The sequence below is a fragment of the Niastella caeni genome, assembly GCF_004834005.1.
GTDB classification, from domain to species: Bacteria; Bacteroidota; Bacteroidia; order Chitinophagales; family Chitinophagaceae; genus Niastella; species Niastella caeni.
Window position 1 is genome coordinate 57,672 of the sequence record NZ_STFF01000015.1, and the last position, 96,234, is coordinate 153,905.

Below are 96,234 nucleotides of genomic sequence, written 5' to 3' on the forward strand. Positions count from 1 at the left end.
CGTATAAAAATATAGATGCTGTATACACAGATATTGATTTTAACGATGGAAAAATGATTGGTGCTGCTTTTGAACAGGCTGTTATTGAAAGTGGCGACGAGTTGTATATTTTCAAAAGCGGTTCGGGTACCAGTAATTGTATACCTGCTTCCGATGCTTCTGTTAAGCGCTTATGGGCGTTTGATAAAAATAAAAGCAGCACTGCGCTTACCGTACCGGTAAAAGACCTGGTATACCTCGATGAAAAGGGCAAGTTGTTTACCCAGAACGACGTAAGCTTCCGCATTGTGCGTAGCGGAAAGCGCAATACGCTTGAAGCGCCTGTCGCTAGCATAACCTTAATGAGCAATCCTGTTGATGAAACCACCCATAAGCTGAATATCAACAGCAGCAGTGATGTAATAGATGCAACGGCTGCCGAATACCAGGAGAAATGGCAGGCAGATAATGAAGTGGTGAGAAAATACAGTCTCTTTTTTAATGCCAATACCTGCACATACGATGAACTGGAGGATTGTAATGGTTATCTTGAAAAGAGCATTAATCCTTATCTGAAAGGACTTGTTGGCAATTTCAGGCCTTATCGTAACAGGTTGTTTTATGGGGAAAGAAAGGAATCAAATCCACTTGCCAGTACCGACTTGCCGAAGAATGGTTTTCTGCTCAATTTTCAACTTTTCTGGGATTTTAACAGCTATAATAATCTGGTTCCTAATACCAGCAACACCCAATGGGTATGGCAGAACCAGATGACCCGGTTCAACACGAAAGGCATGGAACTGGAGAATAAAAATGTTATGAATATTTATACGGCTGCCCTGTTTGGTTACCATAAAACATTGCCAACAGCCGTAGCAACCAACAGCCGGTATGATGAAATGGCTTATGAAGGATTTGAAGATTACGAATATGCAGAAGCGTTGAACCCTGCAAGTGTAAATAGTTGTACTAAAAAACACATCACGCTCACAAACCTCAACAACTCACAAATAGTAAGCAGTGATGTAACCGGGTTTGCCGCACATACCGGTAAATATATGATGGCAGTACCTCAGGGAGCAACGGTGACGCAAACATTACCCGTTAGTGCAGCACCTGCCGAAGACTATTCATTTGCTTTTACCAAAGATACCGTACAACAACTCGATCAAATCGGCGGCAATGCGCAATTGTTAGCGATCAATCCGGGTTTTGCCGGTCAATCTGACCAAAATGCTTATTTCCAGCCCAGGACAACCTTTACGTCGGGCGGCATGCAATCGGTTCTTTCTATGGGAAATAATAGTGTAACCAATGGCGGTTCCCGCACTTTTAGTCACAGCTTGCGGTTTACCACGAATTACTACATTAATGTGGCGCAATACGGCTCTTATCAATTTATAATAAGTATTGATGGAAACTCATATAACCTTCCACCCGAAGATTATAGTACCGCCCATTTTGAAGTACTGGGTGAAGAGGGAAATACGGTATATTCACAATTTTTCAGCAATTATGCGGCAATGTACCAGATCTTGAATGTTACGCTGTGTAAAGGCATCCATTTGATACGAATTACGTTTTCCAACGATTTCAGTTATACAACTACCAACCTGCAACAAACGTATGTATCCACAGCTTATATCTTCAAGCTTACAACCAATGCTGCAGGCACCAACTATAAAAATTTAAGTAAGGTCAATTCCTGCATTTACACAAAACCAATGGCTGCTACTGATGCCATGTTGAATCCCATCTTTAGCATTCCTGCCAATAAAAAAATGTTATTCAGCGCCTGGGTGCATGAAGCATGTACAACCTGTGCTGCAACCGGCTTCGTGCATAACCAGATAAACATCGGTAGTACTGTGCTTAAACCAACCGGCCCCATCATTGATGGATGGCAGCGTTATGAAGGAGAGATCCCGCCTGCAGCAGCCGGTGAAATGACACTGAACTTCGTGAACAACAGTGGCAGTACAATTTATTTCGATGATATACGCATTCATCCGTATAATGCCAATATGAAAAGTTATGTATACGATCCGGTTAATCAGAAGCTGGTGGCCGAGCTGGATGCCAATAACTACGCCAGCTTTTACGAGTACGACGAAGAAGGCAGTTTGATACGCACTAAAGTTGAAACCAGGGAAGGAATTAAAACCATCAATGAAACCCGGAGCTTCAAGCAGAAAAGTATTGAAGTGATGCAATAAAAGCGCAGGATCGCTGGCAAACACAATTACAACTAATAGTTATATAAATGAACAGATCGATATATCTTAAAATAAAACTGGTAACAATGATCTTGCTTTTGTGCCTGGGTATGCAGGCGCAAAAAAAGCGCGCCCGTAATAGCAATGGTAATGATACGCTCGTGGCTATGCGTGATTTTGTGCACGTGTGCAATGCATACAAGCAATTGCCTTTATACCTCAATATGGAAATTATCGGTACCACCAATTTTATTACCGGTGAAGACGATACCACCCGTTCAAATGCCGTTTTTTATATGAAACCTGGAATAACATATATCCGGTTCGGAGAAACAGAGCAACTGGTAAATGATTCCATGGCATTGCTGGTAAGCAGTAAACTGCAAAGAATGATCCTGTATTCCAATGCGCAGGCTGTATTGCAGCGGATGAACGCCATAACCGGCATATTGCAACAGGATACTTCGTTACAGAATATGGCCAAAATATATTCAGCCCGGTCGTCGGGAGCTGAAGAGCAGGTGGCCTCCATCACGTTAACGGGCAGGAACATTTTGAAAGGCACTTCACTGCCTAAAGAGTCAATTGAATTACAGTACGACCAAACAAAAAAAGAACCGTTGAAGGTGACCGCCCTGAAAAGAGCATTGGTGCCTTTATCGGAAGACGATTATAAAGCACTGCACGCAAAAGGGGAGATGGAAGATAAACTGCTGACCATTGAAGGGATAGGACATTGCCTGGTAAAAGAGCAGATGGTGAGTTTTGTGTTCAACAAAATTGCACATGATGCTGCCATGGCAGTGCCTGCAACCATTGACGATAGAATTATAAAAAATGGGCAGGGCGAATTTATGCCGGTAAAAGCATATGAAGGATATGCTGTTACTCAAAACTAATAACCATTATTCTACTTCACGCACCAAGATAAACGCTTATGACAAGCAATTTGCGAAAAATAGTTTCAGGCCGGTTTGTTTCAACGATCATTAAAATTATGAGCAGATGCATGAGGCAGCCATTGCCGGCCATGCTGCTTGGAATTGCTATAATAACGATCCATCAGCGGGCATGGGCCGCCGGTGATGATGGGATTGAGGACGAACCTCTTTTTTCGATCCTTGCCGGTTCCCCTACGCTTTATGAAAACGCTATGCTTTATGAAAACACCCCGGCATTATTGCAGGATAATGCTACGGCCGACCTGACGTTTACGCAGGGATATGAATCGGATAAAAAAATTAAAAATATCATTACTCTAAGCCTGTGGGAAGAAACGCCTGAGTTTCTCCCTGATAGTTTTACGGCTACCGTAACAGTGAGAATTCAGTATGGTGTAAGCGCTGGGGCGTTAATGACCCCTATAGACAAGCAATTTGAGATTACCTATAACAAGCGCGCCGGCGTAAAATATAATGCAAAGCAATACTTTAGTTTTGAAGGTGCACAATATGTAAAGATCACAGTGTTGAATGTTAACGCACCTACGGTGAATGGTTATTATACCAGAAATGCGCTGGTGTTGCAAAACGAAATGCGGGTAACGCGATACTATAATACCTTAAAAAACGGTGTAACGCCAACTACTTTTGCCACTGTTCAACCGCAGGCAGGTGATGATGAATTGAGTGTTAACTGGGTATGGCCCCAGGATGCCGGATATACACATACCCAACTCGAATGGACGTGGCTGGAAGATGAACTGGCGCCTGCCAGCATTGACTATGATCTATTGTTTAAAAACAATGCTACGCGCATTGACCTGCCAGCAGGCTTCCTTTCTTATAAAATTCCGCTTTTATACGGCGACACCGGAAAGCTGTATTGCAGAATACGGGCCGTAAATATTAATAAAAACGGTAGCCGCACTGATGGTCCCTGGAGTACACCTCAAATAAGATCGTTTATTGGTCATAACCGCGCATTAAACTGGCAGTCTATGATCACATTTTCGGAAGACGGCAAACGGAAAGCAGTTGTTCAATATTACGATGGATCGTTGCGCAGCAGGCAAACCGTAACCAAAAATAATACTACCAATACCATTGTAACGGCTGAAACTTTTTACGATGGCCAGGGACGGGCCGCGGTGGCGGTATTACCCGCTCCCGACACCAGTAAAAAAATTGCATACAAGCCAGGCTTGAACCTGTTTACTTCCAATACGCAGCTCAACCTGGTTAACAACCAAACCCTGAGTGATGATCCGGCGAAGTACTTCGATATGCAACCCATTGCAACGGCCACCAGCATAACGCCGGCTTTAAATACCAATGCAGGAGCATCACAATATTATAGTGCAGGCAATCTTGAATTAAGTGCCGGCGCCAATGTGCATATACCCGATGCAGAAGGATATCCATATACGGTTACCCGTTATATGCCCGATGCTACCGGCCGTATTATGTCCCAAAGCGGGGTAGGAGCTGCTATGCAATTGGGCAAAGGGCACGAAACCAAATATTTTTATGGCACGCCTGCACAGGTAGAACTGGATGGTTTGTTTGGAACTGAAGTAGGAAACTATACCCATTATTATAAAAACATGGTGAAGGATGCGAACGGGCAAATGAGTGTGAATTATGTTGATATGCATGGCCGCACCATTGCTACGGCGCTGGCGGGCGATCCTCCAACTAACCTGGTGGGGCTTGATCTGGCTAACCAATATCCATACGCCCAGGGAGGTACGCTTGCAGCGGACCTGACATTGAACACGGTTACCGGTGGCGACCAAAAAGCAACCAATGCTATTTTCCTTGACCCGGGCTTTGAATCGAATGCTGAATTTTCAGCAGAGATAGTGCCGCAGACCAGTGCCTCTCAAGTTACCCGGAACCTGTTAGATAAAAATTCGAATATTACTAAAAATAACAGCATAGAAGCCATCAACAGCTTGTTAGTGCCGGCTACTACCAATTATTCTTTCATATATGAATTAACTCCGCAAAGCTTACAGCTTCCTGCCTGTACAGGCCCCTCGGTTTGTTATGATTGTTTGTACGACCTGGAAATATCCATTACAGATGAAACGGGCGACCAGGATCCCATTATAAGAAGATTCAAAAATGTAAGCCTGCGGTCGGGTGATGATTGCAGCAGCGGCTCCGCGCCGTCTGTTGTGAAAGATACATTTATAAATGTTTCCAATATTGCCTGCGATACCATTATAAACCATCAGATAAAATTCTGTGAATCGCTGCAACCGGGCTCTTATACGGTTCGTAAAACTTTAACCATCAGCGATTCGTCGATGCAGGCGTATAAAGACCTGTACCTGACCAAAGGGCTTTGTAAAACAGAACAGCAACTGATAGATTCTGTTTATGCTGCATTGCTTACCGTATCTACCTGTGACGATGAGCCACCGGCTAATACTTGTACCGACTGTTTGACGAAACTGGGTAACGAAAACGATTATCGTACTAATTACCTGATTTCTATCGGTAATCCGGCCAGCGTTCCTGATGACATAGAAAAGCAAATAGCCGCGGGTTATAAGGCCGCTAAGCTCAATTGCGAAAAGCTTTGTAATACCACTTCGCAGGTACTGGCTACCAAGCGGCTGATGATGCTGGCCGATATGGTGCCTTACAGCGGACAGTATGCAAAAGAAACCGGCAGTGGTGAAATGTACTATAAGTATAATATTTTCTCAACTGCCAACACTTCTTCATTTTCCCAGCCTTTTTATAAAACACCACGCAACAGCAGCGGGCCCGACTTATATCGCACCAGCAATGGTACGGTTGATTATGGTATTCAGCCCGACGGTACGGTTGCAAACCTTGCTACAACCACTCAGGAGGCATTTGCCGATCAGTTTGCTCATTCCTGGGCCGAGTCATTATTGCCTTACCACCCTGAATACGGTAAGCTGGTATATGCAGAAAACAATCTGACTACAAGTTATAACTGGATAACAACCTTTAACAATACGACCACCTATGCTGACGCTGTTTCCAAAGGATATATCTTTACAGCAGATGGCAACCTCAGCGATCCTTTTTATTCCCAGGCAACTAACTACAGGGCCGATATAGTAACCAAAATAAACAGTAATTACAGGCAGAACCTGAGCCTTTGGCAGATTGCATATGGTGATGCAGCCTGTAAAGACATAATAGATCCTGCGCAAAAGAACAGTTGTTTCCAGAATGCGCCTAAAACGCCGGCTGCCACAACAAGTCCTTCTTTTAATAGCATGACTACAGCTCAAAAAGACCAGGCCTGGCAACGATTCAGGAGTTTGTATGCGATGGAACGCGAAAACCATTTAAATAGCTTTGTTTCAGATAATGTAGCGCTGGCAGATAACCAACAACTTATAGATCAGGGATACCTGTTACATTTTGCAAGCAATGATCAAATGGCGCAGCAATATGGAAACAACCAGCAATCAACAATAGGCGAAAACAGTTGGGCGTGGTATCCCACCACGCCGGGCGGTGCGCCGAACATCAATAATATACCAGAAGCTTCAAACCCAGCCCTGATCTATGCCAGCCGTTGCAATAGTTATATTGGGCAATGGGTAAAATCGATCACACAATGTACGGCCCTCATCGGTAATCCCGATAGCACCCAGATCGTAAATCTCATCACGGCTGGTATGGTAGATGTTTGCCAGAGAGGTAGCGATGCGGCGAATCCTTTTGGTTCATCCACTATAGCGCCCGGTGTTGGTGGATCACCAGACAGTTTTGAACAGGTGATCAAAAATGTATTTTTACAATACAATATTGCATGGGATAATTTCTGTAATCCTTTTGTGATTGAATTTCCCAAGCCATACAACAAAGGCCCTGTGTTTACAAAGCAGGTAATAGCAGCCGTAGATACCTGCAATTGCAGCCGGTTCGCCAAATTGAAAATTGAAGCACAGGAAAACGGAGCCAATCCGGCGATCTTATCTTCATTCAATCAGTATTTAAAGTCTAAATATCGCGACACGCTTACCCAGGTGCTGTACGATGGGTTGGTAAAAGGCTGTCCGCAGATAGGTACTACCACTTGTTATGATGCGATGGTTCCCACAACCATGGCTTGTGGCAATACACCTCCCTGCGGATGCGAATTTGTATCATCCAGTGGAAATAATTGTAATTATAACTGTCCGCAAAGGATCTGTAACACGGTAAATCCCTATCCGTTGACCAGTGCGCAGCCAATGCCCGATTTTTTAAATTGTGGATTTGATGCGAAGGGATGTGTAACCTGTGCAACCCTCAGCAGCCTTACTGCAGACTTTAAAGCGCTGATGCCAGCACCCTATAATGCTGGGCCAGTGTTTGCCGACAGCAATCTTACCGCAACGAATATCCGCGATAATATTGCATATGCCCAATTCCTGAATTACAGAACCGGATTGCAGTATACGTGGATGGATTATGCGAAGGCGGCGGCCGCTGCCGGATGTAACCTGGCAAACTATAGCGGCAACAGTGGCGCTACCCAACCGGTGATTTGTGCCGATACGCTGCCTTTGAATGATGCAACCGACATGTATTTACCAGAACAACCCTGCCAGAAGGTATATAATATGGCAGTTGCCCTGGCACAGCAACTTTATGATCAACGGATGCAGAACCTGCTGGCCAATTTTGAAGAGCAGTATCGCGCCAAATGCCTGGCTGTACAGGATATTGAACAATTTTCTGTAAAATATACCAGCAGGGAATACCATTACACACTGTATTACTATGATATGGCCGGTAACCTGGTAACAACGGTTCCGCCCAAAGGCGTACATCCTAAATACGACGATCAGTTTCTTACCGATGTAAAAAATGGCAGAACGACCAATACCAGGGTTGCGCCTCCGCATACTTTCCTTACTAATTACCGGTATAATAGTTTTAATAAAGTAATAGCTCAAAATTCACCCGATGGCGGTACCTCAGCATTCTGGTACGATAATCTGGCCAGAATGGTTATAGGTCAAAACGCACAACAGGCGGTGGACGGCAAATACAGTTATACCCTGTTCGACGATCTGGGCCGTGTTATAGAAGTAGGACAGAAGCCGCAAAGCACCGGCATGTCTCAGACTATTAGCCAGAACATTGCGTCGCTCGACAACTGGTTGAATGCAAGCGGCGGCGTTAAGGAACAACTTACCATTACTGCATACGATAACGCTTATCCTATTCTGGTAGGAACTTATATGACCCAGCAGAACATGCGCAACCGGGTAAGTTACAGAGCAACCAAAAAACTGGCTACGGATGGCCTGCATTATACGGCGATTTTCTTTACCTATGATATTCACGGCAATATAGATACGGTGTTGCAGGATTATAGAGACATTGCTGAAATGACTGGCAGCAACAACCGGTTTAAATTAATGACCTATGATTATGACCTGGTAAGTAGTAAAGTGCGTTTGTTGAGTTACCAGCCTGGCCAGCCTGATGCCTTTTATCACCGGTATACATATGATGCAGAAAACAGAACGGAAAAAGTAGAAACTAGTCGGGATAAGATATATTGGGAACGGGATGCAGCTTATCGTTATTATAAACACGGTCAGTTAGCGCGCACTGAACTTGGACAGATGCAGGTACAGGGTGTAGACTATGCCTATACCGTGCAGGGCTGGAAGAAAGGAATAAACAGCACAACTATTGGTGATGGGGCTTTTGATATTGGGCAGGATGGATTTGCCAGCAGCAATAATACCAAGGTAGCAAGAGACGTATTTGGTTTTGCCCTGCATTATTTTGATGCTGTAAATGGTAATACCTGGTCGGATTATTCACCGATTGGCGGAACATCTGCATTTGCAAAACCCGATGCCGGTAGCAGTTTTGTTTCGATGTTCAACGGCAATATCGGTGGCATCAGTATGAACAATGCAGGTTTTGCTAAGGCCGATGCGGGTACAACCAATACATTACCGCTATTCTACAAATACCGGTACGACCAGTTAAACCGCCTCGTAAGCATGCAGGCTTATAAAGGCCTGAATACAGCTACCAACCAATGGAGCGCCATTGCCATGAACGGGAACGATTATGCTGAATCCATTACCTACGATCCCAATGGAAATATACTTTCCTACAACCGCAAAGGCGCGCCGGAAATTGGCAAGCCGGCAGACATGGATGCGCTGACCTATAATTATGATGCGAATAAGAACCGCCTGAATTATATTCATGATGGTGTTACCAGTATGTATACGGAAGATCTGGAAGCGCAAAGTGTTAATAACTACACCTATGATGAAAATGGAAATTTAAAATCAGATTTTGCAGCAGGGATCACCGGAATTACCTGGACTGCCTATGGGAAAATTGCGAGCATTTCCAAAGGAAGTAACACTACTACATTTACCTACGATGCCTCTGCCAACCGCATTACGAAAACGGCAGATGGAACAACAACCATTTATGTACGGGATGCTACCGGGAATGTTATGAGTGTTTACACAAAACCAACGACCGGGTCATTGCAACAAGCAGAAATTGATCTGTACGGCGCTGGCCGTCTTGGTATAACGACCACCACCAGCACCGATACGGCGTTGACACAAAGTTTGGACGCTGGCTATGGAGTAGCAATAATATCTACCTTTACGCGGAATGAAAAGATCTTTGAATTGAGTAATCACCTGGGGAATGTATTGGTAACAGTGGGAGATAAGAAAATACAACATAGCAGTAATGGAACAACCGTAGATTACTACAACGCCGATATCTTCAATGCCAATGATTATTATCCATTTGGGATGCTAATGCCCGGAAGAACCTATGCAGCAGCAGGCAGCTACCGATACGGTTTCAATGGTAAAGAGAATGACAATGAAATAAAAGGGGAAGGAAATCAGCAGGATTATGGAATGAGGGTATACGATCCACGGATCGGTAAGTTCCTTTCAGTAGATCCGCTCACCGCCAGTTATCCCTGGTATACTCCGTACCAGTTTGCAGGTAATAAACCTATAAACAGTATTGACCTGGATGGCATGGAAGAGTATGCCACTTATGACGACTATGCGAAAGCTAAAGGCAAAGATGCCCTTAAAGTGATGGATGGATCTGATGGCGCCTGGTTGGAATCGGATAGGAAAGAAAGAAACCCTACCTGGTCAAATGCCATGGAAGCCATTACAAAGAACGGTTGGAGCGATAGATTGAGAGATAATCCCGGAAAAGCGGGTCGCTTTACAGCACAGGGTGAAATTGGATCTGCTTTTGAGGTGGTGCGTGATTATTACCTGTGGGTACAAAGTAAAGTAGATGCGTTGGGTTATAAAAGCAGATGGGCGAAAGGAGCCGCCTATTTGGTAGATGAGCTGGCGGATACCTACGAAGATTTCGGCGTTACGTCGGGAGGTATGTTCCCTAAAATGGGAAAACTTTTAAGGGATCTGAATTTTGGGATAGCAGATTACGCGGTAAAGAGGTTTCATGATCTTTTTTACGAGGGAGATGTAGCCAAGGGGAATTCTTACCTGGCCTGGTATAAATGGGATAAGGAATTTATAGATCGTGAGCAAGGACCAATAGCGTTCGAGGTATATTCAACTTATGCTGGAAAATCTGAGTTAAACAGCCTGAACAGTCTATCGAGAAAAAGTGGTTTGTTCATTGCTGCCGGGCCAGTCTCTAAGCATTTTTTCCCTAATTTTTCAAAATTTGATGATATTCAAGGAGAGGGTAAAGCAGAAGTAAATAACGCACAAACAATTTTTGCCGAATTTTATCGAATAAATATCCCCATGTTTATGCTTTATCCTTCAACGCATGGAACGATGTCGGGTATAAAATTAAATAGTGTCCAGCAGACACAGGTAAATGACGCCTATAAAGGAGTAAATGAATTTTATGAGTCAAGTAAGATTAATAAATAAATGGCTTCCATTGGTTCTGATATTTACAGGCGTAGGCTGTAAATCTGGACAAAAAACTGATCCTGATTTTTATGATCAGTTTTTTGCCAGCAGAATTGATATAAAAAAAACAGTTACGGATTCACTGAAAAAAGTGAATGTAACAGACTTTTCAATAATAAAGGCGGTGGTGCAGGGGGATGTTTTTACAGGTTTGGCAAAACCCTTTAATGACAATTATTTTAATTATTTTATTGTAACTGGTAATTTGAAGAGCAAGCGTATACAGGTTTTTCCAAACCCCTTTAAACGGCTGAATTATAGTAGTGTTTCTTTTGCAAATGCCGAAGGAAAATTATTTGCCATCTCCGTTACGCATCCTGAAACATTATACAGGTACGACTATTCAAACAGAACGCTCGATTCATTTGATGTGTCGGGTCTTAAGTTGGCTGATCCGGGATCATTATTGGTTTTTAAAAACAAAGTTTTCTTTTCCTATACCCCTTATGGATGTATGGTATTCGATCTGGCATCGGGAAAAACCATTGATCTAAGAAATCAGGGCATTAGGGTGGTTAATTATCGTTATGCAACAATAGCATTTCCGGTTACTGATAGTGTTAATATTATATCCGGCACAAGAGCAAGCGATAATGAGATTTCCCTGTTTTGTATAGATTCCCAGTTAACGAAGAAATGGGAGTTTAAAATACCAGAGGATTTCCGCATCCGGAATTTTAAGATCGCATCATACAATAATGGGTACCTTATTATGAACGGGTCGGAACTGGCATTTATTGAAAAGGCGAAGCCTGGATATATATGGCGTAAAAAGATTGATAATATGCTGGATTTAATAAAGCTATCAGATAGTAATGCTATAGTAATTTCTAAAAATGTAACCACAGGAAAAGCATCCATTATGTATAATGTAGATGTAACCTCTGGAGAAAACAAATGGGAGGTTGAAATTGGAAATGCATACTTCATTGGTAAACATATCGGCCTTGCCGATAAAGGGCTGATCATTGTCAGAAATGATAGTAATGTATTGGCTATAAACAGGTACAATGGTAAAGTAATGCAATCGTATCCACATGAGAATTCCGATAACCTGTCATTTGATTTAATGACAGATGCAATAACCGGCATTAATTATTATTACAGTAGTAGTGGCGTTATTTATTGGAGCAGCGAGTAAAGATTAAAACAACCAAAATTAACCAACCCTTCAGGTAATCGTATCTGTATGCATTTTAAGCCATCGAACCAACTAACAATTTATAACATGATACCCTGTAAGCGTATCCTTCTTCAATTTGCAGCTTTGATGTTAATGTGCGTAATGGCCCATGCTGCAGGTGACCATAAAAAAGCGGATGCACCCATGGCGATCAAATTCGCCGGTTATATATTTAATGCTACGCAAACCGTGACACTGGGCGCTACACCGGCAATGCTGGAAGCTTCAGAGGCCCTTGGCAGTTGTAGTGGCGGTTTTCTTTACCAATGGCAGCAGTCAACCGACGGCATTAATTTTACAAATATCAGCGGAGCCACAGGACTTAATTATCAACCCGGCGCTATAACGCAAAAAATGTATTACCGGCGAATGGTATATTGCGGCGAAGAGACTGCTTACACCAATATAGCTACAATTAGTGTGCAGCTCGACGGAGGATGTATTTCCTCTAAAATCCAATTCCTGTTATTTGGCAGCATACCTGCTACTATTGTGGCCTCTGCCGCCAATTATGGCAGTGATCCGGCTAATTACAAATACCAATGGCAGACCTCTACCGACAATATTGCTTTTACCAATATTACTGGTGCTGTATCTCAAAACCTCAGTTTCAGCAGCCCGCTGTCGCAAACAAGCTGGTTTCAAAGAAAAACAACCTCCGGTACAACAACGGTAACTACTTCAACAAGTGTAAAAGTAGTAATGGCTAGTACGCTTTATTACAATGTAGTTAAAAGCGGCTCCTTTACCCGCAATAATTGCGGAGGCGGCGCATCAGGCACAACGGTTACCTACACCGTAGCGGCCAATACCTATGTAACGGATATCAGCCAGGCCGATGCCGATGCACAGGCGCAGAACGATGTAAATGCCAATGGACAAAACTATGCCAACACCAATGGGCAGTGCTATTGGTCCAGCGTGGCAAAGAGCGGCACTTTCACAAAAAATAACTGCGCTTCGGGCGGTACCGGAAGTCAGGTTACGTATAACGTGGAAGCAGGCGCTTACACGTCAACCATCAGCCAGGCCGATGCCGATGCACAAGCGCAAAACGAGGTAAATGCCAATGGGCAAACCTATGCTAACAATAATGGGTATTGTACCTGGTACAGTGTAGCCAAATGGGGTTCGTTTACCCGCAATAATTGTGGTTCCGGCTATACAGGTTCTTCCGTTACCTATACCGTACCGGCAAATGCGTACACTTCAACCATCAGCCAGGCCGATGCCGATCAGAAAGCACAAAACGATGTGAATAACAACGGGCAAACCTATGCCAACAACAATGGAACCTGTCAATCTTCTACCGTAAATGTAAATGCAACTAACTGGACCTCTGCCTACTTTACGGCATCATTCACCAATACCGCCACCAATACAACATATAACTTTTCTATAACGCCAGGTATGAATGGCAATTATCGTGGCCAGATGCCGGCGGGAACGTACAATGTAAATATTTACCCCAGCGGTGGAAGTGCATTATATGAATGGTGGGTGGGCAATTATTATTCAGCCGGGCAAAATACGTTTACTGTATCCGGGTTATCATTTAATTGGGATTTTGACATTTCAATAGCGGATTATTAATTTCGAATTACTATTTTATGATAAAGAAGATCATTTTTAGTGTATTGCTTTCAATGCAGGTTATGGGGGCATTCTGTCAGGATTTTTACTCCCTCTCGTTTAAAGATAGCCAGAATAACTCCGTTAGCCTGCAGTCGTTCTCAGGTAAAAAGATCGTGATAGCAGTATTTGATGCAGCACATCCCAATGAAGAGTTCCTGAAAAAACTCGACACGCTGTACCGCAATAACAGCAGCACCCTGCAGGTGATTGCTGTTCCGTTATTGGATTTTGGTAAGGCCATCAGCAATGATCGGCTGACTGCCCTGTACAACCGCCTGCAATTAGTTTTTATTATATCACAGCCTGGTAACGGCAAAAAAGTAAGTGGCGGTGAGCAGCAGAGCATATTGCAGTGGGTTACCAACAAATCGGCTAATAAACATTTTGATAATGATGTGGAAGAACCCGGTCAGCTATTTGTAATCGATGAAACCGGTAATTTATTCGCAGTAATGAAAAGCAAGGTTTCGCCAACAAGCGCTGCCATGACCCGGGTTATTTCCACGAAGTTTAAAAAGCCGTAACAAGGCTTATCGTATTCAACAAATAAAACCATCTTATGAAAATTCAACATGCCCTGGCCTGGGTAGCTGCTATTTCCTGCAGCGCCAGTTGCCGCCGGGATCTGGCGCTTGAAAGTAGCGTCACCGATGAAAAGCAGTCGATAGCCAATGCAAGGTTGTCAGCTTATGCCATCAATGGCGCAGTAAGTCCTTACGATAATATGGTGTTAGCCGATGACCCGGTTGCTTTTTGGAATAAAGGTTCGGCAACAGACATTACCGGCCATGGACATACAGGTATTTTAATGAACGCGCCCTCTACCTCCGCCATGCCCAATGGCGACCGGGCATTATTGCTGAATGGCATTAATCAATATGCCGAAATAGATCATGCTGCTGCGCTTACTGTATCAGCCACCGGTATTCTCACTCTCGAAGCCTGGGTGCGGCCCGATGTGCTGGAATTTCCTGATATGGAAGGTACGGGTTATGTAAACTGGATGGGTAAGGGAGAAGCCGGGCAGCATGAATATGTATGCAGAATGTATGGGCAGAACCCAACCGGCAACGATGCAGGCCGTACCAACCGCATAATAGGCAATGCATTTACCTTGACCGGTCAAACTGCTGCCGGTTCCTATTACCAGCCGGCTTCCGACTGGGCGCTCACTCCCGGTGAATGGATCCATTACATATTTATCATTAATAAAAATGCTGTTACCGCACAACAACCTTACGGCTATACGAAATTGTATGTGCAAAGAAGGAACAGCAGTGGCGAATTCATCACTTTCCAGGACCAGGACGCATTAAATGGCAGCGCATTGCTGGCTGGTACTGCTCCATTTAGAATAGGAACACGCAATATGGATTCCCACTTCAAGGGCGCCATTGGTAAAGTGGCCTTGTATAACTATGAGCCCGATAGCGCCCGGTTAATGGAGCATGGTAAAAAAATGTACGATTACGATCATCTTATATTATCGCGTAATCCCGTTGCATACTGGAACACGGCCGGTAGAGATATTACCGGTCATGGTCACCTGGGAACGCTTTTATTCAGCCCGGGTGTAACAACAATGCCTAATGGCGATGCCTCATGGGTGTTTGATGGCATTTCTCAACGGGTTGAAGTGGCCGATGCGCCTGATCTTTCCATACCTGCTACCGGTATTCTAACTATGGAAGCCTGGTTACGCCCCGATGTGCTTGACTTTGACAGCACAGAAGGCACCGGTTATGTTCATTGGGCAGGCAAGCGCGAAAACGGCCAATGCGAATATGTTGGAAGAATGTATGGGCAACATCCAACAGGAGAGGATGCAGACAGGTTGAACCGGATCTCGGGCTATGCATTTAATTTACCTGGTAGCAAAGGCGCGGGGTCTTATTACCAGGCTGCTGCCAACTGGCCCGTGCAAACCGGCGAATGGATCCATTATACGTTGATCATTAACACGGTTGATGTATCAGCGGCTTACCCAACCGGTTATACAAAGTTGTATGTACATCGCAAGAACAGCAACGGAACTATTATTACCTTCCAGGATAAAGACGCACTCATCGGGTACAACATTATTCCAGAGGCAGGTACTGCGCCCTTCCGCATTGGCACGGCAGACACCGGCTCATTCTTTCAAGGCAGTATTGGCAAAGTGGCGCTGTATAATTATGAGCTGAGCGCTGCGCAATTACTGCAACATGCGGAGCGAATATTTAATCCGTAAAAGAAATTACCAGCATAAGAAAAGGGTGTATCAGGTTCGATACACCCTCTTTTTATGTCCCTATTAAACTGTAATATCAGGATTGCTTTTGGCCCTGCAGGTCAAGCTCGATGTTCACTTTTTCGGAACTCTAATGCAAATCCCTCACCACCTCAGCGCCCGACCCACCGCGTAACACGTCGAGGTCGGCGCCAAGGTGGGCTTGCTGCACATGATCAATATAAAACTTTACATAACCACGTGTTGCCATGGGCGTGGGTGGTTGCCAGTTTGCTTTGCGTGTAGACAGTTCTTCATCCGAAACATCGAGGTGCAACTTTCTTGCCGCCACGTCCAATTCGATCATATCACCGTTCTGCACCAATGCCAGCACACCGCCTATCGACGATTCGGGCGAAACATGCAATACCACCGTGCCACCGGCGGTACCACTCATGCGGCCATCCGAAATGCGCACCATGTCTTTAATGCCTTTTTTCAGCAGTTTCATCGGCAGGTCAACATTGCCCACTTCGGGCATGCCAGGATAACCTATGGGGCCTACGCCTTTTAATACGATCACGCAATTTTCATCGATATCAAGTTCGGGATCGTCTATGCGTGCGTGATAATCTTCTATGTTTTCGAAAACCACGGCGCGGCCACGGTGTTTTAATAGATGGGGGGAAGCGGCAGATGGTTTAATGATAGCGCCATTCTCGCACAGATTGCCTTTTAAAACGGCCATGCCGGCTTCTGGTTGCAATGGCTGCATCGGTGTTGCAATCACATCGTTATTATAACAGGGTGATACCGCACAATTGGTGCTGATGCTTTTTCCATTAGCAGTAATCGCCTTATTATGCAGATAGGATTCCATTTCCCTGATGATCACGGGCAATCCGCCGGCATAATAAAAATCTTCCATCAGGTATTTGCCCGATGGCTTTAAATTCAGTAACAGCGGCACTTTGCTGCCGATGGCATCAAAATCTTCCAATGTCAAAGGCACCCCGATGCGACCGGCAATCGCAAGCAAATGAATAATGAAATTGGAAGAACCGCCAATGGCGGAATTAATGACAATGGCATTTTCAAAAGCGGAGCGGGTGAGTATCCGCGATAGTTTCAGGTCTTCCTTTACCATTTCAACAATGCGCCGGCCACTCAATTGCGCCATCACTTTTTTGCGGGCATCCACTGCCGGAATAGTAGCAGCGCCAGGCAACGTTAATCCCAGCGATTCTACCATACAGGCCATGGTGCTGGCCGTACCCATGGTCATACAATGGCCCTGGCTGCGGGCCACACCGGTTTCCACTTCAAGGATATCCTGTGCCGTATAATTGTCTACGCCCTGTTTTTCTTTAATCAGCCAGTTAAAGGAACCGCTGCCAATACATTCTCCGCGAAAACGCCCATTCAACATGGGACCGCCGGGTACTACAATCGTAGGCAGGTCAACACTACATGCGCCCATTACTGTAGATGGCGTGGTTTTATCGCAGCCGGTGAGCAGCACCACGCCGTCGATGGGATTGGCGCGAATGCTTTCTTCCACATCCATGCTGGCCAGGTTGCGGAACAACATGGTGGTGGGTCGCATAACGGTTTCGCCCAACGAGGTAACGGGAAATTCCAGCGGAAAACCGCCAGCTTCTATCACGCCGCGTTTTACTACTTCGGCCAGGTCTCTCAGGTGGCCGTTGCAGGGCGTTAGTTCACTCCAGGTATTGCAGATACCAATGACAGGTTTGTTTTGAAAATAATCGTCTGGGTAACCTTGCGTACGAAACCACGACCGGTGTACAAATCCCATCTTGTCTGATTTACCAAACCAATCGTGACTTCTTAACTTTTTGGAACTACTCATTTCTAATTATAATTTTCCTGTAAGTGTTGCTTTTCTGAATGTAAGAACAAGTTACCGGTTGCCAGTTACCAGATAATCTTTGCAAGCTTCGCTAAGGGCACTCCCGGGTTAAGAGCCTGGAACCCGGTAACTGGTACCTGGTAACCTGAACTATGTAACTTGCAACAGATCGTTACCAACAGTGAATCAATTTACATCACATAACATTCTTTCACGGTTTATCCCACCACACCCTCGTACTCAATTTATCCGCTCCCTGCCGGGCAATCGATTCATTCACGTTATCGGTATTCACACTCAGTTCCGACGTAGGGTAGGTGAGCCGCCTGATAAAAGTACCATTCGGAACATCCGGATTATTGGGTTGTCCGTAAGGATTGGGCGTCAGCAACGGAAAACCGCTTCTTCGGAAATTAGCAAAAGTTTCGGGTCCGTTTAAAAAAGAAGCGATCCAGTATTGCGTATTGATCTGTTGCATTTCACTGCCGGTGGTCAGCGGGTTGGCTGCAATATAAGTATCGCGATTAACAGCGGAAACGGCGGAATTGGCGTCGTACAGCGCCAATTGGTCCATATGTGCTTTAATTCCGTTAGCGAAATATTGGGCGGCGGTGCCACTGCTGATCCATCCGCGATGGCGGGCTTCAGCCAGCAACAGGTTGGTTTGTGCCGCAGTTACCAGGAACACCGGCGACGAGATCTTTACCATTCGTCGGCGGTCTACCTGGCTGTATTCATAAAAGCTTACCAGGCCATCGGCGGTAGCGGCAGTGACAATAGTGCCGTTGTCTTTCCCGATGGGCATGCCTATTTGTTTGGTAGGATCGGTAGAGCCGGCGGCTACCGTTTGACCCGCGCCACTTGCCGCGCCTACATACCGGATAGCAATGGATTGAAGCCGTGGGTCATTGGTACTTTTTAAATGGTCAACAAAAGGTTTGGTGAGGTAAAAGTTCGCTGCTTCGCTACCGTTAAGCGTATTGCCGATTGGTTGCGTGAAATTAGCGTCGTGACGGATGTAAGCGTTGTCGGCATTGTCGGTAATGACGCCGCCGTTTACCGCCGCCTGCACCGTACTTTGCGCTTTCGCCGCGTCTATTTTCACTAAACGCATACCGGCGCGCAACATTAATGAATAAGCAAATTTTTTCCATTTAACAATATCGCCGCCGTACAGCACATCGCCGGTTTCAATATTGCTTGTGGTACTTAAGGCCGCTGCTGCTTCCGTTAACTCCTGTATGATCTTTGGGTAAATATCCTGTTGCCGGTCGTATTTAGGGAACAGAACGCGGTCTGATAATCCCGCGCCGGCTTCTGAATAGGGAATGTCGCCATATTCATCGGTCAGGATCATAAATACATACGACTGATAAATGCGTGTCATATTGTACATGTTGCTCCGTGCTTCAATATCTTTTGACCGTACCAACGCATCGTGCGTATTCTTGATCACGCTTTGATAGTAGGCCGTCCATAGGGGTTGCGTTGTTACATCGCGGCTGTCCTGGTTGAAATTGGCGCCTGCCAGCACACCGCCATTTGGGGTTACCATCTGTTGTACAATGCCTACATCAAATACCAGTGATTTTACGGGAAACGACGTATTAATGACCGCCTGGTTCAGCAACAAGGCCGGGTCAAGTGCGGTAGGACTTGTTTTATTAACGTTAAGATCTGACAATCCTTTTTCACAGGAAGCTGTGGCAAATAAACAGCAGACCAGTATATAGTTTACAATCTTTTTCATGATCGAAGGTGTTAGAATTTAATATTCAAATTCAATCCAAGGCTGCGGGTAGTGGGCAGGCCGGGCGATTCAAGTCCCACCTGGTTATCGGAGCCGAAGCCAAATGTTTCCGGATCGATATTGTCGACCCATTTCTTTAACAGCAATACATTGTTGGCTACCAGGTCGAGTTTCACGCCTTTGACGGGCCATTTGGCCGGAAGGTGTTTGGTGAGATCATAGCCCAGCGACACCTGGCGCAATTTCCAGTAGCCACTGTTATAAACAACCGATTCCACGATCTGCTGGGTGCGCAAATGTTCCCAATAGGTTTGTACCGGGGATATGGCGTTGTTGGGATTGCCATTCGCATCCACACCGGCGCCTTTTACGCCACCTACGCGGCCTACCAGCGTTCTCTTGTGCAAGCCGTGCCGCACGGCATTGAAGTTGGTGCCTGACAACATTTTACCACCCAGCTTGTAATCTATGAAAACAGTGAGGTTAATGCCTTTGTAATTGAAGGTATTCAGAAAACCGCCAATCCATTTGGGCAGGGCGCTGCCAAATAGTACCAGATCGGGTGTTCGCTGCGGTAAACCGTTCGACTGGAATATCTGTTGTCCTTTTACATCCCGTGCATAGCCGTAGCCCGCAATCTGACCTATTTCCTGGCCCACCACATGCCTGGTTTCGCCATTGAACACATGGAGACCGGTGGTAATACGCTCACCCGGTTTGCTGGTGATAATGCTTAGTACTTTGGTAATGTTGTAAGAGGTGTTGGCGGTAAACTCCCATGACCAATCTTTCGTTTTTACCGGCGCCAGGTTCAGCATGGCTTCAAACCCGTAATTGCGGCTTTTGCCACTGTTGATGGGTGTATTGAAATAACCCGAGCCATCGGAGATCTGCGCCAGTACGATCTGGTCGCTTGTGATCTTCCGGTAAGCGGCCAGGTCTACATTCACGCGGTTGTTGAACATCCGCATTTCCAACCCAACTTCCGTTTCGGCTACCCGGCTGGGTTTTAAGTTAGGATTTGGCAAGGTGGTAGCGCTGACGGTTCCCGTAATAATATTGCTGGTGCCTACGGGTACAGGAGTATTGTTGGGGTTGTTAATGAAATTGGCATTAACCGAATAGAACAATTGATCGGCATAAGGCGCTACATCGCCATCACTACCCACCTCGGCATAACCCAGTCGCACTTTACCAAAGTTCAGCCAGCTTATAGTGGGCAGGTGTTCTGAAAATACATAGCTGCCCGAAACGGATGGATATAAAATACTTCTATTAGCCGGTGACAGGGTACTGAACCAGTCGTTACGCACCGTGCCGGTTACATAGAAGGTTTGCTTCCAGTTGAATTCGGCGGAACTGTACAACGAATTCACGCCCTGTTCTATCAATGTATACACCGGGTCCTTGGCCCTTCCATTCTGCACAGTGTACAAACCCCGGATGATAAAATCTGTTACCACCACGTTGTTAATATCGGAACGTTTGCGCATGCGGTTGCCCCCGCCGTTTAGATTCAATTCCAGGTTACCGAATTTTCTATTGGCATTCACCAGGAAGTCGAGGTTGGTTTCGCGGAACCGGCGCGATTCCTGGGTGAATACACCATTCACAAAGCCGGGTGGTGCAGAGGCCCTGGAAGCCTGACCGGTTGGAAAATTATTAACGTCTTCATCGCGCGACCAGTAATCCTGGCCAAAGCGGCCTTGTACGCTCAGCCAGGGCAGGATGTTATATTTCAATGCCACATTGCCGAATACCCGGTCGCGTTTGATATTATGGAACTGGTCTGCCAATACCCAGAAGGGATTGGTGCGGTTAGTGAATCTTGTCCAACTGTACTCATTACCTGCAGCATTGTATTTATTTTCGTTGAGCACTTGAAGCGGCATGGAGGTCGCAAGCGCCATCAGGGTAGTAGGTATGGAGTTATCCTGGTTGGCAATGTTGGGTGGGTTCTTATTGATCTCCCTTGAGTAATTAATATTTCCCGATACCAAAAATTGTTCAGACAGGTTATAGCTGAAACCCAGGTTCATGGATTTTCTATTGAACGAATTGTTTGGCATGATGCCCTTGTTGTCGGTATTGTTCAGCGACAGGCGCAGGCCGCCTTTGTCGTTGCTGGCTTCAAATGCCACTGTGTTCGACATGTTCTGCCCATGCCGGTAAAATTCCCTGATGCGACTGCCTTGTGGCTGGTAGGGAACGGTGAGATTATTGAACAGGATGTGCGTCATGCCCGGTGTAAACTTTTCACCGAACGACCATTGACCCGATGTTGGGTTGGGCGCCGTAGGTCGAATGCCATTCTCACCCTGACCGTATTCATTCTGATAATCAGTAAAATCAAGTGGCGTGTCATTGGTGTAATTGCCGTTATAGGTAACGCCGATGCCTTTTGTCTTACCTTTCGTTTTTGTCGTTATCATGATCACGCCGTCCTTGGCTCGAGAGCCATACAACGCCGATGCCGGCGCCCCTTTTAATATGGTCATGCTTTCAATATCATCCGGGTTAATACTCGATAACCCATCCCCGCCATCAGCGAATATGCCGCCGCCTTTAACAGAGATCGTATTGTCGTTGAAATTGGTATTGTCAACCGGTACGCCATTGATAACGATCAGGGGATTGTTTTGTCCGGAAATAGACGATTGGCCGCGAATGCGGATCTTGGATGTGCCACCTGGTCCGGTGCCCAGGGACGAGATATTTACGCCGGCCACCTTGCCTTGCAGGGCATTCATGACATTGCTGGTGCGGTTCACGCTCAGCTCTTCAGGTTTAACGTTGGTGGCTGAATAACCCAGGCTTCGGGCCTGTTTTTTAATACCCAGAGCTGTTATGATCACTTCGCCCAGGTTCTGGTTGTCGGCCGTCATCGACACATTCACAGTTGTGCGGCCCGCAATGTTTACCTCAATGCTTTTATATCCTACAGAACTGAACATTAGCGTGGCATCGGCCGGGGCCGCAATGCTGAATTTACCATCATTGTCGGTGGAGGTTCCCTGTGTTGTGCCTTTTATAATGACAGAAACCCGTGACAGCTTCGTTCCTTTTTCATCCGAAACAGTACCCGTAATAGTTTGCGCGTACGTTACGGAAAAAAATAATTGAAAAGTGAAGAGCAGCCATAGTGCCACAAAGCGCGATGGCCTGCCGTTGCGATACTTTTTCATACCGGCAAGTTGTTTTGGTGATTAATCGTTGAGCCACAAATTATCAGGTATTGGAATGAAAAACTTCCAAAATAAAACTGTGTTGAATTTTGCACCTCCGGCACGAATAAATTTCCTTTCTTTATGTAAGGTCTCACAAGATGCTTCGATTGCGCCACGATAAGTATGTAAAGCCATATGAATCAATTTCTGCTACAATATGGGAAATCGCCAGAACTGCTATTGTTCCCACATATTCTTGAAGTGGGATTAAGAAAGAATGGTTCTATCCAGTTTAACACCTTTCTAACTACAGCCACAGATGGATTGAAAATATATCACATATTAGAAGGCAGGTTCGAATGGCGGATCAATCAGCAGCCGCATGTTTTTTTTCCTGGTGATGTGGCGGTTATATTGCCTGGCACACCGTTCGGCAGCGATAAAGGCGCGCTGGAGATCGGATCCTTTACCTGGATTCACCTGGGCATTCAAAAAGAAAATGGGCTCATTCAATTCGGTAATTGGAGCAGCTTATCCGACAGCGAAGGCGCTGCTATTGGTAAGATCTTATTATTGAACCCTTCACCGGTCCTGAGCCGGTTCAATGAGGCCGGTAAAATACTTAAATGCATCCATGCAGAACTATGCAGTAAGGAAGTGGCGTACCAGGCACGCATCAATCACCAGATTGATGAACTGTTGATCCAGGTTACCCGCCAAATGACGCGGCAAAACCATTCCGTTCGTGACTTTCCAAAGACATTTATGCACCTGGAAGAAATGTTGCGTCAGAACCTGGCGCATCAATGGACTGTGGAAGAAATGGCTGCCCTGGTGGGGATGGGTACCACTTTATTCACGGAGCGGGTAAAAAGTTATTCTGGTTTTTCGCCCATCAATTACCTGATCAATATTCGAATTTCCGAAGCCATTAAATTATTGAAGCAACCCGATATAGCGGTGACCGATATAGCGTTGGACACGGGCTTTTATTCGTCGCAACATTTTTCCACCACATTTAAAAAGCTGACCGGTTACCGGCCAAGTGAATTCAGAAAAAATCATTTGCGTACTACCTAATTACTATAAACATGAAATGCATCATCACCATTGAATTGGGAACAAACGGAATAAGGATGTTTGCCTATGACCTCAACGGCCGCGTCATCGGTTCCATGCGAGGGTATTATCCTACATTCCATACCGAACCCGATCACAGTGAGCAAGACCCGGAACAGATCTTTATTACCACGCTGTATGTGTTGAAGAATATCCTGAACGAATATATACACCCAAAAAAATATAAAGTAGCCTCCATTTGTTTCTGCGCTTCCATGCACAGCGTGCTGGCGGTTGATAAAAATGGCAATCCATTAGGCAATGCCATTACCTGGGCCGATAACCGGGCCAAGAAAGAGGCGCAGGAATTACGTCGCTCGGCGCTTGGTAAAAGCCTCTATGCGGCCACCGGTACGCCCATTCATCCCATGTCGCCGCTTGTGAAAATAGCATGGATCAGGAACAGCGATAAAGAACGGTTTCGCCAAACCAGTAAATTCCTTTCCATTAAAAGTTATATCATTCACCAACTGACCGGCGAGTACATGATCGATTACAGCATCGCCTCGGCAACTGGCCTGATGAATATTCATACTATTAAATGGGAAGCCGATGCGTTGCAATATGCAGGAATTACAGCTTCCAAACTACCAGGCCTCGCGCCGGTATTTACTGCTGCCGGAAAATTGAAAAAAGCGTATCAGCAATCGTTGCGGCTGCCGGCCGAAACAAAAATATTGATTGGCTCCAGCGATGGTTGTCTGGCCACATTGGGCGACGGGTTGAAAGGCGAAGGCAAGGCCACCATTACAATTGAAGACAGCGGTGCAGTACGGGTGATGGGACCTGCGGTTTTGAAAGATGAGCAGATGCGGTTCTTTAATTACCTGCTTACAGAGAATTGCTATGTATCTGGCGGCCCTACCAATAACGGCGGAAATATTTTTGAATGGTTCACTCGTCAGTTCGGTGATTTCACCAACCCGTTCGACATAGAGAACAGCATTCAACAGTTAATAGAAGAGGCTTCCAAAGTGCCGGCGGGTTCCGATGGCCTGCTTTTCCTTCCTTATTTGTTGGGCGAACGCGCACCTATCTGGAATGCCAATGCGCGCGGTGCCTATTTCGGCCTGCATATAAAACACGAACGCAAACATTTTGTGCGGGCTACCATTGAAGGCATACTGTATGAAATATACAGCATTGGTAAAACGCTGGGCGAACATCGTACCATCAAAAGTCTTTCGGTGAATGGCACTTTTGGCACAATGCCTTTTTGTGCTCAATTACTCGCCGATCTGTTCAACAAACCTGTACGCCTGCGGCCACAGTTTCACAGTGTAAGTTTTGGCGCCTTTTTGTTAAGCGCCACGGAGATGGGCATTTATAAATCGCTGGAGGATGCGGCGCAAACTGTTGAACTGCCCGATGTGTATAAGCCAAATAAACAGCGCCACGCCATCTATGCCGATTACTTCACCGTATTTGAAAAGCTGAGTGCGAAGCTGTTCGATGAATTTGAGGCGATCGGTAATCTGCAGCATAAGTATTCGGAAAGGTTGTGAATTGATCAAGGAAACATTGTGGTAATAGGTATGAGAAGCAGGAGGTAGGAGGTAAGAAGCAGGAGATACGAAGTAAAAGGCATACTTCCTACTTCGCATGCATTGTAGTGTTAAGTATCAATCAATCAATTATGACCATTAAATCATATAATATGAATCCTTCTCAAAAGATCCTTACAAAGCTAGGGCTCAATGACCCTGAAAAAGATACATCTGATAAGGCATCCAACAGCCGCCGTTCTTTTTTGAAACGATCGGCGCTGGGCGGCATTGCATTAGGAGGCATCAGCGCGCTGTGGCCCATTGAAGAGATCATTGCGCAAACCACGCAAAAGGTCAGCCGCTATTCAAACCCATCTGATCTGAAGATCACCGATATGCGGTATTGCATTATACAGAATGTGGGCCGCACGCCCATTATTCGCATCGATACCAACCAGGGAATCTATGGATTGGGCGAAGTGCGCGACGGCGCCGATGAACGCTATGCTCTGATGCTGAAGAGCCGCATCCTGAATCAAAATCCCTGCAATGTAGAAATGCTGTTTAAAATGGTGCGGCAGTTTGGCGGCCATGCGAGGCAGGGTGGTGGCGTAAGCGCAGTAGAAATGGCTTTGTGGGACCTCTGCGGCAAAGCCTACAATGTGCCGGTGTGGCAATTGCTGGGCGGAAGGTATCGCGATAAAGTACGATTGTATGCCGATACGCCCGAAGCGTCTTCGATCAATGAATTCAAAAGAAAGATCAAATACCGCCTGGAAGAACAGGGTATGACCTGGCTGAAGATGGATATTTCCATCGGCGAAGTGAAAGGGCAGGAAGGCGCGCTGGTAAACAGCAAATTCTGGGGCAGTAACCTGGCGCAGTGGCGTGGGGGGTATATGGACTACGCAAATATAAAACATCCTTTTACCGCCATCCAGATCACCGAAAAAGGATTAGACGGCATGGCGCAGATCGTGAGCGACATACGTTCGGTAGTAGGCTATGAGATTCCTATTGCAAGTGACCATTACGGCCATTTCGATCTGAACAATGCCATACGCTGGGGCAGGAAAGTAGAACCCTACCGCCTCGCCTGGCTGGAAGACATGGTGCCCTGGGAGTTCACCGATCAATTCAAAAAAATGTCTGATGCATTGGAAACCCCGGTATTGACGGGTGAGGACATTTATCTGCTCAACGGTTTCAAACCACTGATCGATGCAGGTGCTGTTGATATCGTGCATCCCGACCTCGCCACAGCCGGCGGTATTTTAGAAACAAAACGCATTGGGGATTATGCCGAAGAAAAAGGCGTGGCCATGGCCATGCATTTTGCCGGCACGCCGGTGTCGTTTATGGCTAATGTGCATTGCGCTGCCGCTACGCAAAATTTCCTGGCATTGGAACATCACTCGCTCGACAATCCCTGGTGGGAAACGCTGGTAAAAACAACGGATGGCCGCAAGCTGTTCGAGAAGGGATATGCGAATGTGCCGCTCACGGCGCCCGGGTTGGGAATAGAACTGGTGGAAGAAGAAATTAAAAAACATTTGCTGCCCGCTAACAAAACCTATTTCGAGCCTACACCCGAATGGAACGATGTTCGCTCGCACGACCGGTTGTGGAGCTGACGCTAGACAGGAAGTAGGAGGTAGGAAGTAAGACGAAACAATAACCTTATATAAATATGAAAAAGTATTGTTTAATTCTAATGCTGGTGTTGCTTTGTGCAGCAACTTATGGCCAACAAATTTCCCGCGAACAACTCATTGCATTAACGCCTGAATGGGGTGGCGAACGTTTTGCCGATGGTAGACCCAAAGTGCCCGACAGCTTGCTCGATCGCATGAAGCTGGTGACACTGGAAGAAGCCTGGGCAGTGTTGCGCAATGAAAATTACAAACATCAATACGATGGCGAATGGAAAACCATCAATCCCGACAGTGTGTTGGTAGGCCGTGCAGTAACCGCCATCTTCATGCCCGGACGCCCGGATATCCATCGCGTAATAGACAAATTTGGTGTGCGCGATAAACGGGTGAAATCACAAAACTCCTGGCCTATCGATCTGCTGGTAAAGCGGGATGTATACGTCGTTGACCAGTTCGATGCGTATGAAGATGGTCCCACCATCGGGGACAACCTCGGCAATTCTATTTATGCCAAAACAGGTAATGGAATTGTATACGATGGCGCCATTCGCGACATCAAGGGTTTGAAAGAGATCGGTTCTTTCACTTCTTTCTTCCGCAGTTATCACCCTTCGCATCACCTGAACAATCCCGATGGCGATCTGAACACAACGTTGGTTGGGATCAATCAGCCTACACGCATTGGTAAGGCAACCGTAATGCCGGGCGATGTAGTGTTGGGCCGGGATGGCGGTGTGATCTTCATTCCACCGCATCTTGCAGAAAAAGTGGTAAAGACATCTGAGATCGTTCGCTTACGAGATATGTTTGGTCACCAGCGGTTGCGCGAAGGGAAATACACGCCTGGTCAGATCGATTCGCGCTGGAGCGACGAAATTGAAAAAGATTTCTCCAAATGGCTCAACGATCATATCAATGAGCTGCCGGTATCTAAAAGCCAGATCCGGGAGTTTTTGAAAGGACGTACATGGTAGCGAGTAGCAAGTGGCGAGTAGCTAGTAGGGAAAAAAACTGAAATGTCTTAAGGTGAAAAAATAATAACGAATGATGCAATAAAAGCCCTACTCGCCATTTACCACTAGCTACTAGCTTATTAACTATTAAACAAACCCAATGACACACTCTAACTCAAGAAGAAACTTTATCACAAAGACAGCTATCGCCGCCGCCATGGCCCCATTGGCTTCTTTGTCTGCATTCGGACAGGAATTTGAAAATGCCATTGAGCGAACGCCAAAAGCGTCACCACCTTCCAACCTGAAGATCACCGAGGTGAAATGCGGTTACATCAGGGGCAGCCTGTTCGTAAAAATATATACCAACCAGGATCTCTGGGGTTGCGGTGAAGGCGTGGACGCCATTCCCGGCACCTACCACCTGGTGAAAAATTTCGGTGAACGCATTAAAGGAAAAAGCCCGTTGAATGTGCACCGCCTGTTTGAAGACATTCGTAAATCCGGTTTTTTTCAGGGCGCGCAGTCGGGCATGTATGTGGCGGTTTTGTCGGCCATAGAAACTGCGTTGTGGGACCTGACCGGGAAAGCCTTGCAGTTGCCGGTATACCAGTTATTGGGTGGAAAGTTTCGCGATAAGGTACGCGTGTATTGTGATACGGCATTGTACCAGCGCAACCGGCCTTCCCCCGCAGATTTTGCCGAAGCAGCCAGGAATGCCAAAAAGATGGGTTTCAACGCCATCAAGTTCGACCTGGACCAGGCGAACGATCCTAATAAGTATGATGTGTATAACTGGACGGCCAGTCCGGCCGAGCTGCAACGCATGTACGATCAATTGGCAGCTGCACGCGAAGCAGTTGGGCCCACTATCGACATCTGTGCAGATATGCACGGTCGTTATGATGCGGTAACTGCACAAGCTGTTGCCAAAAAGGTAGAGCCTTTGAACCTGATGTGGCTGGAAGAACCGGTGCCTGCCGAGAACGTGGAAGCGTATAAACTGATCACCGAATCAACGGCCACACCCATCTGCGCCGGCGAGAACCATTACCTGGCCTATGGTTTCAGACGAATGCTGGAGATAGGCGCAGTGGATATCGTAATGCCCGACCTGCAAAAATGCGGCGGGCTGGGCGAGGGGCAACGTATTGCCAACCTCGCTAACCTGTACTATGTTCCTTTTGCGCCACATATGGTAGCTTCCTTCCTGGGCGCTATGGCTTCTGCGCATGTGTGTGCCGCCGTACCCAATTTCATGATCCTGGAATGGCAATCTTATTTTCATACCCAGCCTATGTTTAAGGAAATTATCACCTATGATGGGGAGTGGGTGAATAATAGTTTTATAACCGTATCCGATAAACCGGGTATTGGCGTGGAGATCAATGAAGCGGGGATGAAAAAATACGCCATACCAGGGGTTCCTTTTTTTGAATAACCGGGTGGGGTCCCAGTAATTTACCCCCCATATTTTAGGAATTCTCCCCCCTGTTAAATGTCGTTGCAACGTTAATTTTAGTAAGAAGCTCAAATTAAGCCTCCATATAAAAACGATTGCAATGAAAAAACTTTTATCCTTTTTGCTGCTTGCAGCATTTATATCCTGCTCAAAAAAGCAGGCCGATGCCATTGAAACGCCGGACCCGGTGCCGGAAGATACTTCGGTTACCCTGGACGCCACTAACAATTTCAAGGGGCTGAACTGGGCCGACCCCGACGATAATTTCGAAGATGGTTGGGTGGTTGTCAGCGGACTGGCATCTACTGATAACTATGCTACCGTACAATCAAAAGCGAATAACATTCTTACCGCTTTTCAGTCAAGAGGCGCCAATACGGTTCGGCTACCAGTCAATCCGAATACCGTAGCCCAATCCTGGTGGAATGCTTATACAGGCGCTATTGATATGGCGGCTAGCAAAGGCATGAACGTGATACTGGCTTATTGGGAAGCCAAAAGCTCCAAAGATGGATTGGTTGATAATATGACCCAATTCTGGAGTATGTGGCAGACCATCGTAAACAAGTATGGCAGCAACAGCCGGGTATATTTTGAACCGTTCAACGAACCGCATGGGTACGGTGCTACCGATCTCAATAATTTATATGCAAACTGGTTAAGTAATTATCCGTCTGTTCCGCGTGGTAGAATTATACTCGATGGACAAGGGTATGCGGAGAACGTGAATGTGGTAGGGGCCGATAGCCGGTTAACCAATTGCTTGTTATCTTACCATAATTATACCTGGTTCGATAATAATAAAACAACAACCGGCGACTGGGTGGCGGCCATTCAATCCATTGCTTATCCGGCACGTACCATTGTAACAGAATTCGGCATTCCAATGACCAATGGAAAAAATTACCTGGGTGCGCCGGGAACCGACAGGGAGATCGCCTATTTCCAGGGAATGACCAGTGGAATTCTCTCCCGTTCAATGGGCTGTATATACTGGCCTGGTTTGCGCGATGGCGATAGCTATAGTTTACTTACGCTGAGTGGTTCTACCTTAAATACGAATAATGCATCCGGTTTAACCCGCCTGCAATATGGCTGGGGCAATACTTCCATTAGTTTTCCGCAAGGCAGCTTTAATAGTTCGGCCTGGTACAGTATTGTATGCAGACAAAGCAACAAGGGGCTGGATGTAAATGGTTCTTCAACTGCCAATGGAGGCGCCATTATACAATGGGATTACTGGGGTGGTAATAACCAGCAATGGAAAATTACCAGTTTGGGGAATGGCTATTACAGTATCATTAACCGCAATAGCAACAAAGCATTGGATGTAACTGGCAGCTCTACTACGAACGGCGCTGCTGTGATTCAATATGATTATTCAGGTGGTAACAACCAGCAATGGCGCATTGTAGATCAGGGTTTTGGTTATTACGAAATAATCAATCGCAATAGTGGTCAATCGCTCGATGTAAACGGCGGTTCAACCACCAATGGCGCACCGATCATTCAATGGCCTTATAATGGCGGTCGCAACCAGCAATGGCAGATTGTTCAATTATAAATCAGGTAAGACCCGGTGCGAAGTAGAAGGGGCTGCGTACGCAGCGTAGAGCGCATTCGCACGGGGCGTAGCCGAAGTGCCGAAAGGCGCTTACCTAAATTAATTTCTTCTCAATGCATAGGTCTGCAATGAAGAGCTGATCGGTCAGCAGGTTGGTTTCATCGGTTTAATAATTTTTCACTGCAGCGGTGGAATTCCGACAGGCCGGCTTGCTGACCGTGATGGTTAGATTGTTTACGCAGGTATTTACCATTTATGTCCGTAGTTGTTTGCCTGGCCATCAAGCCAGGCATCTTTTTTTAAAATCTATAAAAATAATAAAACCATTTGAGTTGTTGCTAAAAGTTGATAAGCGTGCATTTTTGGGCGATAAGTGTGTCATTTAAGGCAAAAACCGTGTAAAGAGGCAGGTGGAAATATGTAATAAGGGCAATAAAAAATAATATGTATTTTGGGCCTCAAAATCAGCAGGGACAAATATTCCCGGCTATCCGTTTCTTTTTTTAAAACTTCATTATACCTTCACATTTTAAAGAAGGTAAATATAACCATGAACCGACATTTAACCCTGGTTGCCGTACTCTGCCTTGCGTGCATGTACACCAACGCTCAAAAAAACAATCCGCTTATTAACTCTGCAGAGGCCATCCAATCCGGCATCAAATTGTATGATGATGGTAAATACAAGGAAGCCCTGAAAGAATTTCAACAGGTAAAAGCCGGCGATACCAACTATGTGTGGGCGTTGTATGAATGCGCACTGACCTGCAGTGCCGATAGCCAGTATGCACAAGGGATACGGTATTGTGAGCAGGCGCTGGCCCTTACTACAGAAAGGGAACGAGCCCCGGAGTTGCTGACGCAATATGGCAGCCTGCTGGATTATGATAATCAGCAGGAGCGTTCCCTCAAAATATTCGATTCGGCAATTGCTCTTTATCCGGCGTACACCACTTTATATGTGAACAAAGGCACTACACTGCTCCGGATGAAAAAGTATAAAGAAGCAGAAAAGGTATTTCAGCAAGCCCTGTTGATCAATCCTTATTCTGCCAGTTCTCATTATAAATTAGGGCTCTGTGCTATCAACCAGGGGCAGGTTGTTCCGGCTTTCCTGAGCATGGTAGCCAACCTCGTTATGGAACCCGAAGGCCGGTTTTCTCTTAACGCCATTGCTATCCTGGATAACATCGCAAAAAGTAAAGACGATGTTATGGAAGAGGTGAATAAGCGAAAAGAAGAACCGAATGAAAACTTCCGGATGATTGAACAGATCGTGTTGTCGAAAATTGCGCTGGATAAAAATTATAAATCGATCATTGACCTCGACGATCCAATTTCAAGGCAGATGCAGGTAGTTTTCGAAAAGCTCAGCTTTGATGAAACGGACAACAATTTCTGGATGCAGTATTATGTTCCTTTTTATAAGAAGATGTTCGATGAGAAGAAATTTGAAAACCTGGTATACTATGCTTTTTCCGGTATAGATATTAAGACCATCAAGGATTATAACAAGAAAAATAAAAAGGAGTTAAGCGCATTTGTAGACGAAGTTGTTGCTTACAGTAACCTGATAAGATCCACCCGTGAATTAAAATATTCAAAGCGCAATCCGAACGGACCGCTCTACTATTTTTCGAGCGGAGTATTGGTAGGTAAAGGCATCGCCCGCAATAACGGCGAAATACTTACAGGCCCCTGGGAATTTTATTATCCGGCAGGTAATATAAAGGGCTCGGGCGGTTACAATGATAAAGGTGAAAAAGAAGGCCCCTGGAAATATTATCATTTTAACGGACAATTAAAAGGCGATGAGTCGTATCGGAATGGCAAACAGGAAGGTGCTGAAACATACTATTATGACCATGGTGTTGTTTCTTCCCGCGCCGTTTATAAGAACGGGGAACCCCATGGCCCGCATACCACTTATTTTAAAGACGGCAGCACCAAAATGACGGCTAACTATAGCAATGGAAAACTGCACGGCGTTAAAAAAACATTTAATGAAACAGGCGTGCTGCATGCTGTAGAAACCTATGATAATGGTAAACAAAGCGGTCCTTTTAAAACCTACCATAATAACGGACAGTTGGAGTCGGAAGGTGCTTATGTTGACGATAAAGTGAACGGGCCGTATAAAGCCTGGTACAATGATGGCGTATTATCGCTGGAAGCACAGTACGTACAGGATAAAGTAAACGGTGTATTAAAACGGTATTTTGAAAATGGTAAGCCGAACACCGTTGAAACCTATAACAATGGCACCCTGGAAGGAGAATATGTAAGCTATTACTACGATGGGCAGTTGTATACAAAGTATGTCAATAATAAAAAAGGAAAGGTCAGTGGCGATGTGCAGTATCTCGACAAGGACGGTAAGTTGTATTATACTTTCACCTTCGATGAAGATAAATTGAAAGCCGCGCGGTATTTTGATAAAGCCGGAAAACAGATCAGCCTTTCAGAAACCTCAAAGGGAAAAATTGACCTGCTGGTTTACAATGCCGATGGTACTAAAAAAGTGGCTACGCCTTACAATGCAAAAGGAGAGATCGATGGTATACAGACCTATTTTTATGGCTCTGGAAAAAATAAAGAAGTAAACCCATACGTGAAAGGTGAGTTGAATGGTGAGGCCGCGTCTTATTTTTCTAACGGACAAAAAAAGGCTGTTGCACAATATGTAGCCAATAAAAAAGACGGCTATTACACATCCTGGTTTTTACATGGCGGCAAAGAGGAAGAAGGATGGTATAAAGACAATATGGTGCAGGGAGAATGGCTGCTGTATAACGAAACAGGCAACCTTATTGCCCGCACTAATTACCTGAATGGCGAACTGAATGGATTAAAAACTTCCTACTGGCCCAATGGCATAAAAGAAACGGAAGACTTTTATGAGATGGGTACGCTTTTGGAAACCGTATCGTTTGATACCACTGGTAAAGTGCTGCACCGGGTGAAATTACCTAATGGCTCAGGAAAGTTTACCTCGGTATACCTCAATGGAAAACCCTACGGTGAAGGCACCTACATCAATGGGAACCTGGACGGTGTATTCAGGCATTATTATATCGATGGCTCTGTACAGGCGATACAGTGCTTTAAAAAAGGCTTGCGCGACAGTATTTTCAGAACATATCATTATGGCGGAAAGATCAGCTCGGAAGGCGTGTACAAATTGAATGAAAAAATAGGCACCTGGAAGTATTACCGTCCTGATGGCAGCCTGTCGCAAACAGAAGAATACACGGCTGGTAAGTTACACGGAAAAAAAATATATTACTATAAAAATGGTAAGGTAGATGCAGAGGTAACTTATGAGCGTGGAGATCGTCATGGAATGTACAAGAAGTATTCTGAAGAAGGTGTACTGGCCTATCAGCTACACTATGAATTTGACCTTCCGGTTGGTTACAGCTACCTGGGCAGGAATAATGAACCAGTTGCTGAAATACCATTTTTGCGGGGTAGTGGTAAAATAAATGCCCTCTTCCCGAATGGAAATTCATCTGTTACGGTTGAGTATGTGGAAGGACAACAGAATGGCCAGTATAAGCGGAATCACCCCAGCGGTAAATTGTGTTTGGAAAATACTGAGGTTTATGGAAACTCGGAAGATCTGATGAAGGAATACTATCCCGATGGTACCCTGCGTTCTGTATATACTTACCAGCACGATAATTTGCATGGCCCTTATAAAGAGTATAATGCAAAAGGAATATTGGTAGAAGAAGGCAATCAATATAATGGAGATTACCACGGCGAACAGCGATTTTATGATGACAATGGAAAATTAAAACAGGTAAGAGTTTATTATTTCGGGCAATTACTTAGTGTAAAATAAAAAGTGAATAAGGATTGAAACGATTATTTTTTGCAACCGGACTATTTATATCGCTCACCACTGCAGCACAGAAGGTTGAAGAGTTGAAAGCTAAGTTTCCCGGCGAAGAAGCCGTTATGCTGAATTCAACCGAACAGTATAAGATAAAGATCAAAGATGGCGAGCCGTATATTGAAAGCCGTGAATCGCAACAGTTGATGTACCTGACTGCAAATGCAGCAGCTTACCTGAGCCAGTATGGTTTCGGTCATAGCAGTTTTCATGAAGTAAAAGAATATGAGGCCTACACGCAAACGGCCGAAAACAAAAAGATAAAAGTTACCAACTTCAAAACCGGCAGCAGTAAGTCGTCAAGCGTATTTTATGACGATGCGAAGGAAACGCGTTTCGATTTCCCGGCCATTGGCCCCGGCGCTACCGGCAACCTGAACATGCTGGTGATCCATAAGAAGCCGTTCCTGCTTTCGCCTCATTATTTTGCGCGTAGCATTCCGGTTATCAATGATGTTATAAGCATCTCTTTTCCCAAAGGCATGTCGGTGAAATATGTGCTGAAAGGACTGGATACCGATAAGATCAAATTTACCCAGGACAGCAGGGGTGGAGAGATCACATATACTTTCCAGGTAAAGGACTTGCCGGCTGAAAAGGATTATCCCGATGCTCCCGGTGCGTCGTGGTATTCACCGCATATTGTTTTTTATATTGAAAAGTATAAAAACGACAAAGGCGAACAGGTAAGTTACCTGGCCGATACCAATGACCTGTACAAGTTAAATAGCGGCTTTATTAAGGACCTTAATAAGGTGGCCGGCCCTGAGCTGAAGCGGATCGTGGATTCACTTACCAATGGCGTTCCCTCGCAGGAAGAAAAAGCCAAACGCATTTATAGCTGGGTACAGGACCATATTAAATACGTGGCATTTGAAGACGGGATGGAAGGCTTTATACCGCGCGATGCCAATTTTGTTTGCAGTCGTCGTTTTGGCGATTGTAAGGACATGAGCAGCATACTTACCTTAATGTTGAATACTGCCGGCGTTCCGGCATATCATACCTGGATCGGTACCCGCGATCTGCCATACAGCTACCGGGAAACACCGTTGCCGATCGTTGATAATCACATGATCTGCGCCATTCAGTTGAAGAAAGACGAGTTTATATTCCTCGACGGTACAGATCCCACCTGCGTATTTGGTATTCCCCCTTCGGCCATACAGGAAAAGGAAGCCATGATCGCATTGGAACCAGGTAAGTACACTATTGTAAAAGTGCCTTCACCGCCTAAAGAAACCAATCAGCGTGTCGATTCCTGTTTTATACAGTTAACCGATAAAGGCATCACCGGCCGCGTTAATTTGCATATGAGTGGTTATTATGCCATGAATATGCATGGCTCATTGAGCTACATCAATGAGAAGGATAAGGAAAATTATATGCGGCGCCGGTTTTCCCGGGGTTCTAACAAGTTTCACCTTTCCAGTTATGAAGTAGGCGATTTAAGCGACAAAAACCATGTTACATTAAGCGGCAAGTTTGAGCTGCAGGATTATGCGCGGAAAATTGGTGATGAATGGTATTTGAATATCAACCTGCACAAATTATACGAACACGAAGAGATCGATTTCCCGCGCCGAAAAATGCCCGTGGCGTATGATTTCAGGTTTGTAAACAAATATGTAACCGTTCTTACCATCCCCGACGGTTATACCGTAAGCTATTTACCAAAGAGTAAATCGTTTAAAAATGATATATGGGGATTTTCATTGAACTATGAGCAAAAAGGAAATACCATTATACTTTCCCAGGAGTTTTACAATGATCATCTGCTGTTGACGGCTGATCAGTTTAAAGCCTGGAATGAAGTACTGGAACACCTTTTCCCCTTGTATAAAGAATCTATCAGTTTGTCAAAAAAATAGCGCTTACATGTTAAACGTGTATAAACAAATAATAACGGCCTGCTTCCTGGTATGTAGCGTACCAGCATTTACCCAAACCGTACCTGGTATTGAACAGGAACAATGGGGCGGTGAGGCAATTATACAAACCGTAGACACTAAGTACAGCAATGAATCTGCAGTTATCCTTTTTGAAAAAAGGCGTATTGAATTTGTTGATGAGAAAGAAGACCTGGTGGCCTATAAAACATTCCATACACGCATTCATATAAATGATGACAAGGGAATAGAAAGTTATAACAAGATCTACCTGCCGGTAAGCGACAATGGCGATATTGTTGATATCAAGGCCCGCACCATATTGCCCGGCGGTAATGTTATTACGTTGGATAAGAAGAATATCAAAGACCTGAAGGAAGACGATCAGTTGTACAAGATCTTCGCCATGGAGGGATTGGTAAAAGGTTGCGAAGTGGAGTATTATTATACGTATAAAACGGATGCGTCATTTTTTGGACGCGATGTATTGCAGCGCTCCTTCCCGGTGCTGGATGCACAGGTAGAAGTGGTGTCGCCTACGCGCCTGATCTTCGAAACAAAAGGCTATAACCAGGTAAATGCATCAGTTGATACCATCCTGGGCACCAAGCGATTTGTAACCACGCGTCAGCAAAATATACCCGGCGCGCAGGATGAAAAATATTCAACCTATACCGCCAACCTGAAACGGGTAGAATACAAATTGTCGTACAATACCAGTAACAAAGGCTCCGGCCGGTTATTTACCTGGAATGAACTGGCTAAAAGAGCCTATTCCATTTATGCAACGTATTCTGAAAAGGAATTGAAAAAAGTAGACGGGCTTATCAATAGCAACGGTTGGAAGAATAGCGGAAATGAAGCGAGTGTCGTGATAGCAGTAGAGAATTACCTGAAAAAGAATATCAGCACCCGCGAAGATATCGGGGATGCCAATGCAGAGAACCTTGAATGGGTCATCAAAAATAAGATTTCCAGTCACCGCGGTATTGTGCGGTTGTATGGCGCCATTTTCAAACAGCTTGCGGTGAATCACGAGTTCGTACTGTGCGGTTCGCGGGATGACTTTGCGGCAGATAAATCATTTGAGAACTGGAACAACTGCGATAACCAGGTGATCTATTTTCCAAAGCTGAAGAAATTTATTGCGCCTACCCTGATAGAGTTTCGTTACCCGCTGATCCATCCTTTATGGGTTGCCAGCAACGGCGTTTTTTGTAAAGGAACCATGATTGGCAATTTTGCTACGGCCATTGCTGATATTCGTCCTATACAGGGAGAAGATTATGTGCAAAGCGGTAATAATATTGAAGCGAAGATCAAATTGAATAAAACCCTCGATACATTGATCGTTAACAGCCGGCAGTTGTATTCAGGTTATTCTTCTGTGTATTACCGTACCAGTTTCAATTTCACTTCGGAAGACAGACAAAAACAGATCCTGAAAGAACTGGTGAAATTCGGTACCAGCTCCGAACAGGTTGTTTCATCGAAGATAGAGAATAAGGAAATGGAAAACTTCCAGGATAACAAGCCATTTATACTTGACATGGTGGTAAATGCCAGTGAGCTGGTGGAGAAGGCCGGGAATAAAATACTGGTAAAAGTGGGAGAGATCATCGGGCCCCAGGCTGAAATGTACCAGGAGAAACCCCGCCAGTTCGATATGGATGTCAACTATCCGCATGCGCTGGAACGCACCATCGAATTTACTATTCCTGAAGGGTACAAGGTAAAAAACCTGAATGATCTTGTAATTAATAAAGTATATAAAGAGAATGATGAGGTGACCATGGGCTTTGAATCTTCTTACACACAGGAAGGTAATATCATTAAAGTGCATGTAATGGAGCAATACCGGAAAATACATTATCCGTTAGCGCAGTACGAAGACTTTAAGAAGATCATCAATGCTTCAGCAGATTTTAATAAAGTAACGCTGGTGCTCGAAGCGAATTAAGCAGGGCAATCAACTAATTGAGCATACCAAAGGGTGGGTCTGTCTTTAATGGCGGGCTCACCCTTTTTGTTTATTGGGGAGGGGCGGTAAAAAAATATATACCCTACTAATATAAGTAGGTAAATGAGCGCCGTTTTTGATTATAACAGTAACAGATACGCCTGATTGATTTTAAATAACTCCTGTAATTGGGTATTTTTTATTTTTTTAGTTTTTATTATGAATGAATCTGTGATCGGTGATTGAAATATTTCTTTTCTTTAAAGAAGGACAAAAAGGACATCCACTTTTTTTGCCCCGAACTAATCAACCATTACCACAACCAGAATTATGTCACTGCATGGGAAAAATAATATGCCCCGGCATGCCTGCCGGCGTGTGCATATAATAATCGGCTGCCTGCTTACTGCCGGCGCGGTACAATCCCAGTCAGTTAGTTTAGAAGTTTCCATTCGCAACAATCAACTTAAAAAGAACGACACTACCCACTTTCCTCATTCTCGTAATGGCGACACTATTCTTCATTTATTTAAAGATGTATGTAAGGCGTTTGCATTTACCCGATATATTACACCGCCTTTGGAATCAACCACCGCACTGAAGGAAGAAAAAGCTGTTGTGTCGAATGTTGTTCCCTCTCAAAAGCGTAAACCATTTTTGAGCGTTCATGGAAATGTTCAGTATAGTTTTTTACATCAGTCGTATGTAGATACTCCTTTTTCACAGCGGAATTTTGAACAGCATACCCTGCAAACGAGCTTGCAAATTGTAGTAAAGGACAGGTATCCCTTGCGGGTTAATTTATCGAACCGTATCAGTAACTCGCCCTGGTTCAGCAATTTTTTTGATGTGAATATGCGGTTCGATCAGGCGGCTTTTTCGCGGAACGGGAAGCAACGATTGTTAGATAAGATAAGCGCTAAACAGTTTCAACAGCCCGATCTTACTTTATTGACGGCTTCATTACAGCAGGAGCTTGACAAATACAACCGATTAAAAAGCTGGCTTGCCAGTGGGGATGTGCTGCAACATATTGTTGAAGAAAGAGAGCGCCAATACTATAAAAACAGGGAAGCTGATAACCAGCCCGGTGCTTCCTTTCATTTACCCGAAAAAAGATGGCCCAATAAAAAAGGGATCGCATTGGAGCTGCCTGCTGAAAAAAGTATTTCAGTGGATAGTAGCTATACCAAATACATCAGCCGGAAAAAAACGGAACTGGACAGCCTGCAACAAAAGATACATTCTCTGCAGCATAAAGCCGACAGCCTTAACAAGCAGCTTAACCACAAGCTGGTTGCGTTAAAACAAAAAATATATGCAACCACCAACCCGGCAAAGTTGCGCGCTATTGAACGGGAAAATGGCCTGGACAGCCAACGACAAAAAGGGTTTGACAATTTTTTATCTCATGTAAAAAGTATTGGCATTGGCAGGTCGGTGATTAACTATTCTGAATTAACCGCCAGTAATGTGTCGTTAACCGGGTTAAACCTCGAATACAATGATGGGTTCTATGGCGCCCTGGCAATTGGTAAAATTGATTATGGCTTCAGGGATTTTATGGGCAGAAATACCCGGCAAAAGGGACAAAACTTTTTAATGGGCCGTGTAGGCATAGGTGATATAGAGCGCAAAGCCATTATACTAAGCGCTTTTACCGGCAGAAAATATAACTATGGAAGTGTGTTTGCCGATACGGTTTCCGATTACATCCATGTTACCGGGTATGCCCTGGAAGCTATTCTGAAGAAAGATGAGAACACCGGCATCAGCGCCGAAGTAGCCAAAACTACCATCCCGGTATCCGGAAGTTATCAAAACAACCAGGCCATGAAAAGCCTGTTCCAGTTTTCTGACAATGCCAATTTGGGCATCAGCATAAAAGGGCAAACGGCAATACAAAGAACAGGAACCCGGTTAAGCGGGTTGTACCGTAAAACCGGTGAATATTTTCAATCGTTCAGCCTGTTTACCTACAATACCAATCAAACAGCCTGGTCGGTAAAAATGGAGCAGCCTTTTTGGCGGAACAGGATAAACCTTATTGCCATGCTTCGGCAAAACGATTTCATCAATCCCTTTTCCGAAAAAACATTCAGGACCAGCACCGTTTTTAAAAGCCTGCAGGCGCAGGTGCGCATACCCAAATGGCCGGTAGTAAGCGCAGGGTATTATCCCGGTTCGCAATTGTACATTATAAACAAGGAACGCATTCGGGAGAATGTCTATTACATACTCAATGGTTCGGTCGTGCATAATTATACATTGGGCGGCGTGCGTATGCTGTCATCACTCATGTATAACCGGTATTCCAATAAAGGCACCGATTCAGGGTTCATTGCCTATAACGGTATTAGTTATATGGCTGCACATACCGTATTGTTCCCGCAGTTTCAGGTACAGGGTGCGTGGACGTACACCAGCCAGGAACAGATGCAGTTTTACACGCTGGATGTAAACGGCGAATATTCCCTGTTGAGCTGGGCACGTATAGCTGCAGGCGTGAAATACAATAAAATAGCAGGCGGGCAAACTTATCGCGGCGGTTGCGCCGGGGTAGAAGTGACGCTGAAGAAACTGGGCGCATTACAGTTGCAATACGAAAAATCATATTTACCCACTATATGGCAAACGCTGTACCCGGTAGAGGTAGGCCGGTTGTCGTGGTTTAAAAATTTCTGATATGGTAAAGAAGTACATCAGTTTATTATTTGTTTTGCTTCCCTGCCTAATGCAGGCGCAGGTTAGCTGTAGTGTAACCATACCGCCGGCCGGCATGATCAGGAAAGAGCAATTATGGAACCTGGTTGTTGTGAATAACACCAATGCCACGCTCGAAGCAACTATTGCTATCAGTTTGCGCGATGCAGTAACAGGGTTGTTGATATTGACAGGCGGTTCCCGAACTATCCTGTTAGGTAAGGGCGTAAAGATGATAACCGATAAAGACGTACAGCCGGTTCAATACGATTATGGAATGGCCGGGTTGACCGGGAATTTTTTACCGCTCGGTTCCTACATCGCCTGCTTTACCATCACCCGCAATGGAACAAAAGGGCCCGAGACAGTTGCCAATGAATGCGTGCGGATAAACATCAACCCGTTAAGCCCGCCATTGCTGAACACGCCGGCCGATAGATCGGTACTGCAACATCCTGTTCCGCAGTTTACGTGGACGCCGCCTGCACCTGTACAACTATTTGATGATCTTAATTATGATATTAGTGTAGCCGAAGTATTAACCGGGCAATCACCGGCAGAAGCTATTTTGTACAATACACCTTTGTATACCACCAGCCGGTTAAAGGCTTCTTTTCAAACGTATCCTTCTACCTGGTCAACCCTGCAGCCCGGTAAAACCTACGCCTGGCAGGTAACAGCCCGCAACGGGCTTAACTATGCAGCCCCAACGGAGGTGTGGACATTCAGCGTGGCAAAAGATTCTGCCAAAACAGCAACAACCGCGGTGGCCTATGTTTCATTGAGCAATAATAACCTCAATGGGCAGGGTGTGCATTACATCACAGGTAATAACCTGAATTTGAAATATTATTCTTTCGATAAAGAACATGCCGCCGTTGTACAGTTATACAATGCAGAACGTAAGCTGTTGCAGGAGATAAAGCAAACCATTGTGTACGGAGATAATTTTCTGCAATTGAATTTAAACAGGCAATTCCGGCCGCAGCAGGTGTACACCGTAGTGATCACCGATCTGCAAAACAATACGCATTCCGCATCCTTCAGCATATCAAACCAAGCTAATTAAACCTATTTATGATCCAGTTACTCGCTGCAAAATTTTCAAAACCTATTGCCAGTGTATTCTTTTGTATGTTCCTGTTTACGCTGTTCCCGGTAAGGAGCCGTGCAGCAAATCGTATAAACCTGGGGGTAAGTGGCCCTTTATCCATTCCCGGGAAAAAAATGGAACAACCGTGGTACGACCGCATTTCAAAAATGAAAAGGCCGGTTACCCGTAAAGTTGCAGAACTGCAAACAATAAAAGCGCCCATTACAACAGCGAAAGTGGTTGCCGATACAAAAGAAGATATTGGCGGGCCCAGTCAGCCAGAGATGTCCACTTTTAAATCGGCGGGCACAGGAAATATGGTGAACCTGTTCACCGGTGATTTCAGTTATAATATACCGTTAATGGATGTGGGCGGTTACCCCATCAATATATTTTATAACGGCGGTATTACCATGGAGCAGGAAGCAAGTTGGGTGGGGTTGGGCTGGAATATCAATCCGGGATCGATCAATCGTAATATGCGCGGTGTACCTGATGATTTTAATGGTGAAGATGAACTATATCAAACACAACGCATGAAGCCAAACAAAACCTGGGGGGTAAGCATTAATGGCGACCTGGAATTGGTTGGCATAAAGAAAAAGGCGAAGGCCAAGGGGGAGGCTGATTCTACTTTCAATATTTCAGTGGGCGCTTCCATGGGCGTTTCATTTAATAATTACCTGGGGCCCGCATTGGACCTTGGTGTGAAGGGTGGCGCCAGTTTTAAAATTGCCGGTAAGGCTGGTTCCGAAAAATCATCCCTTAGCATGGGTGCTGGCATTGGGGCCAATATCAATTCAAGAGGCGGCCTCACCATTTCGCCGAATGTATCGTTGACAGCCGGCGCTTTTAAAAATGCCAAAGATCTGTCCTTTGGTGTAAGGCTGGGCACCAGCTATAATTCAAAAAGCGGGATAAAAGATTTGACCATCAGCGACCAAATGAGCCATAACTACAAAGCTGTTGCCTGCATCAATAATAACGAAGCAGCGCTCAGTCATTCCCGGGGAGCTTCTTTGCTGGGAACTTCCATCAGCTTTGCCAAACCCAGCTATATACCGGCGGTGCGCATGCCGCTGAATAATGAAGCATGGGCAACCCGTTTTCAAATCGGCGGTGGTATCTGGGGAGTGTATGGTTCTGCAGAAATTGAAGTGTATCGTCAAACCTCCGAGGAGGCCATTCCGCTTCAACGCAAACCAATGGTAGGTTACCTGTATTACCAGGAAGCAGTGAACAATCCGCATGCAGTGATGGACTTTACGCGGTTGAACGATAATGAAGTAACGCCTAATACGCCGATTATTTCTGCGCCGCAGTATACGTATGATGTATTCAGTATACAGGGTGAAGGAACAGGCGGCACCATCAGGGCTTATCGTAACGACCTGGGGTATGTGCGCGATAACATCACTACTTCACGTGAAAAGAATGTAAGTTCGGGTGGCGATGTGGGTATACCGGGTCACTATGGCGGTAATTTCAACCTGGTTAAAACGCCTACAGTTATTGGTGAGTGGGATAATGGCAATAAATTACGCCAGGGCCTTACTTTTCAAAAGGCAAGGCAAACAGTTGAGAATGTATATTTCCGTAATCCCGGTGAAACAACTGTATTGAACGCCGGTCAGCTTTCAAAAATAGGCGGCACCGATCTTGTTCGTTTTAAACTGGGCGGCTCCAATGCCAAGCCTACCATTGAACCGGAGCTTGAGCGCTTTTCCGCATCGAACAGCCTGGTAAGCACTACCAGCCAGCTAACCAATGAATCGATGCCACGCGCCAAAAGAACACAGGTGACTACCTTTTTAACGGCTGCAGAAGCTGATGTCATTGGGCTCGACAGAAGTATAAAAAGTTATAACAGCAGCACAGTGTTAGATGGCAGTAATTCGCTGATGTATTACACCACTTCACGTTTTGATCTTTACCGTAAAAGGCACCACCTGTCACAGATCACCGTAACAGAAGATGATGGAAAAAGATACGTGTACGGCTTGCCGGTTTATAGTATCATTCAAAAAGATTTTATTTTTTCTGTTAACAAAAGCGATGGAGATTCAGGCCGGGTAGAATTTACTACAGGCGAAACCACCACGTTGAATAATAACAAAGATGGGTATTTGCAGGTAACGCAAACCCCGTCCTATGCACAATCTTTTTTGCTGTCGGGTATTATTTCGCCGGATTATGTGGATATCAGTAATGATGGCATTACCGACGACGACCTGGGAACAGCTATTAAATTCAATTATTCCCAGCAATCCCATTATAGATGGCGCACGCCGCTTACCTCGGGTACAACGCCCATTGCTCATTTTAATGCAGGTAACCGCACAGAAACAAAGGACGACAAAGGGATACTTAGCTGGGGTACGAGGGAGACCTGGTATTTGCATTCTGTGGAATCAAAGACCATGATCGCGTTATTTACGCTGGAAAGCAGGAGCGATGGTAAAGGTTCTGCCCATGAATTGAGTGATGTAAAAGCCAATGACAACTCATTAAAGCGGTTAAAAAAGATTGACCTGTACAGTAAGGCAGATCTGAAAAAGTATGGGCTTGCCGGCGCCCGCCCGGTTAAAACGGTGTGGTTCGGTTACAGTTATGATTTATGCGCCGGTACACGGGATAACACCAGCGGTGGGGGTAAACTTACATTAGACAGCATCTGGTTTACTTTTAATGGCCAGAAAAGCGTTAAAAGAAGTAAATATGTTTTTGCCTATACCAATCCTGGTGGTGGCAATCCTTCTTATGCCATTAACGCCAGTGATCGCTGGGGGAATTATAAACCGGCCAGCCGCAATCCCGGCAGCTTGAAAAATGCTGATTATCCCTATGCCGTGCAGGATAAAGGTGCTGCCGACGAGGATGCTGCCGCCTGGTCGCTTAAAAAAATATTACTGCCATCGGGCGCCCAGTTAGAGGTGAATTACGAAAGCGATGATTATGCCTATGTACAAAATCGTCGCGCCTGTAATATGCTCACACTGGCCGGCCTGGGACACGATAGTACTACCATTACCGATAAACTCTATGGTTTCGGAATGCTGGCATCGCCGGAAGTAATGAGTATAATGGAGCATGATTATGTATTTATACAAGTGCCGGAACCCTGTAGCACCAAAGCACAGGTATACCAGAAATATTTAGAAGGGCATCAGCAGTTGTCTTTTAAGATCGCCGTGAACATGCCGAAAGGTATGGAATACATTCCCGCCTATGCAACCATTGCCGGTTATGGTGTTTACGATGCCACACGCATTTGGGTAAAAATGGAACGGGTTAGCGGTTTAAGTCCACTCACGCTCGCTGCGCTGGATTTTTTGCGCGAACGCCTTCCGGGGCAGGCTTTCCCGGGTTACGACGTGAGTGAAAGCAGCGGGCTTCGGCAAATTGGTGAAATGTTACATGGTTTATTGGATGGTTTGAAGGGCGCTTTTAAAGACCTGATAAAGTACCTGCGCAGCCAGGGCAAAGCGCAAACAATTCAAGCGGCTAATTCTTTCGTTCGCCTGAATGATGCCGATGGGTTCAGATATGGCGGCGGGCACCGGGTGAAATCGGTGACCCTGAAAGATAACTGGCAGGCCATGACCGGTCAGTTTACATCGGAATACCGGCAGCAGTACGACTACACCACCACCGAAATATTCAATGGCGCAGTAAGGACCATCAGCAGCGGCGTAGCTTCTTATGAACCAGGGATAGGCAGCGAAGAAAATCCTTTCCAATCAATAGTACAGGTGTCGGATAAACTGCCATTAGGTCCTGCGAGTTATGGCGCTATCGAAATGCCGATGCTCGACGCCTTTTTCCCGGCGCCGCTGGTAGGGTACAGCAAAGTGACCGTGCGTTCAAAAAAGGACAACCATGGCGATAGCACGAAAAAGTCAAGATCAGGTATCGGCAAGCAGGTAACAGAGTTTTATACCGCCAAAGATTACCCGGTTTTCTATCAGCACACGCCCATAGATCCCGGTTCAAACAAAGAAGAGCACAAGGCCTCTTTAACAAAATTCTTCTCCAAATATGCATTCGATAGCCGCGCCCTGTCGCAGGGCTTTTTGGTAGCCACCAACGATATGCATGGTAAACTGAAATCGCAGGCGTCTTATGCGGAGCATGATGATAACACCCGTTTAAATTATACAGCCAATTTTTATCGGAATACAGGCGCTCGCGGGCTGGATGATAAATATGATTTTGTATCGCAGGGCGGCGCAGTAACTGCAGGCAACATGGGTATCGATGTGGAACTGATGACCGACACCCGCGAGTTTTCTGTAAAAAGCACCAGCTTTGAAATACAGGGCCAGGTAGATATGTTCGTATTTATAATTACAGTATGGCTCCCCTTTATATGGCCTGTTGTAAGTGAAAGTGAAGACACTTACCGGGCTGTTACTACTACCAAAGTGATCAATTACCATGGCGTACTGGATAGCGTGGTGGTTATTGACAAGGGCAGCCAGGTAAGCACCAAAAACCTGGTGTATGATGCCGAAACGGGTCAGTTGGTGGTTACCCGCACGAACAATGAATTTGATAAACCGGTGTACAATGTTACGTATCCCGCGTACTGGGCTTACAGTGGTATGGGGCCCGCCAGCAGGAACATAGATGCGGTATATACCGATATAAATTTTGATAATGGAAGGCTCGTTACAGCCGGTTTTGACCAATCGGTGTTTGAAAGCGGCGATGAGCTGTATGTAAGTGATGCAGGTGTTGACGCTTCTAATTGCGGGCCTTCCGTAATAGCTTCTAAAATATGGGTACTGGATCTAAATAAGAACAATACAGCGTTGACCGTACCGGTTAAAGACCTGGTCTTTATGGATGAAAACGGAAATCTCATCAATCGCAATAAAGTAGGTTTCAGAATTGTTCGCAGCGGCAAACGGAATATGCTCACCAGCCAGGTGGCTGCTGTAACCTTAATGAACGATCCCGTACCGGCTGCTACCCGTAAGCTCACTATCAACAGCAGCAGCAATGTAATTCAGGCATCGGCTATGGAGTGCCGTGAAAAATGGCAGGCTGATAATGATATGTTCAAAAAACTAAAACTGGTTTTTGATGAAGCTACCTGTACAGCCAGCGAAATAGTGGACTGCAACGGTTATTTTGAAAAGAATTTAAATCCGTATACCAAAGGAATGCTGGGGAATTTTAGAACTGTCCTCAGCCGGGTATTTTACGGCAACAGAACGGAAACCGATCCGGCAACCGCTACCAATTTGCGGTTGAACGGATTTCTCGCCAATTTTAAATTGTATTGGGATTTTGATGCCGGCAACAACCTGGTGCCCGATGCCGATACTTTACGTTGGGTGTGGAATGAGCAGGCCACCCTGTTTAATTCGGTTGGTATGGAATTGGAAAATAAGAATGCCCTGGGCCATTACACCGGCGCGCAATACGGTTATAATAAAACGTTACCCATTGCTATTGCCAGCAACAGCCGGCATAATGAAATGCTGTATGAAGGGTTTGAAGATTACGATTATCAGGCCGCGGTTAGTGGCGCCCCCACTACCAATCCCTGCGCTCAACGACATCTGGACCTATTGAATATTCCTAATAGTACGATCTATAATACCGATGCCCTGCCTTTTAGCGCCCATACCGGAAGGTATGTATTGGGGGTTGCTGCCGGTAAAACAGCTTCTAAAGAGATCAGTGTGCGATCTTCTGTAATGGAAGATTATACGCTTCAGTTTGGAACTAAAACCACCGATGTGTTGAATGAACCGGGAAAGAATTTTATTGCTTTTGAAAGGGATGAGCCGGGTCCGTGGCCAAATGGGTGGGATATGCAGGATGGCTATTTTGGGGATAAAATGTATGACATAATGGATCTAAGGATTGGCAGGGTTCCGGGAAACGGGTACAAAGCGTTTGTGCGAAAAACGCAATATTTTGAGGCTCCTCAATCTGGTACCTATAATTTAAGCCTGTATGCTGCTTCGGGTAATTTCATGTTTACTGCATATACAAGCGCTTTCATAACAAGTATAGATGGGTCGTACGGTAAGTTTTTTTACACCGAACCGCCGCCGGAGGCAGGTTCGCGCAATGGCGGCCCTGGTTATATGTCAGGTAAAGGATTTCAACTTAATCTCTGTAAGGGTATTTACATGATCGACGTCATGTACCAGGTTTTGGACAGTGAAATACCTGTAATTGGTGAGTGGCCTACTCCGCACCTCACTTTTAGCTATTCGTTAAATGGATTTTTTTATCCCGGCTACAAAAAATATAGTTCCCTGGGCGGTTGTTCTTATACAACACCTATATACGCCAAAGATTCCATGCTCAACCCTACATTCAGTATACCAGCGGGTAAAAAAATGGTGTTCAGCGCCTGGGTGCGGGAAACCTGTGGTAATGCTGATGCCGGCGTGCCCTGCGCCGATACTGCCTATACACATAATCAGGTACAGCTATCATTTAATACGGGCGGCAGTGGTAACGTTGTGCTGAAACCGGCTGGGCCTGTTATAGAAGGCTGGCAACGGTACGAAGGGTACTTTACGGCGCCCGCGAACGCTACATTGATGACCATGGACCTTATCAATAGCAGCAGCGGCACAACGTATTTTGATGATATCCGTATTCATCCGTTCAATGCCAATATGAAAAGCTATGCGTATGACCCGGTGAACCTGCGGCTGGTGGCGGAAATGGATGCCAATAATTACACCACGTTTTATGAATATGATGAAGAAGGCGAACTCATCCGCACAAAGATCGAAACAAAAGAAGGGGTTAAAACCATCAATGAAACCAGGAGTTCCCAACAACAGAGAATTAAGAACTTTTGATAATGAAGCATGCAGCAATGATACGATCAGGGAATCTATATAGATTAATAATACAACCGAAACGAATGCGCAACATAGTAAACCGTTTTATATCAGCAACTATATGGCCGGTATTACTGATGGCCGGGATACTGCTGGGTAGTAACCAGCCGCTTTGGGCGTCTGGTGGTCCCGGTATTGAAGATGCACCGCTGGTAGCCAAACTTACCGGTACGTCATTGGTGCAAAATGCAACGGCAACAACTTCTTTTGCTTCAGGTACCCAGTCGGGGTACACTATTAAGAATATCATTTCGCTTCGGGTAGTTGAAGAAGCGCCCAGCTATATACCGGCCGATTTTACGGCAACAGTAAAAGTGAAAATTGAATATGGGCACTCGTCCTCCTCGCTCAATACCATTGCGCAACAAGACCTGCAGGTTACTTATACCAGGGCGATGGGCGCCCCATACAATGCTATCCGGTACTTTCATTTCGATGGGGCTGAGTATGTAAAGATCACGGTACTGGAAGTAACGCCTGCTACAGTCGGTTCCATCAATATCGGCAACCTGTTGCTGCTGCAAAACGAATTGCGGGCAACAAGGTATTACAACCTGGGCACGAATGTGCAGCCGGCTACCTTTTCTACAACAGCTCCTACCGGTGGCGCCGATGAATTGGCGGTATCCTGGTCGTGGCCTGCCAATACCGGACATACGCATACGCAACTGGAGTGGACCTGGCAGGAAAACGGCTTGGATTCCCTGCATTTCGTGAACGGCGCGCTCAATACAGCGCTGATGTTCAAGCGTAATGCCACCCGCATCGATCTGCCGGCGGGCATCACTACGTATAAGATCCCTTTGCTGTATAGTGGTAAGGGCAGGTTGTATTGCAGGATACGGGCAGTTAATATAAAAGGTAACGGCAGCAGGAGCGATGGTCCCTGGAGCCCGCCCCAATCGCAATCTTTTGACGGGCATAACGAATTTCTCAACTGGCAAAGCACTACCAGTTTTTCAGAAGAAGGCAAACGAAAAACCATCGTACAATATTTCGATGGTTCGTTGCGTAACCGGCAAACCGTTAGCAAGGACAATGTAACCAATACGACTATCACTGCCGAAACATTTTACGATGAGCAGGGACGGCCTGCCGTGCAGGTATTACCTGTACCGGGCATCAGCACCGTGATCGCCTACGCCAAAAACCTGAACCGGTTCAATGTCCAGGCGTTGAACGAGGACCCCGCGAAATATTTCGATCTGCAACCTATTGGCACTACAGGCAGCACCACCCCCGAACTGAATACGGAGTCTGGCGCAGCTAATTACTATAGCGCTGCCAATGCTGAATTAAATACGGGTGTAAACAAACATATACCCGATGCGGAGGGCTATCCGTATAGTGTAACCCGTTACATGCCCGATGGTACCGGCCGTATTATGGCGCAAAGCGGGGTAGGGGCGGCTTTGAAAATGGGCAGTGGGCGCGAAACCAAATATTATTATGGAACGCCGGCGCAGGAAGAGCTGGATGGTTTGTTTGGAACCGAAGTAGGCAACCATGCCCACTATTTCAAGAACATGGTGAAGGATGCCAACGGGCAAATGAGCATCAGCTATGTGGATATGCATGGCCGTACCATTGCTACGGCCCTGGCCGGTGATGCGCCCGCCAATATGCAGGCCCTTTCATTGACCGCGGCCGATTATCCCAACCAGGCTGGTACGCCTATCACCCGCAACCTGCTTAACGACAACACCAATACGGTAAAAAACAACAGCCTGGAATCCATTAACAGCCTGTTGGTGCCTGCAACCACTGCTTATACATTCCGGTATGCGCTTACGCCACAGGCGTTGCAGTTGACCTCCTGTACCAATACAGCTATTTGTTATGATTGCCTGTACAACCTGGAGATAGCCATTATTGATGAATCGGGTGATCTGGCGCCTGTTGTTAGAAAGTTCAATAACATAAGCGTTGCGCCCGATGATAGTTGCAATACGGCCATCGCTTCTTTTACAAATGATACAACGGGCGCGGTAAACAACCTGGTACAGTTCAGCCAAACCCTGCTGCCCGGTTCGTATGTCATTCGCAAAACATTAACCATCAGCGAAAGCTCCCTGCAATATTACAAAGACCTTTATATTACCAAAGGTTTGTGTAAAACCGAACAGCAGTTGGTAGATTCTATAAAAACGGTGTTGATCAACGTTTCCGGCTGTAATAATCCGCCGCCGGCCAACACCTGCCAGGCTTGTCTCGATGAGCTGGGTACTTACGACAATTACCGATCGACGTATTTGGCTACTATTGGTAACCCCAATCCGGTTACGGCAGCCATTGAATCGGAGGTCAGATCTTTGTACGACAACACAAAAGCATATTGCAACCAGCTTTGCGGTACCACTTCACAGCTCATGCCTACGAAGCGGTCGATGATGCTGGCCGATATGGTTCCTTTCAGCGGTCAGTATGCGCGGGATACCGGTTCAGGTTCCATGTACCTGAAGTATAATATCTTTATAACCGACGGTACTGAAACTCGCCCTTTTTATCAAAAGCCCTGGAACAGCAGCAAGCTGCTGGATTTTTACCGAAATAGCTATGATGTTATTGATCCGGCAATACATCCTGATAATACTTTAACAAAATTACAAACACTTAGCAGTGCTGATTTTTCCCAGCAATTTGTAAATGCGTGGGCCAATGCGTTACTTCCCCATCACCCGGAGTATGACCGGCTGGTGTTTGCTGAAACCCAACTGGCTGACAGTTATAACTGGATAAACACTTTCAGTAATACGGGTACTTATGATATGGCGGCTGCCAATGGGTTCATTTTTACTTCATCTGCTAATATAACGGACCCTTTTTATACCCTGTCGCCTTTCTATAAAGCCGAAATGGTGACCAAGATCACCAGCAATTACCGCAATGGTTTCAGTCTTTGGCAACTGGCTTACGGCAATGTGTTCTGTAAAGAAATAGTGCATCCGGTTGAAAGAGAGAATTGTTACCGAACGGTGCAAACGACACATCCGGTAAGCAGCCTGAGTTTCAGTCAGAAAAATGAGGTATGGGCAATGTTCCGCGACCTGTATGCTGCTGTTCGCGATAGCCAGGTAAATGCATACATAGCTGCGAATGTGCCTTTGTCGGATGGTAGTTTTCTGGTACAACAGGGTTATAAACTACATTTTCCCACCAATTATAATCAGATGGCAGAGCAGGGTGGTAGCGACTGGTCGTGGTACCCCGCTACGCCGGATGCAACGCCCGATCTTACAAAAATCCCCGGTGGCGTTGCAATTAGCAATGTATATGCAAGCCGTTGCAGCAGTTATATACAGCAATGGCGGCGCAACCTGTTACAATGTGATGTGCTGGCGGCGCGGGCAGATAAGGAAGCTATCCTGAACCAGATCACCGCTGCCATGAACACTATTTGTTTGAAGGCAACCAATGAATCACATCCGTATGGCGCTTCCAATGTACCGCCCGATGCGCCGGTTGACGGCACACCCCGCAGTTTTGAACAGGTGATCTACAATATATTCAAGACATATAATATTGACACCAGTAATTTATGCAATCCTTATGTAATTGAATTTCCAAAACCGTATGCGTATAATGCGCCCCGCAATGAAAATTTTATTACAGCCTTCGACTCCTGCCACTGCAGCCGGTTAAGCAGGTTACAAAGTGAAGCTACTGCCGCAGGGAGTAATGGCAGCACACTACAGGGCCTCAACAGCTATTTGAAACAAACTTATAATGATACCATTACGGTTGACCTGTATAACAGCATGGCGGCGAATTGTGCCAGCATTGGCAAAACCGTATGTACCGATACGGTGGTCACTAAGGCATATAGTTGTACCGATACCATACCTTGTAATTGCACCCGGTTTAACATAATCAATACCTGTTATATTAAGTGCCGCCAAAATGTATGCTGGAAGATCACCTCGTTTCCGTTAAACGTATCCCAACCGCTGCCTGCTTTCCTGGAATGCGGATTTGTTGCCAGCAGCAATTGTCTTACCTGCGCGCAGTTAAGCAACCTGGTAGCGGAATTTAAAGTGCAGTCCGGTTCACCCTATAACGCGGGACCTGTATTTACAGGCAGTGATCTCACTCCGGCGAACATTCGGGATAATATCTATTTCCAAAAGTTTCTGAATTATCGTACCGGCTACCAGTATAACTGGATGGATTATGTGCAACTCGCAGTCGCAGCCGGTTGTAACCTGGCAAATTACGCCGGTAATACCAATGCTACCCAAACCGTTGTTTGCGGTAGCACTACCTTACCATCCGATACAGCCGGATTACGGCTTACCGAACCGCCCTGTGAAAGGGTTACCAGCATGGCCATAGCCTGGGCGCATGAAATATACATAGCCCGCAAGGCGGCGCTGCTGGCCGGCTTTGAAGAGATGTACCGCGCCAAGTGTATGGCGGCCAAAAGTATTGAACAGTTCACCGTTGATTATTCTACTAAAGAATACCACTATACGCTGTATTATTATGATATGGCGGGCAACCTGGTAAAAACAGTACCGCCTAAAGGGGCGCGGCCCAGGTTCAATACTGGTTTTATTGATAGTGTAAGAAATGCCAGGGCCACTAATACCAGTCTTGTTCCTTTACACGTATTGGCTACCGACTACCGGTATAATAGCCTTGGATCGATCGTGGCTCAAAAGTCACCGGATGCCGGTACGGCTTCCTTCTGGTACGACAGGCTGGGACGCCTGGCGGTAAGCCGCAATGCGCAACAGGCAGTAGAAGGTAAGTACAGCTATACCATGTACGATGCACTGGGCCGAATAACCGAAGTTGGACAAAAGCCACAAACAACGGCAATGACACAAACCATCAGCCAGGATGCAGCCGCTTTGTTTGCATGGATAAATACCAATGGCGGAACGAAGGAACAGATCACTTTTACTGCATATGATGTGGCGTATCCGCCGCTGCTGGCTACCTATATTACCCAGCAAAACCTGCGCAACCGCGTAAGCTACATGGGCATCAAAAACCTGGGTACGGATGCCGATCATTATACGGCCACTTTTTATACCTACGATGTTCATGGCAATGTAGATACGCTGTTACAGGATTATAAGGGCATTGCCGAAATGAACAGCAACGATAACCGCTTCAAACTTATAGCATACGATTATGATCTTGTCAGCGGCAAAGTAAACAGCGTAGGCTATCAGCCCGGCAGAGTTGATGCCTTTTATCATAGGTATTCTTATGATGCGGAAAACAGGCTTACGACGGTGGAATCGAGCCGTGATAAAATAGTGTGGGAACGGGATGCTGCTTATAATTATTACAAACATGGGCCACTGGCCCGTACCGAGTTGGGACAACTGCGGGTACAGGGTTTGGACTATGCATTTACCTTGCAGGGATGGGTGAAAGGCATGAACAGTACAGGCGTGGGCGCCGGCGTATTTGATATTGGTAAAGACGGTTATACCGGCGGAACCAACAGTGTGGTAGCAAGAGATGTTTTGGGATATGCGTTGCATTACTACGATAATAACGGTACAGAGACCGATTACAAACCCATTGGCGGTACAACTGCCTTTGCAAGGCCGGGTACTGCTGCCGGATTATCATCATTATACAATGGTAACATTGGCGCCATCAGTATCAATAACCGGGCGTTGGCGAAAGGGGGCGCAGCCACCAACTCATTACCATTGTTGTATAATTACCGCTACGACCAGTTGAACCGCATGGTTAGCATGCAAGCATATAAAGGATTCGATTCTGTTAACAATACATGGAATGCGGTTGCCATCAATGATTATAAGGAAGCGGTGACCTACGATCCCAATGGCAACATAAAAACCTACAATCGCAAAGGTGCGCCTGGTATTGGCAAGCCGTTGGAAATGGATGCCCTGACCTATAACTATAATGCAAATACTAACCAGTTGAATTATGTGCAGGATACCGTTACGGCAACAAATTATGCAGAAGATATAGATGGGCAGAGCGGCAATAACTACACCTACGATGCCATAGGCAATTTAAAAACAGATTTTAAGGAAGGCATTACCGGCATTACGTGGAATGTATATGGAAAAATGACCGGCCTTGTAAAAAATGGCAGTACCATCAGTTATACCTACGATGCTGCGGGCAATCGCATTACCAAATCGGCCGGTAGTACAACAACCATCTATGTGCGCGATGCTTCGGGCAATGTGATGAGTGTGTATGAAAAACCATCGGCAGGTACCTTGCAGCAAGCCGAGTTGCATTTGTATGGCAGCAGCCGGTTAGGGTTAATTACCAAACAAACGGTGGCCCCTGCAACGGTAAGCCTGGCCACGGGTTTTGGCGCCGCCAGTATATCGGTATTTACGCGAAACGAAAAAGTATACGAGCTCACCAACCATCTGGGCAATGTGTTGGCCACCATCGGCGATAAAAAGCTACAACACACCAGCGATAATAGCACAGTAGATTATTATGATGCTGATGTAGTAACTGCAACGGATTATTATCCGTTTGGTATGGGTATGGAGGGAAGGAAGTATGCTAATGGAAATAAATATAGATATGGGTTTAATGGGAAAGAGCAAAATAATGAAACCTCTTCAACAACTACATATGATTATGGGTTTAGAATTTATACCCCTGCATTAGGTCGCTTCTTGTCTGTTGACCCTCTTACGAAGAAATACCCAGAGCTTACCCCATACCAGTTCGCAAGTAATACGCCAATCGCTGCAATAGACTTAGATGGTTTAGAAGCAAAGATTAGTACAGAAAAGAACACATATTTTGTTGTCCTAAAAAATATTCATTTCAGATTTATACAACGACAATCAACTGAATACTTTACTGAAGCGACCAAGGATTTTCCCCGCCACGATTTTTCAATTAATACACAGATGTTTGATTTTAATAATTATTGGGATTATGCGACTGCCAGGACTCCGCAACCAACTAGCGATTATACTCCTCAAGGGCAAAATGTTGCTCACGGTGCAGTAGTATCAGGCAGGTCTGCTCAACAAACCTTCCATATTGCACATAACAAAGATGGCTCATGGTCAACTGGGTATGGAAATGTGCCTAAAGATGCAACATTTGGTATTGGTGGTGGTACTCCCATAGTTATAAATGGATTGAATTTCGGAGTAGAAAATGTTTTTACAGATAATGCTCCGGAACGTGTAAAAAAGATTGGGCCTAAAGGTTGGGTTGATCCAGCAGATTGGAAATATCTGATTCAGAAAAGTAACGGTGTTTATGCAGGACAAAACGATGCAATAGTCGGAAAGACCATATTAGGATTTAATTCAAAAACCAATGTATGGATTATAGTATCACAAGAGAACGGGCAAGAAGGTTTTACATTAGACGAAATTAGAGACAGATTGGTTGGTCAGGGATATAATAATGTTTTAGCATTTGACGGTTCTACATCGTCTACGTTAGTTGAAAATGGAAAAATATTGGTTAGTCCTGACACAAGAAAAAACAGCACTATTCCATCTGGTTTAAATTTTTCTGTACCTTATAAATAATGTAAGCTATGAAGGTAATTGTAAAAGCAAGTATTATCCTTATTGCGTTATCTATGTTGGTAGGAACTATAATGATATTTTTGAGCGATATAAAAATATTATTTACAAGAGAAAGTGCAGCCTATCTATCTAATATATCAGATGTTAATCATATGGCCTCTGTATTGTTTTGTATTGGTTATTTATTTGTGACAGTATTGGTTTTTCGAAAATTTAGCGCACTGAAGGTACTAACATTGTTGCTTGTGTTGATTTTATGGTTGCTATGTGGTAGGGTTGTAGCGTTCAAGGCTTTTCCTGATGGTCGAGTAATTACAGGATGGTATTATATTGAAACAAATAAATTTAATCTATGTGAAAATGATGTTGACTGTGAAGGTATAATATCAAAGGAAACAACAATAAGTAAGTTGCCTCTGTGGCGGATTAGAATAAACAGTAAGTATACTAAAAAGATAATTTTTGTTGGACCATTTACATCGCATAACTGTTACAAGGTTTTTGAAAGTCAAATTGAAAAATAGTCTTTATCATCTAACAGCACAAATGCCACTTTTACAGAGATCATAAAGCCATAATGGTAAAATGGATAAGATCACTGCAACTAACACCTGAGAAAATGAACCGATCAAATCGTATAGATAAAATAGCCATCCTGCTCCTGTCTCTTGCCAGCATATTCTTCACAAAGGATGTGCATAAAAAATCCGCTGTCCCTGACGTGCTATTTCATGGTGGTTGTATTACCAGCGGTAATCAAACCATTGTAATCGGCACCCTTCCGGGTACCATTACTGCCACAGCAGCCAGCGGCGGCAATTGCAATGGGGTGTATACCTATCAATGGTTAATGTCAACTGATGGTGTTTTTTATTCGGAAATTCCGGGCGCTACCGGGCAAAATTTAACGTTCAGTAGCGCCACCGCCCATGCGGTCGGCAGTATTGTTCTCCGTACGGAACCACCACCTTTAAATATTACCTTTTATCAAAGAAGGGCTACCTGTGGCAGCGAAGAAAAATACACCAGTTTTGTTACTGTTACCCAGGTAGAATACATTACTTACTATAATGTAGCTAAAAACGGCACCTTTACCCGAAACAACTGTGGCAGCGGGTATGAACCCACGAGCGTAACCTATACGGTGAATGCCCGCACTTATACGTCAAGGGTAAGCCAGGCTGCAGCAGATCAGTTGGCGCAAGACGATGTAAACGCCAACGGCCAGGCTTATGCCAATACATGGGCAAATTGCCGGAGAATATATTACAATGCGTATCGGAGCCAGGTCTTTACCAGGAACAACTGTACCGGCGGAGATATTGGCACCAATGTAACCTATTGGGTGGATGCAGGTACCAAAACTTCCCTGATCAGCCAGGCCGATGCCGATCAAAAAGCGCAAAACGAAATAGATGCATATGGCCAGTGGTATGCTAATGTAAGAGGCTCCTGTGTGAGTCCAAACATATCAATTATAGTCACCAACCAAACCAATGAACAATTTACCGCCACATACACCAATACGGCTACAGGTACCACCTATTTCTATTATATCTATCCCAATGTGACCGACTATGAACTGGGACCAATCCCTAAGGGTACGTATAATGTTGCCATCAGGGCGCCGAATAATTTTACGCTGTATGAATGGATTTTTTCAAACAATGCGTATTACCTGGCAGGCTCAAATACTTATATCCTGGATGGCATGGATCTTACTTGCGATCATTGCGGGAGGATGGATATTTATTACTATTAATAAATACATTTAAAGTAATTCAAATAAAAAGGCCGGCCTGTTAAAAGCCGGCCTCTTTTTGGTCTTTCGTTCAGCATTATTTTGTCAATGGTAAGCGGGAAACCTGCACCAATAAGGAGTCCTTGCTTTTCAACATGCCATTGGGTATATTCTTATTAAAGTAATTAGGCAAAGGCTTTGAAGTGTAAGTAAAGATATTACAGTTACTTACCAACGCATATTTGAGTAAAGGCAGGAAATAGTTGCCGCCTTCAATGATAACCGGGTATGCTTTGCGATACTTTTTGCAGTTTCCACCTGCCGACTGGCAAATTGAATAAGGATTATACTGCGGAACCTGGTTATGCAATAACTTGCAATGCCCCAGCGGATCGCTTCCCGGCATAGCGGCCGAGTCTAATGGTGACAGTATCATTTCCTTATCGTTTTTACTAACGATCTCCATCTCTATATCGTTCAGCTTTACTTTGTTGTTGTCAAGGAAAATAATGTTCGTGGAAATGTTGTGATCCCCGACAGTAGTTTGCCCAATATTGAACCTGCTAATATCCTCAGGAAAATTACGTGTCATGAAATCCCTGATAATAGGCTGATCTCTGATAATACCGTTACTGGTATACAATGCCAAATCATCTATTAATAACTTTTTGCCTGGTTTATATTCATTTGTATTGCCTGGTGTGCCCCCGGGATTACCTTCATCATCACCGTCTTTACTACACGCATTAAAAATTATCAATGAAAATAATACCAGCAATAGGTTTCTTGTTGTCATGTTTTATTTTTTATACCTATACAACTGGTCTGTTTGAAATATTCCTATCGTACAGAAAAAAAATTTAAAATAAATTCTGCGACTGTTTATATATGCCTAAAAACAGCCGGATGCCAACCGAAGATTTACTTTGTTCCAGGCGTTATCTGCATTATATGTTGTTCCCTGTATTATGACACCCGCTTCCTCCCATATTTTTTTCAGTTGCCGGTAAACGGCTTCATGCGATCCATTCTCCATACGCCACTGCCGCAGTGTTTCCGTATCTGCACTGGTTGGCTGGCCTTTCAGTGCTGCCTCAACAAGCAGTAATATATGTTCGGGTATTTGTATCGTCACTATGTTGGGGTATTTGTATCATAACTATGTATGGTAATAAGACAGGCGTTTTTTGAAAACTCCTATCGACAAGGTTACATTTTGGTAAAAAAATAAGTAACAAAGGGCCAGAGCCAGCCTGTAGCTTTGCACACGAATGCTTTCAGCAGTTTCATGGCCTTCCAGGTTTGATTATTGACGGTTTTGACGGAAATGCCGAGTTTGTCGGCAATTTCCTGGTTGCTAAGGTTTCCTGTTCTGCTTAACAGGAATATTTCCTTACACTTTTCAGGAAGCTGGTCAATGCCTTTTCTCAACAACTCCCTGTAATTGGGTATTTCTTCATCCGGTACTTCTTCCACAGTCCAGTTTATTGTATCTTCTTCTTCCAGATCAGTATTGGATATAGAAGATGCCGGCATTCGTTTTTGAGATCCCAGGTGATTAAAGCAGGTATTTCTAACAGCCCTGTACAGATAAGCGCGCAACTGTGGTGATTGAATGATGGATTGGTGTTTTTCCCAGATGCGTACAAAAACTTCCTGTACAATATCCTCTGAGGTATCATGGTCTGCTACAAGGGTGTAAGCATACTTACAAAGCGGATCATAAAACGCCTGAAAGTGCTGCCTGAACTGAATATAAAGATCGTTTCGATTCACAAGATTGGGTTTTGAATGAATGTCGGGAGTATATCCAAAAACGTTATGCCCCCTTAAAAACGATAATTATGCCATTTTGTTTTCGGTGTTTTATATTACGGGGGGAAGTCCGTAATTTGTAAATTGCAAAAAAAACACATGAAGAACATTCCTACTTTATACGAATGGGCAGGAGATCAGCAGACCTTTGATACTTTATTCAAAACATTTTATGCTAAAGTGGTGAAAGATGATCTATTGGGTGAAGTGTTTAAAAACATGTCGCCCGAACATGTAAAACATGTTTCGCATTTTGTGGCGGAAGTATTTGGCGGAGAAAAATTATATACGCAGGAAGGCGGCAGTCATGCCGCCATGGTAGGTAAGCATATTGGTAAAATGCTTACAGAGGAAAAACGCCAGCGATGGATCAGGTTATTGTTACAAACTGCCGATGAAGTGGGATTGAAAAGCGACCCGGAATTTCGTTCCGCTTTTGTGGGGTATTTGGAATGGGGAACGCGGATAGCGGTCATCAATTCGCAATTAACAGAAAACCCGATGAAGCAAAGTGAGCCAATGCCCAAATGGGGTTGGGGTGAAACCGGCGGGCCGTATCTTTCCAACGATTAGTAGGAGAAAACTGATATAACTAATGCCCAACCCCTTACGTACCCTTGTACTATGCTGCTTTTATTTATTGCTGTTGCTGCCGGCAAAAGCGCAACGCCTGCCCGGCTATAGTATTATCAATTACAATAGCGACAACCTGCTTCCGCAAAACAGCATTAACGACATGGCTTTCGATAGCAATGGCTTTCTATGGCTGGCCACCGAAATGGGCATGGTGCGCTTCGACGGGCAGCATTTCAGGGAATACAATATGGCTAATTCCCCTGCCTTATACACCAACAGGTGTTGCCTGGTGAATGCAGTGAAGGGAAAGATCATCATGGTACCTGGTTTTTCCAGCTCCCAGGTTCTCACCGTAACAGCCGATTACTGTCTTAAGGCAGACAGTCTCCTTTCTGCCAATCCCTACCAGTGCAACCATTGGAACAACTGCACATTTTACTACGATCATATCTATAAAAAATGGGGGCGTGATTCAACCGCCTTTAAAGGACTATTACGCAAATTCAACCTTAACGGCGACCTGATAACAGAGAATGAGAGGCTGGCGTATGTAAGAAAAGATTCAAATTATTATTACCTCAATGATAATACGGCCGATGTTCAGTTGCTGAATGAGATCGATGGCCATGCGCTAAAGATCCAGTTTATGGTGGGTGGTTTTTATTTCTTTGTCGACAGGCAGAATCGCTTCTACGCATATCAGCAGGGCCATTGGCAAAAGAATATTACATGCAGTGACCGGCTCAGCAAGATCTTCAACCAGGCCGAATCGGGCGCATATCCAAGCCAGTATACGGTAAAGGCCATAAGAGATGATAACCACACATTCCTGGTATACAAAGGAAATATACTGGTGTTGCAAATAAGAAACGGCATATTGGATTATGAAGTACTGGCCGCTAATACAACTATAAAAAATATCAATGGAATAATCTACGATCAGGTACATGGAGCACTGTACATTGGTACAGCCACCAGTGGATTGTACATTCTCAAACTGCATCAGTTCCAACCGCTATCCTTTACCAGCGACCATTATGCCATCAACAGCCTGTATGCGCAGGTGGAAATATCGGCTGGCAACATTCTCACTTCATCCGGTGTGTTGAACCGGAATAGTGTACTGAATAGAGCTACGCCGGGCTTGTATGACCGGCCTGCCTTACTGCGATCATCTGATGGCTATATCTGGTATTCCAGTTATGATTCTTTAAAAAAGATCGATACCGGCTTACGAAAACCGGTCACGGTTCAATACCTCGGCGGCTGGTTAATGGCGATCATCGAAGCCGCAAATAAAGACCTCCTGTACTGCACGCCGAATAAGTTATTCCGGCGAAGAGGGGAGAATGCCACCTTATTACTGGAAATGCCTGAATACATACAGGTGATCCGCGAAATGGGTCCCAATGATCTATGGATAGGGACTTCATCGGGATTGTTTTCGTATGATCTGGTAAAAGGTAAGCTTCGCCGTTTGGGGTTGCCTGATGCTGCTGTAAGGGCTATCTACAAAGCAACCGATGGAAGCGTGTGGATAGGTACTTATGGACAGGGATTTTATAAATACGATCAGGGACGGTATCATAAAATGCCTGTCGATGCTGCAAATAACCTGGCCAGCGTTCATTGTTTTTTGGAAGACGGGCAGGGTTATTTTTGGTTGCCCACCAATAAAGGATTGTACAGAGTTGCCAAACGGGAACTCGACAGCTATGCCAGCGGAAATAAAGAAGAGGTCTTTTACTATTATTTCGATAAGTCCGCTGGATTTATTACCAATGAGTTCAACGGCGGGTGTACCCCCTGTGGCATTGTAATGCGTGACGGTCGTTTTTCATTGCCTTCGCTGGAAGGCCTGGTACAATTCAGACCGGATAGTATACGGATGATGCCACCTGAACACCCGATATTCATCGACCGTATTTTCACAGACGACAAAAGCGTCCGATCCGATAATCATTTTGAAAAGCGGCAGAATTCGGGCCCGCTGGTGTTTGCGATCGCTTCTCCCTATTTTGGTAACCCGGCCAACCTGCATCTTGAATATTCCATTCCGCAATTAGATGACAAATGGCGTCCTGTAAGTGCCGATGGCAGGTTAGAGCTTACCGGTTTGGGCAAAGGGCGTTACACGCTCATCGTTCGCAAGCATGAGCATTATGGCCGGTATAGTTATAAGCGAGTGCAATGGACCATTCTCCCTTTCTGGTATGAAACCATCTGGTTCCTGCTGCTGGTTGCAATTGCCGGCATCGGTATTCTTTCCTATTTTTTCTGGCTTCGCTATGCGCGTGAGGCAAAAAGGGCAAAGCTGTTAGAACAAAAGGTAGCAGAAAGAACCCGGGAGCTGTCTGCCAGTAACCTGGTAAAAGGAAAAATGATCGCCCTCATTCTGCATGACCTGCGCTCTCCTATACGCTTCCTGCATCTCATGGCCACCCATATTTATGAGAATTACCAAAAGGTTTCTCCCCGGGAGCTGGATGAAACGTTGTTCAGGTTCAGGAATGCAACGCATGACCTGAACCAGTTTACTCAGGATTTTCTTACCTGGACGAATGCGCAGAAGGAAGGATTTGTTATCCGGAAGGAAAGAATTGTGCTTCGCGAGATCGTGGAAGGCATCGTTTCATTATACCAGCCAGCGGCGGCCATCCGTAATAATGAAGTGCTAAACCTGGTGCCGGCGGATATTACGTTGGTATCCGATACCAATATCTTATCGCTTATTATCCGCAACCTGGCCGATAATGCCAATAAGTACATGTTTAAAGGCGAGATAACGATGGATGCCATACAGGACGCGGCGGCCGTCCGGATCATTATCACTGATACCGGCAAAAGTATGGACAGGGAATTGGTGGCGGAGATCCTGAACAATACGTACCAGATGGATAAGAACAGCCATGGCTTTGGTTATAAGATCATCCTGGAATTATTAGCGAGGATCCAGGGAGAACTGTATATCGACCGCCCCGGTGAAACAGGCAACCGGATCACGCTTACTTTCAGGCAAGATCAAAGCGGTTAACTATCCTGGTGAGCTCTATTACATTGTTGACTTTTAATTTCTGCAGAATATTTGCTTTATGCGTACTCACGGTAGAAATATGGATAGATAATATTTCCGCGATCTCCGACACGTTTTTGCCTTCTATCAGGTGGGTCATTACTTCCAATTCGCGGGCCGACAGGTTTTCGAATAAATTGTTGGGAGCGCCTGTTATTGCGTCGCGGTTAATGCTTTCCTGTAACCTGGGGCTCAAATATTTTTTATTGTTCATTACGTTCACAATAGCCTTGCGGATCTCGAGTGCATCGGCATCTTTATTGATAAATCCCATGGCCCCCAACTGCAGGTATTTCATGGCATAAATTTCTTCGCTGCTCATGCTAAGGATCAGCACCTTCAGTTTCGGCTGAATGGAGAAAACATTTTTTAAAAGATTAACCGAGTCGGTACCGGGCATGTTGATGTCCATGATAAAGAGGTCGTATGCAGTGGATTGAATTTGCTTCCAGGCGCTGTCGCCATCGCTGCATTCATCTATCTGCACATTTAAATACTCTGCTCTAACAAGAACACTTATTCCTGTTATTACAATATTATGATCGTCGGCAATTAAAATTCTTTTCAATAATGTAACGCTTTGGGTTAAAATACAATGGGAACCTGTTTTTAAAGCACTGATATTGCAATAATAGTAAATGTATTCGAAGGAATGTACTAAATTCGTGTATAATTGACATTTTACTGCACCCAGACCGTTATTTTTCTATTTTTTTCCAATTATTACTACCCGGTTTACGACAAAATTTTGCCTACTTGCAGCTTGGAAGGTGATTGTAAAAAAAATATAATTACTCAATAATAGTAATATATAAAAAGCACTTTTTTCCGTACCGACCGTTAACACATGACTATAATCCTATAAAAAAAAGTCCCTTTTTAGAATCCACTATCCAGCTTTGATGTGTGATAACCCATGCGACCAAAGGCCCGCATTTAGCGGGTCTTTGGTATAAGATGCCTAAGCATTCCTGTTACAGCACTACAATCTTTCTTACCACTGTTCTCTTATTATTGGTTAAGCGAATAAAGTAAATGCCTTTGCCGGGTATAAACAACTCCAGCTTTCTTACATATCCATTAACAATGCGGTGATATTGATTATATCCGTTTGAATTATATAATTCAATATCCCAGCTATGTAACAATTCCGGTAAAATGATCATAATGCGGCCGCTGGTTGGATTAGGCGAAATAGTTATGGCTTCATCCAGCACCGGATCGTTGGTGGCCGTTGGTAGCGCCCTGGTAGTAAACTGGCTGATCGCACTTGTTGTACTATTGCCATGATCGTCTTTGGCAATTACTTTCCAATAGTACATTGTGTTGTTTGCCAGGTTACTCAAGGTATACGCTGTAGTGGACAGATCACTCGCAATTTTGGTAGCTGCCTGGTTATTGGTGGAGACGTACAGGTCATATTTAACCGGATCGTTTTCCGGGTCAGTTGCGGCTGTCCAGTTAAATGCAGTTGGCTGTACGGATACGTCAATACTGTTATTGCCCGGTGCTATGAGTTGCGGCATACCAGGCGGTTGATTGATTACTACTGGCTGATAAGTGAATGACCAAACCGCACTGGCTGAGGCGCCCTGTTGTTTATCTGTAGCCACTACTTTCCAGTAATACGTGGTATTAACGGTTAATGTACCGGTGGTAAAGGAAGTGGTAAATACTGTTGCTGTTTTTTGTAATGATGCTGCGCTGGCGCCAAAGTATACATCATAACCAATTGGTTCGCTGTCAACATCGGTGCTTGCATTCCATACGAGCGTAGCTGTTGCTGCTGCAATGTGGCCGTTGTTGGCAGGCAATTGCAAAGCAGGGACAGAAGGTGCTTCGTTCTTTCCTTTGAAGGCAAACACCATGCTGGAGGTTTCTGATCCGAGTGCATCACGCGCCACCACTTTCCAGTAATAAACTTCATTATTACCAATCGCAGGCGTGTTATAGGATAAGGTGGTTACTCCTCTTGCCAATAACGTAACAGGTTGCTGGTTTTTATCCATGTACACATCGTATACAATGGCATCATTATCTGCATCCTGCGCTGCTGACCAGGTAAGCTGGGTAGTTGCGCCTGATAATACATTATTCATTGCAGGCGTAAGCAAAACCGGCGCTGCAGGCGCATTGTTCTTTGCTGTAAAGTTCCATACCGGGCTTGCTGTTTCGCCGCCCTTTCCATCGCGCGCTGCTATTTTCCAGTAGTAGGTAACGCCATGGGTCAATGCGCCGGTTATATACTGCAACGCGCTGAGCCCTGTTGCAACCGGCGTAGTAAAGGTTTTACTGGTGCTAACGTATACGTCGTATAAGAGCGCATCTCCATCAATGTCGAAGGGCGCCTGCCACTGCAAGATGGCCGGGCTGTTTATATTGCTTTCATAAGCGAGCGGACTGATCAGCTGCGGCGCTTCGGGCGCTGTATTCTGCGTGTTGTTTTGCAGGGTAAAGGAGTATACATCGCTGGCGATGGTACCGCCAAAACCGTCTTTAACGACCACTTTCCAGTAGTATGTTGTGTTCGGTTGTTGCAACGAAGCGGTATATGTATTTTGCTGAAGATCGCCTGCCAGCAGGGTAGTGGGGTTAGGGTTGGCGCCTGAATATATATCATACAACAACAGATCACCATCAGCGTCATTGGCAGGTGTCCATGTAAGTGTTACAGAATAAGGTTGATTGGTTGCGCCGTTGGCAGGGAGCGTGAGCACAGGTTTTGTGGGCAAACTGTTGCGGGTAGTGAATACCCATTCATCGGATGTATAGATGTTGCCAGTTGCATCTTTGGGCACTACTTTCCAACGATGCGCATAATGGGGCCGTAGTGGTTTTCCTTCTAATGTATTTAACACGAACGGCGTGTCGGTAAGCTCCTGAGCAACCTGTATAAAATGAGAGTATCCGGGCAGGCCAACATACACGTCATATTGTACGTTCGGCAAAGGTTTTGTCCAGCTCAACGCTGGCGTCAAAGATACACCTGTACTCAGGTGCACCGGCGTTACAGGCGTTATACCAGGATTGGTCAATTCATTTTTATAAGTTCTGAAGGGACGCAATTCGCTGGCAGTTTCACCACCTTTTTGGTCTGTGGCAATGATCTGCCAGTAATAAAGGGAGTTTTGCAGGGTAGCTGTTCCGCCAAAATTGAAGGACGTACCTGTTATCTCGGAACTTGAATACAAAGCGGCAGGGTCAGTTCCCCACAGCACGCGGTAATAAACGGGGTCGCCATCTGCATCTGTTGCGGGCGCCCAGGTCAGTTGCTGCTCTTTAACGCCCTGCATGCCATTCGCCGGGGTTAATAGTAAGGGGGCTGTTGGTGCATGGTTCACGGTAGTAAAATTGTTTACACTGCTTTCCGTTACACCGCCGCGTCCGTCAAGGGCTACTACTTTCCAGAAATATTTTGTGCTGCTGTTTATTGTATTCAGCGTATAGGCGGTACTGGTAATGTTGGTTGCAATTAATTGCAGCGTGGCTTGTTGTTTCCCCACATACAGGTTATAGGTAACCGCATCACCGCCTGCATCGGTAGCAGCCGTCCAGGTAAGGTTCACCGCTGCCGGGTTTACGCCGGTACTTCCATTCGCTGGTAATTGCAATTGCAGGGCAGCAGGTGGCGTATTGTTGTTGGGTTGCGTAGTGAATATCCATACATCGCTTTCCGTTACTTCTCCATGAGGGTCGCGGGCCCTTACTTTCCAGTAATACTTTTTGTTTTGTTGCAGTTCGGTTAATTGATAGGTAGTACCTGTTGATCCATATTTTATTAATTGAGCAGGATCAGGTAATGTATCTGCATACAGGTCGTACGTGATGGCATCCCCATCGGTGTCGGTTGCAGCAACCCATTGCAGCAGCATGCTGTAATTCGTATGCGTACTGTTATTCAACGGGCTTTGCAGCGCCGGTTTGCCTGGTGCATGATTGTTCGTGGCATTTTTTACACAACGCACAGATGCATAGCCGGCGGTATTGTTAATATTGCCAATGAATTTATTTTGGGCGGTATTCCAGGTATAACCTGCCTGGCTGGTGGTGGTGCGGTTGGTTTGGGCCAGCCAGAACTGGAATGCATTGGTTTGAAAACCTGCTGGTAACACCAGTGTACTATAATATCCCGAAGGCAGCAGGCTGAGCCCGCTTGTGTTGAGCCAGTCGTTTTCTTTGCCGGGAATTGTCCAGTTGCTGTAATGAAGGGAAACAGGTGTATTTGTATTTAATGGAGCCAATGATTGCCAGTCGGCATTCGTAGGCACATGCCAGCCACAGGGGCACACGCCTTGTTTATTGGCGGCCGTATCTGTTTCGCTATCGAAATTTAATGCGCCTTCCCAATTGTACAAATAGCCGTATTTTGAAATGTTCTGGCTGTTATTGTTCAGCGCTACATAACTTTTCCCATTGCTGAATACTTCGTAATCATAATATCCATCTTTGGGCTGCGGCCTATAGGCGAGGTTATGGGTCATCCATTTGCGTCCGTTGATCGCTACCCATTGGTATATTTGACCATCGCGGAGATCCGTAAACGTACCTGTTTCATTGCCATTAGCGGGCCTGGTAATAAATTGCCCGGTCTTGCTACTGGTTGTTGCGCCTTGTTGATCGACAGCAAGCACTTTCCAGTAATAAGTAGTGTTCGGCGCCAGGTTTTGTACCGTGTAAGTAGTGCCGGTTACGCCCTGGGCAATCCGTTGCGGCGTACTGTTCTTATCGAAGTAAATATCATAACTGATCGCCGGATCGTCCTGGTACTTCCAGGCCAGTGTTACATTGGTTTCTACATACGTTGAAATTTCCCGCGGGTATTGCAGTGAAGGCGCTGTAAGTGGCATGATTTGCGTTACAAATGAGTGTACCGCACTTTCTACAGTTTCGTTGTCTGCATCCATTACCGAGATCTTCCAGTAATACTTTTGTGCGCCTGCCAACGGGATCGCAGGTATTATAGATTTTTTATTCGCCACCAATCCGGCGCTGATTAAATTATTTGCAGACGTACCAGTGTATAATCTATATAACAGGGTATTGCCGTCTGAGTCGTCTCCGCCGCTCCATTTGAATTCCGGTTGTGTAATTACGTTGGCTGCTCCATTGGCCGGTTCCAGCAGCACAGGGATAGTTGGCTTTTGGTTGATCTGCGCATCGATGGTATAGGAACGCGTTATTGGGCCGTTTTGCAAATGGACAGTTATCGTATTATGAGTGGCAAAATTACCTTCTATCTGAAAATATTTCGTGGCGCCGGAAGGCAGTTCATTGTTGTATATGATGTTGGATGTACTGGTAAAACCAGTGGGCAGATCAAAACTAACGACCGTATTCGGGTCGGTATAATCCAGTACGATCGCTATCGCATCTTTAATAGTTGTTCTGCCGCGGGTAGTGTATGCCGGGGTGGCTATTGTAAAAGCCGGGTTTAATGCGGCGGCTTCAAATTTATATAAAAAGACAGGGTCGCTATAGCGGTAATACACGCGCAAATTGGTTGCACCAGTATCCTGCGTTGTATTTTGCGTGGTGAATTTCCAGATGGCGCTGCTGGTTTCCCGGCCGCCTGCATCGCGATCGCGTGCAATAACTTTCCAATAATAGGTGGTATTATCTTGTAGTTGAGTATTGAGTTTGAAGGAGGGATTTAAAAGGTTGGCCGCAACCAGGGTTGCTGGCGACGGGCTTGTTGATAAGTAAAGATCATATACTGGTTTATCGCCGTCTGCATCGGTACTTGCCTGCCATTCAAACAAAGGGGAAATAGCCGCGTTTATAGCGTTATTTACAGGTGAAATATAATTTGGTGGATCGGGTGAATACAGGTTCGGACTGCCCGTTGTAAATGCCCATACTTCACTGGCAGTGCTGGCGCCGGTATTGTTTCTGGCAACCACTTTCCAGTAATACGTAGTGTTCCTGTTCAGTGAATTTATATAAAACAGGTTGAAGGTATCCTGGCTGGTATAAATAAGACAGGAGTCGTTAAAACTACCATCGATACAATTTTCTGCTATCAGCCGTAACTGAGCGGCATTAGTACCAAGGTAAATGTCATACACCACGTTGGCGGGGGTAGAACCGGTTCCGTATGTCCATTTAAACTCCGGTGACAACAATGAATAGGCCGGGTCGTTCTTTACCGGACTATGCAGCTTCGGTTGATCGATCGCGATCGAATGGCTCCATGCAGTGGAGGCCATACATTGAAATAACAGTAGCAGGATCGCAGTGAAAAAAAATGGTCTAAGGGAATATGGAACGAAGAAATACGAAGCGTAGGTTTTGATTTTCACGGTAAGGAATATTTGCGATCCGAAAGTTACGTTACCGTGATTACCTATGCAATATTTTTTGAAACTTAATAATGTGAATGCACTGAATTTTTAAACATAATCATCTTCCTGCACAAAAAGAACCGAATAATTAAAATAAATGCAAAGTGGCGGCAGCGGTAGACTGTCGCCTTTTTTGCATTAAAATGGGCGGGCTTAATTTTTCTTATGCTGTTACTTTATTCTCCTGGTCTTTTTTCCATTGAATAGGTGTGCTCCCAAATTCATTTTTAAAGGCTTTTATTAAAGCGCTTTTATCTCTGAATCCCGTTTCCTGGGCAATCGTTTTTAGCGGTTTATCCGCTAACAGCAGGTTTTTTACCTTATGCCAGAGGAGTTGGCACCGGTATCTGAACGCACCTGTATTGAATAAATGCTTAAAGCCGGCTTTTAATTTTTTTTCTGGTAAATCAACCAGTTCGGCTAACTCGGGGATGGTATAATGTTGCTCTATCTTTTCATTGATAATTTGGGCAGCATTATGGATCTTTTGCAGATCCTTTAAGGATAAGTGAACCTGATACATTGGAAAAGGTTTAAATGGTGAATTAGGGAAATTTACCAAAACTGGTAAACATGCCGTTATGAAAATGGAAATAAATTTTTGTGTTTGATCAACGGTTTATATGCTAAAAATCTGCCCTGTATGGATATACTATTACAGGATTCCTGTTGAGTATTAATGTGATGGCAATCAAATGCTAAAGTATTTACCTTGTTTTCTATGGACTAAAGATGTACCTTTATTCGTCTTCGAGCTATTTTCACTGTTAACCACCTTTCATAATAGCGATTCCCCGGTAGTATAGTGCATCCTGTTCCCTGATAACTCATTTGTTGAAACCAATTTATTGATTGCTGTTACAGCTATTGGTTTATCTATTGCTGTGACGGTTGATTAAAATGTCAAATGATGATCAGTTACGTGCAACTGGAAAGCCATATGGAGGTGGAGATCTCCATCAAACCTTTTGTGATACCCGATGATATCCGGTACATCCGGCAATGGACGGGGGTTGATGAAGCGGGCCTGATGCCATTTTATGAAAGCATTGCCGCATCGAGCTTTATACACGCCGTCATGGTGTGGGATAAAGATCAGCCTCTTTTTGAGGCAGCTATTTGCGAAGCAGTATTTGATGACCTGGGTTTGGGCCATGCGGTTCAGCCCGGCGATTATACCCTTCGACTGCAAATAGCGCCAAATGCAGGACATGATGCCATTCTTCAGGGATTGAATAATTGTATAGATTACCTGTTTTCGAATAAAGCCGCCAGTAGAATATTGGTTCCGGTACATACCACCAATAAAATATTTATGGAGTGGGGGCGGGAAGATAAGTATACAAAAAAGATGGACAAGAAGGTGATCTATATACAAAAACGCGCTTCTTTACAATTTGGTTGATCTTTTTCCGAAATACATACATGACCAGTAAGCCAGGCACACCGCCTGGCTTTTTCGTAACTCCAACGTACCATTTAATGTAGAAAATGGAAAGTGTGACCCGGTAAAACTGTGATAAATCAAAAAGCAGAAAGTATTACAAAAGCTGCCGGTTTAAGTTAGTCACGTGAACATTAAATATTATGCGTTTTATTTTTGTATATGTTTTTTTTATACTTTTATCTCCTGGTTAAATGTATTAGGCACAATAATAATATGATGATGCACATTCCTGTTGCGCCTCTTTTTCATCCAATACGCCTGTTTCCTGTACTGAATTAGTATTACTGCGATCATATACACTAATAAGACGTTTGTAAAAACGTCCTGAATATTTTTTGACCCTAAACCCCCTAGAACCCGGCATGGTACAACGTTACCCATGTTGTATGTATCTTTTTGTTTGTAGCAGCCTGATCTTTATATTACAGGTATGCGCTGTTGCCGTACATGCCCAGTCCCCGGTCAATCATACCGTTAAGCAAACCCTGCGCCCGATCGATGATATAAAGAAAATAGCGAAAGATACTATTACCGTAGACTTCAAAAATCCTTTCAAAAAGCTGTTTATCACCCGTCCTGTCTTTAGGGTAAATGGCGGCATGGTGTGTTACAATGGCAATTACCGATCGCTTATCGATACGCCTTATGCTGAAAGGAATATCCTGCAACATAATATAACCGGTCGCTGGGATGTAACCCTGGGCGGCATTTTTCCCATACAGGTTAATTACTGGCTGCGACAAAGCAATTCGCAGTTCTTCAGAAATATCTACGATGTGCAGGCAACCTTTAATGGCGCTGCGTTTCAAAACAAGTTAAGAACAGCCATGCGCGAACGCCTATTAGCGCTGGCGCCTACCATTAAAGATTCACTGCTGGAGAAATTATATGCATTAAAGCAGGCAGATCTTGCTGCCCTGGGCAATACATTAAAGGCCGCCTTTAACCCGCAGAAACTCATCGAGGCCAATGAAATGTTGAAAGTGCCCAAATTAACCTGGGATGGGAGTTTGCCAGATAGTGTGAACCTGCATAGAGAAGATTCTATAAAAAAAGCGGTTGCTCATTTTCTTCAACTGTACAAGGATACCAAAGGCAAATATGACCAGTTACATACACAGGTAGATTCCTTAAAGGCAAAATACCAGGCCAACCTGAGAAAGATCAACCAGTACCGGCAACTGATCAATGGCAACTGGAATGAACTGCAGTCGGCCCGGGCATGGAAAAACAAATTGCAGGAGTATGGGATGGAGGACCTGAACATACCCGCGAAGTACCGGTGGTTGTTAGGGGTGCGCAATTTCAGTGTGGGCAGAAGCCCGGTTAACTACAGCGAACTAACCGCCAAAAACGTCAGTGTGAACGGGATCAATTTTGAGTACAACAGTTGGTATTACCTGGCGCTGATGGCAGGTGCTGTGAATTATCGTTTCCGGGATTTTGTGGTGGGCAATGGCAACAGAAAGCCGCAGTACCTGGCCATGGTGCGGGCGGGGATAGGCAAACTGGAAAAGAATTATTTTATCCTCTCTGCCTTCAAAGGAAAAAAACAATTGTTTGCTTCCAGCGCTGCTGTCAATCCGGCCATTCCGGTAACCGGCTTTAGTGCAGAAAGCCGGTGGGCGATCAACCGCACTTCGTACCTGACGGCAGAGGTAGCAAAATCGGTAACGCCCGATTTTCGCAATAATCCGCCGGCAGAAGGCAACAAATTTGCCTTATCCGACAGGAATAACCAGGCGGTTGCCTTCAAACTTTATTCAACCATACCTGCTACCCAATCAAGGATCGAAGCATTGTATAAAAAGACAGGCGCCAATTACCAATCGTTCAGCAGCTACACTACCAACGCCGCCATGGAAAGCTGGTATGTAAAAGCCGATCAAAACCTGTTCAAAAGAAGACTACGGATAGCCGCTTCTTTACGCAGGAATGAATTCTCCAATCCATTCATTGTACAGGATTATAAAAGCAATACCATCTTTAAAAGCCTCACCGCCACGTTGCGTATGCGTAAATGGCCGGTGGTGACTGTAGGGTATCAGCCGCTTTCACAATATACGAAGGTAGGCGAGCAGGTGATGGAGAACCGCTTTCAAGCGTTGAATGCTACGTTATATCATTTATACCCCGTACGTCAGTTGAAGATGGCCACCACCATCATGCTGAATAAGTTTTATAACAACAGCAGCGATACCGGGTTCCTGTACTATAATGCCACCAACAGTTACCTGGCACAAACCTTCTATTTTAATTCCTTTACCGCCAATGCCGGTATTTCTTATACGAAAAACGGCAATTACACACTACAGATATTGGATGGCAGCATTCAACCCAATATCCCAAAGTTTGGTACGGTAGGTATTGGTATCAAGATCAATAACCTGAATCATGAAACCATCAAAGCCGGTGGCTATGTATCGGCCAGCATCCGGGTCATGAAACAGGACCTGTTATTTATTTCTTACGAGCATGGCTATTTGCCGGGTAATAAACACGGACTCGTACGTAATGAAATGGGGACCGTTCAATTTATAAAGACATTTAATTTCAAATAACATGAAGCAAAAACTATTGCTGGTTATTGGCCTGATGATGGGGTGGTGCGCGCAGGCGCAGGTGGTAATCACCTTGCAGTTGCCGCCCTTAGGCCTTACCATTAAACCCCAGTTATGGAACATGTCGCTGATCAATACCACGGGCGCCTCCATGACAGCCCAGTTGCAAATGGTAATGACAGATGCAGGCACGGGTCAAACGGTGTTGACCAGCACAACCAATACTTTTTTATTACCTGCAGGCGCCAAAGCGATCAACGTTAATTCGGTGGCGCCCATTACCTATACGGCCGGCGCGGGTTATACCATCGATGCCAGTCCCAATGGTTTTTTACCGGTGGGGGTGTTCAATATCTGTTATACATTGACCCAATGGATCGACGTTCACTCAGCCCCGGCAGTAGAAGAATGTGTGACGGCAGAAGTAGAGCCAATCAGTCCGCCGCAATTGATACAGCCGGCAGACAGTGATCGGGTGCTCTTGCGTCGGCCATTATTTACATGGCTGCCGCCAACACCCTATAATTCGTTCAGCAATTTGTTGTACGATTGGCTGCTGGTAGAAGTGCAGGCAACGCAAAGCGCGGCAGATGCCATTCAGCAAAATGTACCCGTGTTGCTGCAATCGAATATTTCATTTACCAGTTTGCAATATCCTTTATCGATGCCTGAACTCGATACCGGTAAAATTTATGCGTGGCGGGTAACGGCAAAGAATAATTTGTCGCCTATAGCCAATAGCGAAGTATGGAGTTTCAACATACAGAAATTTTCTACCGATACATTCCGGGCGCCCAACAAGGGATTTTATGCCCAGTTACGAAGGGAACAGGATGCCTCTTATACCATTACCGGAAATGTGTTGCGCTTTTTATACCAGCATGATGTAAACAGCAACACCGTACCAATAAAGATCACCGACATCAGTAACAGCGCTCATCTGTCCGTGCAGTTAGATTCATCGTACCTGGCGGTAAAGCAAGGCGCCAATTACCTGAGCCTTGATGTGGGTGAAAATGGATTAAAAGATAAACACCTGTACCAGCTTGAGCTTACCAATGACCGGGGAGAACATTGGTACCTGAAATTTGAATACAGAAAACCCGACGAACAATAACCATACTGTAACCTACACTGTAGAAAATTAATAGTAATGCTTCAATCTTTAGCGCGTAACCCGAAAGCTATTGCCTGGTTTTTAGTAGCCTTATTTTACCTGGAACTGGTGTGCGTACCGGTTGTTGCCAGGGCCAATGCACGGCCTTTACCAGCCGGGATAAAACTATATGGTGCAGATACCTGGAAGGCAGCGGTTGCCGGCAGGGAACCTTTCATTAATAAAGGAGCCAATAAGGCGCCGGAAAAAATAACAGGGAGTAAGAATAAGAAGCCGGTAAAAGCGGACGGCGTTGTTACTACCGGCCCCACACAGCCGGAAACGCAAAGTTTCCAATCGGTAAACTCCAATAACCTGGTAGATCCTTTTACGGGCGATTTCTCTTATAACATTCCTTTGCTCGATGTAGGCGGTTACCCGGTGAACTTGCATTATCAAAGTGGCATTACCATGGACCAGGAAGCCAGTTGGGTAGGGCTTGGCTGGAATATCAATCCGGGCGTGATCTCGCGTAATATGCGGGGATTGCCGGATGATTTTCAGGGCGGGGATGATAAGATAACCAAAACTGTTAGTATAAAGCCTAACAGGACCATTGGCGGCGCATTTGGCAGAGGAGGGGAACTTGTAGGAGCGCCAATGAATTTTGGGCTTTCTACTGAAAACAGCATTTTTCATAATACGTATAAGGGGTGGGGTATTGAAAGAGCGATGCACATGAGCATCGGCATAGGCGCCGGGTCGCACGGAAGTTTGTCTGGCGGACTATCGATTAGCATGAATTCACAAAATGGAACAGATATTAGCCCTTCCATGGGTTTTGCATTGAGTTCCAAAGAAACGCAATTACAGGGCGGCATAACCATCGGTACCAATTATAATAGTCGCACCGGTATTCAAAATTTGCAGATCACGGGGCAGGTTAAACGGGAAGCGAATGCTGCTAAAAACCAAAAATTTGGCGGTGGAGTAAAGTTTAGCTCCAGAATATCCTTTTCCCAGCCATCCTATACCCCAACTATTACAGTTCCTTATACTTCCTGGGGCGCTTCTTTCCGGGCAAAAGTTGGGAAAGAAATCTGGGGCTTTTTTCCCAGTAAAAATTTCCAGGCATATATGTCTGTTCAGGAGGTTGCAGATCATACACTTGCCCTGCCTGCGTATGGTTACCTGTATTACGAAAAGGCGAACAACAACCAGCAGGTGCTGCTGGATTACAACCGCGAAAAAGATGTAGCCTGGAGCGAAAGCTCCCCGAACATTGCTGTGCCTATTTATACTTATGATACCTGGTCAATAAGCGGGGAAGGCACCGGTGGTATGTTCCGGCCTTATCGTAGTGATATCGGTTACGTGTATGACCACAAAATGGCGACCAAAAGTGTTAATACCAATATTGGAACAGACATTGGTTTTGGAAGCATCTTGAAAGCAGGGGCAGAGGTCAACGTGGTTAATGCCATCACTGAAAACAATGCCTGGACCGGCGATAACCGGCTGGTAGATGTTATTAAATTCAGGTCTGCCGACACCACATTTGAGAATGTATATTTTAAAAACCCGGGTGAAAAAACGGCTGTTGATAAATTATACCAGCAGGCGTTGGGTGGCGACACCCTGATGCGCGTTGATCTGGCATCCAGAATTAGCAATAACTCGCTTGTTACGGCTACACGTAATATGTCGCTATTTAAAAACGCCCGCGCAATAAGTAAACTTACTTTCGATCTTAATACGGTGCGCAGGCAAAGAGATAAACGGGGGCAGGTAATATCTTATCTCACCGCGCTTGAGGCTAACGAAGTGGGGCTCGACAAACAGATCAAATCGTATTCCATCAATACATTTCCGGCAAGTAATTGCAACGGGTACCAAACTATTAAGCGTAATGAAGGCGAGCGGCGGGACCATCACCTTTCAGAGATCACTGTACTGAACCCTGATGGCCGCAGGTACGTATATGGAGTGCCGGTATATAATAAATCACAGGTTGAGGTCACCATGGCCATCGAACAGGAGGGGGATAAAGCATCGGGCCTGGTTAAGTATAGCGGAACGGATAAATCAATTGGCAATAAGCAAGGGAAAGATGGCTATTATAACAAGGAGCAGATGGGGGCCTATTCCCATTCTTTCCTGCTATCAGGTATTTTGTCGAACGATTATGTCGACCTTACTGGTGATGGTATCACGGAAGATGACAACGGAGATGCGGTAAAATTCAATTATAGTCAGGTACATGGGTTAAACGTGCCCTATAGATGGCGGGCGCCTTACTACAGTGACACGGCCTCTTATAATGAAGGCTTAAAAACCGATAGCCGCGATGATAAGGGCAGTTTTACCTACGGTGAGCGGGAGGTTTGGTATTTGAATTCGATCGAGTCAAAGACCATGATCGCCACCTTTGTGCTGGATGCCAATCGTAAAGATGGGTATGGAGTAAGTGGTGAAGATGGAGGAAAGAATACCGGCCAGAAATTATACAAGTTAAAAGAGATCAACCTGTATACAAAGGCCGATTATTTAAAGAATGGAATAGCCGCCCGTCCGATTAAGACAGTTCACTTTGATTATACGTATGAGTTATGTAAAAAAAATCCGGGATCGGACGTCGATAGCGGAAAGCTTACCTTAAAGAGGGTTTGGTTTACCTATAATAAAAACACAAAAGGCCAACGCAATCCTTACGTATTTACCTATGGCCTTAACCCCGATTTCTCCCAAAGATCAGTTGACCGTTGGGGTAATTATAAGAAACCGGATAACAATCCCGGGAATGGGCAGGCTTTAACCAATGCTGATTATTCCTATACGCTGCAAACAGGAGTAAAGAGCTGGAATGCCGACAGCGCAGCAAACAATGCTGCCCCCTGGACCTTGTCAGAGATCAAATTACCTTCTGGTGGTAAACTAAAGGTCACGTATGAGTCGGATGATTACGCGTATGTGCAGAACAAACGGGCCATGCAGTTCTTTACGATCGCCGGTTTTGGCAGTTCGCAAAACAGCAACCCGCAATCGAAGCTGTATCCGCTGGGTAATGTCAATAACGATTATCATTATGTCTTTATAAACGTTACAGAATCAGTTAACAATCCGGCCGATATTGCGCGTAAATACCTGGATGGCGTAACCCAATTGTTCTTTAAGCTGGCAGTGAATATGCCTGCTGACAAATGGGGAAATGGCTTTGAACTGGTTCCTTGTTATGCGGAAATTGAAAATTATGGCGTTGCCTCGCATATAAACAATAAAACCATCTGGATAAAAGTGAAATCGATCAAAGGGAATGAAAGTCCCTTTGCAACTGCCGCTATTCAATTCCTGCGGTTGAACCTGCCTTCCAAAGCCTATCCCTGGTCTGAGCCGGGCGATAAAATTGATATCCGTACAGTGGTGGGTTTGCTTTCATCGGTGATCAGTCCGGTGTTGAATTTGTTGAAAGAATCTGCCTTTGAAAATAAGGCGCGGAATAATAACCGTTGTCGCAGTGTGGAGGTGGATAAATCGTTTGTCAGGTTAGATAACCCCATCTATAAAAAATTTGGTGGCGGTTTGCGGGTGAAAAAAACCGAGTTGTTCGATAACTGGAATGCAATGTCTGGTCAACAGTATGCAAGGTATGGACAAACATATACCTATACCGATACCATTTTGGTTAATGGCGAAAAAACAGCCATCAGTAGTGGAGTGGCTTCCTATGAACCAATGATCGGCGGCGATGAGAACCCGTTCCATGTGCCGGCCAAAGTGTATTCAGAAAAGGTGGGCGCGCTGGCGCCTACCAATTACCTGTACACCGAAGAGCCATTTGCTGAAACATTCTTCCCGGGCGCTTCGGTAGGATACAGTAAGATCAGGGTGCAAACCATTCATAAGGATAAAAAGTCAGCCAATGGATTTGATGAAACCGAGTTCTATACCTCAAAAGACTTTCCAACGCTTATTGAGTACACCCCTATAGATGCCGACAGCAAGAAATCATACAAGAGTCCCATTACAAGCATGTTCACTTTTGACGCACGCAACTATGTAACGCTGAGCCAGGGATTCAAAATAGAGCTGAACGATATGAACGGCAAACCAAAGTCGCAGGTTACGTACTCCCAGAACGATCTGAAAAACCCCATCAGTTATACCTATAATTATTACCGGTTGGTAAACGATAATGCAGGGCAACCCAGATTGTCGAATAAAGTGGCAGTTGCAAACAATGCTAATGGCGTTGTAGATACAGCCGGTGAAATAGGTAAGGAAGTGGAAGTAATGATCGATGTGCGCGAGCAAACTTCAACAACCACCAGCGGTAATGTGGAAGCCAATTTTGATTTGGTTAGTATGCCGCCCCCCATGCCGCCTATGCCCTTATTTACTGTAATTCCATTGTTCAATGGCGAAACCAACCGGTACCGGGCTGTTTCCGTGTTGAAAATAGTGAACCGGTATGGCATCCTGGATAGTGTAATTCATATTGAAAAAGGCAGCAAGGTGAGCACCCGTAACCTGGTATACGATGGGGAGACCGGGGATGTATTGTTATCGCAAACCAACAATGAATTTGATGACCCGGTTTACAATTTCAATTACCCGGCGCACTGGGTGTATACGGGAATGGGGCCAGCTTATCAGAATATAGGTACCATTTTAGACAGCGTGAATTTTCGAAAGGGGATCATGTACAATCTTTCCAACCAACGCATTCCAGTAGAACGGTACTTTGAGAGTGGAGATGAATTGCTGGTGTTGGGAAAAGATCAGCGGATATTGGCAACCGATGATCATTGCAGTGATGACTATTACCAGTTCAAAGATTCATCTGTTTATAAAAAGATCTGGGCGGTAGATGCATCAAAGGGAAAAGAGGGGCAAAAGGGTATTTATTTTATTGACAGGGATGGGATCCCGTATTCATGTGATGCACAAAGTTTGCGTATTATCCGTTCGGGTAAACGTAATATGGCGGGTGTTTCTGTAGGAAGTATAACCTCCCTGCAATCGCCCATACGCAAAGTGAACGATACTTCCCGGTTTGTATTTGATACGGCAACGCATGTTATTGCGGCCAATGCTGCAAAGTTTAAAGATCTGTGGCAGGTTGATAGTACTACTTATGCTAAGGATACTCAGGTTATTTCTTTTAGAAGAATGACTTTAAAGCGAGACACGGCGTTTGCAACCGATAATTACGCAATACATGATTACAAGCCGAATGGTGGTAACCGTAAATTAGGGGCGCTGCCAAGTGTGAATATTTTCACCTCATATTCATATGATGCTGGAACAGGAAATTGGGATGAATATTTGAAGAGTTGGTTGCGATTTAATTTAAGCGGGATTCCCCAGGGTGCATTGATTGAAACTGCCACGTTGCATTTATTTGGACGCCAGGGAAGCCCCCATCAAAACTACCGAAACAGTAATGCCTGTTATTTGGAGCGGCTCAAAGCGAAGTGGCCCAGGGAAGCTATTCCTGGTGGTGAGTATTATGGGGGGCCTGAAGTAACACCTTATTTTGCCGATGATAACTCTACCATCGATACGATGCATCGCATATTGATACCTGCAACTCCACATGGACAAGATACGTACAGAAATGAAGTGCTGAATATTACGGACATGGCACAGGATATGCTGGACCATTATTACAGTTCCAATTTCGTTGTGTCACCTGGTTTACGGATAAGATTACTTGATAAAACCGGAGCTACAAACAGTGAAAATAAGTTAACCTACAACGCCGGTAAAACACCCGATGAATGTCCATCAGAAATGTCAGACTGCAGGCCTTACATAGAGATCACCTATTATGATCCCTGTGCAAACGGATCACCGCCAGTTTTTTATGCTTCTGATCCATTAGGCCGGGTGGCTACTTCGGTTACCCCATCAGGCGGGTATTATTGTTTTGACCAGTTGGTTGATTCATTCGTATGTAAACCCAACATCAACGATACGGCAGTTAACTTTTACCGGTTCGGCATCCTGGGCAACTGGCGAATGGACCGCGCCTATACGTATTACGGCGACAGGAAGCAAACAGCTATTACCGATACTACCAATATCAGAACTTATGGCGAAATAAAGGATTTTGAACCCTACTGGGCTTTCAGCAGTTCCAGGCTGGCAGGCTCTACAGATACTTCCCGCTGGGTTTGGAACAGCGAGCTGACCCGGTTCAACAACAAGGGCTATGAAATAGAGAACCATGACCCATTGAACCGTTACAATGCAGGCCAATATGGGTATAACCAAACCCTGCCAATAGCCGTAGCGCAAAACGCCAAAAACCGCGAGATCGCTTTTGATGGATTTGAAGATTATGGCTACCAGACAGACAGCTGTAAAAAATGCCTGCTTAACCGGCATGTTGACCTGGGCACTGATGCCACCCTGGTAGATACGGTAAGCCATACCGGTTTATACAGTTTGCGATTAAATGGTAATCATGCAATATCAAAAGAAATTCCGATAGGCTCACCGGCTGAAATTGATTGGAAGCCTGAATTGTCAATGAAGGAAGATTCAATCCCATTCATCGATACGGCGGTGTCGGGGAGTGGAACAGGGTTAAGCAATTATTATTATACCATTAGCAATGGTTGCTATGTTTATGCTAATAATAAGCCACCGTTGAGTACCGGTTATACCACGGATGTAAATTATAAAACGGGTATCAACCCAGTATTGGGAACATGCCGCACAACAAGTCTTTATTATTCATTCAGGGGCTATATACAGCCCAAGGTTACAGGTGTTTATAAATTCTGGGTTACTGTAAAAAATATTATGTCAATATATATTACCAGCAATGGTGTAACCAAACAGATCACTTCCGGCAGACCGATGGAAAATAATGCACATCCGTATGCAACGGCCTTTCAAACCGATACCATTACGCTACAGGCAGGTGAGTTGTATCCGGTATCAATACTCTGGGATATTTATAATAACGATTACCAGGCCAAATTGGAATGGGAAAGTCAGGGTGTACATCCGCAAGCCAGAGAAGTAGTACCGCGCACCCAATTGTATCCTGATGGTTCCAATGTAGCAACCGTTAAAAGCAATACCATCTTTAACGACACCACCTGGTGCGTACAATTCAAGCCACCTACCGCTACCCATGTAACCCACAGGAAGTTCTCGCCCATACAGGGACAAAAAGTAGTGGTTAGCGCCTGGGTAAAGCAGGAAACAGGTTGCATAAATGGTAATAATAACAACGGCGCATTGCAGCTTTACTTTAATGATGAAGCAAATACTGCTTTTTATTGTAGCCCATCCGGAAAAATTATAGACGGCTGGCAACGGATTGAAGATACGCTGACCGTTCCGGCAACGGCCACCAATGTAACGTTCTGGATGAATGCCACTTCATCGGCGCCGGTTTATTTTGATGATGTGCGTATAGTGCCATTCAATGGAAATATGAAATCGTTCGTGTACAACCCGGTGAACCTGCGATTAATGGCCGAGCTGGATGAGAATAATTACGCCACTTTTTATGAGTATGACGATGAAGGCACACTCATCAGGTTGAAGAAAGAAACAGAACGTGGCATTAAAACCATTAAAGAAACCCGGAGCGCGCTGCGCAAAGAGTAACGGTTCAATTTAAACATAAAAAATACGCAATATGCGATCTATAAACAGCTTACCCGTAAAGCTGACAGCCCTGATGATGATGGTTGGCCTGGTTAAAGCAACCGGGCAGCCGGTTACCAATACCTTTTATTGTTTCCGTGAATTGATGCACGTTCAGCAGGTGTTAAAAGACACAGCACATGTAAGTTTTGACGCTGAATATGTCATCACTTTTAATGATGCTACCATTGATACCGTGCTTTACCAATATAAAGTGAGCGGCAATAAGGTGCATGTAACGGCTAGCGATAGCACCGAATTCATTCAAAACAGTTTATATAACCTGTTGTTACAACATAACCGGCATCTTGCGGTGTTGTATAAACCGGTGGAGCTTTTTAAGTATGTTTTACATGCCAACCTTACTGATCCTTCATTTCACGAATCACTGGTGAGTGGAATGGCTGTGGCTGATACAGGCGGATATAAAAAGCTGTCGTACAATTTTAAACCGGCAAGTCCATACCAGCAATACGACATCATTTATGATTCTACAACATATCGCATGCATGCCATTCAATACAGTTTCAATCTGAATGGTTCGGGTGCTGCGCCCAGTGGCAGCAAGTTGCCCTTTCATGTGACAATTTTATTCAGCAACTATCAAACGGGGCTGTTTACCGACAGTGTGTTTTCGACCAGTGCATATATTACGTGGAGCAAAGGCAACTGTACTATGGCAGCGCCTTATGCCGGTTATCAACTCATAAACTCTCTAAATCAATAAACCGTATCTCATGCAACGCACTATTTACCGGTTATTGTGTTTTTGTTTTCTGCTCGGTAGCTTTCATACTGTAAAAGCCATCGATGAAAAGTATGCAGCGCCGCCGCTCAGGGGCAATCAACTGGCTGCCGATTCAACCAGCATGGTAATGGATACGGTATACTTTAACCCGGCCCTGAAGCCATTGCAGACTACTTATTTTGTCAAGAACCTGATCACGTTCACGATAGATGAGTCGCACCGCTATATGTTGCCCGATGAATTTGACGTGTCGGTGACATTTAAAATACATTATACCTACGATAACAATGGCACGCCTGTTACGAGTGTAACGGAGGAGCCGATTACATTAAGTATCGGTTATACAAAGTATACAACTTATACGAATAAGCAAGTTTATATAGAAAACGACTGGTACAAGGTAGAAATTGAAATTGTAAGCATAAGTGGGTCGGGTAATCTGAGCGAGTATCGCGATGCCCTGGTGCTCACCAATGAGATCTTTATCAGCCGGGAATACAATTTCTCCTGCACCAACAATGCCATTCAACAGATCTTTTCGAGCAGCACCCACGTAAATACCAAAGGCGAGTTGAACGTATACTGGTTGCCGGAACGGGCTGCCGATGAATATGACCTGGAATGGACCTATATTGATGATTCTGCATTAATTAATTATAAAAAGGTAAACGATCCGTCGAAATATGATCCTAAAAAGCTTTTTACCAACAATGCTACGCGGGTAAGCGTGAGCAGGGAAAATTATTATATCCCCTTATTGTATGAAGCTTCCGGTCATTTATTTTACCGGGTACGAGCCGTGCAGGTAAAGCAGCATGGGCAACGCATAGAATCGGTCTGGAGCTCTGACTATACAAACGGACTGGGCTCATATGGCTTTAAAGGACTTGATTCCGCTTTAAACTGGCAGGCGTCTACCAGTTTTGCCGAGGAAGGAAAGAGAAAATCGGTGGTGCAGTATTTTGATGGTTCCTTAAAAAGCCGTCAAACGGTTACGAAGGATAACACGACCGATACAACCATTATTGCGGAAACTTTTTATGATCACCAGGGCCGGCCGGTGATCCAGGTAATGCCAACGCCTTCGTTGAGCAGCATCATAAAATATACGCCCGGTTTTAACCGCCTTAATAGTGCTGAGTATGAAAAGGATTCGTATGATGACGACTGGCAGGATAGCTGTTATTGTGCACAGGGCGCCCCGGTAATGGATACGTTGTATGGAGCCGCCCAATATTACTCACCGGCAAATCCACTGGCAACGAGCGGGTATCATAAATTTATTCCCAATGCCAAAGGGTATGTGTTTGCAGAAACGCGGTATACGCCGGATAATACCGGCCGGGTAAGCATCCAGAGCGGGGTAGGGGAAACTTTTCAGATAGGGAAAGGTCATGAAACAAAATATACCTACAATATGGCCGACCAGGAAGAGCTGGACGCCTTGTTTGGTACGGAAGTAGGAAATGCCAGTCACTATTTTAAAAATACGGTAAGGGATGCCAATGGCCAGGTGAGCATCAGTTATGTTGATATGCATGGCCGCACTATTGCCACTGCATTGGCCGGTATGCCGCCCGTAGCAGTGGATGCATTGCCTTCCAACAATTCGTACTACATCACTAAAAAGTTGCTCGACAGCAATAGCAACGTGATAAAAGGTACAGTGATAGAAAGCAGCAAAGGACTGGTAGTAACAAAAGCCGGGTCGCACCAGTTCATATATTCTCTTTTGCCCGACAGCATCAGTATAAGGGATTGTAACAATATTAATATTTGTTACGACTGTATTTATGATCTGCAGATCACGATCACTGATGAGTGTAATAACACCACGCTGCCGAATGGCGAACCGGTGGTCATAAACAAGACCAATTATCATCTCGATTCGGCATGTAATGCCCTCAGTGCTTTTCCGGCAATAGATACTATGGTGTATTTACAGGAAGGAAGTTACCTGGTTACCAAAACGCTTACGGTAAACAAACAGGCGATGGATTATTACCGGGATAGTTTGTTCCTGGTACGTAATGCCTGCCGTTCACTACAGCAAACCATCCAGGAGCAGAAATCTTTATTGGCAACTACCCTTCAATGTGTGCCAGCCTGTTCTACCTGTACTGCCAGCCTGAGCGATTGGGAAGTTTACCGCAATAGCTATATGCAACAGGCAGGTATTGCAAATAGTGATACGGCCAATTATCGCATACAAGCCCAAATGGCATGGAAAGCCGAGCTGGAAGAATGCCAGAAGTTATGCGATAGTGTGGTGGCGTTACACCAAAGTATCGAACAGCAAATGCTGGCCGATGTAACACCACCTTATGGGCAGTATGCCAATCCGGATAGTATTGATATGTATTCTGTTTTCTGGAAACCAACTGGCGAACAGGAGAATTATAAAAATGTAACAGGTAACTATAAAGATGAGAACGGTAATGATGAAGAGCCTGACCCCAGAGATATGGCGTCGGAATTGTTTACAGCTTCTTTTAAAAATTCCTGGGCAGAAACCCTATTACAGAAGCACCCGGAGTACCTCAAGCTCGTACGGTTTAAAGAATTAGCCGCCAGCAATATCTGGGACCAGCATTTTGCACAAACAGATACCTACCAGGAAGCTGTTGCCAAAGGGTATTTAAATGCGGGTGATTTCTCAACCCACCCAACGGGGGGCATTTTTGTCCATAATACCACCTACCGTGATCCGTTCTTTACAGATCTGATCAGCCAGGGCAAAGTTGCAGGCAGTTACAAAACACAGATGGAGGCAGCCCTGCTTGATAAAGTACGTGATGCAAATGATAATGCCATTTCCATGTGGTCATTGGCCACGATAATGGCCAATTGTCCTGCCAGCGAAGCCACCTGCGTAAACCAATATAAATCGTTGGATAGTGCATTTACTCATGTGCAGGGTTGTGCCGGAGACCAGGATATGGCCTGGAAATTTTTCAGGGAAATGTACCTCCAGAAGAAGCGCGACCTGGTAAATGATATTTTAACCGAAGCCCAGCAGCAACATACCAACCCCGATTACTGGGATATGTACCTGTTGGCTGGTACGGGTCATACCCTTAATTTCTATCATCCGGCGATGGTGTCTGTAAATGATATGCCAACCAATGAACAAGCCGCCCGGGATAGCCTGCAAAAGTATATCAATGATAACTGTGCGGCGTATGTGGAGCAATGGTGGGCAGACCTGGGACCGTGTAATTACAATAGTACGGATAGTGCATGGATTATACCACGCCTGATTGATGTATGCCGTGAAGGCGGTGATGAAGAACATTTCTTTGGCGCCAGTACGGTTAAGCCATCCAGTAACTATGTGTTTAAAAGTTTTGAAGATGTATTAAAGTTCTATAGCGACAGTACCGGCAAGCCTTACAATGCGGCCTGTAACGTGTACCTCATTAGTGCGCCGTTACCTTACGACCAGCAACCGGTGTATACCAATAAACCGGTGTACCAGCAGCCAGACAGTTGCGAATGTGCTACAATCAGTTTATTGTACAATCAGTATCAGTCGGCTGCTATTGATTCCAGCTTTGCTGATTATCTCTATAGAACATCAGGCACCCAAATGACCCCGGGCGCACTGGATACATTGCGAATGGCCTGCAACGGACAAATCAATTGTAACTACCTGAATGCCCCGGTATTTTTGCCACCGGTACTGCAATGCGGTGTGAAGGATGTGTGCGTGAGTTGTGCGCGGGTTGATTCGCTCAACAAGGATTTTAAAACAGATTTCCCGGGAGTTTATCCTGCTATTTCAGATGCCGGTGTTACAGATTCTCTTCAACAAAGCTGGAACCTGTTGTACGAGCGGTTCATGAATAACCATTTGGGATATGGTAAAACAGCCAGTGAATACCTGGCATTTAGCAATCAATGCAGCCTGGTACAACCAACTGAAGCCTGTGATTCCTTATCGCAGTTAGTGAATGATTTTAAGTTCAATTATTTTTTCCCTGATACCAGCAATTGTAATTCCGCTCATTTCAGAGTGAGCAGGAATTTTAATAATTCGTATGTGTTGGCCGATAGCAATGTTGCCAAAGTATTCAGTGGTGGAATTGCGCATATACCGGAAGGGATAACTGATTTTCCATTGGATTCTACTGGTAGTGCTGTTTCTATGGGATATTGGAAATACGATACATTATGTGTAGATAATGAATTTACCCTGAAGGCAAGGGTAAAAATGCCACTGCAAGCAAATGTTGGTCGTTATGGTTATGTAAACCTTGTCTTTTATAGCGACAACGTTACATTTAGTCCAACTTTTTCTCAATTTAATCCCGCATATGATACCGCATCGGCGATTCAGTATAACGGGTATTGGCTGGTTGATAATGGGGTATCAACGTTCCCAACAGGAATGGTGTCCATGATGCGAAACTTTGCTACCTGGCGCATCATAACCATCAATGCGCATAACAACGTATTTAAAGTATACCTTGATGACTCCCTGGTATTAAATGTTCCCTATACTGGTAAGGTTAATAAAATATTCAGAATGGCTTGTGGCTTCAGTGGAACAGCCGGAGAAACAGACTGGATTAAAGTATATGATGCGGCGGGTGTATTGCAATACAAAGAAGAGTTTGAAGATTGCAAGCAATCACCCTCGAATTACCCGGATGTTTTCACCTGTCCAAAATCAGGATGCGATACTTCTTTTGCGAACTATTATAATACCAGGAAAGGTACCAGCTATACTTATAGCCAGATTGAAGATTTATATAAAACCACCTGTGGCAAAGAACTCAATGCTTGTGGAAATAGTAAGCGAAGCGATATTTTAAACACCTGGTTGAACGAGTATAAAAAATATGGCGGTATTCCACATCTTGATGCCAGCGGCAGTGATACAACGCATTGGAAAGTGAATTTTGGCGGTGCTCACTATACGTACGGTTTTCCATTAGGAGAGGTCATCAAAAACGGGATAATGGCTTTGCCTTCTTATTACGCAGATACTACGGCCAAAAAAAGTTTTGGCATCGATTACTTACATGATACTTTATGCCTGGATACTGCTGGTTATACCTGGGAGGCAAGGTTAAAATTACCTGATAGCCTGGTAAGTACGAATGGGTTTAACGCAAGCTGGTGGCTTTGGTTATATACAGACTCTACTGCCGGGAGTATGCAGATGTCCATTTCGAAGGTGGATGGTATGGGCGTGGCAGTATGTACGCATAACAATGATTCCAAAAAATCATGCGCCAATGAAAATGTACCGGGGCAGCATTTTAATGACTGGCGGGTGGTTAAATTCCAGTTCCGTGGCCGTGAATTCAAATATTATATAGATGACAGTCTGATGGCGCAGCGTACGCTGGATACGCCAATGACGAAATTGCGTAGGTGGTCATTGCAGCCATATTCAGTGAAGGCGCAGATAGATTATGTGAAGATCTATGATGTTGCCGGCAACCTACTATATAACGAAAATTTTGATGACGCGCACAACCTTGCCATGTATGGTAATCGGGGACGATGCTCGCCCTGTGAAACCAGGTTCAGCAACTATTTCAATAATCGCAATAACTCTAACCTCACCTATGCATCAATAGATTCTATCTATTTTAATTCGAGTGGCGTTCATTTAAGTCTTTGTGAAGGATCACCGTTGGCCCTCTGCGGTAAAACCGAACCGGTATTTGCGCCGGTTGCCTGGAAGCCGCGTACCGTGTGCACCGATAGCACGCTGTTTGCCACTTCAACCAGTGTATTATTACAGGAGGCGTACCGGGATTCGCTTATTGGCAGTTTTAATGACCGGTACCTGGCCAAATGTTTAAGCGCCCGTTATAATGAAAACTTTACAGTGTATCAACAGATCAGTGAGTTTCATTATACGCTGTATTATTACGACCAGGCAGGTAACCTGTTAAAGACCGTACCACCGGAAGGGGTGAACGTAAGCAAGTTTGCCTGGGCCCGCGCCTGGTCAGATTCAGTGACCACAGCGCGCCGCAATAAGCAATACCTGGTACCCCAACATAAACTACCCACCCAATACCGGTATAACACATTAAACCAGGTAGTGACGCAAAAGTCGCCAGACGGCGGTACGTCGGAATTCTGGTACGACCGGTTGGGCCGGTTGGCGATCAGCCGCAATGCCAGGCAAAGGACGGCCAGTGCTACAGAAGAGGGCTCCTTATACAGCTATACAAAATATGACTCCCTGGGCCGCATAACGGAAGTAGGGCAGGTGAGCAATACCGGTGCTAATGGCGCTATGACAAATGCGATCAGCCGTAACCAGCCATCGTTGAACAACTGGTTATTGGCGCTGCATAACCGGCGCGGACAGATCACCAATACGGTGTATGATCTGCCATATACCGGTTTTGAAGGTTTAGCGGACCAACGGTTGGTCATAAGCCAAAAAAACCTTCGCAACCGGGTGAGCTATACCACGCTCACCGATACAGGCCTCTATAATGTCTATAGCCAGGGCACCTTTTACACCTATGATATTTTGGGTAATGTAGATCAACTGTTGCAGGATTATGGTTGCGAAAGTTGTTTTGGAACTACGGCCAACGTAATGAACACAAACGGGAACCGCTGGAAAAAAATAGGTTATCAATACGACCTTATCAGTGGTAAGGTGAATATGGTAATATACCAGCAAGGCTGGCGGGATGGGTTTTTCCACCGCTACAGTTACGATGCAGAGAACCGGTTAACGCTGGTAGAAACCAGTCGCGACAGTCTGGTGTGGGAAAAAGATGCGCGCTACGAATACTACCGGCATGGGCCGCTGGCGCGGGTAACGTTGGGAGATCAACAAGTACAGGGCCTCGATTACGCCTATACCTTGCAGGGTTGGCTGAAAGGCATCAACAGCACCGGCGGCACCGATTCGTTTGATATGGGAGGCGATGGCCGGGCGAGCAGTTTGAACCGCTATACTGCCAAAGACGCGCTGGGGCTCACCCTGAATTATTTTGGTAATGATTACGCAGCCATTAATGGAACGCCTTTCCCCGGTTACAGCGCCTATCTGCCAGCGTACCGGCCCTTATACAATGGCAACATAAGCAGCAGCAGTGTTTACCAAAGCAAGTTTGATTACTATAATTCACCGGGCGGGCCGCTGATCTTCTACAATTATAAGTACGATCAGCTCAATCGCCTGACGGCGCAGGATGCCTATAAAGGGTTCAATGGGGTCACCAACAGTTGGTCGTCCATGACCACAATGGGCGACTACCTGAAAGAGCGTGTTGCGTATGATGCCAATGGGAATATCAAAAAATACCTGCGCAATAGCATCAGCGGTACCACGGCGCAAATGGACAGTCTTAATTATTACTATTATGCCAACACGAACCAGTTACGGCGGGTGACCGATAATGTGCCGGCGAATGCGTTTGTGAGCAAAGAGGATGACATCATCAGGGATATCGAGAACCAGGCGGATAGTAACTATGTGTATGATTCCATAGGTAATTTGATAACCGACAATGCCGCCAGCATCACCCACATCAAATGGAATGTGTATGGAAAGATCCAGGAGATCATCAAAGCGGCAACAGCCGATGCACCGGCAACGAATATTAAATACAGCTATGATGTAGCCGGCAATCGCATTGGGCAGGTAGTTACATCAGCCGGCACCAAACATTACACCTGGTATGTACGGGATGCACAAGGGAATATCCTGACCACCTATACGGCCGATGGCGACGAAAGCGACCTGGAAGATTTGGACCTGGAACTGAAAGACCGGTTCCTGTATGGCAGCAGCCGGTTGGGCGTGATGACAGTAGATGACGGAGTAGACGGTGGCCCGGGCAGTATGCAGTATTATTATGAGAAAAAGTCTTACGACCGGGGTTACAAGCAATATGAGCTCACCAACCATTTAGGCAATGTTCTTGCCACCATATCGGATAGAAAATTTGGCGTACCTTCAGCCGGTAGTTCTTTGATAGATCACTACGAACCACATATAGTGACTGCGCAGGATTATTATCCGTTTGGGATGCTTTCGAGGGTAGCTCTTCCAAATAGTAATGTACCTTATAAGTTTGGGTTTAACGGCAAGATGAATGATGATGAGGTGAAGGGATTGGGTAATCAGCAGGATTATGGGATGAGGATTTATGATGCGAGGGTGGGGAGGTTTCTGTCTGTTGACCCATTAACGAAAGGCTATCCAGAATTAACACCTTACCAGTTTGCAAGTAATACTCCTATTGAGGCTATTGATCTGGATGGATTAGAAGAATCATCTTCTAAAAAAGAAGGGTTTTGGAAAGCATTTGGGAAAACTGTTTTAAAAGGTGTTGAAAAAGCCGTTGAACATGTTTATAATAATCCCAATCATGCGGGGTATGGATATACCCCGAGTATGAAGACTCCAAATCCTGCTGACTTTAAAAAGTATGATGTTAACTTGCTGGATCAGATAGATCCTAGGCTTCAAGCTCAAGCGTTCTCGGATAACTTAGTTTTTGGCACTACTAATTTTATAGGGGGGATAACTGAAGGAAATGGTGAGAAGACGGCTAAAGCTTTACCTGCTTTTGTGGGAACTGTTATGGCACTTGAAGGCATTAAAATGAATTTTGGCTTTAGTTTGAAGCCTAAAGTCAAACTAAAGGCAGCTACCCTTGATCCTATGGAGTCTTCAATGTCTCGTAAATTGACGGAGCCATTGCCATCTTCACGAGTTACAATTGGACTTGGAATTGCACAAGATTTACCTGGACACCGCGGAACAGGAGCTATAACTTGGAAAAATGCTGCATGGCAAGAAGCTGGCTTGACAAAGGTTGATTATGGCAAAATGTATATTGGCGATGAATTTGCTATTAAAGAGGCATTTAGAGATGCTGTTAAGAATGCAGATGCAGTTCGTTTTGATGTTACAGGCTTCGATCCATTTACCAAAAATCCAGGAGTAACTAATTACGAATTTAATTATATTAACAACGATCCTGCCTTACTTCAAAAAACTACTTTTATTCAAAACGGAGGAGAAGTAACTTGGGATGGTAAAATGTTCAAAAAGAAATGAAGACAATAACTAATATTGATGAGTGCAATAAGGTATTGAAGGATTTCAATGGAGCATCTGCACAGATATGGCTATTTCATATAACTCATAAAAGATTAGCATTAAGAATATGGTTATGGTCTGAAGCAGAACATCAGGTTCAAAAAGAAATTTATATTGTGGCTCTAGGATGTGAACATATTGTAGGGGGATTTTTCTTGGAAAATGCCAACCTATTAATTGTTAAGACTAATAATGAATTTTCTGAACCCATTTATAAAATAATAGATGAGAACTCAGATTTTGAGCTTATTGCAAATGCAGGCATTGGCTTGTTGGATTCAATAGATTGGAACAATGGGTAATGTATCAAAGTAGTTGGATTCGAAAAAAGTGAGTAAAATCAATAGTTTTAAAGCCAGGCATAACAGCTTGGCTTTTTTCATTTATATCCGTTGAAGGAGGTCTGGTTTGACCTTCTTTTTTATTCACCCCATTAAACGCTATTACATGGCATCAACACTCAATACAGAAAACCGGGAATATATAACCTGGCAATTCGAACAATTGAATTTTGGGCTTCTGGGTGGCCTTAAAATAGAAGGACTGGAAAGAATGCGTGTAACCCTGAAAGTGGAATACAAACAGGTAGCAGTACGCCATAATCTTGACCTGTACAACAATGACAACCTGGATAAACTGGTACGCAGGTGTGCTGAAAGGTTTGCACTGGGCACCGGGTATATTGCAACAGCTTTTGCCACCCTGATAAACTTGTTGGAAGAATACCGGTTGGAACAACTAAAGCTCCTGGCAAAAGAAAAAGAACCGGTAAAGCAGCTAACTGAACCTGAAAGGAAGGAAGCTGAACTGTTTTTACGCCAGCCTGACCTTTTACAACGAACTAATGAATTGATTGGGCAAAGTGGGGTAATAGGTGAGGTGAACAACAGGCTATTGATGTACCTGGTATTTACCAGCAGGAAACGGGAAGAACCATTGCATGTGATCAGCCTGGGTAGCAGTGGTACAGGTAAAACACATTTACAGTCAGGAGTAGGTGAACTTATGCCACCTGAAGATGTAATACAGATCACCAGCCTGTCAGAAAATTCTTTTTATTACTTCGGTAAGCAGGAACTGAAGCACAAACTGATCTTAATAGAAGACCTGGATGGAGCAGGGGAGGTGCTATATCCCCTAAGGGAGCTACAAAGTAAAAAGGTGATCACCAAAACGGTGGTTTATAAGAATCAGGCAGGAGAGGCACAAACTGTTCATTTACGGGTAGAGGGCCCTATATGCGTTGGAGGATGCACTACAAAAGAATCGGTGTATGAAGATAATAGCAACAGGAGCTTCCTGTTACACCTGGATGAAGGCAAGGAACAGGATGAAAAGATCATGCATTATCAAAGATTGAAGAGTGCAGGTAAAATTGATCTCATGGATCAGGCAGGGGTTAAACAGCTTCTTCAGAACGTACAAAGAGTATTACAGCCTATCCAGGTGAGAAACCCATATGCAGAACTCTTGCAACTGCCACCCAGTGTATTTAAGCCCAGAAGAACCAATGCACATTACCTGGCTTTTATTGAGGTGATAACCTTCTATCACCAGTTGCAACGGGAACAGAAGGTAGATCAGGCAACAGGGCAGGTATACATAGAAACCATCCTGGAAGACATCAGGGAAGCCAACAGATTGATGGGCGAAATACTGCTCAGGAAAAGTGACGAGCTACCAGGGGCCTGTAGGAACTACTTTGAAGCGCTTAAGCTGCACCTGCAGCAGGAACAAAAAGACAGTTTTACCAACAGGATTATAAGCAGGGAACTTCGTATACCTTTGAGTACAGTTAAGAGGCATAATTTAGCGTTGCTACAGGCAGGTCTTTTACACAGACTCCCCGAGGGGGATGAAAGTAAAGGGTTTACATATGGCCTTTGTGATCAGGAAGAATACCAGCAGATGAAAAGTAACATTACCACGGTGCTGGATACCATTCTAAACAATATTCAGGAAACACAACAGCAGCCCACCAGCTCAATTGCAGCTCAAAAACCTACTGAGCCAGTGAAACCCAGGCCAGGCAAAGGAAAGAAGCAAAATCAATCCATCGGCTAACAGCTCACCAGGAGAATACACCCAACTTATAGCAGGAGCTGAATTACAACTTTCACTTTTACTTCGTCCTGTATCTACCCCCGAACTTTCAACTTTACTTTCACCCGAACTTATATACTGACTAGTGGTTCAATCTGTCAGCTTAACCTGCTATAGGTAACTGTATTTAATACTGTGTGGGTAGCTTGTCGATGTTGTGTGTAGACCCTGCTGTGTTTCTACACTGGCAGGGTTATTTTTTATGATCGCTTCAACCTTATACAGCAAACAATAAAAACAAACCAGCACTTACAATGAAAATCAAGAAAGAGGTCTTACAGGCCATAAACACACCACAAACCAGGAGGTTGTTAATGGATGCATTAGAGGTTACAGAGTTTACCATTGCCAGGTACATCCAGAAGAACAGTGATAACCTGACCAAAGCAGCAGCAATGCAGGTGATCAGGGGAGTAACTGGCCTTTTAAATGCAGAGATACTGGAGGAATAATGTTGGTAGCTTTCCAGGCAGGTTATTTGACCACACCCCCAGGGGGAGATGTAGGCAACAGAGCTGCATAGTTCTTTTTGATTTGAAAGGGGAATTATGTTTGAGAAGTATTGTATTACTTTCTTTCATGCTTAAGCAATACAAAGTCCCCTTCAAAAATGCTTTTTGAAGTTTCGTCTGAAAGTTCACATTTAACTTTACCAATGCTGTACGTCGAAGGAGGCTGTTTTCAAGCAGCCTGCTTTTACACCCACGTGGAAACCTAAACCCCTGTTAATTCAGGAAACTTATTACTCTGTTGTATGCTCCACCCATTGGCTATATAAATGCTTTTCGAGGATATCGGAGAAACCTCACCGCTATTTTTCCCTGTTATTGCAAGGGCGCAGCTACTATCCGACTTCTGGACCTTTACCTACCCTTTGGGGCCCCT

Annotated in this window: 42 protein-coding genes (1 of these 42 cut by a window edge); 33 read left to right on the forward strand and 9 right to left on the reverse strand. The window is 45.0% G+C overall.

The annotated features are described in order from the left end of the window. The 7 genes from FAM09_RS29595 to FAM09_RS29625 all read left to right on the forward strand — a co-directional run. Positions 1–2,195: the final stretch of a hypothetical protein gene (locus FAM09_RS29595; protein ID WP_136580790.1), read on the forward strand. Its footprint begins 4,651 nt before the window's first position; only the last 2,195 of its 6,846 coding nucleotides appear in the window; the start codon falls outside the window, past its left edge; the stop codon is at positions 2,193–2,195. Positions 2,196–2,281: 86 nt separating this feature from the next. Further along, positions 2,282–3,094: a hypothetical protein gene (locus tag FAM09_RS29600; protein WP_136580791.1), complete on the forward strand. Its 813-nt coding sequence runs from the start codon at positions 2,282–2,284 to the stop codon at positions 3,092–3,094. Between the two features lie 98 nt (positions 3,095–3,192). Then, positions 3,193–11,049, forward strand: a complete 7,857-nt coding sequence (locus tag FAM09_RS29605; RefSeq protein WP_166437312.1) for an RHS repeat domain-containing protein — start codon at positions 3,193–3,195, stop codon at positions 11,047–11,049. Next, positions 11,024–12,232 carry a hypothetical protein gene (locus tag FAM09_RS29610; protein ID WP_136580793.1) on the forward strand — a complete coding sequence of 403 codons (1,209 nt, stop codon included), beginning with the start codon at positions 11,024–11,026 and terminating at the stop codon, positions 12,230–12,232. The genes FAM09_RS29605 and FAM09_RS29610 overlap by 26 nt, the downstream gene beginning before the upstream one ends. An 87-nt stretch (positions 12,233–12,319) precedes the next feature. Continuing rightward, the gene (locus FAM09_RS29615; protein ID WP_136580794.1) at positions 12,320–13,867 is read left to right on the forward strand and encodes a DUF5977 domain-containing protein; all 1,548 of its coding nucleotides are present in this window, start codon (positions 12,320–12,322) and stop codon (positions 13,865–13,867) included. A 17-nt stretch (positions 13,868–13,884) separates the two neighbouring features. Beyond that, the gene (locus FAM09_RS29620; protein WP_136580795.1) at positions 13,885–14,433 is read left to right on the forward strand and encodes a hypothetical protein; all 549 of its coding nucleotides are present in this window, start codon (positions 13,885–13,887) and stop codon (positions 14,431–14,433) included. 35 nt (positions 14,434–14,468) lie between these two features. Further along, positions 14,469–16,139, forward strand: coding sequence for a LamG domain-containing protein (locus FAM09_RS29625; protein WP_136580796.1), 1,671 nt, complete (start codon positions 14,469–14,471; stop codon positions 16,137–16,139). Positions 16,140–16,269: 130 nt separating this feature from the next. Here FAM09_RS29625 and FAM09_RS29630 read toward each other — a convergent pair whose 3' ends face one another. The 3 genes from FAM09_RS29630 to FAM09_RS29640 all read right to left on the reverse strand — a co-directional run bounded on the left by FAM09_RS29630 (position 16,270) and on the right by FAM09_RS29640 (position 22,926). Further along, a complete protein-coding gene (locus tag FAM09_RS29630; RefSeq protein WP_136580797.1) occupies positions 16,270–17,991 on the reverse strand; it encodes an IlvD/Edd family dehydratase in 1,722 nt (573 codons plus the stop codon). Between the two features lie 211 nt (positions 17,992–18,202). Further along, entirely contained in the window at positions 18,203–19,741 is a 1,539-nt protein-coding gene (locus FAM09_RS29635) for a SusD/RagB family nutrient-binding outer membrane lipoprotein (RefSeq protein WP_136580798.1), read from the reverse strand. Positions 19,742–19,752: 11 nt separating this feature from the next. After that, the gene (locus FAM09_RS29640) at positions 19,753–22,926 is read right to left on the reverse strand and encodes a SusC/RagA family TonB-linked outer membrane protein (protein ID WP_136580799.1); all 3,174 of its coding nucleotides are present in this window, start codon (positions 22,924–22,926) and stop codon (positions 19,753–19,755) included. Positions 22,927–23,103: 177 nt separating this feature from the next. Here FAM09_RS29640 and FAM09_RS29645 point away from each other — a divergent pair, with 177 nt between their 5' ends. The 15 genes from FAM09_RS29645 (at position 23,104) to FAM09_RS29715 (ending at position 58,845) form a co-directional block, all read left to right on the forward strand. After that, positions 23,104–23,988 (forward strand): helix-turn-helix transcriptional regulator, encoded by an 885-nt coding sequence (locus FAM09_RS29645; protein WP_136580800.1) that lies wholly within the window; start codon positions 23,104–23,106, stop codon positions 23,986–23,988. Positions 23,989–23,999: 11 nt separating this feature from the next. Further along, positions 24,000–25,532 (forward strand): gluconokinase, encoded by a 1,533-nt coding sequence (locus FAM09_RS29650; RefSeq protein WP_136580801.1) that lies wholly within the window; start codon positions 24,000–24,002, stop codon positions 25,530–25,532. A 152-nt stretch (positions 25,533–25,684) separates the two neighbouring features. Further along, a complete protein-coding gene (locus FAM09_RS29655) occupies positions 25,685–27,148 on the forward strand; it encodes an enolase C-terminal domain-like protein (RefSeq protein ID WP_136580802.1) in 1,464 nt (487 codons plus the stop codon). A 56-nt stretch (positions 27,149–27,204) separates the two neighbouring features. Continuing rightward, positions 27,205–28,143, forward strand: a complete 939-nt coding sequence (locus FAM09_RS29660; RefSeq protein WP_136580803.1) for an RraA family protein — start codon at positions 27,205–27,207, stop codon at positions 28,141–28,143. 139 nt (positions 28,144–28,282) lie between these two features. Next, a complete protein-coding gene (locus tag FAM09_RS29665; RefSeq protein ID WP_136580804.1) occupies positions 28,283–29,563 on the forward strand; it encodes a mandelate racemase/muconate lactonizing enzyme family protein in 1,281 nt (426 codons plus the stop codon). Positions 29,564–29,684: 121 nt separating this feature from the next. Beyond that, the gene (locus tag FAM09_RS29670) at positions 29,685–31,148 is read left to right on the forward strand and encodes an RICIN domain-containing protein (protein WP_136580805.1); all 1,464 of its coding nucleotides are present in this window, start codon (positions 29,685–29,687) and stop codon (positions 31,146–31,148) included. Positions 31,149–31,698: 550 nt separating this feature from the next. After that, a complete protein-coding gene (locus tag FAM09_RS29675) occupies positions 31,699–34,995 on the forward strand; it encodes a tetratricopeptide repeat protein (protein WP_136580806.1) in 3,297 nt (1,098 codons plus the stop codon). 14 nt (positions 34,996–35,009) lie between these two features. Then, the gene (locus tag FAM09_RS29680; protein WP_136580807.1) at positions 35,010–36,917 is read left to right on the forward strand and encodes a DUF3857 domain-containing protein; all 1,908 of its coding nucleotides are present in this window, start codon (positions 35,010–35,012) and stop codon (positions 36,915–36,917) included. Between the two features lie 7 nt (positions 36,918–36,924). Then, the gene (locus FAM09_RS29685) at positions 36,925–38,895 is read left to right on the forward strand and encodes a DUF3857 domain-containing protein (protein WP_166437313.1); all 1,971 of its coding nucleotides are present in this window, start codon (positions 36,925–36,927) and stop codon (positions 38,893–38,895) included. Between the two features lie 330 nt (positions 38,896–39,225). After that, a complete protein-coding gene (locus tag FAM09_RS29690; protein WP_136580809.1) occupies positions 39,226–41,580 on the forward strand; it encodes a hypothetical protein in 2,355 nt (784 codons plus the stop codon). Between the two features lies 1 nt (position 41,581). Next, a complete protein-coding gene (locus FAM09_RS29695) occupies positions 41,582–42,667 on the forward strand; it encodes a hypothetical protein (RefSeq protein WP_136580810.1) in 1,086 nt (361 codons plus the stop codon). Positions 42,668–42,675: 8 nt separating this feature from the next. Then, positions 42,676–49,527 carry a hypothetical protein gene (locus FAM09_RS29700; RefSeq protein WP_136580811.1) on the forward strand — a complete coding sequence of 2,284 codons (6,852 nt, stop codon included), beginning with the start codon at positions 42,676–42,678 and terminating at the stop codon, positions 49,525–49,527. A 65-nt stretch (positions 49,528–49,592) separates the two neighbouring features. Then, positions 49,593–57,083, forward strand: a complete 7,491-nt coding sequence (locus FAM09_RS29705; protein WP_166437314.1) for an RHS repeat-associated core domain-containing protein — start codon at positions 49,593–49,595, stop codon at positions 57,081–57,083. Between the two features lie 8 nt (positions 57,084–57,091). Beyond that, positions 57,092–57,607 carry a hypothetical protein gene (locus FAM09_RS29710; protein ID WP_136580813.1) on the forward strand — a complete coding sequence of 172 codons (516 nt, stop codon included), beginning with the start codon at positions 57,092–57,094 and terminating at the stop codon, positions 57,605–57,607. Positions 57,608–57,702: 95 nt separating this feature from the next. Then, entirely contained in the window at positions 57,703–58,845 is a 1,143-nt protein-coding gene (locus FAM09_RS29715; protein WP_136580814.1) for a DUF5977 domain-containing protein, read from the forward strand. A 76-nt stretch (positions 58,846–58,921) separates the two neighbouring features. Here FAM09_RS29715 and FAM09_RS29720 read toward each other — a convergent pair whose 3' ends face one another. The 3 genes from FAM09_RS29720 to FAM09_RS29730 all read right to left on the reverse strand — a co-directional run bounded on the left by FAM09_RS29720 (position 58,922) and on the right by FAM09_RS29730 (position 60,600). After that, positions 58,922–59,620 carry a hypothetical protein gene (locus tag FAM09_RS29720; protein WP_136580815.1) on the reverse strand — a complete coding sequence of 233 codons (699 nt, stop codon included), beginning with the start codon at positions 59,618–59,620 and terminating at the stop codon, positions 58,922–58,924. A 96-nt stretch (positions 59,621–59,716) separates the two neighbouring features. Further along, entirely contained in the window at positions 59,717–59,959 is a 243-nt protein-coding gene (locus FAM09_RS29725) for a hypothetical protein (protein ID WP_136580816.1), read from the reverse strand. A gap of 74 nt (positions 59,960–60,033) precedes the next feature. Beyond that, positions 60,034–60,600 carry an RNA polymerase sigma-70 factor gene (locus tag FAM09_RS29730; RefSeq protein WP_166437315.1) on the reverse strand — a complete coding sequence of 189 codons (567 nt, stop codon included), beginning with the start codon at positions 60,598–60,600 and terminating at the stop codon, positions 60,034–60,036. A gap of 138 nt (positions 60,601–60,738) precedes the next feature. On the opposite strand from FAM09_RS29730, the gene FAM09_RS29735 reads away from it, so the two are divergent. Both FAM09_RS29735 and FAM09_RS29740 read left to right on the forward strand, forming a co-directional pair. Further along, positions 60,739–61,212: a group II truncated hemoglobin gene (locus tag FAM09_RS29735; RefSeq protein ID WP_136580818.1), complete on the forward strand. Its 474-nt coding sequence runs from the start codon at positions 60,739–60,741 to the stop codon at positions 61,210–61,212. Positions 61,213–61,234: 22 nt separating this feature from the next. Further along, on the forward strand, positions 61,235–64,249 hold the full coding sequence (locus FAM09_RS29740) for a ligand-binding sensor domain-containing protein (protein ID WP_136580819.1): 3,015 nt from the start codon (positions 61,235–61,237) through the stop codon (positions 64,247–64,249). Here FAM09_RS29740 and FAM09_RS29745 read toward each other — a convergent pair. The 3 genes from FAM09_RS29745 to FAM09_RS29755 form a co-directional block, all read right to left on the reverse strand. Then, positions 64,227–64,856, reverse strand: coding sequence for a response regulator (locus FAM09_RS29745; RefSeq protein ID WP_136580820.1), 630 nt, complete (start codon positions 64,854–64,856; stop codon positions 64,227–64,229). The genes FAM09_RS29740 and FAM09_RS29745 overlap by 23 nt on opposite strands. A gap of 406 nt (positions 64,857–65,262) precedes the next feature. Beyond that, entirely contained in the window at positions 65,263–70,494 is a 5,232-nt protein-coding gene (locus FAM09_RS29750; RefSeq protein ID WP_136580821.1) for a glycoside hydrolase family 78 protein, read from the reverse strand. Between the two features lie 298 nt (positions 70,495–70,792). Beyond that, positions 70,793–71,152 carry a helix-turn-helix domain-containing protein gene (locus tag FAM09_RS29755; RefSeq protein WP_136580822.1) on the reverse strand — a complete coding sequence of 120 codons (360 nt, stop codon included), beginning with the start codon at positions 71,150–71,152 and terminating at the stop codon, positions 70,793–70,795. Between the two features lie 384 nt (positions 71,153–71,536). On the opposite strand from FAM09_RS29755, the gene FAM09_RS29760 reads away from it, so the two are divergent. From FAM09_RS29760 to FAM09_RS29800, 9 genes are all read left to right on the forward strand, one after another. Next, positions 71,537–72,034: an acetyltransferase gene (locus tag FAM09_RS29760; protein WP_136580823.1), complete on the forward strand. Its 498-nt coding sequence runs from the start codon at positions 71,537–71,539 to the stop codon at positions 72,032–72,034. Between the two features lie 428 nt (positions 72,035–72,462). Next, on the forward strand, positions 72,463–74,637 hold the full coding sequence (locus FAM09_RS29765; RefSeq protein ID WP_136580824.1) for a hypothetical protein: 2,175 nt from the start codon (positions 72,463–72,465) through the stop codon (positions 74,635–74,637). Between the two features lies 1 nt (position 74,638). Beyond that, complete coding sequence (locus FAM09_RS29770) at positions 74,639–75,754, forward strand: hypothetical protein (RefSeq protein WP_136580825.1); 1,116 nt, start codon at positions 74,639–74,641, stop codon at positions 75,752–75,754. Positions 75,755–75,790: 36 nt separating this feature from the next. Beyond that, entirely contained in the window at positions 75,791–83,362 is a 7,572-nt protein-coding gene (locus FAM09_RS29775; RefSeq protein ID WP_136580826.1) for a GLEYA domain-containing protein, read from the forward strand. A gap of 31 nt (positions 83,363–83,393) precedes the next feature. After that, positions 83,394–84,128: a hypothetical protein gene (locus tag FAM09_RS29780; RefSeq protein ID WP_136580827.1), complete on the forward strand. Its 735-nt coding sequence runs from the start codon at positions 83,394–83,396 to the stop codon at positions 84,126–84,128. 10 nt (positions 84,129–84,138) lie between these two features. Next, positions 84,139–93,204: an RHS repeat domain-containing protein gene (locus FAM09_RS29785; protein ID WP_136580828.1), complete on the forward strand. Its 9,066-nt coding sequence runs from the start codon at positions 84,139–84,141 to the stop codon at positions 93,202–93,204. Next, positions 93,201–93,548, forward strand: coding sequence for a hypothetical protein (locus FAM09_RS29790; protein WP_136580829.1), 348 nt, complete (start codon positions 93,201–93,203; stop codon positions 93,546–93,548). Before FAM09_RS29785 ends, FAM09_RS29790 begins: the two co-directional genes overlap by 4 nt. Positions 93,549–93,693: 145 nt before the next feature. After that, the gene (locus tag FAM09_RS29795; protein ID WP_208025682.1) at positions 93,694–95,310 is read left to right on the forward strand and encodes a hypothetical protein; all 1,617 of its coding nucleotides are present in this window, start codon (positions 93,694–93,696) and stop codon (positions 95,308–95,310) included. A 293-nt stretch (positions 95,311–95,603) separates the two neighbouring features. Further along, the gene (locus FAM09_RS29800; protein WP_136580830.1) at positions 95,604–95,801 is read left to right on the forward strand and encodes a hypothetical protein; all 198 of its coding nucleotides are present in this window, start codon (positions 95,604–95,606) and stop codon (positions 95,799–95,801) included. The last annotated feature ends 433 nt before the right edge of the window (positions 95,802–96,234 follow it).

Excerpts from the sequence above, each read along its gene's own strand:
- FAM09_RS29615 (WP_136580794.1), top strand. The coding sequence starts at position 12,320 with ATGATACCCTGTAAGCGTATCCTTCTTCAATTTGCAGCTTTGATGTTA.
- FAM09_RS29630 (WP_136580797.1), bottom strand. The coding sequence starts at position 17,991 with ATGAGTAGTTCCAAAAAGTTAAGAAGTCACGATTGGTTTGGTAAATCA.
- FAM09_RS29705 (WP_166437314.1), top strand. The coding sequence starts at position 49,593 with ATGCGCAACATAGTAAACCGTTTTATATCAGCAACTATATGGCCGGTA.
- FAM09_RS29690 (WP_136580809.1), top strand. The coding sequence starts at position 39,226 with ATGTCACTGCATGGGAAAAATAATATGCCCCGGCATGCCTGCCGGCGT.
- FAM09_RS29675 (WP_136580806.1), top strand. The coding sequence starts at position 31,699 with ATGAACCGACATTTAACCCTGGTTGCCGTACTCTGCCTTGCGTGCATG.
- FAM09_RS29670 (WP_136580805.1), top strand. The coding sequence starts at position 29,685 with ATGAAAAAACTTTTATCCTTTTTGCTGCTTGCAGCATTTATATCCTGC.
- FAM09_RS29710 (WP_136580813.1), top strand. The coding sequence starts at position 57,092 with ATGAAGGTAATTGTAAAAGCAAGTATTATCCTTATTGCGTTATCTATG.
- FAM09_RS29685 (WP_166437313.1), top strand. The coding sequence starts at position 36,925 with ATGTTAAACGTGTATAAACAAATAATAACGGCCTGCTTCCTGGTATGT.
- FAM09_RS29605 (WP_166437312.1), top strand. The coding sequence starts at position 3,193 with ATGAGCAGATGCATGAGGCAGCCATTGCCGGCCATGCTGCTTGGAATT.
- FAM09_RS29635 (WP_136580798.1), bottom strand. The coding sequence starts at position 19,741 with ATGAAAAAGATTGTAAACTATATACTGGTCTGCTGTTTATTTGCCACA.
- FAM09_RS29695 (WP_136580810.1), top strand. The coding sequence starts at position 41,582 with ATGGTAAAGAAGTACATCAGTTTATTATTTGTTTTGCTTCCCTGCCTA.
- FAM09_RS29610 (WP_136580793.1), top strand. The coding sequence starts at position 11,024 with ATGAGTCAAGTAAGATTAATAAATAAATGGCTTCCATTGGTTCTGATA.
- FAM09_RS29800 (WP_136580830.1), top strand. The coding sequence starts at position 95,604 with ATGAAAATCAAGAAAGAGGTCTTACAGGCCATAAACACACCACAAACC.
- FAM09_RS29645 (WP_136580800.1), top strand. The coding sequence starts at position 23,104 with ATGAATCAATTTCTGCTACAATATGGGAAATCGCCAGAACTGCTATTG.
- FAM09_RS29770 (WP_136580825.1), top strand. The coding sequence starts at position 74,639 with ATGAAGCAAAAACTATTGCTGGTTATTGGCCTGATGATGGGGTGGTGC.
- FAM09_RS29625 (WP_136580796.1), top strand. The coding sequence starts at position 14,469 with ATGAAAATTCAACATGCCCTGGCCTGGGTAGCTGCTATTTCCTGCAGC.
- FAM09_RS29760 (WP_136580823.1), top strand. The coding sequence starts at position 71,537 with ATGATGATCAGTTACGTGCAACTGGAAAGCCATATGGAGGTGGAGATC.
- FAM09_RS29790 (WP_136580829.1), top strand. The coding sequence starts at position 93,201 with ATGAAGACAATAACTAATATTGATGAGTGCAATAAGGTATTGAAGGAT.
- FAM09_RS29700 (WP_136580811.1), top strand. The coding sequence starts at position 42,676 with ATGATCCAGTTACTCGCTGCAAAATTTTCAAAACCTATTGCCAGTGTA.
- FAM09_RS29655 (WP_136580802.1), top strand. The coding sequence starts at position 25,685 with ATGAATCCTTCTCAAAAGATCCTTACAAAGCTAGGGCTCAATGACCCT.
- FAM09_RS29740 (WP_136580819.1), top strand. The coding sequence starts at position 61,235 with ATGCCCAACCCCTTACGTACCCTTGTACTATGCTGCTTTTATTTATTG.
- FAM09_RS29665 (WP_136580804.1), top strand. The coding sequence starts at position 28,283 with ATGACACACTCTAACTCAAGAAGAAACTTTATCACAAAGACAGCTATC.
- FAM09_RS29600 (WP_136580791.1), top strand. The coding sequence starts at position 2,282 with ATGATCTTGCTTTTGTGCCTGGGTATGCAGGCGCAAAAAAAGCGCGCC.
- FAM09_RS29755 (WP_136580822.1), bottom strand. The coding sequence starts at position 71,152 with ATGTATCAGGTTCACTTATCCTTAAAGGATCTGCAAAAGATCCATAAT.
- FAM09_RS29715 (WP_136580814.1), top strand. The coding sequence starts at position 57,703 with ATGAACCGATCAAATCGTATAGATAAAATAGCCATCCTGCTCCTGTCT.
- FAM09_RS29660 (WP_136580803.1), top strand. The coding sequence starts at position 27,205 with ATGAAAAAGTATTGTTTAATTCTAATGCTGGTGTTGCTTTGTGCAGCA.
- FAM09_RS29795 (WP_208025682.1), top strand. The coding sequence starts at position 93,694 with ATGGCATCAACACTCAATACAGAAAACCGGGAATATATAACCTGGCAA.
- FAM09_RS29640 (WP_136580799.1), bottom strand. The coding sequence starts at position 22,926 with ATGAAAAAGTATCGCAACGGCAGGCCATCGCGCTTTGTGGCACTATGG.
- FAM09_RS29720 (WP_136580815.1), bottom strand. The coding sequence starts at position 59,620 with ATGACAACAAGAAACCTATTGCTGGTATTATTTTCATTGATAATTTTT.
- FAM09_RS29780 (WP_136580827.1), top strand. The coding sequence starts at position 83,394 with ATGCGATCTATAAACAGCTTACCCGTAAAGCTGACAGCCCTGATGATG.
- FAM09_RS29785 (WP_136580828.1), top strand. The coding sequence starts at position 84,139 with ATGCAACGCACTATTTACCGGTTATTGTGTTTTTGTTTTCTGCTCGGT.
- FAM09_RS29650 (WP_136580801.1), top strand. The coding sequence starts at position 24,000 with ATGAAATGCATCATCACCATTGAATTGGGAACAAACGGAATAAGGATG.
- FAM09_RS29620 (WP_136580795.1), top strand. The coding sequence starts at position 13,885 with ATGATAAAGAAGATCATTTTTAGTGTATTGCTTTCAATGCAGGTTATG.
- FAM09_RS29775 (WP_136580826.1), top strand. The coding sequence starts at position 75,791 with ATGCTTCAATCTTTAGCGCGTAACCCGAAAGCTATTGCCTGGTTTTTA.
- FAM09_RS29750 (WP_136580821.1), bottom strand. The coding sequence starts at position 70,494 with ATGGCCTCCACTGCATGGAGCCATTCGATCGCGATCGATCAACCGAAG.
- FAM09_RS29765 (WP_136580824.1), top strand. The coding sequence starts at position 72,463 with ATGTATCTTTTTGTTTGTAGCAGCCTGATCTTTATATTACAGGTATGC.
- FAM09_RS29735 (WP_136580818.1), top strand. The coding sequence starts at position 60,739 with ATGAAGAACATTCCTACTTTATACGAATGGGCAGGAGATCAGCAGACC.